Origin of the sequence: Flavobacterium flabelliforme (genome assembly GCF_017948675.1) — a bacterium.
GTDB lineage: Bacteria > Bacteroidota > Bacteroidia > Flavobacteriales > Flavobacteriaceae > Flavobacterium > Flavobacterium pygoscelis.
Genome location: NZ_JAGFBU010000001.1, coordinates 1,268,771 through 1,384,113 on the forward strand (window position 1 = coordinate 1,268,771; position 115,343 = coordinate 1,384,113).

100 protein-coding genes, 1 tRNA gene and 2 pseudogenes (1 of these 103 cut by a window edge) are annotated in these 115,343 nt (G+C 32.6%); 61 read left to right on the top strand and 42 right to left on the bottom strand.

Translation table 11 applies throughout. The annotated features are described in order from the left end of the window. The 4 genes from J3S90_RS05580 to J3S90_RS05595 all read left to right on the top strand — a co-directional run. Positions 1-626: the 3' portion of an MBL fold metallo-hydrolase gene (locus J3S90_RS05580; RefSeq protein ID WP_210645330.1), read on the top strand. It extends 235 nt beyond the left edge of the window; only the last 626 of its 861 coding nucleotides appear in the window; its start codon lies beyond the left edge, outside the window; it ends in the stop codon at positions 624-626. Positions 627-699: 73 nt separating this feature from the next. Next, positions 700-2,322, top strand: coding sequence for a S8 family peptidase (locus J3S90_RS05585; RefSeq protein ID WP_210645331.1), 1,623 nt, complete (start codon positions 700-702; stop codon positions 2,320-2,322). Between the two features lie 67 nt (positions 2,323-2,389). Continuing rightward, a complete protein-coding gene (locus tag J3S90_RS05590; protein ID WP_210645333.1) occupies positions 2,390-4,261 on the top strand; it encodes a M1 family metallopeptidase in 1,872 nt (623 codons plus the stop codon). Between the two features lie 28 nt (positions 4,262-4,289). Next, on the top strand, positions 4,290-4,691 hold the full coding sequence (locus J3S90_RS05595; protein WP_210645336.1) for a hypothetical protein: 402 nt from the start codon (positions 4,290-4,292) through the stop codon (positions 4,689-4,691). Positions 4,692-4,749: 58 nt separating this feature from the next. Here the strand turns inward: J3S90_RS05595 and J3S90_RS05600 are convergent, their stop codons facing one another. Further along, positions 4,750-5,955 carry an NAD(P)/FAD-dependent oxidoreductase gene (locus tag J3S90_RS05600; RefSeq protein WP_210645337.1) on the bottom strand — a complete coding sequence of 402 codons (1,206 nt, stop codon included), beginning with the start codon at positions 5,953-5,955 and terminating at the stop codon, positions 4,750-4,752. 537 nt (positions 5,956-6,492) lie between these two features. On the opposite strand from J3S90_RS05600, the gene J3S90_RS05605 reads away from it, so the two are divergent. From J3S90_RS05605 to J3S90_RS15915, 3 genes and pseudogenes are all read left to right on the top strand, one after another. Further along, positions 6,493-7,554, top strand: a complete 1,062-nt coding sequence (locus tag J3S90_RS05605) for a hypothetical protein (protein WP_210645339.1) — start codon at positions 6,493-6,495, stop codon at positions 7,552-7,554. Positions 7,555-7,563: 9 nt separating this feature from the next. Next, positions 7,564-8,142: a hypothetical protein gene (locus tag J3S90_RS05610; RefSeq protein WP_188049381.1), complete on the top strand. Its 579-nt coding sequence runs from the start codon at positions 7,564-7,566 to the stop codon at positions 8,140-8,142. A gap of 18 nt (positions 8,143-8,160) precedes the next feature. Next, positions 8,161-8,670 (top strand): annotated as a pseudogene (locus tag J3S90_RS15915) (transposase). Between the two features lie 51 nt (positions 8,671-8,721). On the opposite strand, the gene J3S90_RS05625 reads toward J3S90_RS15915, so the two are convergent. Further along, positions 8,722-9,660 (bottom strand): L-threonine 3-dehydrogenase, encoded by a 939-nt coding sequence (locus J3S90_RS05625; RefSeq protein WP_210645343.1) that lies wholly within the window; start codon positions 9,658-9,660, stop codon positions 8,722-8,724. Positions 9,661-9,881: 221 nt separating this feature from the next. On the opposite strand from J3S90_RS05625, the gene J3S90_RS05630 reads away from it, so the two are divergent. Both J3S90_RS05630 and mfd read left to right on the top strand, forming a co-directional pair. Further along, positions 9,882-10,487 carry a hypothetical protein gene (locus J3S90_RS05630; RefSeq protein WP_210645345.1) on the top strand — a complete coding sequence of 202 codons (606 nt, stop codon included), beginning with the start codon at positions 9,882-9,884 and terminating at the stop codon, positions 10,485-10,487. Further along, positions 10,480-13,848 (top strand): transcription-repair coupling factor, encoded by a 3,369-nt coding sequence (gene mfd, locus J3S90_RS05635; RefSeq protein WP_210645520.1) that lies wholly within the window; start codon positions 10,480-10,482, stop codon positions 13,846-13,848. The genes J3S90_RS05630 and mfd overlap by 8 nt, the downstream gene beginning before the upstream one ends. A gap of 54 nt (positions 13,849-13,902) precedes the next feature. Here mfd and J3S90_RS05640 read toward each other — a convergent pair whose 3' ends face one another. The 4 genes from J3S90_RS05640 to J3S90_RS05655 form a co-directional block, all read right to left on the bottom strand. Next, positions 13,903-14,511, bottom strand: coding sequence for a hypothetical protein (locus J3S90_RS05640; RefSeq protein WP_210645347.1), 609 nt, complete (start codon positions 14,509-14,511; stop codon positions 13,903-13,905). Positions 14,512-14,574: 63 nt separating this feature from the next. Continuing rightward, the gene (locus tag J3S90_RS05645; RefSeq protein ID WP_188049386.1) at positions 14,575-15,231 is read right to left on the bottom strand and encodes an aspartate kinase; all 657 of its coding nucleotides are present in this window, start codon (positions 15,229-15,231) and stop codon (positions 14,575-14,577) included. 110 nt (positions 15,232-15,341) lie between these two features. Continuing rightward, positions 15,342-15,701, bottom strand: a complete 360-nt coding sequence (locus J3S90_RS05650) for a YraN family protein (RefSeq protein WP_188049387.1) — start codon at positions 15,699-15,701, stop codon at positions 15,342-15,344. Between the two features lie 159 nt (positions 15,702-15,860). Continuing rightward, the gene (locus J3S90_RS05655) at positions 15,861-16,757 is read right to left on the bottom strand and encodes a S66 peptidase family protein (protein WP_210645521.1); all 897 of its coding nucleotides are present in this window, start codon (positions 16,755-16,757) and stop codon (positions 15,861-15,863) included. A 264-nt stretch (positions 16,758-17,021) separates the two neighbouring features. On the opposite strand from J3S90_RS05655, the gene J3S90_RS05660 reads away from it, so the two are divergent. The 3 genes from J3S90_RS05660 to amaB all read left to right on the top strand — a co-directional run bounded on the left by J3S90_RS05660 (position 17,022) and on the right by amaB (position 20,552). Continuing rightward, positions 17,022-18,131: an endonuclease/exonuclease/phosphatase family protein gene (locus tag J3S90_RS05660; RefSeq protein WP_210645349.1), complete on the top strand. Its 1,110-nt coding sequence runs from the start codon at positions 17,022-17,024 to the stop codon at positions 18,129-18,131. 38 nt (positions 18,132-18,169) lie between these two features. Next, positions 18,170-18,700 (top strand): 3-hydroxyanthranilate 3,4-dioxygenase, encoded by a 531-nt coding sequence (locus J3S90_RS05665; RefSeq protein WP_210645351.1) that lies wholly within the window; start codon positions 18,170-18,172, stop codon positions 18,698-18,700. Positions 18,701-19,004: 304 nt separating this feature from the next. Further along, positions 19,005-20,552, top strand: a complete 1,548-nt coding sequence (gene amaB, locus J3S90_RS05670) for an L-piperidine-6-carboxylate dehydrogenase (protein ID WP_188049390.1) — start codon at positions 19,005-19,007, stop codon at positions 20,550-20,552. A 91-nt stretch (positions 20,553-20,643) separates the two neighbouring features. On the opposite strand, the gene J3S90_RS05675 is transcribed toward amaB, so the two are convergent. The 5 genes from J3S90_RS05675 to J3S90_RS05695 form a co-directional block, all read right to left on the bottom strand. Further along, a complete protein-coding gene (locus J3S90_RS05675; protein WP_210645353.1) occupies positions 20,644-21,141 on the bottom strand; it encodes a DUF6646 family protein in 498 nt (165 codons plus the stop codon). 42 nt (positions 21,142-21,183) lie between these two features. Then, positions 21,184-21,909, bottom strand: coding sequence for a metallophosphoesterase family protein (locus tag J3S90_RS05680; protein ID WP_210645356.1), 726 nt, complete (start codon positions 21,907-21,909; stop codon positions 21,184-21,186). Positions 21,910-22,333: 424 nt separating this feature from the next. Next, positions 22,334-23,473, bottom strand: coding sequence for an ATP-binding protein (locus J3S90_RS05685; RefSeq protein WP_210645357.1), 1,140 nt, complete (start codon positions 23,471-23,473; stop codon positions 22,334-22,336). A gap of 84 nt (positions 23,474-23,557) precedes the next feature. Beyond that, on the bottom strand, positions 23,558-24,310 hold the full coding sequence (locus J3S90_RS05690; protein WP_210645359.1) for an SDR family NAD(P)-dependent oxidoreductase: 753 nt from the start codon (positions 24,308-24,310) through the stop codon (positions 23,558-23,560). 259 nt (positions 24,311-24,569) lie between these two features. After that, positions 24,570-25,442 carry an aldo/keto reductase gene (locus J3S90_RS05695; protein WP_188049395.1) on the bottom strand — a complete coding sequence of 291 codons (873 nt, stop codon included), beginning with the start codon at positions 25,440-25,442 and terminating at the stop codon, positions 24,570-24,572. 211 nt (positions 25,443-25,653) lie between these two features. Here J3S90_RS05695 and J3S90_RS05700 point away from each other — a divergent pair, with 211 nt between their 5' ends. From J3S90_RS05700 to J3S90_RS05740, 9 genes are all read left to right on the top strand, one after another. Next, positions 25,654-26,658, top strand: coding sequence for an AAA family ATPase (locus tag J3S90_RS05700; protein WP_188049396.1), 1,005 nt, complete (start codon positions 25,654-25,656; stop codon positions 26,656-26,658). 125 nt (positions 26,659-26,783) lie between these two features. Beyond that, positions 26,784-27,647, top strand: coding sequence for a DUF58 domain-containing protein (locus J3S90_RS05705; protein WP_188049397.1), 864 nt, complete (start codon positions 26,784-26,786; stop codon positions 27,645-27,647). Between the two features lie 129 nt (positions 27,648-27,776). Beyond that, entirely contained in the window at positions 27,777-29,408 is a 1,632-nt protein-coding gene (locus tag J3S90_RS05710; RefSeq protein ID WP_210645361.1) for a hypothetical protein, read from the top strand. After that, on the top strand, positions 29,408-30,409 hold the full coding sequence (locus J3S90_RS05715; protein WP_210645363.1) for a vWA domain-containing protein: 1,002 nt from the start codon (positions 29,408-29,410) through the stop codon (positions 30,407-30,409). Before J3S90_RS05710 ends, J3S90_RS05715 begins: the two co-directional genes overlap by 1 nt. A gap of 66 nt (positions 30,410-30,475) precedes the next feature. Then, positions 30,476-30,856, top strand: a complete 381-nt coding sequence (locus tag J3S90_RS05720) for a GxxExxY protein (protein WP_210645365.1) — start codon at positions 30,476-30,478, stop codon at positions 30,854-30,856. Positions 30,857-30,914: 58 nt separating this feature from the next. Next, the gene (locus tag J3S90_RS05725; protein WP_188049402.1) at positions 30,915-31,949 is read left to right on the top strand and encodes a vWA domain-containing protein; all 1,035 of its coding nucleotides are present in this window, start codon (positions 30,915-30,917) and stop codon (positions 31,947-31,949) included. Between the two features lie 46 nt (positions 31,950-31,995). Then, the gene (locus tag J3S90_RS05730; RefSeq protein ID WP_210645366.1) at positions 31,996-32,754 is read left to right on the top strand and encodes a tetratricopeptide repeat protein; all 759 of its coding nucleotides are present in this window, start codon (positions 31,996-31,998) and stop codon (positions 32,752-32,754) included. A 20-nt stretch (positions 32,755-32,774) separates the two neighbouring features. Then, positions 32,775-34,520 (top strand): BatD family protein, encoded by a 1,746-nt coding sequence (locus J3S90_RS05735; protein ID WP_210645368.1) that lies wholly within the window; start codon positions 32,775-32,777, stop codon positions 34,518-34,520. A gap of 106 nt (positions 34,521-34,626) precedes the next feature. Continuing rightward, positions 34,627-35,370, top strand: a complete 744-nt coding sequence (locus J3S90_RS05740; protein WP_210645370.1) for a tetratricopeptide repeat protein — start codon at positions 34,627-34,629, stop codon at positions 35,368-35,370. A gap of 66 nt (positions 35,371-35,436) precedes the next feature. Here J3S90_RS05740 and J3S90_RS05745 read toward each other — a convergent pair whose 3' ends face one another. After that, positions 35,437-35,943: a CvpA family protein gene (locus J3S90_RS05745; protein WP_210645372.1), complete on the bottom strand. Its 507-nt coding sequence runs from the start codon at positions 35,941-35,943 to the stop codon at positions 35,437-35,439. Positions 35,944-36,090: 147 nt separating this feature from the next. Between J3S90_RS05745 and J3S90_RS05750 the strand changes: the two genes are divergently transcribed. The 3 genes from J3S90_RS05750 (at position 36,091) to J3S90_RS05760 (ending at position 38,168) form a co-directional block, all read left to right on the top strand. Next, positions 36,091-36,447 (top strand): hypothetical protein, encoded by a 357-nt coding sequence (locus J3S90_RS05750; protein ID WP_188049407.1) that lies wholly within the window; start codon positions 36,091-36,093, stop codon positions 36,445-36,447. Between the two features lie 111 nt (positions 36,448-36,558). Beyond that, the gene (pheS, locus tag J3S90_RS05755; protein ID WP_188049408.1) at positions 36,559-37,578 is read left to right on the top strand and encodes a phenylalanine--tRNA ligase subunit alpha; all 1,020 of its coding nucleotides are present in this window, start codon (positions 36,559-36,561) and stop codon (positions 37,576-37,578) included. A 182-nt stretch (positions 37,579-37,760) separates the two neighbouring features. After that, positions 37,761-38,168, top strand: a complete 408-nt coding sequence (locus J3S90_RS05760; RefSeq protein WP_188049409.1) for a hypothetical protein — start codon at positions 37,761-37,763, stop codon at positions 38,166-38,168. Positions 38,169-38,278: 110 nt separating this feature from the next. Here the strand turns inward: J3S90_RS05760 and J3S90_RS05765 are convergent, their stop codons facing one another. The 4 genes from J3S90_RS05765 to J3S90_RS05780 all read right to left on the bottom strand — a co-directional run bounded on the left by J3S90_RS05765 (position 38,279) and on the right by J3S90_RS05780 (position 41,779). Continuing rightward, complete coding sequence (locus J3S90_RS05765; RefSeq protein ID WP_210645374.1) at positions 38,279-38,494, bottom strand: hypothetical protein; 216 nt, start codon at positions 38,492-38,494, stop codon at positions 38,279-38,281. Between the two features lie 33 nt (positions 38,495-38,527). Next, complete coding sequence (locus tag J3S90_RS05770) at positions 38,528-39,523, bottom strand: NAD(P)H-dependent glycerol-3-phosphate dehydrogenase (RefSeq protein ID WP_210645376.1); 996 nt, start codon at positions 39,521-39,523, stop codon at positions 38,528-38,530. A 316-nt stretch (positions 39,524-39,839) separates the two neighbouring features. After that, complete coding sequence (locus J3S90_RS05775) at positions 39,840-41,003, bottom strand: iron-containing alcohol dehydrogenase (RefSeq protein ID WP_188049412.1); 1,164 nt, start codon at positions 41,001-41,003, stop codon at positions 39,840-39,842. A gap of 5 nt (positions 41,004-41,008) precedes the next feature. After that, on the bottom strand, positions 41,009-41,779 hold the full coding sequence (locus J3S90_RS05780; protein WP_210645378.1) for a type 1 glutamine amidotransferase domain-containing protein: 771 nt from the start codon (positions 41,777-41,779) through the stop codon (positions 41,009-41,011). 86 nt (positions 41,780-41,865) lie between these two features. Here J3S90_RS05780 and J3S90_RS05785 point away from each other — a divergent pair, with 86 nt between their 5' ends. After that, a complete protein-coding gene (locus J3S90_RS05785; protein WP_210645380.1) occupies positions 41,866-42,762 on the top strand; it encodes a LysR family transcriptional regulator in 897 nt (298 codons plus the stop codon). Here J3S90_RS05785 and nadD read toward each other — a convergent pair whose 3' ends face one another. From nadD to J3S90_RS05820, 7 genes and pseudogenes are all read right to left on the bottom strand, one after another. Next, positions 42,763-43,344, bottom strand: coding sequence for a nicotinate (nicotinamide) nucleotide adenylyltransferase (gene nadD, locus J3S90_RS05790; protein ID WP_188049415.1), 582 nt, complete (start codon positions 43,342-43,344; stop codon positions 42,763-42,765). A gap of 25 nt (positions 43,345-43,369) precedes the next feature. Beyond that, positions 43,370-43,623, bottom strand: a pseudogene (locus J3S90_RS16185) (four helix bundle protein). 121 nt (positions 43,624-43,744) lie between these two features. Then, positions 43,745-44,323 carry a guanylate kinase gene (gene gmk / locus J3S90_RS05800; RefSeq protein ID WP_210645382.1) on the bottom strand — a complete coding sequence of 193 codons (579 nt, stop codon included), beginning with the start codon at positions 44,321-44,323 and terminating at the stop codon, positions 43,745-43,747. Positions 44,324-44,451: 128 nt separating this feature from the next. Then, a complete protein-coding gene (locus J3S90_RS05805) occupies positions 44,452-45,312 on the bottom strand; it encodes a YicC/YloC family endoribonuclease (protein ID WP_210645384.1) in 861 nt (286 codons plus the stop codon). Between the two features lie 181 nt (positions 45,313-45,493). After that, a complete protein-coding gene (locus tag J3S90_RS05810; protein WP_210645386.1) occupies positions 45,494-46,390 on the bottom strand; it encodes a DMT family transporter in 897 nt (298 codons plus the stop codon). Continuing rightward, positions 46,383-46,739, bottom strand: coding sequence for an arsenate reductase family protein (locus tag J3S90_RS05815; RefSeq protein ID WP_210645388.1), 357 nt, complete (start codon positions 46,737-46,739; stop codon positions 46,383-46,385). The genes J3S90_RS05810 and J3S90_RS05815 overlap by 8 nt, the downstream gene beginning before the upstream one ends. Before the next feature lie 274 nt (positions 46,740-47,013). Beyond that, the gene (locus J3S90_RS05820) at positions 47,014-47,757 is read right to left on the bottom strand and encodes a DUF3298 and DUF4163 domain-containing protein (RefSeq protein ID WP_210645390.1); all 744 of its coding nucleotides are present in this window, start codon (positions 47,755-47,757) and stop codon (positions 47,014-47,016) included. A 91-nt stretch (positions 47,758-47,848) separates the two neighbouring features. Between J3S90_RS05820 and J3S90_RS05825 the strand changes: the two genes are divergently transcribed. Then, positions 47,849-49,003: a cystathionine gamma-synthase gene (locus J3S90_RS05825; protein ID WP_317192529.1), complete on the top strand. Its 1,155-nt coding sequence runs from the start codon at positions 47,849-47,851 to the stop codon at positions 49,001-49,003. A gap of 77 nt (positions 49,004-49,080) precedes the next feature. Here J3S90_RS05825 and J3S90_RS05830 read toward each other — a convergent pair whose 3' ends face one another. Next, positions 49,081-49,881: a THC0290_0291 family protein gene (locus J3S90_RS05830; protein WP_210645394.1), complete on the bottom strand. Its 801-nt coding sequence runs from the start codon at positions 49,879-49,881 to the stop codon at positions 49,081-49,083. Between the two features lie 277 nt (positions 49,882-50,158). On the opposite strand from J3S90_RS05830, the gene gdhA (J3S90_RS05835) reads away from it, so the two are divergent. From gdhA (J3S90_RS05835) to recO, 4 genes are all read left to right on the top strand, one after another. After that, complete coding sequence (gene gdhA, locus J3S90_RS05835; RefSeq protein ID WP_188049423.1) at positions 50,159-51,502, top strand: NADP-specific glutamate dehydrogenase; 1,344 nt, start codon at positions 50,159-50,161, stop codon at positions 51,500-51,502. Between the two features lie 395 nt (positions 51,503-51,897). Continuing rightward, positions 51,898-53,241, top strand: a complete 1,344-nt coding sequence (gdhA, locus tag J3S90_RS05840; protein ID WP_210645396.1) for an NADP-specific glutamate dehydrogenase — start codon at positions 51,898-51,900, stop codon at positions 53,239-53,241. Positions 53,242-53,367: 126 nt separating this feature from the next. Continuing rightward, entirely contained in the window at positions 53,368-55,656 is a 2,289-nt protein-coding gene (porZ, locus tag J3S90_RS05845) for a type IX secretion system anionic LPS delivery protein PorZ (protein ID WP_210645398.1), read from the top strand. A 49-nt stretch (positions 55,657-55,705) separates the two neighbouring features. Further along, complete coding sequence (gene recO / locus J3S90_RS05850; RefSeq protein ID WP_210645400.1) at positions 55,706-56,419, top strand: DNA repair protein RecO; 714 nt, start codon at positions 55,706-55,708, stop codon at positions 56,417-56,419. Between the two features lie 3 nt (positions 56,420-56,422). Here recO and J3S90_RS05855 read toward each other — a convergent pair whose 3' ends face one another. Beyond that, the gene (locus J3S90_RS05855) at positions 56,423-57,556 is read right to left on the bottom strand and encodes a WG repeat-containing protein (protein WP_210645402.1); all 1,134 of its coding nucleotides are present in this window, start codon (positions 57,554-57,556) and stop codon (positions 56,423-56,425) included. 270 nt (positions 57,557-57,826) lie between these two features. Here J3S90_RS05855 and J3S90_RS05860 point away from each other — a divergent pair, with 270 nt between their 5' ends. The 6 genes from J3S90_RS05860 to J3S90_RS05885 all read left to right on the top strand — a co-directional run bounded on the left by J3S90_RS05860 (position 57,827) and on the right by J3S90_RS05885 (position 66,332). Then, positions 57,827-59,719 (top strand): outer membrane protein assembly factor BamB family protein, encoded by a 1,893-nt coding sequence (locus J3S90_RS05860; protein ID WP_188049429.1) that lies wholly within the window; start codon positions 57,827-57,829, stop codon positions 59,717-59,719. A 241-nt stretch (positions 59,720-59,960) separates the two neighbouring features. Then, positions 59,961-60,527, top strand: a complete 567-nt coding sequence (locus J3S90_RS05865; protein ID WP_210645404.1) for a hypothetical protein — start codon at positions 59,961-59,963, stop codon at positions 60,525-60,527. A gap of 278 nt (positions 60,528-60,805) precedes the next feature. After that, the gene (gene ileS / locus J3S90_RS05870) at positions 60,806-64,264 is read left to right on the top strand and encodes an isoleucine--tRNA ligase (RefSeq protein WP_210645406.1); all 3,459 of its coding nucleotides are present in this window, start codon (positions 60,806-60,808) and stop codon (positions 64,262-64,264) included. 7 nt (positions 64,265-64,271) lie between these two features. Beyond that, a complete protein-coding gene (locus J3S90_RS05875; protein ID WP_188049432.1) occupies positions 64,272-64,652 on the top strand; it encodes a TraR/DksA family transcriptional regulator in 381 nt (126 codons plus the stop codon). A 113-nt stretch (positions 64,653-64,765) separates the two neighbouring features. Further along, entirely contained in the window at positions 64,766-65,365 is a 600-nt protein-coding gene (locus tag J3S90_RS05880) for a lipoprotein signal peptidase (RefSeq protein WP_188049433.1), read from the top strand. Positions 65,366-65,615: 250 nt separating this feature from the next. Then, complete coding sequence (locus J3S90_RS05885; protein ID WP_210645408.1) at positions 65,616-66,332, top strand: DsbA family oxidoreductase; 717 nt, start codon at positions 65,616-65,618, stop codon at positions 66,330-66,332. A gap of 93 nt (positions 66,333-66,425) precedes the next feature. On the opposite strand, the gene J3S90_RS05890 is transcribed toward J3S90_RS05885, so the two are convergent. Beyond that, positions 66,426-67,016: a hypothetical protein gene (locus tag J3S90_RS05890; RefSeq protein WP_210645410.1), complete on the bottom strand. Its 591-nt coding sequence runs from the start codon at positions 67,014-67,016 to the stop codon at positions 66,426-66,428. 403 nt (positions 67,017-67,419) lie between these two features. Here J3S90_RS05890 and J3S90_RS05895 point away from each other — a divergent pair, with 403 nt between their 5' ends. Further along, positions 67,420-68,694: a Y-family DNA polymerase gene (locus tag J3S90_RS05895; RefSeq protein ID WP_210645411.1), complete on the top strand. Its 1,275-nt coding sequence runs from the start codon at positions 67,420-67,422 to the stop codon at positions 68,692-68,694. Then, positions 68,685-69,125: a LexA family protein gene (locus J3S90_RS05900; RefSeq protein WP_188049437.1), complete on the top strand. Its 441-nt coding sequence runs from the start codon at positions 68,685-68,687 to the stop codon at positions 69,123-69,125. Before J3S90_RS05895 ends, J3S90_RS05900 begins: the two co-directional genes overlap by 10 nt. A gap of 96 nt (positions 69,126-69,221) precedes the next feature. On the opposite strand, the gene J3S90_RS05905 is transcribed toward J3S90_RS05900, so the two are convergent. The 7 genes from J3S90_RS05905 to J3S90_RS05935 form a co-directional block, all read right to left on the bottom strand. Then, positions 69,222-69,545, bottom strand: coding sequence for a hypothetical protein (locus tag J3S90_RS05905; RefSeq protein WP_188049438.1), 324 nt, complete (start codon positions 69,543-69,545; stop codon positions 69,222-69,224). After that, positions 69,533-69,730, bottom strand: a complete 198-nt coding sequence (locus J3S90_RS05910; RefSeq protein WP_188049439.1) for a hypothetical protein — start codon at positions 69,728-69,730, stop codon at positions 69,533-69,535. Before J3S90_RS05910 ends, J3S90_RS05905 begins: the two co-directional genes overlap by 13 nt. A 172-nt stretch (positions 69,731-69,902) precedes the next feature. Continuing rightward, entirely contained in the window at positions 69,903-73,079 is a 3,177-nt protein-coding gene (locus J3S90_RS05915; RefSeq protein ID WP_210645413.1) for an efflux RND transporter permease subunit, read from the bottom strand. 45 nt (positions 73,080-73,124) lie between these two features. Next, positions 73,125-74,192 carry an efflux RND transporter periplasmic adaptor subunit gene (locus tag J3S90_RS05920; protein ID WP_210645415.1) on the bottom strand — a complete coding sequence of 356 codons (1,068 nt, stop codon included), beginning with the start codon at positions 74,190-74,192 and terminating at the stop codon, positions 73,125-73,127. 4 nt (positions 74,193-74,196) lie between these two features. Continuing rightward, positions 74,197-75,561 (bottom strand): TolC family protein, encoded by a 1,365-nt coding sequence (locus J3S90_RS05925; protein ID WP_188049442.1) that lies wholly within the window; start codon positions 75,559-75,561, stop codon positions 74,197-74,199. Then, complete coding sequence (locus tag J3S90_RS05930; protein ID WP_188049443.1) at positions 75,561-76,157, bottom strand: TetR/AcrR family transcriptional regulator; 597 nt, start codon at positions 76,155-76,157, stop codon at positions 75,561-75,563. Before J3S90_RS05930 ends, J3S90_RS05925 begins: the two co-directional genes overlap by 1 nt. 132 nt (positions 76,158-76,289) lie before the next feature. Further along, a complete protein-coding gene (locus J3S90_RS05935) occupies positions 76,290-76,811 on the bottom strand; it encodes a YceI family protein (protein ID WP_188049444.1) in 522 nt (173 codons plus the stop codon). Positions 76,812-77,076: 265 nt separating this feature from the next. Here J3S90_RS05935 and J3S90_RS05940 point away from each other — a divergent pair, with 265 nt between their 5' ends. Continuing rightward, positions 77,077-78,051 carry a polyprenyl synthetase family protein gene (locus J3S90_RS05940; protein ID WP_210645417.1) on the top strand — a complete coding sequence of 325 codons (975 nt, stop codon included), beginning with the start codon at positions 77,077-77,079 and terminating at the stop codon, positions 78,049-78,051. An 87-nt stretch (positions 78,052-78,138) separates the two neighbouring features. Next, positions 78,139-78,492 carry a hypothetical protein gene (locus tag J3S90_RS05945; RefSeq protein ID WP_210645419.1) on the top strand — a complete coding sequence of 118 codons (354 nt, stop codon included), beginning with the start codon at positions 78,139-78,141 and terminating at the stop codon, positions 78,490-78,492. 56 nt (positions 78,493-78,548) lie between these two features. On the opposite strand, the gene J3S90_RS05950 is transcribed toward J3S90_RS05945, so the two are convergent. Continuing rightward, complete coding sequence (locus J3S90_RS05950) at positions 78,549-79,091, bottom strand: hypothetical protein (RefSeq protein WP_210645421.1); 543 nt, start codon at positions 79,089-79,091, stop codon at positions 78,549-78,551. Between the two features lie 118 nt (positions 79,092-79,209). Here J3S90_RS05950 and J3S90_RS05955 point away from each other — a divergent pair, with 118 nt between their 5' ends. Further along, positions 79,210-81,984: a 2-oxoglutarate dehydrogenase E1 component gene (locus tag J3S90_RS05955; RefSeq protein ID WP_210645423.1), complete on the top strand. Its 2,775-nt coding sequence runs from the start codon at positions 79,210-79,212 to the stop codon at positions 81,982-81,984. A gap of 160 nt (positions 81,985-82,144) precedes the next feature. Then, positions 82,145-83,374 (top strand): 2-oxoglutarate dehydrogenase complex dihydrolipoyllysine-residue succinyltransferase, encoded by a 1,230-nt coding sequence (gene odhB / locus J3S90_RS05960; protein ID WP_188049449.1) that lies wholly within the window; start codon positions 82,145-82,147, stop codon positions 83,372-83,374. 61 nt (positions 83,375-83,435) lie between these two features. Here odhB and J3S90_RS05965 read toward each other — a convergent pair whose 3' ends face one another. From J3S90_RS05965 to J3S90_RS05990, 6 genes are all read right to left on the bottom strand, one after another. After that, complete coding sequence (locus J3S90_RS05965; RefSeq protein WP_210645426.1) at positions 83,436-83,876, bottom strand: retropepsin-like aspartic protease; 441 nt, start codon at positions 83,874-83,876, stop codon at positions 83,436-83,438. Positions 83,877-84,190: 314 nt separating this feature from the next. Next, complete coding sequence (locus tag J3S90_RS05970) at positions 84,191-86,893, bottom strand: CHAT domain-containing protein (RefSeq protein ID WP_236023889.1); 2,703 nt, start codon at positions 86,891-86,893, stop codon at positions 84,191-84,193. A 23-nt stretch (positions 86,894-86,916) separates the two neighbouring features. Further along, complete coding sequence (locus J3S90_RS05975; RefSeq protein ID WP_210645430.1) at positions 86,917-88,869, bottom strand: PKD domain-containing protein; 1,953 nt, start codon at positions 88,867-88,869, stop codon at positions 86,917-86,919. Positions 88,870-89,099: 230 nt separating this feature from the next. Further along, positions 89,100-90,080, bottom strand: coding sequence for a hypothetical protein (locus tag J3S90_RS05980; protein WP_188049453.1), 981 nt, complete (start codon positions 90,078-90,080; stop codon positions 89,100-89,102). A gap of 101 nt (positions 90,081-90,181) precedes the next feature. Then, positions 90,182-91,228 (bottom strand): hypothetical protein, encoded by a 1,047-nt coding sequence (locus J3S90_RS05985; protein ID WP_210645432.1) that lies wholly within the window; start codon positions 91,226-91,228, stop codon positions 90,182-90,184. 16 nt (positions 91,229-91,244) lie between these two features. Then, positions 91,245-91,550: a hypothetical protein gene (locus J3S90_RS05990; protein WP_188049455.1), complete on the bottom strand. Its 306-nt coding sequence runs from the start codon at positions 91,548-91,550 to the stop codon at positions 91,245-91,247. 172 nt (positions 91,551-91,722) lie between these two features. On the opposite strand from J3S90_RS05990, the gene J3S90_RS05995 reads away from it, so the two are divergent. From J3S90_RS05995 to J3S90_RS06025, 7 genes are all read left to right on the top strand, one after another. After that, complete coding sequence (locus J3S90_RS05995) at positions 91,723-92,307, top strand: RNA polymerase sigma factor (protein WP_210645434.1); 585 nt, start codon at positions 91,723-91,725, stop codon at positions 92,305-92,307. A gap of 2 nt (positions 92,308-92,309) precedes the next feature. Then, positions 92,310-93,032: a tetratricopeptide repeat protein gene (locus J3S90_RS06000; protein ID WP_210645436.1), complete on the top strand. Its 723-nt coding sequence runs from the start codon at positions 92,310-92,312 to the stop codon at positions 93,030-93,032. A 171-nt stretch (positions 93,033-93,203) separates the two neighbouring features. Next, on the top strand, positions 93,204-93,971 hold the full coding sequence (locus J3S90_RS06005; RefSeq protein WP_210645439.1) for a TatD family hydrolase: 768 nt from the start codon (positions 93,204-93,206) through the stop codon (positions 93,969-93,971). Positions 93,972-94,036: 65 nt separating this feature from the next. Then, positions 94,037-95,173, top strand: a complete 1,137-nt coding sequence (locus tag J3S90_RS06010) for a 1-acyl-sn-glycerol-3-phosphate acyltransferase (RefSeq protein WP_210645441.1) — start codon at positions 94,037-94,039, stop codon at positions 95,171-95,173. After that, positions 95,163-96,191 carry an asparaginase gene (locus J3S90_RS06015; RefSeq protein ID WP_188049460.1) on the top strand — a complete coding sequence of 343 codons (1,029 nt, stop codon included), beginning with the start codon at positions 95,163-95,165 and terminating at the stop codon, positions 96,189-96,191. The genes J3S90_RS06010 and J3S90_RS06015 overlap by 11 nt, the downstream gene beginning before the upstream one ends. A gap of 60 nt (positions 96,192-96,251) precedes the next feature. Next, positions 96,252-96,336, top strand: a tRNA-Ser gene (locus J3S90_RS06020). Between the two features lie 389 nt (positions 96,337-96,725). Next, positions 96,726-97,427, top strand: coding sequence for a porin family protein (locus J3S90_RS06025; RefSeq protein ID WP_188049461.1), 702 nt, complete (start codon positions 96,726-96,728; stop codon positions 97,425-97,427). Here J3S90_RS06025 and J3S90_RS06030 read toward each other — a convergent pair. Further along, positions 97,422-98,027 carry a hypothetical protein gene (locus J3S90_RS06030; RefSeq protein WP_210645443.1) on the bottom strand — a complete coding sequence of 202 codons (606 nt, stop codon included), beginning with the start codon at positions 98,025-98,027 and terminating at the stop codon, positions 97,422-97,424. The two genes, J3S90_RS06025 and J3S90_RS06030, sit on opposite strands and share 6 nt — an antisense overlap. Before the next feature lie 221 nt (positions 98,028-98,248). Between J3S90_RS06030 and J3S90_RS06035 the strand changes: the two genes are divergently transcribed. From J3S90_RS06035 to J3S90_RS06065, 7 genes are all read left to right on the top strand, one after another. Next, positions 98,249-100,693, top strand: coding sequence for a bifunctional UDP-N-acetylmuramoyl-tripeptide:D-alanyl-D-alanine ligase/alanine racemase (locus J3S90_RS06035; RefSeq protein ID WP_210645445.1), 2,445 nt, complete (start codon positions 98,249-98,251; stop codon positions 100,691-100,693). A 93-nt stretch (positions 100,694-100,786) separates the two neighbouring features. Continuing rightward, complete coding sequence (gene mscL, locus J3S90_RS06040) at positions 100,787-101,203, top strand: large conductance mechanosensitive channel protein MscL (protein ID WP_188049464.1); 417 nt, start codon at positions 100,787-100,789, stop codon at positions 101,201-101,203. A 200-nt stretch (positions 101,204-101,403) separates the two neighbouring features. Next, positions 101,404-102,399 (top strand): aspartate-semialdehyde dehydrogenase, encoded by a 996-nt coding sequence (locus J3S90_RS06045; protein WP_188049465.1) that lies wholly within the window; start codon positions 101,404-101,406, stop codon positions 102,397-102,399. Positions 102,400-102,476: 77 nt separating this feature from the next. Further along, complete coding sequence (locus tag J3S90_RS06050; protein ID WP_210645522.1) at positions 102,477-102,824, top strand: hypothetical protein; 348 nt, start codon at positions 102,477-102,479, stop codon at positions 102,822-102,824. Positions 102,825-102,952: 128 nt separating this feature from the next. Next, positions 102,953-105,160 carry a TonB-dependent receptor gene (locus J3S90_RS06055; RefSeq protein WP_210645447.1) on the top strand — a complete coding sequence of 736 codons (2,208 nt, stop codon included), beginning with the start codon at positions 102,953-102,955 and terminating at the stop codon, positions 105,158-105,160. 140 nt (positions 105,161-105,300) lie between these two features. After that, on the top strand, positions 105,301-107,403 hold the full coding sequence (locus J3S90_RS06060) for a prolyl oligopeptidase family serine peptidase (protein WP_394369400.1): 2,103 nt from the start codon (positions 105,301-105,303) through the stop codon (positions 107,401-107,403). Between the two features lie 383 nt (positions 107,404-107,786). Further along, positions 107,787-108,101, top strand: coding sequence for an HPF/RaiA family ribosome-associated protein (locus tag J3S90_RS06065; protein ID WP_188049469.1), 315 nt, complete (start codon positions 107,787-107,789; stop codon positions 108,099-108,101). A 133-nt stretch (positions 108,102-108,234) separates the two neighbouring features. Here J3S90_RS06065 and J3S90_RS06070 read toward each other — a convergent pair whose 3' ends face one another. Beyond that, positions 108,235-109,824, bottom strand: a complete 1,590-nt coding sequence (locus J3S90_RS06070; RefSeq protein WP_210645451.1) for a L,D-transpeptidase family protein — start codon at positions 109,822-109,824, stop codon at positions 108,235-108,237. A 516-nt stretch (positions 109,825-110,340) separates the two neighbouring features. Between J3S90_RS06070 and J3S90_RS06075 the strand changes: the two genes are divergently transcribed. The 5 genes from J3S90_RS06075 to J3S90_RS06095 all read left to right on the top strand — a co-directional run bounded on the left by J3S90_RS06075 (position 110,341) and on the right by J3S90_RS06095 (position 115,170). Then, entirely contained in the window at positions 110,341-112,797 is a 2,457-nt protein-coding gene (locus J3S90_RS06075; protein WP_210645453.1) for an AsmA family protein, read from the top strand. Between the two features lie 14 nt (positions 112,798-112,811). Then, on the top strand, positions 112,812-113,324 hold the full coding sequence (locus J3S90_RS06080; protein ID WP_210645455.1) for a nuclear transport factor 2 family protein: 513 nt from the start codon (positions 112,812-112,814) through the stop codon (positions 113,322-113,324). A gap of 118 nt (positions 113,325-113,442) precedes the next feature. Then, positions 113,443-114,120, top strand: coding sequence for a tRNA (guanosine(46)-N7)-methyltransferase TrmB (gene trmB, locus J3S90_RS06085; protein WP_210645457.1), 678 nt, complete (start codon positions 113,443-113,445; stop codon positions 114,118-114,120). A gap of 46 nt (positions 114,121-114,166) precedes the next feature. Further along, a complete protein-coding gene (locus J3S90_RS06090; protein WP_188049474.1) occupies positions 114,167-114,802 on the top strand; it encodes a LysE family transporter in 636 nt (211 codons plus the stop codon). Positions 114,803-114,843: 41 nt separating this feature from the next. After that, complete coding sequence (locus J3S90_RS06095) at positions 114,844-115,170, top strand: MGMT family protein (protein ID WP_188049475.1); 327 nt, start codon at positions 114,844-114,846, stop codon at positions 115,168-115,170. Positions 115,171-115,343: the final 173 nt, after the last annotated feature.

Sequence of the window (115,343 nt, forward strand, 5' to 3'; positions counted from 1 at the left end):
ATTCGATGGATAAGTCTTTAGCAAAATACGGTTTTCACCGAGATGATATTACCGATGTTTTTATGACGCATTTGCATTTTGACCACTGTGGAGGAAGCGTACAATGGAACTCAGCTAAGACAGGTTATGAACCTGCTTTTAAAAACGCTAAATTCTGGAGCAATAAAAGCCATTGGGAATGGGCTACAAAACCAAACCCGAGAGAGAAAGCCTCTTTTTTGTCTGAGAATATTTTGCCAATGCAAGAAAGTGGACAGTTGCATTTTATTGAGAAACCAGAAGGAGATTTTCTAGCGGAATCAGAACTTGGTTTTGGTATCTTCTTTGCCGACGGACATACTGAAAAACAGATGATTCCGCACATAAAATATAAAGATAAAACTATCGCTTTTTGTGCTGATTTATTGGCTACAGCAGGGCATATTCCTATACCTTATGTAATGGGTTATGATACGCGACCTTTATTAACCATGCCAGAGAAAACAAAATTTCTTACTGCGGCTGCAGATAATAATTATTTTTTATTCTTAGAACATGACGCACACAATGAAATTATAACAGTTCAGCACACCGAAAAAGGCGTTCGATTAAACGAGGTTTTTAGCTGTGAAGAAGTCTTAATGTAGTGTTAATAAGAGTTGACGTTGTAACAAAAAAAATTATTTTAGACAAATATTTCAAAAATTAAATAGAAACGAAATGAATACCATTAAACCCATTTACATATCTGCCTTCGCTTTATTAATTTTGGCAGGATGTGGTACAACAAAACAGGTTGTAAAAACTACTGATCATGTTGCTATAACTGCTCCTTTAAATGTTCATAAAAAGGCACCATTAACCGAAATGGAACTAAAACGATGGAGTCATTTAGATATCGTAAACGATACCATTCCGGGGATGAGTGTAGATAGAGCTTATGCTGAATTATTAAAAGATAAAAAAGGAGTGCCTGTAATTGTTGGAATTGTAGATTCAGGAGTAGATATTGAGCACGAAGATCTTAAATCAGTACTTTGGACTAATACTAAAGAAATTCCTGGTAACGGAATAGACGATGATAATAATGGTTATATAGATGACATTCACGGTTGGAATTTTCTGGGTGACATCACTAAGGAAAATTTAGAATACGAAAGGATTATAAAAGATAAAAGCATAGCAGATGATGCAACTTATCAAGCAGCAAAAGCAACGAATGATAAAAAAGTTGCTGAAGCAGTTATGGGTAAATCTCGTTTAGAAGAAATGCTAGCTGCTATAAAAGAAGGTGATGCCGTTTTGGTAAAACATTTTGGTAAACCTGTATATACTATTGAAGATGTTAAAGCAATAACTTCAAAAGATGCTGCAGTAGAAAAAAGTAAAACAGTCATGCAAAGAATGCTTTCTTTTGGTTTGCCTGTGGCTGAATTAAAAGAGGCAATCGAAAAAGATCTTGAGGATTCTAAAGCACTAGTTAGTGGAGAAAATCTTAAAACAGATTACCGTAAAGTGTTAGTAGATAATCCAAACGATATTAAAGATGTGAAATACGGAAACAATAATGTAATGGGTCCAGACAAGAAAGAAATTCTTCATGGTACGCACGTTGCAGGTATTGTAGCTCAAAGTAGACACAATGATTTAGGTGGAGATGGTGTTGCTAATAATGTTCAAATTCTTACTGTTCGTGCAGTGCCAGACGGTGATGAGTACGATAAAGATATTGCTTTAGGGATTCGTTATGCAGTAGATAATGGAGCTAAAGTAATTAATGGAAGTTTTGGAAAAAGTTTTTCTCCGCACAAACAATGGGTTTATGACGCTATAAAATATGCAGAATCAAAAGATGTATTGTTTGTTCATGCAGCTGGTAATGACGCAAAAGATATTGATTATGCAGATAATTATCCAACAGACGCAGATGATAAAAAAACGGAATATGCAGATAATGTAATCACTATTGGAGCCTTAAATTATGAATACGGAGATAAAGTAGTGGCTCGTTTTTCTAATATCGGAAAAATAAATGTAGACGTTTTTGCACCAGGAGTACAAATTTATGCTACTACGCCAAACAATACTTACCAGTATTTACAAGGAACTTCAATGGCTGCACCTAATGTTGCTGGTGTTGCTGCATTGATCCGTTCTTATTATCCAAAATTATCAGCAAAACAAGTAAAACAAATTTTGATGGATTCTGGAGTGGCCATTACAACTAATGTAATTGTAGGAGGAAAAGCTAATGACACTCGTCCTTTTACGGTTTTATCTAAATCAGGAAAAATAGTAAATGCCTATAATGCTTTATTGATGGCAGAAAAAATGTCTAAATAATACGAATAGTTAAATCATTCACTTAATGGAAGGGCAATTTGTCCTTCCATTTATATTTTAATTTAATATGAAAAAAATAATAGTATTCGCATTTCTTACTCTAAGTTTTGGAACTGCATTCGCTCAGAATAATGCCTATTGGCAGCAACACGTTGATTACAAAATGGACGTGACGATGGATGTTAAAAATTATAAATACAACGGGAAACAAGAGTTAGTCTACACAAATAACTCATCGGATACTTTAAAGAAAGTTTATTATCACTTGTACAATAATGCTTTTCAACCCGGAAGCGAAATGGATGCCAGGGTGCAAACCATAAAAGATCCAGATGCAAGAATGGTAAATAAAATAAAAGTAGATGGAAAAGACGTTAAAGAAAGCCGAATCAAAACTTTAAAACCAAATGAAATAGGGTATTTGAACATTACTAATTTCAAACAAGATGGTGTAACAGCTGCAACAAAAACGGCAGGGACAATTCTTGAAGTTACTTTGGCTAAACCAATTTTACCTAATACAAAAACTACTTTTACATTAGATTTTGCTGGTCAAGTTCCCGTTCAAATTCGTCGTTCTGGAAGAAACAATGTTGAAGGTGTCGAGTTGTCAATGGCGCAATGGTATCCAAAAATGGCCGAATTTGATTTTGAAGGTTGGCACGCAGATCCTTATATAGCGAGAGAATTTCATGGGGTTTGGGGAAATTTTGATGTAAATATTACCATTGACAAAGATTATGTTTTAGGCGGAACAGGATATTTACAAAACAAAAACGAAATAGGACACGGATATCAAGACGCTGGAGTTGTAGTATCTATTCCTAAGAAAACAAAGACTTTAACTTGGCATTTTAATGCACCAATGGTTCATGACTTTACTTGGGCTGCAGATAAAGAGTATATTCACGATGTAGTCAAAGGACCAAATAATGTTGATTTGCATTTTCTTTACAAGAACAACCCGAAATACATTCAAAATTGGAAAAATTTGCAACCAAAAACGGTTGAGTTAATGAATGTTTACAATCAAACAGTTGGAGATTATCCATACAAACAATATTCAGTGATTCAAGGTGGCGATGGCGGAATGGAATATGCCATGTGTACTTTGATCTTAGGACAAGGTACTTTTGAAGGTTTACTTGGAGTAACTGCTCATGAAATGGCACACTCTTGGTTTCAGCACGTTTTAGCTTCTAACGAATTAAAGCACGGATGGATGGATGAAGGATTTACTTCATTCCTTGAAGATTTTGGATCTAATGAAATAGCAGATAAAAAAGTAGAAAATCCATTTGCAGGAGCGTATAAAAATTATTATTCGATGGCAAATTCAGGTAAGGAATTACCACAGACTACTCATGCTGATCGCTTTGATGAAAATCGAGTTTATAGTATTACCTCTTATAGTAAAGGAGAAGTTTTCTTAGCGCAATTAATTTATTTGGTTGGGAAAGAAAATCTCATGAAAACTTTAAAGAAATATTATAGTGATTTCAAATTTAAGCATCCTACTCCAAATGATATTAAAAGATCTGCAGAAAGAGTCTCTGGTGCAACTTTAGATTGGTATTTGACAGATTGGACAAAAACGACCAATACTATTGATTACGGTATAAAATCAGTTGAAGAAAACGGAGATCAAACGAAAATTAGTCTGGAAAGAATCGGTAGAATGGCTATGCCAATAGATCTTTTAGTAGAATATACAGATGGAACAATGGAGAGTTTTTATATTCCCTTGCGAATGATGAATTTTGAAAAAGAAAATCCAACTCCAGCAATTAAGAGAACGATTCTTTCTGATTGGGCTTGGGCGTTTCCTACCAAAGAATTTACCATTCCAAAAGCAAAGAGTTCAATTAAGAAAATTACTATAGACCCAAGTGGTTTAATGGCGGATGTAAAACAAGAAAATAATGTTTACAAACAATAAAAATTTTCTAAAAATTCAAGATTGATTTATGGACATTAAATTTAATGAAGCAGACAAAGCTCTCGAAATAAAAGATGGACTAAGAAAAAATGTATTTTTAATCAAGTTTCTAATGATTTTAAATTTGATTAATTCTGTCTTAAATTTATCTGATTTGAATAGTGGTAACTTTGGATTTATAAAAATAATCTGGGCCATTTTAGGAGCTATATCAATTGTAATTCTGTATAAGTTTATTGTAAAAAAATCCTCTTTAGAGAAAGTACCTATCGATCAAATAAAAGGATTAAAGGAACGAATTTTCATGGGTCGAAAGAAATACTTTTTAGAATTGACTAACGGTAAAAACCGCGATCTTTTAGAAGTGAAATCAGAATCAGATTTTAAGCAATTGAAAAAGATGCTTCAAAAAAATGATATACAAGTTTAAATGTAAAAGGGTGCAAATATTTATTTGCACCCTTTTACATTTATTATAAATACCAGAGCTATCTTCTAAATTTAAAATAATCAGAAAGAGCATGTTTCTTGTTTTTTAGCATTTCAGAGACTAACTCCATTCCAATTACGGAGAAAGTAATTCCATTTCCGCCAAAACCTAAAACAAAATAGGTGCTTTTAAAATTTGGATGTTCTCCTATATAAGGCAATCCATCTTTGGTCTCGCCAAATGTTCCTGCCCAAACAAAATCCATGCGAAAGTCATAATTTGGTAAAATTTTGTTCAAATACTTCGTCAATTTTGTTGCCTTATCAGTAAGTAGTGAATCCCTTTTATGTGCATCTACAAATTCTTCGTCTTCACCGCCAATCAGCAACCGGTTGTCATCGGTAGTTCGCATATAAATATAGGGTTCTGCAGTATTCCAAAAAAGAGTATTATTAAGATGAGATTGATCATCTTCGAATCTCTCACCTACCATTGCATAGGTAGATAAAAGCTTCACAAAATCATCTTTAATGATCTCGGTACTTTCAAAACCATTGCAATAAATTAGTTTCTTAGCCTTAATTGTAGTGCCATGTTCTGTTAAAACTTCAACTCCAGTTTCAAGATAAGTTACTTTTTTGATGTCTGTTTTATCAAATATATTTAATCCTTTTTTATGATTAAAGGCTAAAATATCATGAGCTAATTTAAACGCATCAATACTTCCTCCTTGTTCAGAAAGGATGCCTCCATATGAATTTTTAATTTGAAATTGACTATCAATCTCATCAGCTTCAAGCCACTTAACGGGCATTCCAATGTTTTTTCGGGCCTCAAATTCTTTTTTTAATCCAGCAACATCTTTTTTGAAAGCCGCAAAATAAAGGGATTCTTTTTTCTTAAAACCACAGTCAGATTTTATGTCTTTAACAATTTGCTCTAAGGCATCAATAGATTTATAACAAGCCCAATAACTTTCTTCGGCAGCTTTTTTGCCAATTTGATCTGTAAGTTGATAAAGCGGAATGTCAATCTCATATTGAAGCATTGATGTTGTAGCTGATGTACTACCATGCCCAATTTCTCTGCGATCTATTAAAGTAGTTTTATAGCCGTCTTTTATGCATTGATGGGCAATTAGACTTCCTGTAATTCCGCCACCTACAATTAAAACTTCAGTTTCTAAATCTTCTCTCAAGGAAGGATAGGAATTGATTATTCCATTTTTTACTAACCAAAAAGGTTCACTAGATTTTAGTTTCATAAAGCTTCTTTTTTATCAAATTTAGTAAAAAAAATCTTTTTAATAAATTACATAATGATAGAATAAGAGATTGAATTAAAAAAAATGAGCTTATAAAAATCAGATTTTTGTCTAATTTTTATAAGCTCAACTGCCAAAATATTATAAATATTATTTTTTAGGTTCACTAAGGTTTTCCAACATATCCGTTGTCATGGTTTCCAAATCAAATTTGTGTTTCTAGTTTCAATCTTTTCTAGCTTCAGCATCATCAATACTGGCAGGCCAGCTGTCCGCAATTTTTTGACGGAAGGAAGTTTTTTATCTTTTGAATTAACTAAATAATTGTAAAACATAACTTACTTTAAATTATTATTTAGTATTTTCGTTAAAACATAAACTAAATACTATTGACTTATAACCAAGATATTAAGCATGAAAAAGAAAATTATCCCCTTCCCCCTTCTTTAATTTAAGAAATATCTTAAAAAAGTGAATTATATATTTTAAAGCTTCTATTTTAAAATTTATGCTAGCGGTAGGCAAATTTGGGATTATATGTACACCACTTGTTCTTGTGAAAAAAATATCTATAGAGTAAGCACTTGCGGAATAGAAGGTGGAGGAGCAGGTGGAAATGGAGAAACACCAAGTTTTCCTCAATTTCCCACTGAGAATCAAATTATTGATTTTTTATCGCCTGAAGGTAAATTCATTAGATACCAATTTATAAATAATATTTGGAAAATAGTGCTCATAAATCTTGCTGATGTTATTGTTAAATCAAAACCGGCAAAATATTCGTTTTTAATTTTTAATTATCCTGTTAATCAGCAAAAAGTTTATAACGATGGAATGGTTTATACATTTGATTCTGAAATAAATACATGGAGTGGGGTTATAGCTACAGATGAGTTAACAGCACAAGCTATTGAAGACCAAATTGATGATAGCAAACTCGATCCTTGTACGAAAGCAGTTTTAGATAAATTGAAAAAACTAACACAAAGTGATATTGCAGATATATTTAAAAAGCTTGGAAAAACTTCAACTGTTTATAATCTAACTTACGAAATAAAACCTAACAATGGTAATCCAGGTTCAACTAAACAAACCGCTCCAAATAATTATTCTACTACATTGGATAGTGATTTTTTATATGGTATAGATGGAACAGGTATAAATAAGCCTCCCACAAATCTTGCAATTGCAGCAGTAATGATTCATGAGATGGTTCATACTTATTTTTTTAGTCTATTTGATGATAACAAAAATAATGGAGTTCCCAAAGCACTTGACAATTTTGATATTTTATACAGTAAATATGTGTCAAACCAATATGTAGGGGCAGATGATGCTCAACACGCCCAAATCTGGAAAAGTTTTATTAAAATTATGGCATCTTCATTACAAGAATTTAACACTGGAATACCGACCGATTCTCCTACTCAGTTTTATCAAGATATTATGATGGGGACTTTGATGACTACTAATATTTTTAAAAGTAAATACAATGAAGGTAGTGCTGAGTATAATAGAATTAAAAACAATTATATCACTGAAAAAAATAATGGTAGTAATGACCCTAGTTATTCTCCAAAAGGAAAACCTTGTCAATAAATCGAAATCATGAAAAAAACGATAATCGCAGTTTTTATAACGTTATTTATTTCGTGCTCCTCTACAAAAGTTGAAAAAGAAATTATAAACGATTTTATAAAAAATCAATTTATAAATGATAAATATAGTAACATTTTAGTTGAAGAGGCTTTGCCCAGAACAATGGCCCTACAGTACTATGAAAATGCTTATAATCAAAGAAATCTTTATGACGGGGTAAAGAGTTTTATGCCCAATGGAGCTCCTCCATATTCGTGGGAGATTGATTCAGTTGAAATCGCTACATTAAAACAGAAATATAAGAATGACAAATTATCCTATAAGTGGAAAAAATCTGATTTTATTAACCATAAGTTTAAAATTTTCCCCTACGAAACTTTACGTAAGCGCGGAAGTAGTGAATTAGGAGGGTACGGTTTTTATATGTCGCAACCGTTAATTACTTTAGACCAAAAACATGCCTTTCTATTTTATCGATCTTTTGCTATTGAAATAGGATTTAGCACAGAAAAAGCTATATTATTAAAAAAGGTAAACGGTATTTGGGTAGAATCCTATCATTATAATAATGTCAGTGAAATTAATTAATTCTTTATAACTTCTTTGATGACGACTTTATTGACAAAAAATGACCAAAATCTATACAAAGAATCACAAACAACAACAGTATTCATACAATACCACTCTGTTTGTCAAGAGGTTAATTGTAATGATTTCTCCGTGAGAGGACAGTGTTTTAAAGCACAAGGAAACAGGATAATAGAAATTAATCATAATCTTCAAAAACTTAAAACCAAAGCAAGAGAAAATTTAAAAATTGAATTAGGAAAGGAAGTTTATTCTAAAAGATGTATTTAACCAGAACCTGTTTTTGGAAGTATTGAGCAAAACAAAGGATTTAAAAGATTTACCTTAACCAAAATAACCAAAGTAAACATTGAATTTGGATTGATTGCCATTGCTCACAATTTTTCTAAATGGATAGCAAAAGTATGGTCACAGAATTTTAAACCATTTTTTAACTTTACTAACCAACTCACTAATCTTTTAAGACAATTTTTGATACCAAATTTAGAATATTCTAAAAATTATTTAGAAATCAAAACTTATAAATAAAAAAAAGAGGCTGTTTTTTCGGACAGCCTCTTTTTTGTGACACTTAAGTTTTTACTTTAAATGTTCTAGCATATCTGTTGTCATGGTTTCCAAATCAAATTTGTGTTTCCAGTTCCAGTCTTTTCTAGATTCAGCGTCATCAATACTGGCAGGCCAGCTGTCCGCAATTTTTTGACGGAAATCCGGTTCGTATGTGATAGTGAACTCAGGTATATGTTTTTTTATTTTAGCAGCAATTTCTGTTGGCGTAAAGCTCATTGCAGCTAAGTTATAGGAAGAACGAATTTTTATTTCTTCCACTGGCGCTTGCATGATTTGAATCGTTGCAGCAATTGCATCGTCCATATACATCATTGGCATTTTAGTTTCAGATGATAAAAAACATTCATATGTTTTATCAGAAAGTGCTTTATGGAAAATATCCACCGCATAATCAGTAGTTCCACCACCAGGAGGCGATGACCAACTAATTAAGCCAGGATATCGAATGCTTCGCACATCGACACCAAAAATATTATGATAGTATTCACACCATCTTTCACCAGCTTGTTTACTGATTCCGTAAACTGTAGAAGGTTCCATAACGGTATATTGAGGCGTATTTTCTTTTGGAGTAGTTGGACCAAAAACGGCAATACTAGAAGGCCAGAATATTTTTTTAATTTTTCCAGCTTTGGCTAAATTTAAAACATGAAATAAAGAATTCATATTCAAATCCCACGCAAATGCAGGATTTTTTTCGGCTGTAGCCGATAATAAGGCAGCCATTAGATAAATTTCATCTATTTGATGCAATTCTACAAGGTGCTCAATTTGATTGAAATCTAATGCGTTTACTACTTCAAAAGGACCGGAATTAACAACATCGGTATTCAGTTTCCTGATATCTGATGCAATTACATTTTCGGTACCATATATCTCACGTAATTTATGGGTAAGTTCTGTCCCAATTTGTCCGCAAGCGCCTATAATCAATATTTTAGTGCTCATTTTGTCTATTTTGAAATACAAATATAATGTTTTCGTAGATATCTTTATTTTCAAGAAAAGATTTATAAATTCACAAATCGAATAGTAATCACGAACTTTCTCTCTTAATTTTCACTCGTTTAGTCATAAAAAAAGCGATAATAATATTAGATTGTTATTCCTAGATGTGAATTCGTAATTGTAAATTTACTTTGTAACTTTGTGTTTTAATTCAAATCGAAATGATAAATAAAATAGCAATCTTCTTTTTTTTGGTTTTCATTTTTTCTTCTTGTCAAAATGACGATCAAAAACGAATTGCAGAAAATAATAAAGAGATTCAGAGAAAGGAAGTTCAATTTAAAAACATTGAAAAAAGTTGGGTTTTTTATGATACTCCGATAACCGAAGCTTCTGAAAAAAGCATGGCTAATTGGAACGAATGGCGCCTTTTTTTGAATGAATTAGCTCAAAAGCCCAAAAAAACGCTCGGTGCTTTTCAACAAAAATCAAAAGTGCTAACTACAAAAGTCATGGCTTTAAACGATAATATTCCTGCTGAATTTAATATCCCTCCCATAAAAAGTAGAATTTCTACTGTATTAGCTAAAGTACAAATGCTGAATCTATATATTAATTTAGACGTGATACCAGAAAAAAAAGTGGCTAGTATTATTGCAGAAATCAATACAGAACTAGTTTCCTTGCAGAGACAAATGGAAAAAACGATTGATAAAAGTAAGATTCCAGTCGAAATAGGCGAATCTGATTTATTAAAAATGATGGATGCTTCGCGAGCTATTCCAAACACACCAATTACAGATCCAAACACACCTAGAGTTGAGTAAAACAGTCTTATATAATACCTACGATAATTCTCCAAAAACACAGCAAATAGCTGCTAGTTTGCTAGAAAATAATCAAGTAAAAATGCATCTTTCTGGTTTGATAGGATCAGCATTTTCATTTGTAATTCGCTCTATTTTTAAAAAAGCAGAACTTCCTTTTCTAATAGTTTTAAACAATAAGGAGGAAGCTGCCTATTATCTGAACGATTTAGAACAAATGATTGGCGATCAGGATGTGCTTTTTTATCCGGGATCCTTTCGCCGTCCGTACCAAATCGAGGAAACGGACAATGCGAATGTTTTGCTTCGTGCCGAAGTTTTAAATCGTATTAATTCTCGTAAAAAGCCAGCTATTATTGTTACTTATCCTGAAGCACTTTTTGAAAAAGTTGTGACTCGAAAAGAATTGGATAAAAACACCTTGAAAGTAGCTGTTGGCGATAAAATTTCTATCGATTTTATCAATGAAGTTTTATTTGAATATGAATTTAAGAGAGTCGATTTTATTACAGAACCCGGCGAATTCTCCGTTCGTGGAGGAATTGTAGATGTTTTTTCTTTTTCAAATGATAATCCGTACCGAATAGAATTTTTTGGCGATGAAGTAGAAAGTATTCGTAGTTTTGATGTTGCCACACAATTATCCATTGAAACGCAAAAGAAAATTACTATAATTCCCAATGTTGAAAACAAAATTTTTCAGGAAAATAGAGAGAGTTTCTTAGATTACATTTCGGAGAAAACAGTAATTTTTATCCAAAACACCGAAGATTTTTTATCGCAATTAGACAAACAATTTGCAAAGGCAGAAGAAGCTTTTTCTAAATTATCTCAAGAAATAAAACGTTCTACACCAGACCAATTGTTCTTGAATCAAGCTTCTTTTATAAAACGAGCATTGGATTTTTCTGTTGTTGAGGTGAGTTCTAAACCTATTTTTAGAACTACTAAAAAATTCGAATACCACATTCAGCCGCAACCCTCCTTCAACAAACAATTTGATTTATTATTGAATAATTTGAGTGAAAACCATTTCAATGGCTATAAGAATTATTTGTTCTCTTCGAATGAAGCGCAAGCAAAGCGATTTCACGATATTTTCGAAACTTTTGACGAAGCCAATTCTGAGAACATCCGCAAGCAATATCATACCGTTGTTCTGCCTTTGTACCAAGGATTTGTTGATGAAGAAAACCAAATTACTTGTTATACGGATCATCAAATTTTTGAACGCTATCATAAATTTAATATCAAAAGTGGCTATTCAAAAAAACAAAATATCACTTTAAAAGATCTTACGACTTTATCCGTTGGTGATTATGTAACGCATATTGATCATGGAATAGGGCGTTTTGGTGGTTTGCAAAAAATACAAGTGGAAGGTAAAACGCAAGAAGCCATCAAATTGGTTTATGCTGATAATGATATTGTGTATGTGAGTATTCATTCGCTTCACAAAATTTCGAAATACAACGGAAAAGATGGAGCGCCACCTAAAATATATAAGTTAGGTTCGAATGCTTGGAAGATTTTAAAACAAAAAACCAAAGCTCGTGTTAAGCACGTGGCGTTTAATTTGATTCAACTCTATGCTAAAAGACGCTTGGATAAAGGATTTCAGTTTGCACCAGACAGTTATTTGCAAAACGAATTAGAAAGTTCGTTTATCTATGAAGATACGCCAGATCAAACCAAATCAACTCAAGAAGTTAAAGCGGATATGGAAAGTGATCGCCCGATGGATCGCTTAGTTTGTGGTGATGTAGGATTTGGTAAAACCGAAGTGGCAATTCGCGCTGCCTTCAAAGCAGTTGATAATAGCAAACAAGTGGCCATTTTAGTTCCAACGACTATTTTGGCGTATCAACATTACAGAACTTTTACCGAAAGGTTGAAAGATATGCCGGTTTCAATTGGTTACTTAAACCGATTTAGGACCGCCAAACAAAAAGCTGAAACCTTAAAAGATTTAGCTGACGGAAAACTAGACATCGTTATTGGAACACACCAATTAGTGAACAAAAATGTAGTTTTTAAAGACTTGGGATTGTTGATTGTGGATGAGGAGCAAAAATTTGGTGTAAATGTTAAAGATAAATTAAAAACGATTGCTGCTAATGTTGATACGTTGACATTGACTGCTACGCCAATTCCGAGAACTTTACAGTTTTCATTAATGGCGGCTCGTGATTTGTCAGTAATTACAACTCCGCCACCCAATAGATATCCTATTGAAACCAATGTGGTAGGTTTTAGTGAAGAGCTGATTCGCGACGCGATTTCGTATGAAATTCAGCGTAACGGTCAAGTTTTCTTCATTAATAACAGAATAGAAAACATAAAAGAAGTTGCTGGAATGATTCAACGTTTGGTACCTAATGCCCGAGTGGGAATTGGTCACGGACAAATGGATGGAAAAAAACTGGAAGAGTTGATGTTGGCTTTCATGAACGGTGAATTTGATGTTTTAGTGGCTACCACAATAATTGAAAGTGGATTGGACGTTCCTAATGCAAACACGATTTTTATTAATAATGCCAATAACTTTGGATTGTCTGATTTACATCAAATGCGTGGTCGAGTAGGACGTAGTAATAAGAAAGCATTTTGCTATTTTATTTGTCCTCCATATTCTGCGATGACCGATGATGCTAGAAAGAGAATTCAAGCATTAGAACAATTCAGTGAATTGGGAAGTGGTTTTAATATTGCCATGAAAGATCTAGAGATTCGAGGTGCTGGAGATTTATTAGGTGGTGAACAAAGTGGATTTATTAATGAAATAGGTTTTGATACCTATCAGAAAATTCTAAACGAAGCCATTGATGAATTGAAGGAAAATGAATTCAAGGATTTATATCCAGAAGAAAATGATATTGAAACCAAAGAATATGTAAAAGACTTGCAAATCGATACCGATTTCGAGTTGTTGTTTTCTGATGAATACATCAATAATGTATCGGAACGATTGAGTTTATATAATGAATTAGGAGCGGTAAAAAACGAAGAAGATTTGATTGTTTTTCAAAATAAATTGATTGACCGTTTTGGTCCGATGCCTCCACGAGCAAAAGCTTTGATGAATAGTATTCGCATCAAATGGATCGCAACTCGATTAGGAATTGAGAAATTAGTAATGAAGAAAGGAAAAATGATTGGTTATTTTGTATCCGATCAGCAATCCGATTATTACCAATCGAAGCGATTTACTAATATGTTACAATTCGTTCAAAAGAATAGTGCAATTTGTAAAATAAAAGAAAAAGAAACCCCAACAGGTTTAAAGCTTTTGTTAACTTTTGAAAATGTTAAGAATACAAGGACTGCTTTAGAATATATGGAAATGTTGGGAGGGAAATAATAATTTAGTGTTTAAAGCTTCCAGCCTTTCTAAGGCTGGAAGCTTTAAATTTATTTATTCTATAATCAAATCTTCGATTTCACCTAAATCCTGATCAATACTATGACAATAAATAAAGTTTTCCAAATCATGAAAAGTTTCAATTACTTTTTCTCTTTGTAATTTGGTTGTTTTTTTTGATATAACAGTACCGTACGAAGTCCAAGGATATTCAATTATCGTTTCTGTAAACTTATGATGCACAGGATTATTATGAATATAAAAAATAAGTTTTTGGAAATAAGCATCAGAACTAACTAATTTTCTCCTAAAATTTTTCTCAAATAAACTACCAGTTCTTTTATATCGTTTATTCATTGCCAAGGTATAAGCATTAAATAAGTTCGAAAACTGTTTTGAAGCGCTTATGGCTTTCGGTTTATCAGTAGAGGAATATTCTAATGTTGAAACATCAATTTCGTCGATTTCTTTTATATAAACCAGAATATGGAAATGATTCCTCATTAAACACCAAGCATAAGTTTCTGCTATTGGATCAATGTATTTTGTGTACAATCTTAAAAAATGATTGTAATTTTCGGTTTCAAAAAACAAATCAATACCATTATTGCCTCTATTATAAATGTGATAATATCTACCGTTTTCTAGAGGAATTGGATTCATAAGAGTTTATTTTTCGAAAGCTTCCAGCCTTTCAAAGGCTGGAAGCTTTATAATTAAATGTCATTAATTCTTCAAATCCTTTATCACTTTAAATGCCACATCAACTTGCTCTTCACTCACTAAAATCGTAAACTCATTAGAAGTGGAAATAACCTCGTTTATTATAATTCCTTCCCAAGCCAAACGCTGAAAAATGAAGTAATAAATACCAGGGACAACAATATTTTCTTTAGGTAATTTTACCGTTATCGAGGCTAGATTGTCCAGTTTTTGAATCAATTTTTCACCAGCAAAGTGTTTGTCAACCAAATGATTAACGCTATTGCTTACGACAATGTTGGTTTCATTTACTCCTCTTGAAGAAGTGTAAAAAATGTCAGGAAAAGAGTTAATATCTGTAATTAAATCGGCTTGTTTGTTCAAAACAGTATCGGATGCGGCAAAGGTATAATCAGTCAAGGCAGAACGAACGGTTATTTCTCCGATGTTTTTGATGACTTTATTAATTTTATGATTTAATCGAAAATCTAGTTCTTCTGTAAGTCTTTTTAAAGCCATTACAACAGCGCCTTGTTTTACTTCTTTGCCAAAATCATTTTCCAATTCGGTCATTATATTTCTTGATAATGAGGTCAAATTGATAATACCAAGTGATAAGGCATTCAATAAAAAAGGCTTGGTTTTAATGTAGTTTTCTACAATGGAAGATACCGTTTTCATAAGGAACTATTTTTTTATTTAAAGTAAAAATGCTTTTGCTCCGAAGTGAAACAAAATGCAAATGTAAATAAAAAAACAATTTGTTACAAATATAACATTAGCAAAAGCCTTTAAAAGTAATAAAAAGCATCGATAAGATGCTCAATAACAAAAGATTTGTCTTCTTTGTGAATGGCAATGATATCGAAACGAACTTCGAGGTCGATATTTTTTTGGTTTACAAAAGCATCAACAGCTTTAACGAGAAGTTGTATTTTTTTGGGTTTAACAAAGTCTTGTGGGAGACCAAAATCTAAGGATGATCTCGTTTTAACTTCGACTATGGCAAGTATATTTTCTTTTTGTGCAATAATATCAATCTCTGCTTTTTGAAAAGTCCAATTGGTTTCTAAAATTGTGTAGCCTTCTTTGGTTAAAAATTCAACAGCCATTTCTTCCCCTAATTTACCAAGTTCGTTGTGTTCAGCCATTTATTTCAGTTTACAGTTTCAGTTGTTAGTGTTCAATCAAAAATTAATTAAAGAAATCATTCGTAATTAATCTAAAATACGCAATCTAAAAATCAATTAATGATGTTTCTATTATAAAATCTGAAATCGTTAATCAGCAATCTGAAATGTAAATCGTAGCTATTCAAATACCACAGTACTCAATTTATTATTTACTTCAAGACTCACTTTATTCCCTAAAATCAAGGCTCTATTGTCTTGAATGTGTCCTGCAGGAAAATTATATAACACTGGAATATTGTATTTTTTGGTAACATCATCAATAATTTCAACAGCATTTTTCCCCCAAGGAATGTCGTTATCTTTCATTTTTGTCATCGATCCTACAATAATTCCTTTGATACTTTCTAAACAACCATTGCGCTTTAAGTTCATCATCATTCGATCTATATGATATAAATATTCATCTAAATCTTCTATAAATAAAATTTTATCAGAACAATCAATGGCTGATGGAGAGCCAAAAAGGCTGTATAAAATAGATAAATTTCCGCCAACTAATTCTCCTGAAGCTTTGCCAAGTCTGTTCATGGCAAAAGGTTGTACCTCATAACTTAGCTTTCCTCCAAATAAAGCAGTTCGTAAAGTTTCGATGGCTGCGGGTGTTGCTCTCGCAACAGTTACTGGCATAATACCATGAATAGATTTAAATCCCATCGTATTCAAATGATTGTGTAAAGCTGTAACATCGCTAAAACCTATAAGCCATTTTGGCTGCTGTTTAAACTTTGTAAAATCTAGTAAATCAATGATTCTAACTGTGCCATAACCCCCTTTTACACACCAAATTGCTTTTATATTTGGATCGTCCATCTGTTGCTGAAAATCAGCAGCTCGTTCTGCATCCGTCCCTGCCAATTGTTTATTGTCTAAGCCAATTGTACTACCAATTACTACATTAAGTCCCCAGCTTTTTAATAAATCAATTGCGGGTTTTAAATTATCATCTATATTTTTTCTGGCTGTTGCCAAAATAGCTACCGTATCTCCTTTTTGTAATTTTGGTGGTGTAATCATCTGTTTTTGGGCTTGACTATTAAAAGATTGTAAAATAAAAAGAATAAAAATTAATTGATATATAAAAGGGTTGCGTATTGTAATGTGAGTTTTTTTATGAAGCATGCTTTGTGTTTTATTGAAAAAATAGAATAATAAAGCGGTTTTATTGTAGAAACAAAGATAGACAATTCCAAAATAATTTTAAGTTCCAATTCCAATTGACTATTTTTACTCGTAACTGATTCATTTGAAATCGAATTAATGATTGTAATAATTAAATTTATGAGAATACTATTTTGGATTCCTTTTCTTATTTTATGTTTTGCATTCACAAATAGTCATGCGCAACCCAAGAAATACATCATTCACACAGTAGCATTCTACAACTTTGAAAATCTTTTTGATACTATTGATGATCCAGAAACTTTTGATGAAGAGTGGACACCAACGGGTTTACAACGTTGGAGTGTTGATAAATACCAAAAGAAATTAAGTAATTTAGCTCGTGTTTTAGCTGAAATCGGCTCTTCTGAAAATACAGATGCTCCCACTTTTATTGGTGGATGCGAAATCGAAAATAGAAACGTTCTTGAAGACTTGGTAAAACAACCCCAACTGATCGAGAAAGACTACGGAATTATTCATTTTGACTCACCAGACAAACGCGGAATTGATGTGGCGTTATTGTATCGAAAAAATAAATTCAAGCCTACAAGTTCCATAAACATTCCATTGTACATTTATAAGAAAGAGATTTCCAGAAAGGAAGAAATCAAAATTAATCCACAAGATATTACGGATGATGAGTTGCAAGTGAGTCCAAAGAATTATAGGGTGTATACTCGGGATCAATTATTAGTAACAGGGTTTTTAGATGGTGAAGAAATTAACATTATTGTCAATCACTGGCCGTCTCGTTCTGGAGGTGAAAAAAAGTCAAGTCCGTTTAGAGAAGCTGCAGGTGCATTAAATAGAAAAATAATCGATTCACTGCAACGTATAAATCCAAAAGCAAAAGTGATTACCATGGGTGATCTTAATGATGGGCCGTATAACAAAAGCGTCAAAATTGCTCTTGGAGCCAAAGCAAAAAAAGCAGAAGTTAAGGAATTTGGAATCTACAATCCATTTGAAGAAATGGCTAAAAACGGAATGGGAACTATTGCGTACCGCGATGCATGGGATATTTTTGATCAAATAATGGTTTCCGAGACTCTAATTCAAACCGATTATTCTAGTTTTAGGTATTGGAAAGCAGGAATTTACAATAAACCCTTTTTGATTCAAAATAGTGGTCAATACAAAGGATATCCGTTGCGACATTCAACCACCGAAATTGGTTTTAGCGACCATTTCCCAGTCTATATTTATTTGATCAAAGAAAAAAAATAGTTTTATTATTTCATAACTTTACGTTTAAAACAAAAAAAATGGCAATAGCAAAACCCTTCAACCTCAGTAAATGGATTGAAGAAAACCGGGAACTACTAAAACCTCCTGTTGGAAATAAAAACTTATATACGGATTCTGGAGACTATATCATTATGGTAGTTGCGGGGCCAAATGCCCGTAAAGATTATCATTATAATGAAACCGAAGAGTTGTTTTATCAGCTAGAAGGCTCTATAAAAGTAATTGTTCAAGATAACGGAGAACGCCGAGAAATGGAACTTCATGCGGGAGATATGTACTTGCATCCAGCCAAAACTCCACATTCGCCTGTCCGTTCCGAAGGTTCAATTGGTTTGGTAATTGAGCGCAAAAGAGCAGGTTTAGGATATACAGATGGATTATTATGGTTTTGCGATAATTGCAATCATAAATTACACGAAGTTTATTTTGAGTTGCACGATATCGAAAAAGATTTCTTACCACATTTCAAGCATTTTTATAGCTCAGAAAAGTTGAGAACGTGCTCCAAATGTGAAACTATCATGGAAACAGATCCTAAGTTTGTTTAATTAAGTTCTAATTTTTTTTATAGCTATTCCTGCTATCCGCTGTATCTTTTATCTCTAAAGAACGAGATAAAAGGATGCCGCTACTATCAGGGCTAGAAATCATCCATAGAAAAACAGTAAATTCTAATTCCAGAACAGAACAATGGTAAGCTAAATTCCATGGGCAATTGAAGTATAATTTAAAAAAAAAGCATTTTAAATTTCCTTTACTTATAGAGGAAAATAAAAATAATACTGATTATTATTTCACCTTAAATCGGTATGTTTGTATAAAAATATAACAATTTTTAATAAAAAAGTTACAATGATAACAATAGCAGATCAATTCGGAATCAAAGAAGCCCTTAAGCAATTAGGGATTGAAGCCATAAATGAAGGAACATCTACAGGTGAATCTAATTTTGCCAACGGAAAAATCATCGAAAGTTATTCGCCAGCAGACGGCGCTTTAATTGGAAAAGTAAAAACTTCTTCAAAAGAAGATTATGAAAAAGCAATGCAAAAAGCATCAGAAGCTTTTTTAGAATGGCGTATGATTCCAGCTCCAAAAAGAGGGGATATCGTTCGTCAGATGGGGGATGAATTAAGAAAATTTAAAGAACCTCTTGGAAAACTTGTTTCTTATGAAATGGGAAAAAGTCTTCAAGAAGGATACGGAGAAGTTCAGGAAATGATTGATATCTGCGATTTTGCAGTAGGATTATCTCGTCAACTTTACGGATTAACGATGCACTCTGAAAGACCTTTACACAGAATGTACGAACAATACCATCCAATAGGAACCGTTGGAATTATCTCTGCCTTCAACTTTCCAGTAGCGGTTTGGAGTTGGAACGCTATGATTGCTTGGGTTTGTGGTGATGTTGCTATTTGGAAACCAAGTTCAAAAGTGCCTTTATGTGGTATTGCTTGTCAAAACATAATCAAAACTGTTCTTAAAAGAAATAATGTACCAGAAGGAGTTAGCTGTTTAGTAACAGGAAATGAGTCAGGTGATTTAATCAATAATGACAAAAGAATTTCTTTAGTTTCTTTTACTGGATCAACTAGAATTGGTCGTCACGTATCAAAAACTGTGGCGGAACGTTTTGGAAACACCATTCTTGAATTAGGAGGAAACAATGCAATTATAGTTTCAGAACATGCAGATATTAGTATGGTTTTAGTAGGTGCTGTTTTTGGTGCAGTTGGAACTGCCGGACAACGTTGTACCTCTACGAGACGTTTAATTATTCACGAAAGTGTGTATGACAAAACGATTAGTGTTTTGAAAAATGCTTACGGTCAGTTACAAATTGGAAATCCATTAGACGAAAATAATCACGTTGGACCGCTAATTGACAAAGGTGCTGTGAAAGATTATTTAGAAGCTATTGAAGCGGCTAAAAAAGAAGGTGGAAAAATTATTGTAGAAGGTGGTTTAGTAGAAGGTGAAGGTTACGAAAGTGGTTGTTATGTAAGACCATGTATCATTGAAGCGGCCAATCATTTTGACATTGTTCAAACTGAAACCTTTGCACCTATTTTATATGTAATGAAATACAGCACAATCGAAGAAGCAATTGCAATGCAAAATGGAGTTCCACAAGGACTTTCTTCTTCTATCTTTACCAATAGCATGAGAGAAATGGAATTGTTCCTATCTCAATCGGGTTCTGATTGCGGAATTGCCAATGTAAATATTGGAACTTCTGGAGCAGAAATTGGTGGTGCATTTGGTGGAGAAAAAGAAACTGGTGGTGGCCGCGAGTCTGGATCGGATGCTTGGAAAGCGTATATGAGAAGACAAACCAATACAATCAATTACGGTACACAGTTGCCATTGGCACAAGGAATCAAATTTGATTTGTAGTCTAAAATAAAATACTAAAAAAGGCAATTTGAAATTTTCAAATTGCCTTTTTTTATACTTACTACTTTGTGAAATTTATGTTGTAATAAAACTATAAATTAAAAGAAGCACCAATGTTAAATACAAATTGGTTGTTTAATCGATCAAACCCAACAGGATTTGTTTTGTAACTTGCAATTGGAATTCCTGCTTCTGTAAAAATACCAAAACCTTCTGTAAAGAAATAACGGAAACCTAAATGTGCTCCAAAATTTCTTAACCCTAAATCTAATCCTGGATAAATATCCATTTTTGGATCTAATTGAAATACATTCCCTAAGTTCGCATTAAAACGACCTTTAACATCTACTCTATCTCCAAAAGACGGCGTGTTGTCTAATTCATCTTTAGAAACAGATAATAAATAAGAAGTAACGAATCCAAAAGACATGTTTTCTCCAAGACCAAAATCTGTAGAGACTCTAATTCCAGATCCTCCGTTTTGAATGTTTGCTCCAATATCAAATTTCACATCTCCATTTCCTTTAAATGCTTGTGCATTTATAAGACCGATAGTGAATAGTAACGCTAATGTAATAGTCTTTTTCATACTCTTCAATTTTAAATTTGACGTAAAATTAGTTCAATTAATCTAATTTCTTCCTTTCTCATCAAAATATAATTGATGTAAGGGTTCACTCTGCCAAAATTCTTTAGTATCAACATCCATAATGGTCAACGGACCTTTAAAAGCTGCTCCAGTATCTACATTCCATATATTTGCTTTTTGAACAGGAGTTGTTTCTCCAATTCGGGTAACAGGAGTATGACCAATATAAATCTCATTATAAAGTGTAAAACGTTTTGGGTAGAATGGGTGGTCTAAATTCATTCTATTATCAAGTGACAAAGCCGTTTCCCATAAAGTTCTATCCCAATAAAATTGGTTCGGAAAATACTCATATTCAATACCATTCATATTAGTAAAGCCAGCATGAACAAACAAACGACCTTGCTCATCTAAGAAAAAATTATGAAGTGATTTTAAGAATTCGATATGCTTTTTTTTGGTTATTAAACTAACAGATTCATAAGCAGTTACGGTGGCTTCTCCACCATGTTTATACCATAACAAATTATCTTTACTTTCATCAAGCCACTCCAATAATAAATCGTCATGATTCCCACGAATGCAGATGCAGTTTTGCTTTGTTTTTAATGCAATAAGGAAATCGATGACTTGTGGAGATTGACTCCAGCCATCAACATAATCCCCCAAAAAAATCAAAGTGTCATTTTTAGTAACTTTAGCTCTTTCCATAATTTGGTGAAGCGCTCTCAAGCCACCGTGGATATCGCCTATAACAAGTGTTCTCATGTCCTATTTTGTCTTTTTAATAATGTAAAAATAGCATAAAGGAAATGCTATTTTTCAATTTATAAAAATAAGTAAAACAGTCCTGAAACAGTGTGTTTTTAATATATATTTTAAAAATTAATTACAATAAGGTGAACATAAAATACAATCTAGTTAAACTCAAATTCCAATTGTAAATTATTTTTTAATTAGGGTTAAATATCACTAATTTAGGGGATTGTTTTTGAGTATTTTTAAAATTAACTTTACAAAAAATAATTTAAATTTGTTCAAGATGAGTACGTTTCTTTCTCTATCCTTACTTTTAGCTAAAATGATTTCTTTGGTTTTAAAAGCAGTAATTTCTTTATTTTAGAATTTATAAAACCAAAAATTATTTATTATTTTAAATGTTCATTCTTTCTAAAATAGGAGGAGTTTCTATCTATTGTACATCATACTTCATTTTTCTTAAAATACGTAACGCTTCTTTAAACGATAGGTATACGGATAAGAATGGCTTCAATAATGCTTTTGCATCTATCAGTTTTTGTTTTGCATCATCAAAACCGTTAAGGTAACAAATCATAAAGGTTGAGGGTAAGTTCTCTAAATCTTTTTGTTCTTGATTGGATAATGAATGCCCTTTTTGTAATTTGTTCAACAAAGCAATGTTTGAATTGTAAATATGAAACAGCATTTTTTTATTGAATTTCGGTGGTTCAAAAAGCATTACTCTATCAATTTTGTAATACCCATTATCTTGAAAATGAATCGTCTGTTTTTCTAACGGATAATAACTTGTTTTGTCATTTAATCCCAAAGGAACATATTCTATAATAGTAAAGCTATCCTCATCATAAGTAATTTCAACCACATCTTGAGCGGAGTAAAATAACTTAATCTGTTCATTAATGAGTTCAATATCTACGCGCGATAAATAGGTTTTGTCGCGCGATCTTTTAGGAATCCCTGCCCAACAAATTACAAATAATTCTTTAAATACTTTATATTTCGGCGCCATGTCTTTGTGCCGAAAATTCAAGAAATCAATTACACCATCAAGCGTATAAGCAATACTATTTCTAGAATTATTCTCGATACCTAAAACAGTTTCTGTATTTTGGTAATTTTTTTCAATTTTACCAATAACTGGCATGGTATTGCTGCCTTGACGCATATAAACACTGTAAATTGGAATGGTATAAATCCCTTTTTTAAAATGTGACGTATTGCTTTTTGGACTTATAGTAACCAATCCAATTACTTTATCCTTGGGTAAATTTGGAAAAGGGATATTCTCATATTGTATTTTCGGAGGATTTTCTAGATACGCATTTACTAAATTCTGAATTCGGCTGTCGTCAAAAAAATCATCTCCTACAATTGTATTATCTTGATCCTCGACGCCAACAATTATATAGGAATTGTTTGTGGGATTCGAATTTGATAAGGCGCAAATATGTTTCAAAAACTTAGCTTTTCCTTCTTGCGAATGTAAATTCAACTGCCGCTTTTTATCAAAAAAACTGCTCTCGTCATTATGAGCGAGAAGATTTTTTATAAGAATGCGTTTGTTGATCATTGAATTCTTTTTTTAAAACACGTTATAAAAATTACCGCAGATTCGCAGATTTATTTTCACTTTATAATCTGCGGTTCACTTTTATTAAGATTTATTCATCACCGTCGCCGAGGCTTGCGCAGTAGGAAGTACAATCAAATCAGCAATATTTACATGATACGGTCTAGAAACTACAAAATGAATAATATCAGCAATATCTTCAGCTCGCAACGGCTCAAAACCTTTGTAAACATTGGACGCTCTTTCCGAATCTCCTTTAAAACGCACTTCGCTAAACTCTGTTTCAACTGCTCCCGGATGAATTCCACCAACGCGAATTCCAAAAGGATTCAAGTCAATTCGCATCGCCTGATTTAATGCGTCAACAGCATGTTTAGAGGCGCAGTAAACGTTGCCATTTGGGTACACTTCTTTTCCAGCAATCGAACCAATGTTAATAATATGACCTGATTTTTGCGCAATCATTTTCGGGATTATAGCTTTCGAAACATATAAAAGTCCTTTTACATTAATGTCGATCATTGCATCCCAATCGTCTAAATCTCCATTCTGAATTGAATCCAAACCATGTGCATTTCCGGCATTATTAATCAAAACATCAATTTTAGAAAATGCTTCTGGCAAGGAATTAATGCTGTCAAAAACTGCTTTTTTATCTCGAACATCAAAGGATAAAGTGTAGACTTCTGTAAACGCGGACAATTCCTTTTTCAATTCTAATAAACGATCTTCACGGCGACCACACAGAATAATTTTGTAGTTATTTTTGGCTAATATTTGCGCAGTTGCTTTCCCAATTCCGCTGCTAGCACCAGTTACTAAAGCTATTTTACTCATTTTTTTATTTTTTATTTCATGCTAAAATTAGTCCTACTTTTATTTGGGCGTGACCTAAAATTTCGTCGTCATTCCTCCTCGTAACTTTAGGTCGGGCTTTCCGTTCCCGCTTTTATTTATTTTTTCTCGTCCAAAAACGAGAAAAAATAAATAAAGAGCTCCACTGCAATCCCTCACGCAAACCTTTATTCATTAACACTAATTCGTTAAAAATAGAGCTGTGAAACTCCGAGAAATCCGTGTCAATTGTAAAAAAAAATTACGCTACATCTTCGCCCATGCTTGCAGTCCAAATCGCAAACCAGTCTTCTTTGTCTAATTTTAATTCTACTGCTTTTTTTAACGATTGAATACGTGCCACATTTACTGTTCCTGCAATAGGAATTATTTTTGCCGGATGTTGTAAAATCCAAGCGATCAAGATGGAATCTGAACCTAAATGGTATTTTTCCATTAAGGTAACCAATAGTTTTTTTAATCTACGAGTTTGTGAATTATCCTCTCTAAATACAGAACCTAAAGGATTTCCGGAAAGCGGACGAATGTTATTCATCTGCATATAATCAAAACTTCCGTCAACCATCGGTTTAAAGTTAGTTGCCGAAAATTGAACTTGATTGTAACTAATTTCCGTTTTTTGACGAATCAATTCTGTTTGCGAAGCAGTAAAACTTGCCAATCCAAAATCGATTATTTTCCCATCTGATTTTAATTTCAAAACAGCTTCTGCAATTTCATCCGCTTCCATCAAAGGACTTGGTCGGTGTAGTAAAAGAACGTCTAGATAATCGGTTTGTAAATTTTTTAATGAATTCTCAGCCGAAGAAATGATATATTCTTTAGAATAGTCATAATGTCTAATCGTATTTTGGCGACTTTCTGTTACTAATTGCACGCCGCATTTAGAGATTAGTTGCATTTTTTCTCTTGCAATTTTGCTGGAAGCAAGTGCTTTTCCAAAATCAGATTCGGTTGTATAATCGCCATAAGTATCTGCATGATCAAAAGTGGTTACTTTATTTTCTAAACACACATGAATCATATTCTCCATTTCTTTGGTATTTAGTTTTTTATCCCAAATTCCCCAATTCATGACACCAGCTATAACGGGTGATAAATTTGTTTTGCTCATTGTTTTTATTTTTTGTTGAATACGTAAATTCTCTAATTCAAAGTTTATTTTTCAAAGTTCTTAAAAATATAAAAATTGTATCATAATTCATCCTTAAAATTAAGGTATTTACTGAAGTTTTAACCATTTTTTAACATCTTACCTCTAAAAAAAAATTCAATTTGCACCTTCAAAACAAAGGCATTAAATTCAAGGTTTTAAAAATAATAAAATGGAACAAAATACGGCTACTTTAGACATCAGAGCAATCAATGAAAAAATTGAAAGAGAAAGTGCTTTTATAGACCTTCTCACCATGGAAATGAACAAAGTCATTGTGGGTCAAAAGCACATGGTGGAGCGTTTGTTAATCGGACTTTTAGGTCAAGGACATATTTTATTAGAAGGAGTTCCGGGATTGGCAAAAACATTGGCGATTAATACGCTTTCGCAAGCCGTGCAAGGATCGTTCAGTAGAATCCAATTTACACCAGATTTATTGCCAGCAGATGTTGTAGGAACTATGATTTACAATATCAAGTCAAATGAATTTTCTATAAAAAAAGGACCTATTTTTGCCAACTTTGTACTTGCCGATGAGATTAACCGTGCGCCTGCTAAAGTGCAATCAGCTTTATTAGAGGCGATGCAGGAAAAACAAGTGACTATTGGTGATACGACATTCAAGTTAGACCGACCATTTTTAGTTCTTGCTACTCAAAACCCTGTGGAGCAAGAAGGAACCTATCAACTTCCGGAGGCACAAGTCGATCGTTTTATGCTAAAAACAGTGATTGACTATCCAAAAATGGAAGACGAGCGTTTAGTAATTCGCCAAAACTTAAAAGGAAGTTACGAAAAAGTAAATGCTGTAGTTTCTGTAGAGCAAATTTTACGAGCTCAAGAAGCGGTTCGTGAAGTGTATATGGATGAAAAAATAGAAAAATACATATTAGATATTGTTTTTGCAACACGTTATCCAGAGCAATATAAGTTAGCCGAATTAAAACCATTAATCAGTTTTGGAGCTTCACCTCGTGGAAGTATCAACTTAGCCAACGCGGCAAAATGTTATGCATTTATCAAGCGTCGTGGTTATGTAATCCCGGAAGATGTTCGCGCTGTAGTGCATGATGTATTGCGTCACAGAATTGGAATCACTTATGAAGCAGAGGCTGAAAACATAACGTCTGTAGACATCATAAACAAAATCGTAAACGAAGTTGAAGTTCCCTAAGATTTCAGATTTATGATGCAAGATTTTTAGATCTGAAATCATCAGTTGTTAATCACCAATCAAATGGATATAAAAGAGCTTTGAAAAAAACTTAGCGCCTTGACGCCTTTGTGGCAATAAAAAACATGGATACAAAAGAGCTTTTAAAAAAAGTACGTAAAATAGAAATCAAAACCCGAAGATTGAGCGATCACATCTTTTCTGGGGAATATCATACTTCGTTTAAAGGACGAGGAATGACCTTCAGCGAAGTACGACAATATCAATATGGAGATGATATTCGTGCAATTGATTGGAATGTTACTGCGCGTTACAATGAAGCTCATGTAAAAGTTTTTGAAGAAGAGCGAGAATTAACCATGATGTTGATGGTCGATATTTCAGGATCTGAAAGTTTTGGTTCTAAAAATCAGTTTAAAAAAGATATTGTTACAGAAATTGCAGCAACAATGGCATTTTCTGCCACTCAAAATAATGATAAAATAGGTTTGATTTTGTTTTCAGATGAAATCGAGTTGTACATTCCGCCAAAAAAAGGAAGATCTCACGTACTTCGTATTATTAGGGAATTAATTGAATTTCAACCTAAAAGTCACAAAACCGATATTGCACAAGCACTAAAATTCTTATCGGGAACTCAAAAAAAGAAAGCGATTGTATTTGTAATTTCAGATTTTATGTCCGAGAATTACGAAAATACTTTAAAGATTGCTGCGAAGAAACACGATATAACTGGAATTCGAGTATACGATATTCGAGAAGAAAAAATGCCAGATTTAGGAATGGTTTCTATGCTTGACGCTGAAACGGGCGAAATTCAATTGGTAAATACAGGTTCGAAATCAGTTCGAATGAATTACGAAAAATTATATCATGAAAAGCTGAACTATTTTAAGGACACTTTTAGTAAATCAGGATCAGGTGTTGTAAACACAAGAGTTGACGAAAGTTATGTGACGAAATTATTAAGCTATTTTAAATCGAGATAAATCCCCTCCCGACCTCCCCGAAGGGGAGGAGTTTGGAGTAGAATATGAGACAGAAATACATTTCGCATTCGCCTCCCTTTTCTTCGGAAAGTCCTGAAGCGTTGGGAGTGGATAGGAAAAAATAAGAAGATGAAAAAACAAATATATTTATTATTTCTACTGCTTTCCACGGCTGTTTTTGCGCAACAAAAACAAGTGGTTACAAGTATTGATACGCTTAAAAATAAAATTGGTGCGGAGTTTAAACTTTCAATAAAAACAACGGTTGATCCATCGTCTAAAGTTATTTTTCCAAAATTAAAAAATGTGGGTGCTTTAGAGGTTATTCGTTCGTATCCTGTTGATACCGCTAAGATTGATGGGCGTTATGAATTAATCAAAAAATACGGACTGACTCAGTTTGATTCTGGGCGCTATGTTGTTCCAAGCATCAAAATCTTTATCGATAGCAAACCGTTTATGACGGATTCGCTTTTGGTTGAGGTTGCTAATGTTCAAGTGGATACTCTAAAACAAAAAATGTTTGACATCAAGGATATCGCTCCTGCTGAAAATCCTATTGGAAACTGGTGGAAATACCTTTTAATCATTGCGTTAATTATTGGAATTGGTGCTTTTATTTATTGGTTCCTTAAAAAACGCCAAGAGAAAAAATTACAAGAAGCCATCATAAAAACACCAATAGAGAAAGCCACTACTTTGCTAGATACTTTGGAGAAAAAAGAATTGTGGCAAAAAGGAGAAGTCAAAGCCTATTATAGTGAGTTAACCGATATTGCCAGGAATTACATCGAAGAGGCGATTGAAATTCCAGCAATGGAAAGTACGACTTCCGAATTGATTCAAGGACTTAGAGCTGCTTCTGTCAAAAAGAAAATGACGCTTTCGCAGGAAATTATTGAAAACTTAGAGCGCGTCTTAAAACAAGCCGATTTAGTAAAGTTTGCCAAATCAAAACCATTGGATTTTGAAATCACTGAGGATCGAAATAAAATTCAAAAAGTAATTTTAACTTTAGATAAATCGATTCCAGTAGCGGTAGAAGTTGAGGAAGATACCTTATTGAATGAAGCTCAAAGACAAAAACAGATCCAAATTCAATTACAAAAGCAGCGTAAAAAGCGAATTATTACGGCAGTGGCTTCAGTGCTGTTTTTGCTATTGGCTACAACGATTTTTTTAATTGCTACCAAGGGATTTGATTATGTCAAAGATAATTTACTGGGACATCCTACAAAAGAGTTATTAGAAGCAGAATGGGTTAAAAGTGAATACGGAAATCCAGGAGTTGTAATTGAAACTCCAAAAGTGTTAAAAAGAGTAGACTTGACCAAAACTTTGCCAAAAGAAGGTATGGCTTTGATCAAAGAAATGCAATCTTTTGCTTACGGAAGTGTTTTAGATCATTTTTATTTAATGGTTTCGACCTTAAAATTCAAGCAAGAAACAGAAATCGATTTGACTAAATCAATGGATGGAATTTTACAATCATTAGAATCGCAAGGTGCTCAAAACATGATTGTGAAGCAGGAAGAATTTGAAACCAAAGAAGGTGTAAAAGGTGTAAAAGCCTATGGGACTTTTTCGCAAATGGATGCTTTGACAAAATCGAGTGCTAAATTATATTATGAAGCTTTGTTGTTTAGTCAAGAAGGTGGATTACAGCAAATAATATTAATGCATGAAGAAGGAGATAAATACGGTAATGAAATTTCAGAAAGAGTTTTGAACTCGGTTGAATTAAAACAAGTAACTAAATAATGGATAAAATAACTTTTTTGAACCCAGAATTTTTTTGGTTATTTCTACTCATTCCTGTAGCCGTTTTTTGGTTGTTTTGGAAAAAGAACGAGCAAACAGCAACTTTAAAAATAAGTTCTTTGCAGGGTTTTAAAGGATCAGAATCTACTTTAACGAAATTAAAACCAATTTTAAACGGCTTTAGAATTGTTGCATTGTGTTCTTTAATTATTGCCTTAGCAAGACCAAGAACGGTGGATGTGAGTAACAAAACTAAAACCACAAAAGGAATTGATATTGTAATGGCAATTGACGTGTCAGGAAGTATGCTGGCTAAAGATTTAAAGCCAAACCGACTCGAAGCGCTTAAAAAAGTGGCAGCCGACTTTGTAGAAGAACGACCAAATGATAGAATAGGATTAGTTATTTATGCATCAGAAGCTTACACAAAAACACCAGTAACCAGCGATAAACCAATTATTCTGGAGGCTATCAAAACCATCAAGTACGATAATGTTTTGCAAGATGGAACAGGAATTGGAATGGGATTAGCCACTGCTGTGAACCGATTGAAAGATAGTAAGGCAAAAAGTAAAGTGATAATTCTGTTGACAGACGGTGTCAATAACGCTGGATTTATTGAGCCAGAAACAGCGGCAGATATTGCAAAACAATACGGGATTAAAGTATATACCATCGGAATTGGAACTAACGGTATGGCAATGTCTCCTTATGCTGTTGCGCCGAATGGACAGTTTTTATTTCAAAACATGAAGGTTGAAATTGACGAACAATTGATGAAAAATATTGCGGCCAAAACCGATGGAAAATATTTTAGAGCAACGAGTAATTCTAAGTTAGCAGAGATTTATGCTTCTATCAATAAACTGGAAACTACTGAAATAGAAGAATTAAAATTTTATGATTATGATGAAAAATACAGAGCTTTTGTTTGGCTTGCTGGTTTTTTATTATTGGCTGAATTTGGGTTGAGAAAAACAGTTTTTAGAAGTTTTATTTAACTTTTAAACACAAGGTTTACAAGGAAGGCACTGTGGTCACTAAGTTTAAAATAAATTATATTTAATATGGATGAAAATGAGATATCAAAAATTGTTTTTGAAAGTGCATTAAAAATTCATAAAGTTTTAGGCCCTGGTTTATTAGAGAGTGCATATGAGGAATGTTTATTTTACGAACTTAAGAAGTCAGGTTTAAAAGTTGAAAAACAAAAACAATTACCGCTGGTCTATGAAGAAGTTAGATTAGATGTTGGTTATAGAATTGATATTATTATTGAAGATAAATTTATTGTTGAAATAAAATCTGTCGAGGCGCTCACTGATGTGCATTTAGCTCAGTTGTTGACTTATTTAAAATTATCAAATTGTAAATTAGGATTGTTGATCAATTTTAATGTCAGTTTATTAAAGAATGGTGTTAGAAGAGTAATTAATGGAACTTTATAAATGCACATAAATTTGGTGCACTTTGTGAAAAACTTTGTGACCATTGTGGTTAAAGAATATGGAATTAGACGAAAAAAAATATTTGTATCTCCTTTTTATACTACCGCTTATCGTGTTAGTTTTTCTTGCTAATTTATATTGGAAAAGAAAAAAGAAACGAGAGTTTGGAGATTTAGAAATGGTGAAAAAATTGAGTCCGGAGAGTTCGGTTTTTAAGCCCGTATTGAAATTAGTAGTTTTTGTTGTGGCTTTATTAGCACTAATTATTGCTTTGGTTAATCCAAAGATTGGTACTAAAATGGAAACGGTAAAGCGAGAAGGAATCGACATTGTTTTTGCAATGGACGTTTCTAAGAGTATGCTTGCTGAAGATGTTGCGCCCAATAGATTAGACAAGAGTAAACAAATTGTTTCCCAAATTATCAATCAATTAGGAAGTGATAGAATAGGGATAGTCGCCTATGCAGGAAGTGCTTTCCCAGTGTTGCCTATTACAAGTGATTATAGTGTGGCTAAAATGTTTTTGCAAAGTATGAATACCGAAATGGTTTCGTCGCAAGGAACATCTCTAGATGATGCCATACGACTGGCGATCACTTATTTTGATGAAAAAAGTAAAACAAGTAAATTATTAGTTTTGATTTCGGATGGAGAAGATCATTCTGACGATGCGCAAGCGGCAGCCGAAGAAGCCAACAAAGCAGGATTAAAAATTATTACAATAAGTATAGGAACTGAAAAAGGGGCTACGATTCCGTTGAAGAGTAATGGTGTAGTTCAAGGTTTCCAAAAAGACAACAATAATGAAGTGGTCATTACCAAGATGAACAGAGCGAGTTTAGAAGCCATTGCAAAAGCGACTAAAGGAGGTTATGTAAACGGGAATAATACTAAAGAGGTTTTAGAATACATCAAAGCTACTTTAGATAAAATTCAAAAGACAGAATTTGAAGCTACTGAAATGGCTGATTTTCAATCGCAATTTCAATGGTTTCTGGGTTTTGCATTTTTGCTGTTATTTGCTGATGTTTTTCTGTTGGAAAGAAAAACCAAGTGGGTTAAAAAGTTAGATTTATTTAACGAGAATAAATAATTATTTCTAAAAGGTTTACCTCCTTTTAGGCATATAGACACAATAAATGAAAAGATTTAAAACTATCATACTGACTTTTTTTATGTTCGCAAGTTTGGCAACTGCTGGATTGTATGCGCAAGAGAAAGATCGAGTTTTGCCTAAAGCAAATAAGGAATACGCAGAGAGTAATTTTGCAGACGCTGAGGCAGATTATAGGATTTCAGATTCTAAGTTTCCTAATAAAGCAACTGCGCCTTACAATCTTGGAAACAGTATTTATAAGCAAAAACAATCCTCAGAAGCAAAATTTGCTTATGCAAAAGCATTAAAAAACTCAAAAACTAGGGAAGAGAAGCATCGCGCCTTTCATAATTTAGGAAATGTTTTTATGAATGAGAAAGATTATACGCAGGCAGTGGAAGCTTATAAAAATGCATTGCGAAATGATCCTACTGACGAGCAAACCCGATATAATTATGCTCTAGCAAAAAAAATGTTGAAAGACAATCCTCCAAAGGATGATAAGAAAAAAGACGACAAGAAGGATAAAGACAAAGACAAGAAGCAGGATAAAAAAGACGGCGAAAAAGACAAAAAAGACCAAGATAAGGATAAGAAGGACGACAAAGGTGATCAGGATAAAAAGAAAAATGATCCTAAACAAGATGATAAAGGAGAGCCTAAGCCAACTCCAGGTGGGATTTCTAAAGAGCGCTTAGAAAATCTTTTGAATGCCGTGAATAAAGAAGAAAAGAAAGTTCAAGATAAAGTGAACGCTCAGAAAGTAAAAGGAAAACCGGTTAAAACAGAAAAGGATTGGTAATTCAATCTCATACTTTGAAAATGAAAAAATATTTAGTAGCAATTGTCTTATTGGTATGCGGTTCTCTTAGTGCGCAAGTTCAATTTGAAGCTCGAGTTAGTAAAACTACAGTAGCCTTAAACGAAAGATTGCGTATTGACTTTATGATGAATGTTGATGGCGATAATTTTGTACAACCTTCATTCGAGGGATTTAGAATTATTGCCGGACCTAGTCAGCAAGTGAGCCAATCATGGGTAAACGGAAGAAGCTCTTTTGAAAAAGCATATTCCTATTTTTTAGTGCCAAATCAAAAAGGAACATTTATTATTAAGCCTGCAGCCATAGAATATAATGGTCAAATTTATAGAACAGCGCCTATAAAAATTATCGTTACTGCTGCTCAAGAACAGCCAAGAGATCCTAATGATACGCAACAAATAACTGCTGATGAAAATCTATATTTGGTTGCAGATGTATCCAAAGATAATTTGTATGTAAACGAACCTACAACGGTAATTTACAAACTGTATTTTGCAAATGTTGGAATTTCTAATTTTAGAGAGTTAAGCAAGCCAAAATACAATGACTTTTGGAGTCAAAATATTGAAATTAAACAACTTGAAGCGGAGGAAGGATTGTTTAGAGGACAAAACTATCGCTACGTGGTACTCAAGAAAGTAGTTTTATATCCACAGAAATCAGGAAAACTTAAAATTGAGCCTTTATCATTAGAGATTGATGTGCAATTACCTTCCAATCGTAGGGATATGTTTGGTAGAATGGTGCTGACTGAAACGAGCAAAAGAGTATCGGCCGGAACTAAGGTTATTAATGTAAAACCATTACCTGAAGCTGGAAAACCTGATAATTTTAGTGGTGCTGTAGGGAACTTTGATTTTAAAGTAACGCCTTCTAAAAACAACTTAAAAAATGGCGAAAGTCTAGATTTAGTGGTAAGTGTAACCGGAAAAGGAAACTTAAAATTATTTAGTTTACCAAAACCAGAAGTGCCTAATGCGCTAGAAATGTATGATGCTGTGCATAGCGAAGATATTAGTACTCCACTTTCTGGTATGAACGGAAAATCATCCGATAGTTATACGATAGTTCCACAGTATAAAGGGAATTATCCCGTAAAACCATTGCAGTTTTCATATTTCGATTTGAGTTCAAAAACGTATAAAACCATTACTTCTCCTGAGATAATGATTAATGTTCTAGAAGGTGCTGTTCCTGTTGATTCGACATCAAATAAAGGTAATAAAAATAAAATTGCTGACATTGAACATTTCTCTTCTATTAAGAAAAAGACGCAATTGATTGCGATAGAAAAAAATGATTTCTTTGGTTCAAATTTATTCTTATTATTACTGTTTATACCGTTTTTACTTTTACCATTAATTGTTTTATACAAGAATAAAAAAGAGGCCTTGGCTGGCGATATTAGTGGCAATAGAATTCGTATGAATAATAAATTGGCTAAAAAATATTTATCAGAAGCCAAAAAACAAATTAAGAACAAAGAATTATTCTATATCGCATTAGAGAAAGCAATGCACAATTTTCTAAAGGCAAAATTACATATTGAAACCTCAGAAATGAGTAAAGATAATATTCAAGAGTTACTATTGTCTCGAAATGCGAATCAAGAAACCGTAAATGCGTTTATTGTATTGACAGAAAACTGCGAGGTTGCTCGTTATGCGCCTTCCTCAAGTGCTACAATACAACATGATTTTGATCAAGCAGTTTTAATAATCTCTGAATTAGAAAAACAGATATAAAGAATTAGCTATTAAGTCTTAACATTTTAGTAAATACAAGTTATTTTTTAAAATTGAATATTTAAATAAATAGAGAAATAAAGTCTTTGTGGCAAAAAGAAATAAAATGAAAAACATATTATACCTATTTTTACTTTCAACCCAATTTTTCTTTGCTCAAAATGGCTTCGAAAAAGGGAATACTCTTTATGAAAAAGGGAGTTATGCGGATGCCGCTGTTGCGTATGAAAGTGTTTTAAACAGCAATCAACATTCTGCTGAGCTTTATTTTAATTTAGCCAATACCTATTACAAATTAAATAAAGTGGCTCCAGCTATTTATTACTACGAAAAAGCATTAGTGCTGAATCCAAAGGATCAGGAAAGCCAAAATAATTTAAAATTTGCGAATAAAAGAACCATCGATGAAATCAAAGTTATTCCTAAAGTTGGCTTTGCTAAATTAGTTCGTGACTTTACAGGAATTTATCATTACAACACTTGGGCATGGGCAACCATAGGATTAGCAACATTATTTTTATTATTTTTTATAGGTTATTATTTTTTACAAATCACAGTATGGAAACGCCTATTTTTTATAGGAATGTTTCTAGCAATTTTACTCATGCTCATAACAGTATCCTCAGCGATTTTTGAAAAAAAATATTTTGATACGGAGAAACCGGCAATTATTTTTGCAGAAATGGCTAATGTAAAAAGCGAACCTCGAGACGGTGGGAAACCATTGTTTTTGTTACATGAAGGAACAAAAGTTTATGTAGAGGAAGTTATTGGGAAATGGAAAAAAATTCAACTTACAGATGGATCAGAGGGTTGGATAGAAAGTAGCTCCATCAAAGAAGTAAAGTAAAAGTCCAAAGCTTCCAGCCTTTCAAAGCTTCCAGCCTTTGAAAGGCTGGAAGCTTTAATTTAATACCTAAGCTTTCTTCTTCATTTCCTCATATCCTTTTTTAATGGAAGGGAAAAAGTAACCTGCAATTTTTTGTATAGGATTGTAAAACACAGAATTGTCAAGCGTTTCTTTTTTGGCTAAATAATTATTATAATTTATTTTTTCAAAAACAGAAAAAACAATACTTACAATCAGAATAGTTTTTAGTACTCTAAAAAAGCCTCCACCAAGTTTATTTAACCATCCTAAAAATGCAAAATTAGCTATGCCTGTTAAGAATTTTGCTAAAAGATGAATGACTAGAACCACTACAATAAACGTAAGTATAAAAGCAACAATCTGAATAGTATTGGGATTCCATTTTACAAAACCAATTAAGATATTCTTCATGAAAGAAGAAAATTTAATAGCAAAATATATCCCAAGGATTAATGAAATCAGCGAAGCCAATTCGACAAAAAGACCGTTAACAACGCCTTTATAGAAAGCAAATACCAGTAAAGCACACAAAATAATATCTAAAAATCCCATTGTAATTTATAATTTATTGCGAGCACAAATATAAAAGAATACTTCAACATCAAATGCCAATTTTCAAGTTCTTATCTTTGCGCAAATAATAGATTGTTTTTTGGAAAATCAAACTCAAAAAATATTAATCTGCAATCACAAATCAACATGTCAAGAGACACACAACTTAAAGAACGCTGGGAACAGCTTGTACATATACTTTCGGAACAATTTTCACAAGGAGAGGATTTAGATTTAGACGCCATTATTTATTTAATTGGAGTACAAGAACTCGGTAAAGTGCATAGAGAATACAAAAAAGATGAAAAATTAAACCTAATGCACATCGCTATTTGTCGCTTATTAGAACCATATGGTTTTTATGAATTCGAATATTTTGATGAGGAAGGCTGGCCACATTACAAAGTAAAAGAGGAGTTGCCGCCACTAAAAGCGGGAGAACAATCAGTTTTGATGAAAGAAGCCATTGTGAATTATTTTCTTGAAAGAGAAGTAATTGAGTAATTTTTTTTGAATAACGATTATAGATTACTGTTTTACTTTAAAAACTAGAAATTTTAAAGAGTAAACTCAGAACAAATTACTTATTTTTGCACTCTCAATTATTGAATGAAAATGATAGACAAGATAAAAGAATATATTGGTGAAGCACAAGCTTTCTCAACTCAAAACACAGCCGAATTAGAAGCTTTTCGTATCAAATTCTTAGGAAGTAAAGGACTTTTAAAAGAACTTTTTGCTGAATTTAAGAATGTTCCTAATGACCAGAAAAAAGAGTTTGGACAAGTAATTAATTTGCTAAAAACTTCTGCTGAAGAAAAGGTAAAATCCATACAAGAATCTTTAGAAAGTAAAGAGGAAAGTAAGGGGTTTTATGGTGACTTAACGCGTTCTCCTGAATCAAGTATTATTGGTTCTCGTCACCCAATTTCATTGGTAAAAAATCAAATTGTAGATATCTTTTCTAACATCGGTTTCAACGTTTCTGAAGGACCAGAAATCGAAGACGATTGGCACAATTTTACTGCTTTAAACTTGCCAGAATACCATCCGGCACGTGATATGCAGGATACCTTTTTTATACAAACAAATCCAGATATTTTGCTTCGTACGCACACTTCATCCGTGCAAGTGCGTTACATGGAAAACAATAAACCGCCTATTAGAACCATTTCTCCAGGAAGAGTTTTCCGTAATGAAGCCGTTTCTTCGCGTTCGCACTGTATTTTCCACCAGGTGGAAGGTTTGTACATCGATAAAGACGTTTCATTTGCTGATTTAAAGCAAACACTTTTATATTTCACTAAGGAAATGTTCGGGAAATCTAAAATCCGTTTACGTCCTTCTTATTTCCCATTTACAGAACCTAGTGCTGAGGTTGATATTTATTGGGGTCTGAAAACAGAAACTGATTATAGAATTACCAAAGGAACAGGTTGGTTAGAAATCATGGGTTGCGGAATGGTCGATCCTAATGTGCTGAAAAACTGCGGTATCAATCCTGATGAATACAACGGTTTTGCCTTTGGAATGGGAATCGAAAGAATTGCCATGTTACTGTATCAAATTGGTGACATTCGTATGTTTTACGAGAACGATGTTCGTTTCTTAGAGCAATTTAAATCTAGTATTTAATTAGAAGCTATTTCCAGCTGTACACTATATCTTTTTATAAGGCGATAAAAATCGACTTATAAAAAGGATGTCGCTTCCATCTGGGCTAGGGAACCTCGGTTTCAAGAAAATTTTACTTTTCAAAACCTCACATTATTAATTAAAGAATCAATTTTTTTATTGCTTCCTTTTACTCAAACAATATGAAAAAAGACATCATTATTCCCGAAGTAGAAAATGTTTTCGTTGCTGTAGTTCAAGAATGGAGTGATGATTTTATGGAAAAAGTGTGGTATGCCTATTTGGTAAACGACAGTGATTTTCTTATAGAAAGCGTTATGGTTGTTTCTAAAGCTTTTGGAACTATTGACGGTGAAATGAAAAAAACATCGCTCTTGCGTCATGCTTTTGTTGAAGTTCCCGCTGTCTCAGTAGTCAAAATAGAAATGATAGAGAAAAGCGTTTTAGTACTTAATAATGAGTTTATGGTAACTTTCTTTATGGACAATAAATTATACGACAAAAAGTTCATCTTTAAGGCAAATTCTATAAACGAGACCGATGTTGAAGAAGTGCCTATTTTATTTATTGATGGTGTTATTGTAAGATAGACTATTTCGAATAAAATATGCTCTACAATTTTGTAACTTGAAAGCGTCTCTTACTTTAAATGAATAAAATCTTGTTTGGTTTTATTTTCTGCAGTAATAAAAAAAAATATCTAGCGATTTTGCTGTTTGGTTTTAGATTTCCAAGTAATATAGCCCAATACAAAAATCCCTAGGATAATGAAAGTTGCAGCGCGAATATAAAAACTAGTTTGAGATAGTTGCTCAGAAACCGAAATTGTTTTTAGGTCAAATAAGAGCATGAATAAGGACATGAATACGCCCCAGATACCGCCCATTTTAATCTGATATTTCCATCTTTCAGTCATCCTATTTTTTTTACTATTTAGTTTCTTAAAGATTTAATCTAGTTTATCCGTTAATTTCTTAAAAACAGTTTTAGCTTCTTTTCCTTCGTACAGAATGGAATATACAGCATCAATAATAGGAGTATTTGCACCATAAGCTTGATTGAGTTTATAAGCACTTTTTACGGCATAATATCCTTCGGCAACCATGCTCATCTCCATCATAGCAGATTTTACCGTATATCCTTTTCCAATCATGTTTCCAAACATTCTATTTCTAGAAAATATAGAATAACCGGTTACTAATAAATCACCTAAATAAGCTGAATCATTAATGTTTCGTTTCATTTTGTGCACTTTTTTGATGAATTTTTTCATCTCACGAATCCCATTACTCATCAACACGGATTGAAAGTTGTCTCCATACCCTAAACCATGTGCAATTCCTGCCGCTATTGCGTAAATGTTTTTTAGCATTGCAGCATATTCAGTTCCTATAATATCATCAGTAATTTTAGTCTTGATGTAGTTGCCAGATAAATTTTTAGCAACCACTTTTGCTTTGTCAGGATCACCACAAGCGATAGTCAAGTAAGAAAGACGTTCTAAAGCAACCTCTTCTGCGTGGCAAGGTCCTGTTATTACTCCGATATTGTAATACGGAATATCATATTTTACATGAAAATGTTCTCCAACGATTAAGCTTGTTTCTGGAACGATTCCTTTAATTGCAGAAAAAATAATTTTATCTTGTAGGGAAACAGTTAGATTTTTTAATTCATCATTCAAAAAAGCAGAAGGAATAGCAAAGATGATATAGTCAGCATAAGCTACAGCTTCATTGATGTCATGAGTCAGTTTTAATTTTTTAATATCAAATTCAACTGAACTTAAATAATTTGGATTATGCTTGTGAGTTCTAATATGCTCTATTGCAGTTTCATTTCGCATGTACCACGAAATTTCAGAAAGATTTACGCACAACATTTTTGCAATCGCAGTTGCCCAACTACCACCACCAATTACTGCAAATTTTTTATTCTCAGTCATTTTTTTATTGAATTTAATCAAAAGTAATTAAAAAAGTACTAATTAAACAAATTAAATTGAAAGGGATACTCTAGATATCATAAGGGTTTAAGGTGTAATTTCACAATATTTTAAATTTAAAACACTAATTTTCAATTTTTTAAGCAATATAGTTAGTGATATTTCGTTATCTTTATATATTGTTATTTAATTTAACAAAAAAATCCGAATTGAATTAGTTAGTTAGTATATTTTGAATTTTAAAAGGCGCCTCCCATTAAAATTGGAAGACGCCTTTTTATTTTGCACTGAAATTTACAGTCAAGATTTAAGCGAGTTAATAACTCATTTCGACAATAGATTTAACTTTATCTAAAGTGATATTTTGTTTTTCACCCAATCCTAACCATCCTCTCTCTTCAAAACGTTTTACGATAAAATCAGCTGTTTTATCGTATTCCTTTGTGTAATCAGAAAGGTTTGTATCCATTCCCATCGTATGGAAGAATGCAACTGTTTTCTCAATAGCTTGAGTAGCAATTTCATCTTCTGTACCCGTCAAATTAAATATGCGTTTTCCGTATTGTGCTAGCTTACCTTTTTTAGTTTCAAACATTACTCGATATAAGTTTGGTCCTACTACTGCAAGAGTTCTAGCGTGATCAATACCGTATAAAGCGGTTAACTCATGACCAATCATGTGAGTTGCCCAATCTGAAGGAACTCCTTTTTGAATTAAACCGTTTAGCGCCATAGTACAGCTCCACATAAAATTAGATGCCAACGCATAATCTTTAGGGTTCTCTACTACTTTTGGTCCAACCTCAAGTAGAGTTTGCAAAATACCTTCTGCAATACGATCTTGAAGGAAACCTTCATGCACATAAGTTAGATATTGTTCTAATACATGCGTGTAAGCATCTACAACTCCGTTTTGCAATTGTCTTTTTGGCAAAGATTCAATTACAGTTGGATCACATATAGAGAATTTTGGAAATAATGCTGAACCACCAAAAGCTAATTTTTCTTGTGTAGCCTCAATTGTTACCACAGATCCAGAATTCATTTCACTTCCAGTTGCAGGCAAAGTTAAAATGGTTCCAAAAGGAATTACTTTAGATAAATCTTTGATCAATAAGCGTTTTTGAAGAATGTCCATTGGATTTCCATCAAATTGTGCTGCAGCCGAAATGAATTTAGTTCCATCAATTACAGATCCACCACCAACAGCAAGAATAAAATCAATCTTTTGCTCCTTAACTACAGCTACTGCTTTCATTAAAGTTTCAAAACGAGGATTTGCTTCGATGCCACCAAATTCAACTATTTCAAAACCTTTTAAGTTTTCTATAACTTGTGCATGGATTCCATTTTTAAAAATACTTCCACCACCATAAGTCATTAATATTTTTGCTCCTTGTGGAACTAAGGTCGCTAATTTTTCAATTTGTCCTTTACCAAAAATTAGATTGGTTGGGTTGTATAATTCGAAATTTAACATAGTTATTATTTTTTTGAATTCAATTGAGCTAATAATTTTTCTGCAACCAATTTAGATGAAGCTGGGTTTTGCCCTGTGATAAGCAATCCGTCTTCTACTGCGTAAGGTTGCCAGTCTCCAACTTTTGAATAACTTGCGCCATTAGCTTGTAAAGCGTCTTCTAATAAAAAAGGAACTACTTTAGTTAATCCTACTGCTTCTTCTTCAGCATTTGAAAAACCAGTTACTTTTTTTCCTTTTACTAAATATTCACCGTTTACTTTTACATTTTTCAATGCACCAGGAGAGTGACATACAAAAGCTACTGGTTTTTTATTGGTATAAAATGATTCAATTAATGCAATTGAAGTTTTATCTTCTGCTAAATCCCAAAGTGGTCCATGACCTCCAGGATAAAAAACTGCATCATAATCTGCTTGATTCACATCAGATAATTTATAAGTGTTTTTTAGTTTTGCAAGAACAGCAGTGTCTTGGTCTAATCTTTTAGTGTCTTCTGTTGCTGCAGTTGGATCTTCACTTTTTGGATCAATTGGTGGTTGACCTCCAAGCGGTGTTGCAATATCTATAACAACTCCTTTATCAGCTAATTCATAATAAGGTGCTGCAAATTCTTCTGTCCAATATCCTGTTTTTTCTCCAGTGTCTCCTAGTTTATCGTGACTAGTAAGTACAAATAATACTTTTTTCATATCTTTTTTATTTTTTTTCTGTGCAGTTGCGTTTAGACAACTTACGGTTAATGCTACAATGGTAAATAAGGCAATTTTTTTCATGTTATATTTTCTAAGTACAAATTTACAGCGAATATGTTATTAGTAAAAATAATTTAAATTATGTTTGTGATAAATATATTTATATCATGGTCAATCTAGAATGGTACAGAACTTTTAAATCAGTTTATAAAAACGGTAATTTTTCATTGGCAGCCAAAGAACTTTTTATCAGTCAGCCAGCGGTTAGTCAGCAAATAGGAATGTTGGAGGCGCACGTGGGCTACAAGCTTTTTAATAGGAAATCTAAAGGAGTAGAACCAACCGAATATGCTAAGTTACTTAATAATTTGATCATTGAGGCGCTGGACCGATTGGAAAATGTAGAAAACGGTTTTAGAGCGAAAGCATTCAATGCCAATAGATTAATTTCAGTAGGGATATCAAAACACTTCATGATCAGTTTAGGAAGTGTACTGCTTTCAAAATTTGATTTTATCGATTTTAGCTTTCATGAAAATGACCAATTATTCGAATTGGTCGATTCAAAGAAGTTAGATTTTGCCATTGTTACCAAACAATATGACACTTTTGATACCATTCAGAAAAATGTTGGAAAAATCAAACAGGTTATTGTTGGTTCTTCGGCTCTCGAGGTTTCTTTATTAAAACTGAACATTAAGAATAAAGATTTTAATGCAACCGAAAGTTGGTTAAACGATCAAAAATGGTTCAGTCATGATGCTGGAATTCCGCATATCAAATTATTTTGGTTGCATGTTTTTAATAAAAAACGACCTTCGATGGTTCCTAATTATATCATTCCTTCAGAACACGAAATGATAGAGATACTTTCTAGGAATTTGGGAGTTTCAGTAGTTTGGGATATTAATGCTCGGAATTTTATTGCCGATAAAAAAATTCATTTATTGTGGAATAGTAAAGAAATGCCAAGTACAGAAGTTTTTCTTTTATCAGCCAAAAAAGACAATTTAAATACTATTTTCGAAAAAATTGAAATAGAATTAAAAAATGCTTTGGCCTAACTATTTTTTGTAAAAATTATTGTGATCAATATATTCCCAAACTTTATTAGGTAATAATGGCTGCACGTTTTTTCCTTTTTTAATATTATCCCGAATAAAAGTTGATGATATTTCGACAACCGGTGCGTCAATAAGGTGAATTTTTGGATGATTCTTTAATTCTAAATTTTCAGATTCCTCTGAAATTCTTGGATACACATAAATTTGATGATGTTCTAAAATGACTTCGTAATTCTTCCATTTATGTAAAGACTTTAAATTATCCTCACCCATAATAAGAGAAAATTCATAATTGGGATATTTTTCTTGTAAATGAGCTAGTGTATTTATGGTATAATTAGGTTGTGATAATTTAAATTCGATATCGGAAGGTTTTATTTTTAGAAAATCTTCGGAAGCAAGATGTACCATTTGCAAACGATGAGAATCATCTAGCAAAGTACTTTTCTTTTTCAAGGGATTATGAGGCGTAACTACCATCCAAATTTGATCCAAATCAGAATATTCTGCCATGTGATTGGCAATAATCAGATGCCCAATATGAATGGGGTTAAAAGTTCCGAAGTATAGTCCTATTTTCATTATCCTAGTAAATAGTAATTAGTAATTATTTTTTGAACATTTTTGAAAAAGAATTTATCATCTTAGATTCTTTCTCAATTTGTCCCAATATTTCTTTGTAAAAAGGTTGATCTATTATAAAACCAAGTTCATTAATAATGAGTAACTGAGTTTCTATTTCAAATAATGAACCTCTACATAAATCTAAAAATGACTAAATGATTTTTGAGTATTTCTACCATAACCTTCTGCAATATTTGATGGATTAGAAACGAAAGCCCTTTTCAATTGACTTGCCAAGGCATATATTTCTTCTTAGGAAATGATATTATTAGCTGATATACTAACAGACAATTCTAATTCCTTTTTGCAAAATCAATAACTCTTTTTATGATTTTATTTCTACTATCTTAAGCTAATATTATTTTTTATCTACAAAATCCTTTACTAATTGATGTGCTTCTTCTAGTGCAATAGTTAAATCATAATTTTTAATAACAACATCAAATTGTGGTGCAGTTGCTAACTCAACCGAAGCTTTGGCAATACGCATATTGATTTTATCTTCACTTTCGGTGGAGCGTTTTTTTAAACGAATTTTGAGTTCATCAATACTTGGTGGTTTAACGAAAACAGCCAGCGTTTCGTTGGGAAATTTATGCTTAATTCGTAATCCACCTGCCACATCAATATCAAAAATCACATTTTTTCCAAGGCTCCAGATGCGTTCTACTTCACTTTTTAATGTACCATAAAAATTATCTCGGTACACTTCTTCCCATTCTAGAAAGTCATCATTTTTAATGTGTTTTTTGAATTCTTCTGTCGATATAAAATAATAATCTTTTCCGTTTACCTCTTCGCCTCTGGCGTCGCGAGATGCAGCCGAAATAGAAAACTCTAAATTTAAATCATCTTGCGCTAATAAATGTTTAACGATAGTTGTTTTTCCAGATCCAGATGGTGCCGAAAATACAATTAATTTACCTCCTTTGTTCATGCTTATTTTTTTATGCGTTTTTAACTAATTGTTATAAATCAGTTTGTTTTATTTATGTTTTACTAGTGTAATTTTTTAAATCGAGTGTAATAAAAAAGACTCGATAAATCGCGTCTAGTATATAATTATTACAATACGTTTAAAACCTGTTCTTTTATCTTCTCTAATTCGTCTTTCATCTGAACGACTAATTTTTGCATTTGAGCATGATTGGATTTCGAACCCATCGTATTGATTTCTCTACCCATTTCTTGAGTGATAAAACCTAGTTTTCTACCATTTGCCTCAGTTCCGTTGATAGTTTCTAGGAAATAATCTAGGTGATTTGTCAAACGTACTTTTTCTTCGGTAATGTCTAGTTTTTCTAGATAGTAAATCAATTCTTGTTCAAAACGATTCTCATCAACGTTTACTTTTAGTTCAGCAATTGCCGTTTGCAAACGATCTTTAATGGCCTGAACACGTTCCGGATCTAAAGCCAAAGCATCGGTCATATATTGTCGAATATTACCAATACGCAATTGAAATTCTTTTTCTAAAGACATTCCTTCATCTTTTCTAAAAGTCAAGATGTTTTGTAGCGCTTCTTCAATAACTGTTTGGATTTGTACCCAATCATTTTCGTCAATTTCGTCGCGTTCTATTTTCATCGTATCCGGCATACGAATCGCCATTTTCATCAATTCCGTTTCATCAGCATCAGAATATACTTCTCGCAATTGATTGATGTATCCTTTTACAATAGGCACATTTACTTTTGTCGAAGTTTGTTCAGCAGTACTTTCGATAAAAACAGAAAAATCTACTTTTCCTCTTTCTAATTTCAAAGCAATTTGGTTGCGCAAACCCAATTCCATTTCGCGATACAGCGAAGGCATTCTTACATTAAGGTCTAATCCTTTACTATTTAGGGATTTTACTTCTACTGTTATTTTTTTGGATGGTAATTGCAAACTTGCTTTCCCAAAACCTGTCATCGATTGTATCATATAATTTTCTAAAAGAGGGCAAAGATAGTAAAAAATAAGACCTCAAACCCGCAAAGTAAAAATTGAAGATTTGATTGATTATAATCTGAAAATAAAGGGAAATAAGTACTTTAAACTACTATCAAGAGAATGCTCAATCAAGATAATTACTCAAAAATAAGTTATGTTTTTCTAATTTTGATTAGATTTCTTTCTTTGGGTTTTGTGGAGAGGATACCAAATAAACTCCTATAAATATTAAAATAGCGGAGATGATTTTAACCAAACTCAGTTCGTCTTTTCCTAGACCAATTGCAAAAACGGTCGCAAACAAAGGTTGTAAATATATAAAAACAGCTACGGTTGTTGGTTTTAATTCTTTCATTGATAACAAATTTAATAAATAGGTTAAGAATGTAGATATCACGACCACAAATGCTATTTTCCAAACAATTGCATCCGGAATGGCAGACCAATTTACTACTTCAAATTCCCTCCATCCAAAAGGCAAAACCATTATAAAACCAAATAAATATATCCATTTTACAAACGTAAAGGCATTGTATTTATTCATTAATTTTTTGACTAAAATTAAGTAAAAACCATAGGAAATAGCATTGACTAAAACTAGAAAATTTCCTAAGCCAGCATTGGTGGCATTACCAATTGATTTTCCGTACAGAATCAAAAATCCAGTTCCTACTAAACCCAAAAGAATACCCAATATCATACGGATTTTCATTCGTTCTTTTATGATGATTGCCGAAAGAGCTAACACAATCATAGGTGTAGAAACCATAATAACTGCTGCCGAAATCGGTGAGGTTAAACTCAAACCTTTGAAAAAAGTAAGCATATTAAAGGCTACTCCAAAAAATGCGGCGGCAATAATTCTTGGAAAATCAGAACGCATTATTTTTTCTTTTGGCATAAATAACCAAACCAACCAAAAAAGAAGCACTGATCCGCCTACACGGAGTAATATAAAACCATAAGCATCAATATACAATGGCATTACATCCTTAGCAATTGTAAAGGTAACACCATAAATGATCGAGACAATTGTGGCTCCTATAAGAGCGAGATTTCTTTTAGACATTTCCTAAAGCCAGCATTACTTGATGCATATTTTGTTGGGTATTACCAATATAAATTTTGTTATTGATAATAAAAACGGGACGACTCAAAAAAGTATAATGTTCCAGAATGTATTTTTTAAAATCCTCCTCAGTCAATGATTTATTTTTCAAATCCATCGATTTGTACAATTGTGCTTTTTTGCTGAAAAGAGCTTCGTAACTTCCGGAGAGTTCACGCATGTGTTCTAATTCCTCTACCGTAATTGGATCTTGTTTGATATCATGAAAATTAAACTCATGATTTTTGGGTAATGATTTTATAATTTTTCGGCAAGTATCGCATGATGCGAGATAGTATATTTTGTCCATAATAAGGTTGTTTTCTTAGTGCAAAGAAAAATAATTTGACACTGAAAATTATTGATTTTATAAAAAAAGATGCAAAACAAATAGTAAAACAGGTGTATTTCTTTTTTGTTCAGAAGCTATTCCTGCTTTACATTACAATCTCATGTTGCTAACCCTTTTTTTTCTATGGCATAAAAGGAGCTTCCAAGGGTCGCTCTTTTCTACCAGAAAAAAATAGACTTATCAACAAGAGGATTTTCATTTCTATCAGGGCTACTGCATTTCTGTCACCAAGTTATTTAATTGCTAAATAATCATTTACTTCTTTATAAGACAACAGTATTTCCTTTGTTCCGTCAGCATAAGATGCGACTTCATAAGAGTTGTAATACAAGAGCAATCCTTTATCAGTAAAGAAAATATTTTGTGGCAACTGAAATTTTTCTTTTTCAAACATTAAACCCGTTGCATTAATTGGTTTGTTTGCAGGGATTTTATATTTGGCTCTGAATTTTTTTTCAGCAAAAGCTTTAAAAGCTTCTCTATTAGTAAATAATTGATCGTTTGAAATTGATTTTCCAGTATTTATATCAAAAAGTAAGGAGCGTAATCCTTGGTAACCATGTGCGCCACCAGTGTACGTGTAATGGTTGATTTCTATATTCAATATATTTTCAGATTGGTATTTTACACTTCCTTTGATGTCTGCTTCCCAACCAAATTTATCATTTGGATATTCTTTCTGAAGTTTTTCATAAGAATTGATAAATGAAGTTAGCAATCCGTTATAATCTTTTGAAGTATAGGGTTTTTCACCAAAATAAACAATTTCCTTTAATACTGAAAACACTTTTTTATTGATGCTATCTGCCACAACAGGCACGCCATCCGCAACTGGGATTTTCACACTTATTGCAGGACAATCTCCTGTGCAAGGCAGAGTAGTTTTTTTCTGAAAGGATTCGTCTTTAAAAACCAATTCATTAGAACATTGTGCTACAGAAAAAAGAAGTAAGGTGTAAATTATAAAGTATTTCATGTCAAAAATGTTAATTAAAAACAAAGGTACTTACTTGTTTCTTGGTTAGATAAAATTAAAGGGTAAATTTGCAAAACAATTTTCCTTTAAAATTCAACTTATGAAATTCAATACTAAGGTTATTCACGGTGGACAACACCACGATCCAAGCACAGGAGCTGTAATGCCTCCTGTATATCAAACGTCAACATTTGTACAAACGAGTCCTGGTCAACCTTTAAACCCAGATTATGAATACAGTAGAGCAGCAAATCCTACTAGAAGCGCTTTAGAAAACGCCTTGGCAAGTATAGAAAACGGAACACGAGGATTGGCTTTCTCCTCTGGATTAGCAGCTACTGATTGTGTTTTGCGTTCTTTTAAATCTGGCGATGAGATTATAGCGATGGATGATTTATACGGCGGAACCTATAGAATGTTTACACGTATTTATAAAGATTCAGGAATAAAATTTCATTTTGTCGATATGAATGACTTAGAGAAATTCAAATCCTTAATTAATGAAAACACCAAATTGGTTTGGGTAGAAACTCCAACTAATCCGTTGATGAAATTAGCAGATATTCAAGAAATTGCTAAAATTACAAAAGAGAAAAAAATACTTTTTGCAGTCGATAATACATTTGCAACTCCTTATTTGCAAAAACCATTAGACCTTGGAGCAGATATTGTAATGCATTCGGCTACAAAATATTTAGGAGGACATTCTGATGTTATTGCTGGAGCTTTGATTGTAAAGGACAAGGCACTGGGCGAACAATTACATTTTCAACAATTTGCAACGGGCGCTACTTTAGGGCCAATGGATAGTTTCTTGGTTTTAAGAGGAATTAAAACCTTGCATTTGCGTGTACAAAGACATTGTGAAAATGGAGGCAAAGTAGTTGAGTTCTTAAATAATCATCCAAAAGTTAAGACCGTATATTATCCAGGATTGACAAGTCATCCGTATCATGAAATTGCTAAAAAGCAAATGAGTGGTTTTGGAGGAATGGTTTCCTTTACTTTTGTTTCTGGTAAAAAAGAAGATGCGATTGACTTTCTTGAAAAAGTAAAAGTATTCACTTTAGCAGAATCTTTAGGTGGAGTAGAATCATTAGCGAATCATCCTGCATTGATGACACATGCTTCAATTCCGGAAGACAAACGAAAAGAAATTGGAATTACAGACGATTTAGTTCGATTGAGTGTAGGTATTGAAGATGCAGACGATTTAATCGAAGATTTAAAACAAGCATTAGCATAAAAACGGTATTTCTATAAAAAAAGCTCCAATTCTGAATTTATAGAATTGGAGCTTTTTTTTATAAAATACTATTTAGTTTATAAGTAATAGATGTAACCAACATTCAGCCACACTAACCAATCATTGGCTTTGTTTTCTTTATAAATTTCTGGATTAGGATTTAAACCATCAACCCAGTTAGAAAAGAAATACTGAAAGCGGAGATCTAGTAATAAATCGGAGGAATCATCTAGTTTATAACGGGTTCCTAAACTACTAACCACGGAGAAAACAGTTTTGCTTTCATTAGAATATCCATGAGCACGACCATCAGAAGGAGTTAAATACTTAGGAAAGGTAGTTGCTGAATTACCCAAAGCGCCCAATGACGAGGTGGCTTTAGCATTGTAATAACTAAACTGACCTCCTAGACTTGCATAAGGTGCAAAACTACCAATTGTTGCAGTAAAATCGCGAATGCTTAAAGGGAAAAGCTCTAGTTGTGTTCCTATATTCATGATGCTTGAACTACCTTCCATCGCTCTTAGTTGCTTTGCTCCAAGAGAAGTTTTGTCAGGAGAAACATATTCGCCGTAATGTTTTAAGTTGGTTTTATTAAATGATAATTCCGATCTTAATTTAAAATGCTGATTAAAATACGTTTTAGGAGTGTAATTATATTCAGAATTATACGTAAAATTTAAATAATGAATAATTCCAACACCAAAACCTGTGTTGCCAGAATTAGTAGACAAGTCATGTCTTTCCCCATAATCAGATTGAAAAGCGACCGGTCCCACAACAACTCCTATTTCGTGAGAGTGACCGTCGAACTGAGCATTTGAATTATTAGAAAATCCAATAAAAATAAATAATATGAGTATTAATTGTTTGATCATTAGACTGTAAAATTTTCAAATCCTTACAAATATATAAAAACCGCAGTCATAATGCAGAATTATTAAAAAATAATAGGTGTAAGCTTGATTCTTTCGAGAGTATAAAAAATGCTGTTATGCACGTTTGAAAGTGTTTCTCAAATGGAGAACTTATTATGAAATCCTCATATAAAGATTATTCTATTGATATATTAAAAAAAATAAGTATGAATATTTTATAAAATGTATATTTGTGATTAATTACGAAATCGTTTTTACAATTTAAATATATTAGTCTATGTCACTAAAAATTAATGATTTTATGGCTCAAGTTGAAGCTAAAAATCCTAATGAACCAGAATTCATCCAAGCGGTAAGAGAGTTTGCAGAAACCGTTATTCCATTTATTGCAACTAAGCAAAAATATGATGGTAAAAATCTTCTATTAAGAATGTCAGAACCGGAACGATCTATTATTTTCCGTGTTCCTTGGGTAGATGATATGGGAGAAATTCAGGTAAATAGAGGTTTTAGAATTCAAATGAACTCTGCCATTGGACCTTACAAAGGGGGAATTCGTTTTCACCATACTGTAAATTTATCAGTACTTAAATTTTTAGCTTTTGAGCAAGTGTTTAAAAACAGCTTAACTACTTTACCAATGGGTGGAGGAAAAGGAGGTTCTGATTTTGATCCACAAGGAAAATCGGATGCTGAAGTAATGCGTTTTTGCCAATCATTTATGACTGAATTATGCAGACACATAGGTCCACAATTAGATGTTCCTGCAGGAGATATTGGTGTTGGTGCTAGAGAAATTGGTTATTTATTTGGTCAATACAAAAGAATTAGAAATGAGTTTACTGGAGTTTTAACTGGTAAAGGTTTAGCTTACGGAGGTTCTTTAATTCGTCCAGAAGCAACAGGTTACGGAGTTGTTTATTTTACTGAACAAATGTTGCAAACTATTGGTCATACAATCAAAGGCAAAAGAGTAGCTATTTCTGGTTTTGGTAACGTAGCTTGGGGAGTTGCTTTAAAAGTAAACGATCTTGGTGGAAAATTAGTTACAATTTCTGGGCCAGACGGTTACATTTATGATGAAGAAGGAATCTCAGGAGACAAAATAGACTTTATGCTTGAAATGAGAGCAAGAGGAGATAATAGAGTAGAATCGTATTTAGAGAAATTTCCAAATGCAACTTTCCATAAAGGAAGAAGTGTATGGGAAGTAAAAGTAGATGTTGCTATTCCTTGTGCTACTCAAAACGAATTGCACGAAGAAGATGCTAAAAAATTGATCGCTAATGGAGTTATTTGTGTTACTGAGGCTGCAAATATGCCAAGTACATTAGGCGCTATTAAAGAATTTTTAGCTGCCAAAGTTTTATTTGCTCCTGGAAAAGCTGCAAATGCAGGTGGTGTAGCAGCTTCTGGATTAGAGATGACTCAAAACTCTATTCGTCTAAACTGGACAAGTGAAGAAGTAGACTCAAGATTAAAAGAAATTATGACGGGTATTCACAACCAGTGTAAAAAATACGGTACCGATGAAGATGGTTATGTAAACTATGTGAAAGGAGCTAATATTGCAGGCTTTGTAAAAGTGGCCGACGCAATGCTTGCACAAGGAGTGGTGTAATATCAATTTTAAATAGCTTAAAAAAGCCTCTTGTCATTATCTTGACAGGAGGTTTTTTTTTGAATTTTATTCCTGTTTTACTTTTACAAAAAAGAATATTTTTTTTTTATAAAAAACAAAGCACAACCAATTAATAGACCAAAATTGACTGTTATGGAGTGATTCTAAGCTTAATTTAATCGAATTTTTTATTTTTAAAGGATTGCATTTTTTATTTTATTACGAATTTCATAATAATCAGCAATCGATTTTGCTTTAAAATAAATAGTATTGGTCTTAATTATGGAATGGGGAATTCTTTTGCTATATCTAAATAATGGTATCGATATTTGTATTCAGGGCTATCTTTGTAAATCTCATAAACTAGTGCTAACAATGCTTATAATTTAAATGCCATGTCACAAAGTATCTCCGTTTTTATTGAAGAAGTTGCTAAAAATAATCCAAATGAACTCGAATTTATGCAAGCGGTTCTGGAAGTTGCTGAAGCTGTAATTCCTTTTATTGAAAAGAATAAGAAATACCAAAATAAAATGCTTTTGGAGCGGATGGTTGAGGCAGAAAGAATTGTAATTTTTCGGGTGCCTTGGATTGATGATAATGGACGAACACAAGTAAATAGAGGTTATCGCGTTCAGATGAATTCTGCAATTGGACCTTACAAAGGAGGCATTCGTTTTCATCCTTCTGTAAATTTGAGTATTCTAAAATTTTTAGCCTTCGAGCAAACCTTTAAAAATAGTTTAACGACTTTGCCTATGGGCGGAGGAAAAGGTGGAGCTAATTTTGATCCTAAAGGGAAATCAGATATCGAAGTGATGCGTTTTTGTCAAAGCTTTATGAATGAGCTATGCCGACATATTGGTCCAGATACAGATGTTCCTGCGGGAGATATTGGTGTAGGAGCAAGAGAAGTAGGATATATGTTTGGACAGTATAAAAAAATAAAAAATGAATTTACTGGAGTTCTAACCGGAAAAGGAATGTCTTTTGGCGGTTCTCTAATTAGACCACAAGCCACAGGCTACGGAACTGTATATTTTGCACAAAGTATGCTAGCTACAAAAGGGCATAATTTTAAAGATAAAATTGTCGTTATTTCAGGATCAGGAAACGTAGCGCAATATGCTACAGAAAAAGTAAACGAATTAGGAGGTAAAGTCGTAGCGCTTTCCGATTCATTGGGTTATGTTTATGATCAAGACGGTTTTGACGCGGAGAAATTAGCTTACGTTATGGAATTAAAAAATGAACTCAAAGGAACTCTTAAAGATTATGTTACTAAGTTTCCAAAAGCAGAGTATATATTAGGAGCTCGTCCTTGGGATGTAAAATGCGATATTGCATTACCGTGTGCAACCCAAAATGAGCTAGACGATACAGACGCAAGAATTTTAGTAGCCAATGGATGCATCTGTGTTGCCGAAGGCGCTAATATGCCTTCTACAGCAGCGGCTATGTCAGTTTTTCAGCAAGCCAAGATACTTTATGCACCTGGAAAAGCATCTAATGCAGGTGGTGTGGCGACCTCAGGTCTAGAGATGTCTCAGAATTCATTACGACTAAAGTGGTCTTTTGAAAAAGTAGAGGAAAGACTAAGAGAAATTATGACGGATATTCATCAGTCTTGTGTTAAATATGGTACAGACGAAAATGGCCATGTAGATTATGTTAAAGGAGCAAATATTGCAGGATTTGTAAAAGTAGCAGACGCGATGTTAGCACAGGGAGTAGTTTAAAATCAATGTTTTTAGAGAAAAAAAGCCTTCGATTAATGAGCATTAAATCGAAGGCTTTTTTTTGCGCTAACAAAATGCTAAGACTTCTGTTTGTTCTATATTTGTAAACCAATATTTATGCAAATAATGAAAAATAATAGTTTCTATTTTTTGATGCTGCTTTTAATGCAAATCTCTTTTGCCCAAAATAAACCAGTCTGGCAGGGTTATTTTTCTTATAATGAAATAAAAGGAATTTCAGAATCTGCAACAACAGTTTTTGCTGCTTCAGAAAATGCATTGTTTTCAAAAAATAGTACGACCAATTTGATTAAAACAACCAATACTATTGATGGACTTTCAGGACAAACTATTTCGGCACTTTACCATAGTGTAAAATACAATAAAACGATAGTCGGTTATAAAGATGGATTACTAATACTCGTTAATGAAAACGATGGAACAGTGAAGAAATTCGTAGATATTATAACCAAGCAACTTCCGTCAGAAATAAAAAAAATAAATCACTTTTTAGAATATGAAGGTTTCCTCTACATTTCATGTGATTTTGGAATCGTACAATTTAATTTGAACACACAGCAATTTGGGGACACTTATTTTATGGGTGCTAATGGCCTAGAAACAAAGGTAAACCAAACAGCGATCTATAATGGTTTTATTTATGCAGCGACAGATAATGGCATAAGAAGTGCTGCTATCGAAAATCAAAATTTAATTGATTTTAATCAATGGACAACTATAAATACCGGAATATGGATAAAAGTAATTGCTTTTGGTTCCGATTTATATGCGATTAATAACCTTGGAAATATTCATAAATTTAATTTAGTTTCAAATAATTTCATAGCTATTACTCAGCTCCCACAACCCGCATTAGATACTAGATTTACCTCAGGTTATTTTATAGTAACCACGTTAAACAATGTTTATGTTTATAATAATGAGATGGTTTTGATTCGTCAAATAAAGAGCAATCAAGTTTTGCAAAGTACTCTAACTTTTACTTGCGCAACCATCATAGGCGATACTGTTTTTATAGGAACGAAAGAAGAAGGAATGTTGACAACCCCACTTTCGACAGTAGCAGCCTTCGAAAACAGCACGCCTTCTGGACCTTCTAGAAATAATATTTTTTCACTTCAAGCAACATCAAAATCCCTTTGGACAGTATATGGAGATTATTCGGTTGATTATAATCCCTATCCATTAGACAGTTATGGTTTGAGTAAGTTTTCTGAGAAAGGTTGGCTTAACATACCTTATCAAAAAGTTTTTAATGCAAAATCAATAAGCAGTGTCACCATAAATCCAAACAATGAAAATCAAGTTTATGCGAGTTCCTTTTTTTCTGGATTATTGAAAATTGAAAACGATGAACCTACAATTTTATATAATCAAACCAATAGTGGTTTAGAATCCTTAACCTTTGCAGGAGCCAATTACATTGATATTCGTGTTAATGGAACCGCATTTGACAAATCAGGGAATTTATGGGTGACCACAAGCCGAATTACAAATGGATTAAAGGTTTTAAAAACCAACGGACAATGGCAAAGTTATGCTATGGATGGTATTTTGGATTCAGCTATTGATAATAATTTTGGTGCGATTGTCATAGATAAAAATGGAACAAAATGGCTAGCAACCAGCCTAGATGGAGTAGTTGCTTTTAATGAAAGTAATAACAAATTTAAAAAAATAACAATGGGATCGGACACGGGCAACTTACCCGCTGTAAATGTCCGAACCATAGCTGTAGATAATAAAAACCAACTTTGGATAGGTACAATGAAGGGATTGCGAGTTTTGCCTAATGTAGGAAGCTTTCAGACAGAGGGGCAAATGACTGCTAAACCGATAATTATTCTAGAGGACGGCCTTGCCCAAGAATTGCTCTACGAGCAGTTTATCACTAGTATTGCTGTAGATGGCGCTAATAATAAATGGATTGGCACTGCAGATTCTGGTGTATTTCTAGTTTCGCCAAATGGTCAAGAAACTAAGTATCATTTTACAATAAATAATTCTCCGTTGCCTAGCAATACTATAAATGCCATAACAATAAATAGTGTTACCGGTGAGGTTTTTATAGCCACTGCCAAAGGGTTAATTTCTTTTAAAGGGACAGCTACTGCTGCAAATGATGATTTAAGTAATTCCTATGTATATCCTAATCCTGTAAGACCAGAATATACAGGAACCGTTAAAATAGCTGGTTTGTTGGACAAAGCAAATGTAAAAATTACTGATATTGGCGGAAATCTAGTCTATGAAACTACTGCTCAAGGTGGAACAATAGAATGGGATACAACGGCTTTTGGTAAATATAAAGTCGCCACGGGAGTATATATGATTTTTATTTCAGCACAGGATGGAGCCGAGACAAAAGTCAAAAAAGTAATGATTATTAGATAGCTCTTATAAATGATTGTCTATATTATTTTCCCTATTTAAATTTCAAAAAATGCACATTAAAACTAAAGCAATTGTTCTTTCATCATTAAAGTTTCAGGAGAAAAGCTTGATTGTGAAATGCTTTACGCTTTCGCATGGATTAAAGTCCTATTTTGTTCGTGATGCATTCTCATCGCGCAAATCAAATCAAAAAATTGCTTATTTTCAGCCGTTGACAATTTTAGAAATTGAAGCCGTTCATAAAAACAAAGGAACTCTAGAAAATTTTAAAGAGATTAAAATTGCTTCTCCTTTTCATTCCATCCATTCTGATATTTATAAAAGTACCATTGTAATGTTTATTTCCGAAATATTGCATCATTCCATTCATGAGGAAGAGGAAAACGAACACTTATTTACTTTTTTAGAAACGGCATTAGAATGGTTAGACAATCATGACGAAATTGCCAATTTTCATCTGATTTTAATGCTGGAAACTACAAAATATTTGGGTTTTTATCCTGAAATTTCTGATATTGAGATGCCTTTTTTTGAAATGACCGAAGGAATTTTCACTCCTTTTCATGCCGTCAATTCGTTGACAGAGCACGAAACAAATCTTTTTAAAAAATTAATTGATTTAAAGTTCGATAACAATCAAAAAACGTTTCATGTTATTGAAAGGCAAATCATTTTACGCATATTAATTGATTATTATAGCTTTCACCTCAGTGGTTTTAAAAAACCAAAATCACTCGATGTGTTAAAGGAAATTTTTTCTTGACAATCAATTAGAGAACTGCTCATCGAAATTTATTTTTCTTTTAGAACTTAAAATGGGTTTATATTCATGCGTTTGATTTTTAAATAAAACCTCTTTCAATTGATAAAGTTCTGTTTCATATTCAAATCCTTCTTTATCTACTAAATAAATATTGCCCTTTCTTTTGGCAACTACATAATCGCTAGTTCCAAACCAATCAACTTCAGAATAAATGGCGGGAATAATGACTTTCTCATTAGTACCAAAACCGTATTTATCGCCAAGTTTTAGTCTGAATTCAGGATAATAAAGTCTGTCTATTTCGTTATAAAGAGTGGGAACTATTTCTTTGCCAAGTAGGTCTATTATCCCTTTTTTATTATTTTTTTCTACAAGATAAATGGGTTGTTTGTTATAAAGATAATCTGCTGTAATGACATCAAACTCTAGTGGGATAATTTCAGTTCCGTCTGGATCTATAATTCCCCATTTACCATTGCGTTTTACTTTTGCGGTATTATTATTAAAGGCATAGACAAAATCATATTTGGGAGCAATAACCAATTCTTTTTTGCTGTTGCTAAAACCCCATTTCCCATTGATGAACGTAGGAAGTAAACCCACGTACTCATCGGACTTGCTATAATGACAAGCTCTTTCGGAACTGCTACCGGCTCCAAAAACTAAAAAATTCCCGCTATTGTCGAAAAAATCCATAATTATTAATTCCCCATTTTTGTCCTGGCCAATTCTTATTCTCCGTACGTTTATTGTGCTATAAATTAAAGGAAGGAAGGATTGCTGTTTGGAGAAATAAATTTCTAAAAATTTACTTTTTCGCACTCCTTTTAGTATTAGTTCGCGCTCCAATGTACCCGATTTGCTGTCTGCTAAATAAGTTAATTTTACGGTGTCTGGTTCTTTAAAAGTTAGGTTAACAAAGTCTGCTTTTTCATCATTAATATTAAAATTTTGTAAAAGAGAACTAAGGTTTTTGTTGCTTTTTGTAACTTTTGATCTAGCAATGTAATTTCCGTTTAAGCTTTTTAAATCAGCTATTTTGACAAATTCAGATGTCTTATTGACGCGATAAGTGCCACACGAATGAAGGACAAAGAATGATGCACTTAAAATTAAAATTCTAAATTTTTTTTCCAACACAGTGTTTCTTAAAGAATTAAAATTAATCAAAATTAAATGGACTTAAAGGACAAATTACTTTAAAAATAGCAAATAGAATACTATAATTTCTCATTTGGAAATTTATAAAACAATAATCAATGTTTTTTTTGCAAGAAATTTTTTCTTAACAAAATCTAAATTTTACATATATTTGGCCTTTTATAAAAGCAAATTTTTGTTTTTTATGGAATTTTTTAAAAGCAAAACAATAAGAATTCTTAATTATAAATAATTTAATAAATATTGATGAAAAAAATTACCCTTTCAATTTTGATGGCTTTGTCGCTAAGTTTTTCTGGATATTCTCAACGGAGTTTTGATGAAAAAATCACAACAGAATCAAATATTCAAGATTTAGTTCAAAATGAGATTACTGGAGTGATTGTGTTTAAAGAAGGAAATACCATCAAAGGTATTAATCCAGAGACTAAGAAAATTATCTGGACTTTAACTAGCGAAGATTTTGGAAAAACTTCAGCAGCAGATATTTTATCAGATCCAGATTTTGGTAAAATATTTAAAGATAAAAGTGATTTAACAAGTATTGCTGGAAGTCCGTATGTGGAGGCTTATATCAATTCAAAATTTATAATCATAAACACAGATACTGGAAAAGTTGTTTACAACTCTTCTAAAGAATCCTTTTGGGTAACCCAATCTGATTTTCTTCCAGAAACGGACGAATATTTGCTTACGCTAAAAAGTGGTGGCGACATGGCAATTGCTTTAATTGACATGAAAACGGGTAATTTAAAATGGAATACGGTTGTTGATAAAGCAAAATCTTTGTTTAGTTTTTCTTTGAAAGAATCAGCTAATACCAATATTGCTCGCGTAAACGGTTCGGTTATATATTATTTGCTTTATGGTAAATTATATTCTTTCGAAAGAGAAACTGGTAAACTGAATTGGAAAGCAGAAGAGGATTATTCTAAATTTTTCCTAACTCAAAACGACAAAAATATTGTTGTTGTAAATAGTAAAGGATTGTTGTCTTCAAAAGAGTACTTAAATGTATTGAGCACAGACAACGGTAAAAGTATCTGGAAGGAATCTATCAAAACCAAAAAGGTAATTTATTTAGAAGACTGGGGAACAAAGTTATTAATTGCTCATTATGGTGGTTTTAACTTTTATGATTTAAAATCAGGAGAGAAAATCTGGAAAAAAGATGCTAGAGGTGACGGATTGAAAAAAGTGATTCCTATAGAGCAAGACTTTCTATATGTTGCTGAAAATGAAATGATGCTTATCGATAAAGATGGTCAAAAGATCTGGAAAAAATTCATCGAAATTGCTGATGATAAAGAAGACCCTATTTATTATTTAGGAAGAGTAGGTGATAAAGTGATGTACTTAACGGGAACGTATGGTAATTTAGTTGATTACAAAACGGGAGTTAAATTATGGAAACGTAATATTAAATTCAACGAGAAAAGACCAGTATTACCTACTTATGATGAGGCAACCAATACGTACTTAGTGTATAATGATGAGAAACTTTACAAATTTGATCCAAGTATCAGTGATAAACCAGAGCCGTTTGCAAAGGTGAATGTGAAAAACGAGAAAGATCTAAATAGTATCGAAAACTATCCTTGGGGAGTGGCTATATCTGGTCCTGTAGAAGTTATGGGCGTAGCGTTAGACGGAAGTATTAAATACCATAATGTATATAAACAACCAGGAGAAACAGGAAGAAGATTGTTAAAAGGTGTTTCTGGAGCGGGAAGCTTAGCAATGGGAGCGGCCTCTGCAATAAATGGTTTAGTAGGTCAAGAAATTGATTTGATAGTTAGAGATGAAAAAGGCAATATTGTGGGTAATATTCACAAAGATGCTGATGAAAAATTATTGAAAAAATCTAAAAATCAAGCTGTAGCATCTGCAGCAATGGGAATTGTAGCAGCGAAATTTAATTCTCGTTTTAATGCGATGAAACAAAACAGAGACTTTTCATATATTTTTGCTAAAGCAGAAACAGGAGAGAAAGTCTTAGTAAAAGTTAGAAAAGCAGATGGTGTTGAGGTTGATAAAATTATATTTAAAAACAACAAACCAATCTATGAAATAGATCCTGCGACACAAAATATTTTTTATGTGTTAGATAACTCTATTCAGATTTTTAACAAGAAATAATTAACCAAAACCAACCAAGCCATCAAGATTTATTTTGATGGCTTTTTTTTGCTATGAAGAAAATAATACTGCTTTAATTTTTCGTTGGACTTTCGTTTAAGCAGGCTCAAGAGAAAGTTAATTATAAGAAAAAGAAATTTTACATACCAGCAATTGCTTATTCGCAATATCCTTTTTTGGATAACGTATTGACACAAACTACAATTTATCAAGTTGATAGCGAGTTGAAAGCTGAAGAAAAATGGGCAACACCCACGAATTATCTTCTTCGGAAAAAATGCCTGACAATTATTACGAAATAATAAATGGTCCTGAGGCATGGAGTTACCAAAATCGAAACGTAGTAGAAAAATGGATAAAATTAAATAATTCAGATTACTGGGACATCAGTAATAATCTAGATCTAATTCATTTAGTAACCTCTTTCCGATTTGATTTATGGAATAAACTAGAATTATTACCAGATGAAACTTCGGATGGCAGACTTTGTTATCATTTGAGTTATACCGAAAAAATAGTCAATGCTAAAAATAGAGTAATTCCAAAAACAGAATATCAATTTTTTATTGATAAAGAAAATTTTCAGTTAGTCTCATCAGAAAAAACAACATTTGAAGATGGAAATAGAAACTCATTCGAAAGAAAAGTGTATCAAGATTATAGAGAAATTGCAATAGTAAATAAGGATAAAATACCACATAAAATTTTGTACGAATTTGAAGATTTTTATGGAGATACTTTTTATCAAGAAATTCGGGAAAAAGTAGAAATAAACTCTGCTTTTTCAAATAGGATTTTCATCAAGTAAGTGTACGCTGGAGGTTTTAAATAACTAAATAAGAAGTCTTAATTGTAAAACTGCCATTAAGACTTTTTTATTTTTAGCTATTAGGCTGTTGGAATTATCAAAAGGATAGGTAAATCAGTATTTTTTTTGAATAAGTAGATAATAAATAAGCGTTTTTTTCACTTGAATAAGGTATTTAAGAGATTGGATTGTTGGTTAACTCGTAACTTTCTAGCTGCGACTTTCAACTTTCGACTTTAATTTATTACTTTCGCACATCGATTAAAGAAAAGGATAAAATGAGCACAAAATTTACTGAATACAAAGGACTTGACTTACCTACAGTAGCGTCAGAAGTTTTAGATTTTTGGAAGAAAGAAAACATATTCGAGAAGAGTGTAACCACTCGTGAAGGAAACCAACCATTCGTGTTTTTTGAAGGTCCACCTTCGGCAAATGGATTACCTGGAATTCACCACGTAATGGCGCGTGCTATTAAAGATATTTTTTGCAGGTATAAAACTCAAAAAGGGTTTCAAGTAAAGCGTAAAGCAGGTTGGGATACTCACGGTTTACCTGTAGAATTAGGTACAGAGAAGGAATTAGGTATTACGAAAGAAGATATTGGGAAGACTATTTCTATCGAAGAATATAACGAAGCGTGTAAAAAAACCGTAATGCGTTATACCGATGTATGGAATGATTTGACCGAAAAAATGGGATATTGGGTGGATATGGAAGATCCGTATGTGACTTATAAATCCAAATACATGGAAACCGTTTGGTGGATTTTGAAACAAATCTACAATAAGGATTTGATGTACAAAGGTTACACGATTCAACCTTATTCGCCAAAAGCGGGAACAGGATTGTCTTCGCACGAAGTAAATCAACCCGGAAGTTATAGAGATGTAACCGACACAACTGTTGTAGCTCAGTTTAAAGTGATTGAAGCGCACAAAGAGGTAGTATTTGCTAAGTTTTACGATTATATTACATCAAAAAATTTACAGCATTACAAATTAGAAGCATTAGATTTAGAGGAGATTTTCATCTTGGCTTGGACGACAACGCCTTGGACTTTGCCTTCCAATACCGCTTTGACCGTTGGGCCAAAAATTGACTATGTTTTGGTTAAAACCTTCAATCAATATACATTTCGTCCTTCAACCGTAATTTTAGCTAAAAATTTAGTTGGAAAACAATTTGGTAAAGGTTTCTTTGAAAGTACTGAACCTGCTGATTTTGAAAACTTCAAAGAAGGAGATAAAAAAATTCCATACCAAGTGCTTGCAGAATGCAAAGGTGCTGATTTGGTTGATATTCGTTACGAGCAATTATTGCCATTTGTTTTACCTTACCAAAATGCTGAAAACGCATTTAGAGTTATTGCAGGTGATTTTGTAACTACCGAAGACGGAACAGGAATTGTACATACGGCACCAACATTTGGTGCAGATGATGCAAAAGTAGCCAAAGAAGCTTCTCCTGAAATTCCACCAATGTTAGTTTTAGACGAAAATGGAACTCCAGTTCCTTTAGTCGACTTACAAGGAAAATTCACTTCTCATGTAGGTGAATATGCAGGTAAGTATGTAAAAAACGAATATTATAACGACGGTGAAGCTCCAGAACGATCTATAGATGTGGAACTTGCCATCCGATTAAAAGAGGAAAATAGAGCCTTTAAAGTAGAAAAATATGTTCACAGTTATCCTCATTGTTGGAGAACTGATAAACCTATTTTATATTATCCTTTAGATTCTTGGTTTATAAAAATTACAGAAATTAGAGACCGCATGTTCGACTTGAACGAAACCATCAACTGGAAGCCGAAAGCGACTGGTGAAGGAAGGTTTGGAAACTGGTTGAAAAATGCAAATGACTGGAATTTATCTCGCTCTAGATATTGGGGAATTCCGTTACCAATTTGGAGATCTGAAGATAAACAAGAAGAAATTTTGATTGGTTCGGTTGAAGAATTATACAACGAAATAGAAAAATCTATTGCTGCTGGTTTTCAAAAAGAGAATCCTTTTAAAGGTTTTGAAATTGGAAATATGGCCGAATCAAATTACGATTTGATTGATTTACATAAAAATGTAGTAGATGAAATCACCTTAGTTTCTGCTTCTGGGAAACCAATGAAGCGTGAAGCTGATTTGATCGATGTTTGGTTTGATTCGGGTTCTATGCCTTATGCACAATGGCATTATCCTTTTGAAAACAAAGATAAAATTGATCAAAACAAAGATTTTCCAGCTGATTTTATTGCAGAAGGAGTCGATCAAACGCGTGGTTGGTTTTATACTTTGCACGCTATTGGAACTTTAGTTTTTGATAAAGTTGCCTATAAAAATGTAGTTTCAAATGGTTTGGTTCTGGACAAAAACGGACAAAAAATGTCTAAACGTTTAGGAAATGCTGCCGATCCTTTTGAAACTTTAAAAGAATATGGTCCTGATGCAACGCGTTGGTATATGATTTCGAATGCAAATCCTTGGGATAACCTGAAATTTGACTTAGAAGGAATTGCTGAGGTTCGCCGTAAATTCTTTGGAACGCTTTACAATACGTATTCGTTTTTTAGTTTATACGCTAATATTGATGGTTTTAAATACGAAGAAGCAGAAATTCCGTTGAACGAAAGACCGGAAATTGATCAATGGATCATTTCAGAATTGAATACATTGATAAAAGATGTAGATGGTTTCTATGCCGATTATGAACCTACTAAAGCAGCTCGTGCTATTTCTGATTTTGTACAAGAAAACTTGAGTAACTGGTACGTTCGTTTGTGTCGTCGTCGTTTTTGGAAAGGAGAATATGCACAAGATAAAATTGCAGCTTATCAAACTTTATATACCTGTTTGCTAACTATTAGTAAGCTTGGAGCGCCTATTGCGCCATTCTTCATGGACAAACTTTACAGAGACTTAACTTTGGCAACACAATCAGAGGAATTTAGTAGTGTACATTTGGCCGAATTTCCTAAATACGTTGACAACTTTGTTGATAAGTCGTTAGAGAGCAAAATGCAGAAGGCACAAACAATTTCGTCACTGGTTTTATCATTGCGTAAAAAGGAAATGATTAAGGTACGCCAACCCTTACAAAAGGTAATGATACCGGTACTTGACGAGAGTCAAAGAGCTGAAATCGAAGCCATTTCTGACTTGATAAAAGCAGAGGTAAACGTGAAAGAAATCGTACTTTTAGATGATGCTTCGGGTGTTTTAGTAAAGCAAATTAAACCTAATTTTAAAACACTAGGACCTCGTTTTGGTAAGGAGATGGGCTTGGTTTCTAAGGAAATACAAGGGTTTTCGAAAGAGCAAATTAGTACATTAGATAAGAAAGGAAGCTTAGAGGTTGTTATTGCAGGAAATAATGTACTTTTAACCCTAGAAGATGTAGAAATAACCTCTCAAGATATTGAGGGTTGGTTGGTAGCAAACTCAAACGGAATAACGGTTGCGCTTGATATTACAATTTCTGAAGAGTTGAAACAAGAAGGAATTGCAAGAGAGTTAGTAAATAGAATTCAGAACATCCGTAAAGATTCTGGATTTGAAGTTACAGACAAGATTAAAGTACAATTAAAAAGAGATGGAATTTTAGAAACTGCCATTCTTAAAAATGAAGATTATATTAAATCCGAAACATTAACGAGCGAGTTGGTTTTTGTGGATGAAATAGAAAACGGTACGGAAATTGAATTTGACGAAATAAAAACAATGATATTAATTTCAAAATAATACGAAAATGGTAGACGAAACGGCAAGGTACTCTGATACAGATTTAGCAGAGTTCAAAGAAATAATCCAAGGCAAGATTCAAAAAGCACAAGTAGATTTAGATTTAATCAAAAGCGCTTATATGAATGACTTGAATAATGGGACTGATGATACTTCGCCTACATTTAAAGCTTTTGAAGAAGGAAGCGAAACAATGTCAAAAGAAGCAAATTCACAATTAGCAATCCGTCAGGAAAAGTTCATACGCGATTTAAAAAATGCACTTTTCCGTGTAGAAAATAAAACATACGGCGTTTGTAAAGTGACTGGAAAATTAATCGGGAAAGATAGATTAAGAATCGTCCCTCACGCAACAATGAGTATTGAAGCAAAAAATTTGCAACGATAAGAAATTTATAGTTTAGTATTAAATTCCAAATTCCATAATTTACTTATAAAATTATTGGGATTTGGAATTTAGTTTTTAGAATTTACCTACTTTTGCCCATTAAATTTTATAAAATGTCATTACGAAAAGCGTATCTCCTTATTTTTATTCTTTTGCTTGTTGATCAAGTTTCCAAAATTTACATTAAAACTAATTTTATTTTAGGAGAAGAAGTTCAGGTGTTCAACTGGTTCAAGATTTTATTTATAGAAAATGAAGGAATGGCTTGGGGAGTTCAAATTCCTGGACAATACGGAAAATTGTTTCTAACTCTTTTTAGAATTGCAGCCGTTGGAGGAATAGGATATTGGCTGTGGGATTCCGTAAGAAATAAATCCTCAAATTATTTAATTGTTGCCATTTCCTTAATTTTAGTCGGAGCTTTTGGAAATATTATTGATTCTGTTTTTTACGGAGTTATTTTTAATGATAGTCATTATGAAGTAGCAAAGTTATTTTCAGATCAACCCTATGGAACATGGTTTCATGGAAAAGTAGTTGACATGCTTTATTTTCCTATATGGCACGGAAAATTACCCGTTTGGCTCCCATTTTGGGGCGGAAATGATTTTACTTTTTTCAATGCCATCTTCAATGTTGCCGATATGGCAATTTCTACAGGAGTCGGAATATTAATTGTTTTTAATAAAAAAGCATTTCATAATCAATTATAAAATCAATTCTTTTTTAAAGATTTAGATTGGTTATAGTACACTTTAAATAGCAAGCCTTCTTGAGTTAAATCTAGAGGGCTTGCTTTTTATTTTTAAATACGTGTATCATTGGTAAACTTACTACTGCTGTGTTTCTATTGCCAACTCGATAGCATTTGCTAATATAAAGCTAAAATACAATTAGCTACAGTAGGAATTCCTTAATTTTGTGCAACAGAATTATTGTGAATTTTGTCAAAAAAAAGTAATTATGGAAAACACCTTAAAAGTACAAATTTGGTCGGATATCATGTGTCCGTTTTGTTATATCGGAAAAAGAAGAATTGAAGAAGCATTGAGCCTTTTTGAGCATAAAGATAATGTTGACATTGAATGGAAAAGCTATCAGTTAGACGCCAGCTTTGTAGCTTCTCCTAACGATAATATGGTAGAACATCTAGCACATAAATATGGAAAAGATACAGCTTGGGCTCAAGGAATGCTAGATAATATGACGCAAAACGCTAAAAATGCAGGATTAGATTTTCATTTCGAAAAAGCAATTTTGGCTAACTCTTTTGATGCACATCGATTATTGCATTTGGCTAAAAAACATAATTTAGCAAATGATTTAGAAGAACTTTTGTTCAAAGCCTATTTGACCGAGGGTAAAAATATAAATGACAAAAGCATTTTAAAACAATTGGGCATTTCAGTCGGCTTAAATGCGGATGCAATTGATGAAGTATTACTTTCTGATGCTTATGGTGCAGCTGTTAAGAAAGACATTGAAAATGCAAATTCAATTGGGGTGCAAGGGGTGCCTTTCTTTGTTTTTGATAATAAATATGCAGTTTCAGGAGCGCAACCGGCAACTGCGTTTTTAGAAACTTTACAAAAAGTATGGCAAGAAGGAAAATTTGATTCTAAAGTGACTTTACTGAATACAACAGAAGGTGATTCTTGTGGGATTGATGGTTGTGACTAAAATTTAACTGTCTTATAGTAATGCAAAAATCCCGTTGGTACGAATACCAGCGGGATTTTTTTTGATAATTTTAATTACTAATTCAAAATTATTTTATCTTTTAATGACTGTTACATTTAGTTTCTCTTCTCTTGAATTGTTTTTTCTGTAGTAATCATCATTACTATTGTTATAAGCGTAGGCTTTTGTACCATTCACCATACCTTTAGTGCTAACAATTTGACCACGGTTGTTGTAGAATATTTTTAAACCACCTACTTGTTCTAATGAATAACGGTTGTAAGTCATGTTCACTGATCCTACTCTTTTTACACGATCACTTGAATCATAATTAACCGACACATCTCCAACACGTTTTATTCTACCTTTTTTATCGTATTCTACTTTTACACCATAATTTTTGTTTTTATATGGGTTAGAACCTACATAGGTTCTATTTACGTCACCTCTGCTATTGGATTTGTAATGCATATCTCGACCAGTTGTTGGATGTGTATTAAAATCTAATTGTCCGTCAGGAAACAAATAAAACTCAATGCCTCTTTCTGTGAATACAATTGGTTCTAATTTTCTATAATCTACTAGAGATTTTTTTTCTACAGAAAAAGCGATTTTTTCTGCTGCGTTAGCTATACTACCTCCAAAAAGAAAGATACTAGCTACTAATAAAGTAATTTTTTTCATGATACATATATTTTGGATTGTTGCCTACTCTTGAGCTTTTCGGCTTTCGCTTTTTTTACTTATTTGATTAGGGATATTCAAGTAGCATGCCAGAAATTGAAAGTGTAAATCTTTCACTATAATATTTAGTTTGTTTTTTAATTTTTAAAATGCTTAAAAACAGCATGTTAGATTATTTTTTAAACACCTGAAATTATTTTAAAAAAGGAATTTTTACGTTTTTTTTAATAGATTTCAATTTTATTTTCAAGTTTTGTTTTGGTTTTAAAAAGAAAAAATGTGTTATAATAGCATCAGTTTTACATTTCAATTGGCTTTCTATTGCCAAACTACTTATCAACAATCCTCTAAAATTAACTTTAGTAAGCAACCTGCATCAATGCATATTGGCTAATTTTGCACCATGTATGCTTTAGTCGATTGTAATAACTTTTATGCTTCTTGTGAACGGGTTTTTCAGCCACAGTTCGCAGGAAAACCTGTCGCCATATTGTCAAATAATGACGGTTGTGTTATATCTAGAAGTAACGAGGCAAAAGCAGCAGGGATTAAGATGGGTGCGCCAGCCTTTCAAATTAAGGAATTAGTCAAAGAAAAAAACGTCAAATTATTCTCATCAAATTATGCGCTTTATGGTGATTTGAGTAATAGAGTGATGAAAATTTTGGAACAGTTTACACCAAATCTGGAGATCTATAGTATCGATGAAGCCTTTATGAATTTTGATGGCTTGGAGGTTTCCGATTACCACAATTACGGTATTCAAATGAAGAATCGAGTTCAAAAATGGACCGGAATTCCCGTTTGTATTGGTTTTGCACCTACCAAAGCGTTGTCTAAAGTAGCCAATAAAATTGCCAAAAAATTTCAAGAAAGAACACAAGGTGTTTATGTGATTGATAGCGAAGAAAAACGCATTAAAGCGCTAAAATGGACAAAGATTGAAGATGTTTGGGGCGTTGGGTACCGTACCCAAAAAAAAGCAAGAATTAGAAATATTGTTACTGCCTTAGATTTTATTCAACCCCAACATGAAGCTTGGATTAAAAAGGAAATGGGTGTCATTGGATTGCGTTTAAAATGCGAATTAGAAGGCAGATCAGTTCTTGATTTGGAACCTGTAGTGGACCAAAAGAAAAGTATTGCTACCACTCGAAGTTTTCCCAAACAAATTACTGATTTTGATTTATTACGCGAACGGGTTGCTACTTTTGCCTCTGTTTGTGCAGAGAAATTACGCAAACAAAATTCCTGTTGCTATACCATTATTGTTTTGCTGGTAATTGATAAGCACACGGTCGAAACGGCGAAATATTATTTTAATAGTGCCATTACATTACCTTTTGCTACCAGTTCAACCTTAACGATTTCGAATGCTGCAATCGAGTTATTAAAGAAATTACACCAAGGAAATGAGCATCTTAAATTTAAAAAAGCAGGCGTAATTGTGACCGAATTAATTGATGAGAATCAAAAACAATTTCAGCTTTTTGATGAGGAAAATCCAAAACATTTAGCTTTAATGAAAGCAATGGATCGTTTGAATACAAAAATTGGAACTAAAAAAGTAAAAATGGCTACTCAGAATTTGAGTTTGACTTGGAATATGAATCAGAACCATTTATCACCAAAATACACTACTAATTTTAAAGATATTCTCGAAATAAAATGTCAATAAATAAAAATCAAAAAATATCTTTTTTCAAACCTGATTTTGAAAGTGAGCTAAGAATTCCTTATATAAACGAAGGAGTTTCGGCAGGATTTCCCTCGCCCGCTGCTGATTTTATGGAAACGAATATTGACTTGAATAAGGAGTTAAGTGAAAATCCACTAGCTACTTTTTACATCAAAGTAAAAGGGAATTCTATGATCGATGCGGGAATCAATGACAAAGATGTTCTGGTTGTAGATCGAAGTTTAGAACCTCAAAACAATAAAATTGCAATTTGTTTTATCGATGGTGAATTTACCGTAAAACGCATTCAATTAGAAAAAGATTGTTTGTACTTAATGCCTGAAAACCCCAATTATTCTCCAATAAAAGTGACTGAAGAAAATCAATTAATTATCTGGGGAATCGTCACGTATGTGATTAAGAAAGTTTAAATTTTAAGACGAAGTAGCTTGTATACTGTAACGCTACCGAGGGATTTGTTAATAGTAAACTTAAAAAAGATAATAAGTTCCTCTACTCTAACAAAATTATAATTTTCCAGCAGTTGGTGAGTGATTGTTCGTAATGTAAGTTACTAAATAATCATTATTGTGGTTTTCAAAAAACACAAACCAAGTTGTTCGGTTATTACTTTTATAAAACAAGTATTTAGAACCTAAATGATTTAACTCTAGAGGAGTATTCTTGTACGGAAATTGAGCAATATTATTTTCGATAAAATCAATTATTTTATCTTTGTAGTCGATTGCATTCTCTAAATAACTAAAATATTTTTCCTTGTAAACAGCATAAATCAAATCATTGATGTAGTCTGAAACTTCTGATTTGTAGTAAATACTTATTTTTTCCAATCTAGCGATTTTAAAAAATGCGTAGTACGTTTTTTTAATTCTTCACCTGAAATTGCCGTTTTCAATTCATTTTCAAATTGAACTTGCTTTTGTTTTTTGAACTGATTTATTTGCTCCAAAATAAAAGGATCTTCTATGCTAGAAATCCATTTTATTAATTCCGATTTTTGTGAAATAACACTCATCTTTATTCAATTTAGTATACAAATATACAAATTTTTGTACTTTAAAAAGGAATTTCAATTTATGCTTAGTGATTGTAAAAGACGCAAGATAATATGCTGCGAAAATCAATTATAAACAAAACGACCTGCTCAAACTGATGAACAGGTCGTTTTTATTTTTATAAGAAGAAATTTACACCGTATGTTTCGGATTAAATCCATCTTCACTTAATTCTTGATGGTCATAATCAGCAATCATTTCAGCTTCATAATCTACTTTTTCATCTTTAGAGAATTTGGCAATAATTTTCTCCATGATTTCATAAATTACAGGCACAATGATAAGTGTTAGGAATAATGAGGAGATTAATCCACCAATAATTACCCAAGCTAATCCATTTTTCCATTCTGCTCCAGCTCCAGAAGCTAAGGCAATTGGCACCATTCCAAAAACCATTGCAATAGTAGTCATCAAAATAGGACGTAACCTCGCATGATTCGCTTGGATTAATGCCGTTCTGATTGTCTCGCCAGCTTTACGTCTTTGGTTGGTATAATCGACAAGCATAATCGCATTTTTACAAACCAGACCAATTAGCATGATGATACCTAAAATAGTAAAAATATTCAATGTATTATTGGTCAAAGCCAAAGCTAACATTGCTCCAATAAACGAAAGTGGAATTGCAAACAATACTACGAATGGATGCACAAAACTATCATATAACGATACCATAACTAGGTAAACTAATATAATTGCAGCTAATAAAGCGACTCCAAGTGTTCCAAAACCTTCGGTTTCGTTTTCTTTTTGTCCACCCCAAATGTAGTTTACACCTGTTGGTTTGTTCAATTTTTCAATTTTTTGCTCCCATTGCGATACAATAGTTCCTGATGGTACCCCAACATTTTGAGATTTTACGGTTACAGAAGCCGATTTGTCTCTTCGCTCTAATTGACTTGGGCCTGAACCTTCGTTTACAGAGGCAAATTGACTTAACTTAATTTGCTGACCTTGGTCATTTATGAAAATTAAATTACTTACATCTGCAATACTTTTTCTGTCGAAAGCATTGTACTTGATGTTAATATCATATTCGTATTCACCTGCTCTATATCTTCCATCGGTATTTCCGCTAAAAGCAGTTTGCATCGTCATACCTACGCTTTGTAAACTTAAACCTAGCGCAGCCATTTTATCACGGTCTACTTTTACGTTTACTTCAGGATTTCCATCTTCTACAGATAATTCGATTTCTGTAGCACCCGGAATAGTACGTAATTCTTTTTCGGCTGCTTTTGCAAATTTCATAGCGCTCTCTACATCAGGACCTGTCACGATCAGACCAATAGTAGCATCTTCTGCCGTTCCTAAAATACCTACTGGAACCGTTTTAACTTTGGCACCAACTAGTATTTTCTCTAGTTTACGTTTTGTTTTGGCTGCATACACATTTGCAGCTTCGCTACGTTTGTCTAAATCAACCATTTTAACGTTGATCTCAGATTTGTAAGCCGTAGCTTGAGCAGCTCCAAGTCCACCACTAGTTTGACCTACAGTTGCAATTTGACTGAATACATATTCTTCCTTGCTCAAAAACTCTTCTGCTTTTTGAGTCATGAAATTGGTTTGTTCTAATGAGGCGTCTTTTGGCATTTCAATTTGAACTAAAAACTCACCACTATCTGATGCTGCAAAGAACTCACCACCAATAAAACCACCACCTAATAATCCTACGGTCGAAGTAAAGAAAATTACTAGAACCACTAATATCGTTTTAATATAATGATCTAAACACCACGTTAACAATCCAGAAATCCAGTTGGTAAAACGAGTTAAATAACTTTCGAAACCAAGAATAATACGTCCAAAAAGATTTTTTCCTTGAATATGTTCTAATTTACCATATCGAGACGACAACCAAGGAATGATGGTAAACGAAGCAAGTAATGATAATAAAGTAGATATAATTACAGTAACACAAAATTGTGTAATAATGTTCGAAACTAATCCTGTACTCATTGCGATAGGCAAGAATACCACCACAATTACTAAAGTAATAGATACCACGGTTCCACCAATTTCGGCTGTTCCGTCATACGCAGCACGAACTTTGTTCTTACCCATTTCCATGTGCCTGTAGATATTTTCAAGTACCACAATGGCATCATCGACCAGAATACCAACCACGAGCGATAGTCCTAATAAACTCATTAAGTTTAAGGTATAACCCATCAAGTAAATACCGATAAAAGTAGCAATTAACGAAGCTGGAATCGTTACCATTACGATTAACGAGTTTCTAATACTATGCAAGAAAAACAACATTACTAAAGCTACTAAAAGCACTGCTATAAGTAAATCGTGTACAACGGCATCAGCAGCCATTAACGTAAAAACAGAACTGTCTTTAGCAACTTGTAGTTTTAAACTACTCGTTTTATAATCGTTTTCTAGTTTAGCAATGGTTTTGATTACTTCTTCACTTACTGCAACCGCATTCGCATCCGATTGTTTGATGATTTGTAAAACAATTGCACTTTTTTGGTTTACACGAGCTATTTTCTCTGTAATTTTCTGAGTATCTTGTACATCAGCAATGTCTTTCAGACGGATTTGAATTCCGTTTTTAGACGATACAATTAGGTTTCTTAATTCGTCAACACTTTTGTATTTCCCTGCCAAACGAATTAATATTTTTTGTTCACGCGTTTGGATGTTTCCTGTTGGGAAATCCAAGTTAGAGGATAAAATATTTTGTTGTACTTGCGGAATAGAAAGTCCGTAAGCTTGCATTTTCGCCGCATCAAGATTAACTTGAATCTCTCTTTCTTGACCACCAATGATGTTTACTTGAGCAACACCTTGAACACGAGAAAGAACCGGAACTAACTTTTTATCAATCAAATCGTAAAAGGCAACTTCATCCATTTTTGCATAAGCACCTAAAGTCATAATAGGTAAATCACTCAAAGAGAATTTACTTAAAGAGGGTGTTTCAGCATCGTCTGGTAAATCACTAATAATGGCATTTATTTTACGTTGTGCATCGTTCATCGATATGTTAACATCGGCTGTAGAAGTCAATGTAATGGCAACCGTAGATAAGCTTTCGTACGATTTAGAATCTATTTTTTTAATATTTTCTAATGAAGCGATTGCATCCTCTATTTTCTTAGTCACGGAATTTTCTACCTCATTTGGCGAAGCACCCGGATAAATGGTTGCTATCGAAATTACGTTAGTTTCAAATTTCGGAATCAATTCGTAACCTAAATTACTATAACTGTAAAGCCCACCAAGTGTCAAAATTGTAAATAATACAATGATCAGCGACGGACGTTTTATGGATATTTCTGCTAATTTCATATTTATATTTTTTATGTAGCTAACTAATAGCTCAAAGCCAATAGCTTATTTTATAACTTCCACTTTTGTTCCGTCCTGAAGGTTAATTTGACCTGTGATAATTACAGTTTCACCATCATTTAATCCTTCTAGAATTTCGACTTGATCACCAAGAATTCTACCAGCAGTAACTGTTTTTAATTTTGCAGTTCCGTTTTCGATAACAAAAATCTGGCTGCTACTTACACTTCCTACAAAGGCATTTCTTGGAACAATTTTTAAAGATTGTTTTTGTCTGCTTGATGAAAACTCTGCAGTTCCATACATACCTGCTTTTAAGTCAGCAGAAGCATTATTGGTAATTTCAATTTCAACTGGGAAGTTTAAACTCTCGTCTGCTTTTGCTGCAATAAAAGTAATTTTACCTGAAAATGTTTTATCAGGATAAACGCTTGCTTTTACATTAGTGGCGCTTCCTACTTTTAAACTTGCTACTTGGCTTTCGCTTACATTTACTTTTAGTTTTAATTTAGAAACATTTACAATATCAAATAATTGAGTAGCAGGCATTCCTGTTACAATTGATCCTATTTCTATATATTTAGCATTAATATAACCACTTATTGGTGCTTTAATTCGGGTATCACCAACGTTAATGTTAGCTTGAGTCAATTGAGATTTAGCATTTACCATCGCTAGTTTAGCTTGGTCTAATTGTTGTTTAGTAACACCGCCTGTTTTGAAAGCATTCTCAAATCGGCTATAATCTGAAGCTGCATTTTGATATACTGCATTTGCATTTTGAGCACTTACATTTATAGCGTCGCTTCTAACGATGGCAAGCGTTTGTCCTACAGAAACATAATCTCCTTCTTTTACAAGAACATTTGTAATTTTACCTGATTTCTCAGCAGAAAATTTTAATTCTTGTACAGGTTCAAAATTTCCATTTGATGTAAAATCTAATGAAACTTCTTCCGTTTTTACGGTAGCAGTTCTAACCGATACTGTTGTGTTTTTCTCTGCAACAACAGCAATTTTAGCTTCGTTTTCTTTCTTGTTATTGGTCAAAACTAATGCGATTGCTCCTAGTGATACTGCAATTATTAGTACGGTTATTATAATTTTTTTCATGTTACTAGTTATTTAATAATGATTTTAATTCTCCTTTTGATTTGATTAATTGAATTTCTGCCAGCTTGTAATCTAATATTGCTGAGGTATAATTGTTCTGTGCTTCTGTTAATGAATTTTCGGCATCTAGTAAATCAGTCAACGAGGCAAGACCTTGTAAATAGTTATTTCTAGTGTTGTCTAAAACTTCTTTCGCTAATTGTGCATTGTCTTTTTGATTGGTAATCGTGATTAAGCTATTATCAATTTGCGTTTTAGCATTAGCAAAAGCCAAATCTAGCGCAAGTTTTGTATCATCAAGACCTACTTTAACCGATTTTAGTTCTACATCAGCTTGTCTTACTTTGGCACGAGTACTAAATCCTGTAAAGATAGGAACTCTAAGATTCAAACCAATAGAAGAGAAATCAGACCAATATACGCCATCAGATGGTTTAGCACCAATTGGCATTTTAGGTCCTTGACCAATATAATTATAGCCTGCACTCAAGGATAATGTTGGATAGTAAGCCGCTTCGATAGATTTTTTCTGAAAGTTTAAAAGCTCTTCTTGTTTTTTCAAAAGTAAATACTCTGTTCTATTGGCTGTGTTAGGAACTTCAGATAGTGATTGTGGACTTACTTCAAAAGCAGTTTGTGGAATCTCAATTTGAGTTTCTATAGGCATACCCATGTAAAATTTCAATGCATTTTCCTGAATTTGTACTGCATTCAATACTTGCTGACGCATCGTATTGATGTTTGATATTTTTACTAAAATTCGGTCTAAATCAATTTTCTTAGCTAAACCATTATCAAATTGTCCTTTTATAATGTCTTTTACTTTAGTAGTGTTTTTAAAAGTACTATCGATAACAATTAATTTTTGACGCTGCACATAGACTTGATAATAATTGTTTGCAACGCGCTCAATTACTTGTTCCTCTGTCAATTGATTATTAATTTGATAAAATTCTCTAGTCGATTTTGCTGCCTTCAAACCTGTAAAAACAGATTGGTCAAAGATGGCTTGTGTTAATGAAACTCCTGCAGTCGAACTCCATTTTTGTCCAAAAGCGGCTTGTATAACGGTTCCTGGTTGTCCAAATCCAGCACCATCAATTACAGTAGTTTGAATCACAGGATTGTAAGTCAAACTTCCGTTTGCGGATATTTGAGGTAGCGCTCTAGAACGTACTTCCTGAATTTGGTATTCGCTGTTTTCTACCTGAAGTTTAGATTTTTTAGCTTCCGCTTTATTTTCTAAAGCGTAGTGAATCGCTTCCTTTAACGTTAGCGTCTTTACAAGACCAGTTTCAGCAGGAGTCACAGTTTGAGACTGAGCTGAAATTGCAAAAGTTAGTATGGTTATTAAAATTATTCTCTTCATTATATAGTATAGTTTAGTAATTGATTTTCTAATTCGATTAATCCGGCAGCGGTTGCCATTGCTCTTGTATGGTATTCTAAAATTTCTAATTCGATTTTCTGACTTTCTTTTTCAGAGCTTATGTTTTCTCTAATAGTAAAAACAAGATGGTAATAAAATTGAATATAGTTTTTGATATTAATGCTTTCTCTATACAACCCTTGTTGAATTCCTTTTATTATATTTTTTTCAAAAGTAGTGTTACATTCTCTAATTTCACGATCCATTACTGTTGTGTATACTTCTGGATAATGTTTTTTTAATTGATAAATAGGAGAATTGTCTGAGGATTGAAACATCTCTTTAAACATTTTTCTAATTTCAAAATTCTCCTCGATTGCATTGTAATTTTTTGAAATAATGGTGTCAATGATCTCATGAATTTGTTTGTGTACTGTTTCGGTACTTTCGGCGATGAGTATTTCTTTGTTGCAAAAATATTTATAAATTGTTTTTTTAGAAATACACATTTCGCCTGCAATATCATCCATGGTAACGCTTTTAAAACCTAATTTTAAAAACATTTCGCTAGCTTTAGATATAATTTTTTCTTTCATTTTTAGATGCTGAAATAATTTCAGTATTTTTTAATTGAGTTGAAATCTTTGACAAATGTAAGAAGGAAACTTTGAAAACTAAAATAGTTTCCGTAAAATTTACAATTATTTAACATTTGATCGTCTGCTAGTTTAAACTGTAAATTCAAGATTTGCAATAAGCTTAATATCTTGACCTAAAGCTATTCCACCAGTTTGGTTGAAAGAATTGAAGGTAAGACCAAAATCTTTTCGGTTTATTTTTCCTGTTATTTCAAATGCTGCTTTTTCGTCGCCATTGTAGGCATTGATTCCCATAAATTCAGCATCAAGTTCTACTGTTCGAGTAATGTTTTTTATAGTTAAGTTGCCTTTTAAAAAATTAATATTCTTATTTATTTTTTCAAATGAAGTCGATTTAAAACTAATAATAGGATATTCATTGACATCAAACAAATCATTCATTTTCAAGTGAGTGTCAATCTGCTCCAATTTCGTGTCTTTATTATTAACATCTAACGAAAATTCTAGAGAAGCATCTTCTATCTCATTATTATCAATGTCGATATGACCGTTAAATTTGTTAATATTACCTGCTAAGTAAGCTATTATTGAGTGTCTCATTTTGATTAAAACATCAGATTGGCTGGAATCAATTGTCCATTTCGTTTTCATAATTTCATTATTATATTTTAGCATATAATTGATCACTCTTTCATTTAAGTAAATCGCAAGTCGGTCAATTGTTAATTTTCGTGCAAATGTAAAACGGAAACTTTGAATACCCAACAAGTTTCCTGTGTATTTTTATTTTTTTTAACATTTGCAAAATTTTAAAGTTTCAAGTTTGAAGTTTTTTGAGTTTCTTTGCGGTAAATAGAGTAAAAATGAAGTAGCATTTGCTGATTTTTTTATACTGTAAACTTTAAACAAAAAAATAATGCATACTATTTATCAGTATCAAGAATTTCTTTCTGATTATTTACAATCTCAGTACGAATCTAAAGAACCTAAAAATTTATACGAACCCATACATTATATTTTAGACCTTGGTGGAAAAAGAATCCGACCAGTTCTTACCTTAATGGCTGCCGAAGTATTTGATACTGATTATAAAAAAGCACTTCCTGCGGCTCTAGCAGTAGAAGTTTTTCATAACTTTTCCTTAGTTCATGATGATATCATGGATGATGCACCTTTGCGAAGAGGTCAGGAAACAGTACATGAGAAATGGGATTTGAATACTGGGATTTTATCTGGTGATGCAATGCTAATATTAGCGTATCAGTATTTTGAGCAATATGAGCCAGTTGTTTTTAGAGATTTAGCAAAATTGTTCAGTAAAACAGCATTGGAAGTTTGTGAGGGACAACAATGGGACGTTGATTTTGAAAGTCGTAATGATGTTACCATTCCGGAATATCTAAAAATGATTCAATACAAAACTGCTGTTCTTGTTGCTGCTGCTATGAAAATGGGGGCTATTATAGCAGAAACCTCAGAAGAAAATGCCAATTTAATATATGATTTTGGTTTGAATTTAGGTTTGGCTTTTCAATTGCAAGATGATTATTTAGATGCGTTTGGTAATCCAGAAACCTTTGGTAAACAAGTAGGTGGAGATATTATCGAAAATAAAAAAACCTATTTATACCTCAAAGCAATGGCTTTTTCAAATGAAGAAGATGCTGCCGAATTAAGTCGTTTGTTTTCTATTCATCCTGAAGATAGCTCAGATAAAATAGCTGTTGTAAAAGCGCTTTTTAATACTTCTGGAGCTTCTCAGTCCACTCAAGATGCAATTCACGATTTTACTTTTAAAGCTTTTCAAACCTTGGATAAAATGAACATTAGTGCTCACAAAAAAGAGATGTTAAAAGCGTTTGGTGAAAATTTAATGGGAAGAAAAGTGTAAATAAAACAACAGCAAAATCAATTTTAATTAGGATTGTGAATTTTGTAAATCAAAAAACTAAAAACTGCGATCTAAATCAAAAATCACATGTATATAGCTCCAATCAATACGGATTCCTTATTATCAGAAGCAGAAAAAGAAACTTTATATCTTAAGTTAGTCGAACAACTTAATAAAGATTTTAATCTGGCGAACGAAGCGATAGATTTTCCTTTGAATATTACGCCTAGTGAGTTGAAAATTCAATTGCATGAAAAAGTGTATCGACTTATTCAATATAAGTTTGCTGAATACCTTAATTTACTTTATATAATTGATGTTTCTGAAGAAGAAATAAAAAAACTAGACGGATCTGATTTAGTAGTTTTAGCTGAGCAAGTTGCTTTTTTAATTTTAAAAAGAGAATGGCAAAAAGTATGGTTTAGAAATAAATACCGTTAAAGCATAAACCTTTAATGGTCTATTTTCCTTTGTTTTTACTAATCGGTAAGATGCTATTAAAAATAAACCCTCACAAAAGGCATAAAGGCACTGCCGTAAATCCCGTTTTTATCATTCAAAACGTTGTAGCGTGCACCAATTGTTGCACTTCCAGAGCGGTAACCCGCACCAACAAATAAACCAGTATTCCAATAATCCAAAGAGTTGCTATTGGAACCCTCTAGATTTACGTTGACTCTTAGTTGTTCTAATTCAGCCGATAACTGAATTTCCCTAATAGGATTTAGTAAGGCAATCAAACTACCGCCATACAAATGAGAAGCATAATAATCTTTTTGTTTTAAGTATTTGTATTGAGCACCAATACCTAAAGCAACATATTCATTAAAGTTATAAATTGCACTTGGAGCTACCGAAATATCGGTGTAACCAGATCCAAAACCTAAGCCTAAACCACCACCAAATTGAACGTTTTTCCAAAACTGATTTTCCATTATTGGAGTTGTATTATTTTGTTGTGCAAAAACACAACTGGAAAAAAACAGCACTAATAGCACTAATAAAGACTTGGAATTCTCTAAAATGTATCTCTTTTTCATGAGTTTTAAATTTTTAACAACATTCAATGTAAAAGTATCTTAAAAAAAAGTATAAACTTATTGTATTATTGTACTTTTGCCAAACTATTTTAACAATAAAGTATATTCACTCAATATTATGGATAGGTTTTCATTTTTAAACGCAGCACACACCGAATTTTTCGCTCAATTATACGATCAATATTTAGAAAATCCAGATAGCGTTGAGCCTAGTTGGAGAAGTTTTTTTCAAGGTTTCGACTTTGGAATGACAACTTATAATGACGAAAACAAAGTAGAGCAGATTGCAAATTTTGCCGCAAGCAATACCGATTGCAGTTTGGTTTCTGATAAACTTCAAAAAGAATTTAATGTATTAAAATTAATTGATGGCTATCGTTCCCGTGGACATTTGTTTACTAAAACAAATCCCGTAAGAGAGAGACGTTCAGCATCGCCAACACTTGATATTGCTAATTTTGGACTTTCATCAACAGATTTAAACACTGTTTTTGATGCCGCTAAAGCGATTAATATTTCTCCTTGTACTCTTCAGGAAATTATAAATCATTTAGACTCTATTTATTGTCAGCACATTGGTGTCGAGTATATGTATATTCGTAATCCAGAAGTGGTGTCATGGATTCAAAAGAAAATAGGCGTTAATGATAACCAACCTAAATTTTCTAGCGAAGAAAAAAAATCTATTCTTTACAAATTAAATGAAGCGGTTTCTTTTGAAAACTTCTTGCATACTAAATATGTAGGACAAAAACGTTTTTCTTTGGAAGGTGGAGAATCTATCATTCCTGCACTAGATGCTTTGATTGAAAAAGCAGCTGAAAAAGGAGTTGAGAAATTTGTTATGGGAATGGCACACCGTGGTCGTTTAAATGTGTTAGCAAATATCTTCGGAAAATCTACTCAAGATATTTTTGGAGAATTTGATGGTAAAGATTACGATCAAGAGTATTTTGATGGTGATGTAAAATACCACTTAGGATTAACTGCTGAAAAAGTAACTAAATCTGGAAAAACTATAAACATTAATCTAGCGCCAAATCCTTCACATCTAGAAACTGTAGGGGCTGTTATTGAGGGTATTACTAGAGCAAAACAAGATAAATATTTCCCTAATGACTTTTCTAAAGTATTGCCTATTGCCGTTCACGGTGATGCTGCAATTGCTGGACAAGGAATTTTATACGAAATTGTGCAAATGGCACAGTTAGATGGATATAAAACTGGAGGAACAATACATATTGTAATTAATAACCAAGTTGGTTTTACTACTAATTATTTAGACGCTAGATCGTCTAAATATTGTACGGATGTGGCCAAAGTTACCCTTTCGCCAGTGCTACACGTTAATGCAGATGATGCAGAAGCAGTTGTACACGCCATGTCTTTTGCGTTAGATTACAGAATGCAATTTGGTAGCGACGTATTTATCGATTTATTAGGATATAGAAAATACGGACACAATGAAGGTGATGAACCTCGTTTTACCCAACCCGTACTTTATAAATTAATTGCTAAGCATGAAAATCCAAGAGATATTTATGCAGATAAATTATTAGCTGAAGGAGTAATTGATTCTACTTTTGTAAAAGGATTAGAGGTAGAATATAAATCTAATCTTGAAGTGAATCTTGAAGAATCACGTAAAAAAGATTTAACGATTATCACTCCATTTATGCAAAATGAATGGGAAGGTTTTACAAGAGTTTCTAATGTAGAAATGCTTCAAAAAGTAGATACTTCATTTACTAAAGAAGGACTTACAACTGTTGCCAATGCAGTTTGTAATTTGCCAACAGATAAAAAATTCATAAACAAAATCCAGAAACTAATTAACGATCGAAAAACAATGTTTTTTGACACCAATAAATTAGACTGGGGAATGGCAGAACACTTAGCTTACGGATCATTGTTACAGGAAGGATACGACGTTCGTATTTCTGGACAAGATGTAGAAAGAGGAACTTTTTCTCACCGCCACGCTGTTGTAAAAGTTGAAGATTCTGAAGAAGAAGTAATTCTTATCAATAATCTAGAAGGTAAAAAAGGAAAATTCAATGTCTTTAATTCCTTATTGTCAGAATACGGAGTATTAGGTTTTGATTATGGTTATGCATTAACGAATCCAAATACATTAACAATTTGGGAAGCACAATTTGGAGATTTCTCTAACGGAGCCCAAATTATGATTGACCAATATATTTCTTGTGGAGAAGATAAATGGAACAACCAAAACGGAATTGTTTTATTATTGCCTCACGGATACGAAGGGCAAGGAGCAGAGCACTCTTCAGCAAGAATGGAAAGATACTTGCAACTTTGTGCTAGACACAATATGTATGTAGCAGATTGTACTAAGCCAGCCAACTTCTTTCACTTGTTAAGAAGACAAATGAAAACAACTTTCCGTAAACCACTTGTTGTATTTACACCAAAGAGTTTGTTGCGTGATCCAAGATGTGTCTCTCCAATAGAAGATTTTACTAACGGATCGTTCCAAGAAACTTTTGATGACGAAACCGTAAATAAAGCGGACGTGAAAACATTAGTTTTCTGTACCGGTAAATTTTATTATGACATCACCGCTGAAAGAGAAAATAACGGGCGCAAAGATGTGGCTGTAGTAAGAATCGAACAATTGTTCCCACTTCCAGTAGAGCAATTAAAAGAGATTATTGCACGCTATCCAAATGCTGATGATTACGTTTGGGCACAAGAGGAGCCTAAAAATATGGGAGCTTATAGCTTTATGTTAATGAATTTCGACCTTGTAAAATGGAGATTAGCTTCGTTAAAAGCGTATGCTGCTCCTGCTTCAGGAAGTTATACCCGTGCAAAACGTCGTCATGCAGATGCCATTCAAATGGTATTTGATAAAGATTTATTTAGATAATATAAGGAGCTGTTTCCTGCTATCCGCTGTATCTTTTTCTTTTTAAGGAAAAAGAAAAAGGATGCCGCTACTATCAGGGCTAAAAAAGTATAAAGAGTAAATACACGTTGTTTTACAACAGTTACATAAAATTAAAATTCATAATTTAAAATAATAGAACATGATTTTAGAAATGAAAGTCCCATCACCAGGGGAATCAATCAAAGAAGTTGAAATTGCAACTTGGTTAGTAAAAGACGGAGACTATGTTGAGAAAGACCAAGCAATTGCTGAGGTTGATTCAGACAAAGCAACACTAGAATTGCCAGCAGAAGCTAGCGGAATTATTACGTTAAAAGCAGAAGAAGGTGATGCTGTTGCAGTAGGAGCAGTAGTATGTCACATCGATACAGCAGCTGCAAAACCATCAGGTGATGCACCAGCAGCTGAAGTTGCAAAAGCGGTAGAAACACCAAAAGCAGAAGTGAAAGCAGAAGCGCCAAAAGCAGCTCCAGCAGCCACTACAACTTATGCTTCTGGAACTCCATCTCCAGCTGCAAGAAAAATATTAGACGAGAAAAATATAGCTCCAGCTTCTATAACAGGAACTGGTAAAGACGGAAGAATTACTAAAGATGATGCTGTAAATGCAGTACCATCAATGGGAACTCCTACTGGTGGATCTCGTGGTTCAGAAAGAACTAAATTATCAATGTTGCGTCGTAAAGTAGCCGAAAGATTAGTGGCTGCTAAAAACGAAACGGCTATGTTAACTACTTTCAACGAAGTAAACATGACGCCAATCAACTTGATTCGTAATGAATATAAAGATGCCTTCAAGGCAAAACATAATGGTGTTGGTCTAGGATATATGTCTTTCTTTACAAAAGCAGTTACTAGAGCACTACAATTATATCCAGACGTAAACTCAATGATGGATGGCGATCATAAGATTGCTTTCGATTTTTGCGATATTTCTATTGCGGTTTCAGGACCAAAAGGATTAATGGTTCCTGTTGTTCGCAACGCTGAGAATTTGACTTTCCGTGGTGTAGAAGCTGATATCAAAAGATTAGCGATTAAAGCACGTGACGGACAAATTACTGTTGATGATATGACAGGTGGAACGTTTACAATCACTAATGGTGGTGTATTTGGTTCTATGTTATCTACTCCAATTATCAATCCTCCACAATCAGGAATCCTTGGAATGCACAACATTATCGAGCGTCCTATTGCTGTAAATGGTAAAGTAGAAATTCACCCAATGATGTACGTAGCACTTTCTTATGACCACAGAATTATTGATGGTCGTGAGTCAGTTGGTTTCTTAGTAGCGGTAAAAGAAGCTCTAGAAAACCCAATGGAATTGTTATTGGATAACAATCCTAAAAAAGCATTCGAATTGTAGTAATTGTTTTTTTTATAATTTTAAAATCCCATTTGACAAAAATTGTTAAATGGGATTTTTTTTATTTCAACAAATACAAATAATGGTTGTAGTAATCTACAATTGCTTTTCCTTTCATCAGAATATCAGCGCCAATAATGCCATGAACTGGTTTTGCTTTATACTGCATAAGTGCTTCATTAACATGTGACAAGTCAAATATGACGAGATCAAAAGAAGTATCTTTCCACTGGCCTAATTGCAAATGGTTTCCTGTGGCCATTTGGGTAAACATTCCTGTTGCTCCAGCACCTGCAGCTTTTGTTTTTGATTTTTTAGCTTCCAATACGAAGAAATCTACACTTTCAAATCCGATGCAACTATTAGAGGCTCCGGTGTCTAAAATAAAATTGCCTAAAACACCATTTATTTTAGCTTTTATCAAAAGATGTTGGGTTTTGGTAATCTTAAATTTAACTTTTTTATAGTTTTCCTTTTTGAGGATATCGTGTAGGTTTTTCATTTGTGGTATTATTATTTTTCTATGGGTATGAATTCACTAAAGTTTTTACGCCAATCAAAAGTTGAATTTCATGTCAAAACTTATGAGGTTTCAAAAATTCATAGATTTAATCGGTTCATTACTAAGATTTGTTTTTACCTTAAATTCACATTATTCACTAATATATTTTTTCGTGCAAAGTCTTTTTCCGACCTTGTAGGTATTTCTTTTAAAATAGAGCTACAAGATTTTTGAAACCTTACCCAAAAATCAATATGCCTTATGATTTTAACTAGCTTATCAACAAAGATACTTTAAGAAAATAGTGTTTTTGTCTATTTTAACTTAGTGTTTTCTATTTTTTTTTGTTTTCGAAAGAAATAGATTGACCAAAAAAGTAATCCAATTCCGCTTAGAAGCAACAGCGAATACAATAAGTAATTATTATTTTCTGAACTCTCAATAGTACCATAATAAACAAATGCACTCCAATAATAAGGTGATTTTTTAGCGTTTGAAATTGAAGTGTTTTGTAAAAATTCTCTTTTTGCATTGGCATTCGCTTCTAGATAAGATTGCTTGTTTTTGATGTTTTTATAAAACAAATCCATGAAGACTGAAGTAGTGTAATCGTTTACTTTCCATAAGGAAAACAATAAATTTTGCGCTCCTGCCAATTGAAATCCTCTAGCCACGCTCATGGCTCCTTCCGATTTAAATAATTTTCCAATTCCAGTTTCACAAGCACTTAAAACCACTAAATCGGGATGAATATTTAAATAGTATATCTCTGAGTATAGGATTTCTTGATCGTAGAACTTAATACTAGCGGGAGTTTCGAGATCGCCGGAAGAGGCGTGCGTAGAAAGATGAATAATCGAATAGTTATTTGCATTTTTTTTGAAATTAGCAAATGTAGCTTTGCTGTTTTCCAAATAATTTCCTTCAAATTTTTTTTGAATGTATTGCATTTCGTCCTTGGAGTAAGTTAAGGCATAAGATGTTTTGTCAAATACGGGAAAGATACCTAGAACACTTTCTTGCTTTTTTTTCGTGCTTGAAGCTAAATAGAACTGTGCTGAATTTTGATAACAGATGTTGTAGTCCAGAAGCAAATAATTCATTTTAGCGAAATTGGTGGTTGCGGAAGGTTTTGTAATTAAAGCTTCAAAAGGTAAAAAATACAATAGACCATCAGGAATTATTAATAAATTTTTATATTCAGAATTTTTCGGTAATTTCAATAATTCATAAGCAATATTACCAGTAGCATTATATTTATTTGGTGCATTTGCAATAGCATTTGCCTCATTGAAAAAGTCGATGAACTGCGTGATTTTGGCAGAAGTATTGGCGTTGTTACTAAAAGAATTGAAGTGTATTTTTTTATCTTCTATCGTAAAAGAATACATTTTTTCAATTCCAGAAAAATATTCAACCAATATGGTTTTGTCTTTCTCTAGCTTATTATACAAATCAGTTAAACGGAGCTTTGGGTTTACTTTTTTTTCTGCTTCTGGTGTCGTTTGTTTTAGTTGCAACATCCATTTATTTTGTTTTTTAATGGCTTCGTTAATTTTTGTAATATCAGCTAAATTGCCTTTTTGTTGTTCCTTTAAGATGAAGTTGTTTTCTATCTGCAGTTGTTCAGAAATATGTTTTTGAATCGCTGATTGGTTTTTAAAAGTGACTAAACTTTGCCTTAAAACAGCAGATTTTGTATCTTCAGTTAGTAAAAACGCATTTTCTAGGTGAATTAATTTGGCGTCTTTTTTAAATAAAGATTCATAAATAGCAAGACATTTTTCAGTACGATTCCGATTTCGTATTTGGCTAATTATTTTAGAGTTTTCATAAATAAGTAAGGACTGAAAGAGTTCCTCTATATAAAAAGCGAGTTTATAACTTTGAAGTGCTTTTTCAGGTTGGTTTTCTGCTTCGTAAATTGCTGCTTGTAAATCTAAAGCATCCAGTAAAACGGTTTCTGTATAAAGAGATTTTTGTTGCGGTAATTTATTGACATGATTGGAATAATTAGGAATTAAATTTCTAAAAATTTCAGAAATTAACGCGCTAGCATACTTTATATTTCCAGTTCTAAAAAGAAGATTGGCTTGGTCGTAATATAGTTGCGCTTTTTTTCTTGGATTGTCATTGCGAATTTTTTCAAAGGTATTTTTAGCCTTCTCAAAATATGCTAAGGCTGTTTTAGGATCGTTGTGTTGTAGTTTTAAGTTTGATAAATTACGATAGGTATTCACCAAAGACTCATTGTTAGTTTTATCTTTTTCTAATAACGAAAGTGCTTTTAAAAAGGCTTTTTCAGCATTGTTATTGCTTTTAGAACTTGTAGGAATATATTTTTGTAATACATAATTAGAGCCTAAATTATTATATAAATTACCTTTCTGATTGTCACTTAGTTTTTGTGAATGAATCGTTTTTTCAAGCAAATCAATTGCCTCATTTATTCTTCCTGTATTTTGATAAACATTTGATAGATTGAGTACTGCTGCATATTGCTGTTCTTCATTATTGCTTTTTGTCGCAATATAATAATATTGTTTTATTGTGTTTTCAGCATTATCATAATCACCAATAGTAGTGTATAAATTTCCAAGTGGCTTTAAACAGAATTCAACTATTTCATAGTTTTTTAAATTATTGGTTTGATACATTCGCCACGCTTTTTCATAGCTGGAAATTGCTTTGTTTATTTTGCCAAATTGGTTCTCATAATAGCCTTTGTTACAATTTAAAATAACGAAAGACAGTAATTCGTCTTTGTTTTTTAAGTCTAATTTTGGAAAAATAGTTTGAGAAAAAAGCGCTAATTCATTTAAATTTTCTTCAGTAGGATTTGTTACAAAGCTATCTACGGCAAAGTATATTTTATCTTCTTGAGAAACCGATTTTTGTGCTGAAATTGAAAATGAAATAAGAAATAGGAAAACAGTAAAAATGGATTCGCAGTAAGTTTTAATGCTAGTATAGTAAAAATACCATTTATTGAAAAACCTCCTTATTAGGAATGACAAATCTTTGTTATGCTTAAAGAATGTTAAAATTTCCATATTCCATAAAACTGCAAATAGTTAAAGTTTTCTTTGAAATTTACCACATATCTCGCTCCTAAACTAGGGCCTATTCTTGCTGCGCCAAGTGTTAAGTCAAAAAGTAATCCTGTTTTGAAATTGCTAAATGTAGTAGAATTTGAAGCGGAATCATTTTTTGTATTGATCAAAAAATTACCCTTGACACTTTCAAAAGTTTCTATAGTTATTTCTTGTTTTTGTTTTTCTGATGCATTTGTATTTACTTGTACACCAGCACCAATTCCTACATAGTTATTGATGTTGTAACGTATTAAAACTGGAATTTCCCAATTTATATTACTATAACTATTTTGTGTTGTGGTGCGCTGTAGCTGTCTTGTTCCATTAGGATTGTCTAAAAAATCTTCGACTATTTTTATTTTGCTATCATAAGTATGCAAACTGTTAACAAACTCTGCTTGCCAATAGAAACGGTACGATTTAAAAGGAGAAATGGTGGCGCCAGCAAAATAGCTTTTAGAATTTTTTAAACTAGGGTATAAATTGTAACCTGCTTTTGCACCAATAGAAATTCCAGGAAGGAAGCGCGTCGTGGCGTAATTAGTAATGATTGGTTCGTTTTTATCAAAGATAATCGCTGTTCGACTCTTTGTCTTTATTTTGTGGAAATCCTCATTAAATTTCATTGAATATTTTACAAAACCTTTGGTGCTGTCTTTTTCTTTTACATTTTTTTGCTCGCTTCCAGGCAAATAGATATTCTTGAAAGTAAATATAATTTGTTTTTGTTTAATAATAGTGTCTAAACAACTTGTAGTGGGAATTTCATCTTTTGGACAAATAGGACATTTGGGGTACATATCCTCAATTTGAAATGTTTTTTTATCAAACATATCAGGTATGTCAGTTTCTAAACGTATTAGTCGAGCGGGACCTTCTCCGTTGTTTTGAAAACGAGTTTTAAAATTGACTCTTTTAAAACGGACCAATCTATAATTCATAAAACTGCCATTAGAGCCCATTTTATTTGGATCGTGTGAAGTGACAATTTCCATTTCTAAGTTTTTTATTTTATGGTTTTTAAAACTTCGATTGGGGATAAATATACCGCGCATGGTTACCGTGGCACTAGTATCTTTTATCATTTCGGGCGTTGTTTGGAACGTATAAAAAATATTTCGCGTTTCTAATGGGTTGCAGTCGTCAAATTCTAAAATAGAAACATCTTTAAATGTTTCGTATGCCGTTTTTAAAGTGGTCTCTAGATCTTCTTCTGTAGCTTTGTAGTTGTGTTTTTTGGCTGGAGCCGAATTTTCGCTAGAAGCTAAATAAGAACCAGAATTTTCAAGATCGTTTATCGCTGCAATGTTGTTTTCTTTGATTTCTCTCTCGCCAGCATGTGCTCTAAAATCGACTAATTCGAAATTTTTATTCTTGAATTGCTTTTCGTTGTAAAACAAATATAATTTACCATTACTAACATAGTTTTCGAGATTTTGATAACTTAGGATTACAACTATTTCTTGCTCTGGAATGGGATCGCAATTTTTTTGAATGGCAAATCCGTTTTGGTCCGCTATCGAAGCGATGTCTTTATATTCTGTACTAGAAATCTCGTTGATAACTACTTTTTTAGGTCGTGTTGCAGGTGGTTTCCCATTGTCGTAATTGTTAGTTACGGTGAGTCTGGCGTTATAAGTTCCTTTGTTTTTATAAACGTGTTTGGGTTCGGCTTCTTTGCTATAATGTCCATCTCCAAGTTCCCATAAATAAGAAAAGCTGGGTTTTGGCGCTCCAGCAATGGGTATTAATGGTGGTGTTTCTGGTTTGTATGAAACCCTATTTCCGTTTTGATTGTAAAGAATAGTGGCGCGTCGGGTGATGGTGTCTTTTACTTTAGTTTGCGAAAAACTTGTATGAGTGCAAAAGCAGATTAAAATTACTAAAAATGTTCTCATAATCGGATGTTTTTTTAGCCCTGATAGCAGTGAAAATCCTTTTTAGTAGTATTACAGTGCCGGTTTCGGTACTGTAATGTTACTAAAAAGATTGTAACGAATAGCAGGAATAGCTCCAGATAATTAGCTTATTTATTCATTAGAATTAATTTGTATTGATTTGAAAATCATTTAAATATAGAAAAAAGTGGTGAGCAAATCACCACTTTACAAAAAAATGTTAGTGTAAGTTATTGTATTGCATTGATTGCGGCTATTAGTTGAGCTTCACTTCCTACGGTAGTCTCGGATAAAGTAAAGGTGTAAATGTCATTTGCTTGTACAGTTACGGCTTTGATAGCATATCTCCATTGTCCGTTATCTTCGGTAGCAAAAATAACGTGACAAGCTAAACCTATTGGAATTTGACCATAATGTTCGCTAAACAAACCTGCGGTTGTAAAGGTGTCTAGGTGTGCTAAAGCATTTTGACCTTCGCCATCATAAGAAAGATAAATGGCACTATTTGTATTGTCGTATCCTTGTGGTGCAGCTACTAAAATTGTAGTTTTTGGTCTAGGATCACTATAAAAACGATCCACATTAGTCCAACCAAAGTGACCAAAACTTACGAAGTAGTTATTTCCTTCGCCTTTTACTCCTCCTTGTCCGCCATTTGCTCCTGTAGCATCAACTGCATTTTTCCATGCTAAATTACCGTTAGCATCTATAATTCCGTTCCATAATATCATGGCATTATCCAGTCCACCAGTTAAATTTGTGGGAACTTGTAACGACATGTTACAGCCTGTGGCTAAATCTACTCCGCCTTGAGTCGCTTTGATGAAGAATTCTCCGCCTGAGATTAGTAGCGCTCTGTCGCCATTTGGCATAATTCCCATCGTAGGTTTGTTAGTCACTAACATATTTCCTTTTTTGAAGATTTCTACATATTCGATGTCAACTATTCCTGTCACGGGATTTCCGTTTTTGGTTAAGCAATTTCCGTTTATATTTATTTTTACTCCATTAGCCGAAGTTAGTGTAGTCACGCCAGATCCTGCTGTAATTGTAAATTTCTGGGTCATTTTATCTAATGCTGCTTTACGCACAGTAGCAAATTTTGTTGCGGTTGGTACTGTCGTTAAAGTGTCATTGTTATCTTCATTACAGCTTACCGATAGAATAGTAGCTAAGATTAACAGACTGATGTTTTTTAAATTTGATTTCATAATTTCTAGTTTTTAGGTTGTTTTACGGAGTACTCTTAGGACTCTCATTTTTGAATTATATAGGTATATCAATAGCATTGTGTTTTTGTTACCCCTATTTTTTATTTTTTTAGTGTTAGTCCTAATTCTACAAAGGTTGTAGGAGTAGTGCTTAACAAAGTTGGAGTTCCAGAAACATCTATTTTGCTGATTTGTCCGTTTGGATAGCCAGAGATTCCTTGTAATGTAGAAACATAAAAAATTTTGTTACAGTTGTCATAAACGGTACTATAGAATTCAGAATTTATATTAAATGCAAAGCTATAAATAGGTGTTTTTGAGATTAGTAATGGGTTTGAAACATTTAGTTCATACAATTTTGAGTTCGAAACTCCTGCGTCTTCCATTATGGCATAAAGGATGTTTGTTTGTTTGAACTCTAAAGAAATAAAGGATAATCCGCTACTTCCACCAGCTGGTAAGGCTATCGCAGCCGAAACGATTGCGGTTGATATATTTGAATTGTTGTAAGTAATGATTCGGTTTCCTAATAAAAAATAAATCGCATTTACACCATCTGTTGCCGCCGTAAAGGTTTGCAAATTATAACCCGCTAATGTGTTTTGAGGAATTGGAGTTGAAGAACTTGGAATAATATTAAAATTAGCATCTACCAAGGAGAAGATTTGATTTGTAAAATCGTAGCAACCATAGTAGAGAACGCCGCCAACAATTACGGGTGCATTAACCACTCGATACAATAAGGTAGTGTTTGAATATAAAGGAATAGCAGTTGCGCTAGAAGTATTTGTTGCAGTGTTCACTTTTGTTAGTATTCCTTTTTCACCAGAAATTAATAGGTATTCATTTGTCAAAGGATTAAAAACGGCATTATTTGTTCCCGAAGATTGAAAGGTCACGGGTTGTGTAACCGCTGAAAGTACTGTGAAATTTGGTACAGTTAAAGAATTTAGTGAAGAACCAAAATTACCAGTTTGTGATCCTTGTTCTATATTGTAACCTAATATTTCGACATCGGCACATCCGGCAGGTTTTTCATCTTGTGTATCACAACTGAAAAAGAAAATAGATACAATAAGCGAAAAGAAAAGGCGAGTAGAATTTTTACGAATTTGTAAAAGATTCCTAGTGTAGTTGTTTTTTTTCATGATTTCTAATTTTAAATTATTTTTTTAAGAGTAAGCATCTGTCTTCAAAAACATTTCCATCTTCATCGAGTGCCATCAAGATTTGTTTTTTTTGCCTGTAGTTGATTATTAAATAGATCCAGACAAAAAACCAAATTCCCATCGTGATGCAGGAAAGAAAAAGATGAAAGGAATGATCAATGTTTTTTGTCTCTTTAGCTAAAACCACGTATGGCAATTTGTTGTTTTGTTCTATGATTTTAAAACCAGAATGTAGTTTGTCAGAAAGCCTTTTGTGAAACTTAACAAAATCAGCTTCTGAATTTAATTGTTGACTTTTCATTTCTATTTTTTTTTTAGAAGGTTTGCTACTCTTTGTTTTTACCATATCAATAAGGTTTAAAAATTGTTACCCCATTTTTTAAAAAAAAAAATATAATACAACTGTATTTCAGATTGTTGCTATTGATTTGTTTCATATTCTTTTTTTACATTAGCCAATAAAATTTTTCTGTATGGCGAATAACATAATTCATAGCGATCAGATGTATATAGATGGGCTTGCGAGTAATAACTCGGCAATTATTCAATCTATTTATAAAAAATTTGTTCCAAAAGTGGTTTCTTATATTAGGAATAATTCAGGAGATGAAGATCAAGCCCGAGATGTGATACAAGAAGTTCTTATTGTGATTTTTAATCAAGCCAAGGCTAATAAACTGCAACTAACTTGTCCGTTTGATGCGTATTTTTTTTTATTGTGTAAAAGAAAATGGCTGAATGAACTGAAAAAATCTTCTAATAAAGGGGTAACAATTAGTGATGAATTTATATCTACTAACGAACCTGTTGAGGAATTACTTGCCCAAACTGAAATCTTTGAAGAAAAACAGCAACTTTTTGATCTAATGTTCGAGAAGCTTGGTGCCAAATGCCAAGAAGTTTTAAAGTTGAGTTTTACATTAAAATCGATGGAAGAAGTAGCTGAAAAATTGCAAGTTACTTATGGTTATGTTCGCAAGAAAAAATCATTATGTACTGGACAATTAACACAATGGATTCGGGAAAACAGTCTTTTTAAATCATTTAAAATCAAATAATTATGAAGGAGGAAAACTATATTGTATTTGATCAATATCTTCAGAATGGAATGACATTTACGGAAAAAATAGCTTTTGAAAAGCAACTTTCTGAAGAACCAGAAGTTGCTGCAGATTTTCAAAATTTTAAAGAAGTACAAGCCCAATTAGAAAATAAATTTACAGTTGATGCAGAACGCAACGCCTTTAAAGAAAATGTAAAGTCAATTGCGGGAACGCATTTTAAACCGAATAAAAAGGTAATTAAGCTAAAACCGTGGTTGTATTTAGTTGCGGCTTCTGTAGTTCTTTTGTTGGGATTGTTTGTTTTTAATGCCAATTCAAATCCAAATTTTGAAGATTACAATCATTTTGAAACTGCTCATTTTGTAGAAAGAGGTCATGAAACTACATCTTTGAAACAAGCTGAAGAAGCATACAATGCCAAAGATTATTTAACAGCAATACCGATTTTCGAATCGATTTTAAAACACAATAAAACTGCTGAAATTCAATATTTTTATGGTATTTCATTATTACAAACTAATAAAATTCAGGAAGCAGAAGGCGTATTTAATGAGTTAAAATTAGGAAGTTCGGTGTTTAAAAATAAAGCACTTTGGGGTTTAGCATTAATCCAATTAAAACAAAAAGAATTTAAAGTTTGTAAAGAGATCTTGTTGACAATTCCGTCGGATGATGAGAATTATGAGCAAGTACAAGACTTATTAAACAAGTTAGATTAATTTTTTTAAGATAGAAGGATAATTATTTAAAATACAAAAGGCACTCTTTATTTAAAAAGGAGTGCCTTTTGTATTCGGTATAAATTATAAACCAACAGTATTTGCCTTTAATTACATTGGGAATTTTTAGGTAATAGTTGTATTTTTGTAAGCTAATATTTTTGATACCTAATGATAATAACCGATACACATACGCATCTTTACAGCGAAGAATTTGATCAAGATAGAGACGAAATGATGCAAAGAGCACTTTCAGCCGGCGTTTCCCGTTTCTTTATTCCAGCTATAGATTCTACTTGCACCGAAAGTATGTACGAATTAGAAAAAAACTATCCTGAGAATGTCTTTTTGATGATGGGTTTGCATCCAACCTATGTAAAGGAAAATTATCTGAAAGAGTTACTGCATGTAGAATCTGAATTAGAGAAAAGAAAGTTTTATGCTATAGGAGAAATTGGTATTGATTTGTTTTGGGATAAAACGCATCTTGAAGAACAAAAAATCGCTTTTAGAAGTCAAATACGATTAGCAAAAAAATACAAACTTCCTATTGTTATTCATTGTAGAGAAGCATTTGATGAAATTTTTCAAATTTTAGAAGATGAAAAGTCAGAGGAACTATTTGGTATTTTTCACTGTTTTACAGGAACACACGAACAAGCATTAAAAGCAATTTCCTATAATATGAAATTAGGAATTGGTGGTGTGGTGACTTTTAAAAATGGTAAAATAGACCAATTCCTGGATCAAATTGATATAAAACATATTGTTCTAGAAACAGATTCTCCTTATCTGGCTCCCATTCCCTATCGAGGAAAAAGAAATGAAAGCAGTTATATAACAGCTGTAGTTGAAAAGTTGGCGCAAATATACAGCCTTTCGGCTAATGAAATTGCGTTGCAAACTACTGAGAATTCCAAAGCTGTTTTTGGGATTTAAAGTAGAATTGACATTATTTAGATATTTTTTTTGTTCATTTGCCAATTAAATAATTGAGAACCAAAATGCAGAGATTTGACGCTATTCGGCCTTTTTATGATTCCGAAATAAACGAAGCACTTCAAAAAGTTAGTAATCATCCAATGATGAAAGCCTTGATGAATTTTACTTTTCCCGAGGTTGCAGATGAAGTATGGAAAGAACAACTTCATAAAACGCATTCTATCCGCGATTTTCAGTGTAATGTTATATACCAATCCGTGCAAAGAGTTTTAGAAAAAAGCTCGGATGGACTAACTACTTCCGGTTTTGAAAACCTTCAACCCAACACTTCCTATTTGTTTATTTCGAACCATCGCGATATTCTTTTGGATACCACTTTATTGAATACGGCTTTATTTGAGAATAAATTGGTGATGACCGCATCAGCAATTGGAGATAATTTAGTTAAAATGTCATTCTTGAATACATTAGCTAAATTAAACAGAAATTTTTTAGTACAACGAGGCTTAACGCCAAGAGAAATGCTACAAAGTTCAAAACTTTTATCAGAATATATAGGGCATTTGTTGCAACATGAAAACCGTTCTGTTTGGATCGCACAACGTGAAGGAAGAACAAAAGACGGAAATGATGAAACTAATCCTGGTATTTTAAAAATGCTTGGAATGGGATCTGATGAGAAAAATTTGATGGATTATTTTAAGAAAATTAAGATCGTTCCTGTCTCTATTTCCTATGAATATGATCCTACAGATGCTTTAAAAATGCCTCAGTTAATGGCAGAAGCCAATAATGAAGTTTATGTAAAGGAGAAAAACGAAGACTTTATGACCATTTTGAGCGGTGCTCTGGGCCAAAAGAAAAGAATTCATATTCACATTGGAACTGTTTTAGATAAGGAAATTGAAGAAATAAAAGCTATTGGCGAAAGTTCAAATAAGCAAATAGTTACTTTGGCTCAAGTGATTGATGATGCTATATTAAGCAATTATAAATTATGGCCTACTAATTTTATCGCTTATGACATTGTAAATAAAACCAATAAATACGCACATCTATACACTGAAAATGAAAAATCTCTGTTCGAACGCCGACTAGAAATGCGAATCGATCATGATAATCCAGTGGCTTTAGAGGGTTTTCTAGCAATGTATGCGAATCCTGTTGTGAATAAATTGAAATACCACGATGTCGTATAAATCTAAGATACTTTTAATCTATACCGGTGGAACAATTGGTATGAGGAAAGATTTTGAAACCGGTGCATTAAAAGCCTTTAATTTTAGTAAATTATTGCAACGCATACCAGAATTGAAACAATTAGACTGTGAGATCGAAACGCTTTCTTTCAAACATCCTATTGATTCCTCGAATATGAATCCTAAAGAATGGGCTAAAATTGCCACTATTATAGAGGATAATTATAGTTCATTTGATGGTTTTGTGGTGCTTCACGGTTCAGATACCATGTCCTATTCAGCATCTGCATTGAGTTTTATGCTAGAGAATTTGGCAAAACCAGTAATTTTTACGGGTTCGCAATTGCCTATTGGTGATTTACGTACCGATGCTAAAGAAAATCTAATAACGGCAATTCAAATTGCTTCCTTAAGAAAAGACGACAAGCCTGTTGTTAGTGAAGTTTGTCTTTATTTTGAATACAAATTATACCGAGGAAATAGAACAACAAAGATAAATGCAGAACATTTTAAAGCGTTTACCTCGCCTAATTATCCCGATTTAGTAGAATCTGGGGTACATTTAAAACTGAATTCAGAACTATTTTTACCTTGTAATAAAATAAGTGAACTTAGAGTGCATAAGGTTTTAGACAGCAATGTAGCTGTTGTCAAAATGTTTCCTGGGATTACCACTGCTGTATTGTCAGCTATTTTAAATATTCCAAGTCTTAAAGGGATTGTTTTAGAAACTTATGGATCAGGAAATGCTCCTACCGAAGATTGGTTTTTAAATCTTTTGAAAAAAGCAATAGCGGCTGGTTTGTATGTGGTAAATGTTACGCAATGTGCTGCAGGAAGTGTGAGTATGGGACAATATGAAACGAGTACAGGAATGAAAGAAATAGGAGTGATTTCTGGTAAAGACATTACTACCGAAGCTGCAATTACAAAATTAATGTTTTTATTAAGTCAGAACATAGCAGTAAAAGACTTCAAAACTGTTTTTGAAACTTCGTTAAGAGGTGAAATGATATAATAATTAGATTTTACTTTTCTAACTCATTTTTTTTCGTGTTCTTTGCAGCCGTAATAAAATAGAGAGGTGGCCGAGTGGCTGAAGGCGCACGCTTGGAAAGCGTGTATATGGCAACATATCGAGGGTTCGAATCCCTTCCTCTCTGCAAAGATAAAATGCTTCCTGATAGGGAAGCATTTTTTGTTTTAGAACGTGTCAAACTTTTTAGTTTAGCAAAACTATAAGACTAAAAAGGTTTGAGTATCGAATGCTACGTTTTATTTATTGGGTATAGAATACTTTGTGGTATTAACGCTGTAATCCTTTTAAAGCTTTTCCTTTTTAAAGTTGAATAAATGCTTTAACCTAAGTCAAAAATCATGAATTTTCAATTTTAAATACCAAATCTACTGAACTGCCGTTTTCTAAATAATGCTTCAATCTTAGTAAGTTTTATATATTTAATTTAAAACCATTTAAAAACTCCAATATCTTATATTTGTACTCTTCTAAAGGAATTATAAAGAGAATCAATCATTTTAAAAACATAAACATATGCGGTTATTTATAAGTTGTTTTCTTTTTCTCTCTTTTTTTTCTGTCTTTGCGCAAGAAAATTCAGCTCCTGAACTGGTTCCGATTGTCAAAGTAGATTCCTTGTATAGAGAAGATCAGTTTTATTTTGCAGTTACTTATAACACGCTAGCTAATAAACCATCGGGTTTGTCTAAAAGTAAATTCTCCTCTGGGTTTTCTGGTGGATTTTTGAGAGACATGCCAATCAATAAGTCAAGAACGGTAGCTATTGCTTCTGGAATAGGGCTTTCTTATTCCAATTATAATCAGAATTTATCGATTACTTCTTCTTCAGATACTCGTTTATATTCCATTATAGACAGTGATGTAAATTACTCTAAAAATAAATTTTCGCTACTTACTTTTGATGTTCCTGTAGAATTTAGATGGCGAACATCTACTTTTGAAAGTCATAAATTTTGGCGAATTTATACAGGGATAAAATTTAGTTATCTTTTGTATGACAAGTCGGTTTTTAACGGTAGTGGAGGTAAAGACAAAATTACTGGAAATAGCGATTTTGATAAATTGCAGTATGGAGCGTACATTTCATCAGGATACAACACGATAAATCTTTACGTGTATTATGGTTTAAATCCCCTGTTTAAATCAGCCCAAATAGATGGTGAAGATCTTAAAATGAAGGCGCTAAATTTTGGGATTATTTTCTATATTTTATAACCAAAGGAGCAATAACAATAATTGCGGTACAGCGCCAATGCAAAATCCTACAACTAGTTCTTTGTGCGTATGTGCATTCATCTCTAGCCTAGATGAAGCAATAATGCCATTGAGTAAAATTAATAAGGAGATAAAAATTATACTTTGAACTTGAAAGTGCATGCTCAATCCAATTACAAAAACGGTTAGAGAACTAATGGCTATCATGTGCAGGCTGGCTTTGCTTTTTAGAAATAATAAGATTAGAGCTAAAAGAGTACTCATCAATCCTCCTAATAGGAAAAAATGCAATTCGGGATAGCGATCTATAGTAATGCTTTTTCGTACTAATAATATAATCAAGAAGCAATGCACAATTAATGGAATCTTTCTTTGAGATATTTTGGCAATCATAATTGTATCAATGTTTCCCGTGGCTCGCAAAAGTAAAAATACTAGTGCTGGAATAATAAGGGTAACAATTGTGACCTGAAAAAAAACAAATATTTTTTCTTGTATTACAAAATTAGCATCATTGTAAAAAAGATAAAATAGCGTTGCCAAAGCCGGTATGAATATCGGATGGAAAATATAAGAAAATGAGGGAAGTATTTTTTTCAAGCGTTTTGTTTCTTTAACTAGCAAATATAAGTAATCTGTCAAAAAAATCACAATTTGTGAGTCTTCTTTAGAGTTGTTAAATAAGGTTTTGCAACGGTAATTCTAGGAAATGTAAGTCTTGGTTTTAAAAAGAAGTCTTATTTTTGATAAAGTTTTAAGTTGATCTCAGAAGAGGAATTTTTTTCTCTTATAAAATAAACACACAACAATCTCATAGTGTAATGAATTCAAAAATTCTTAATAGCATTCAAAAAATAGCAACAACATTTGTAGACAATCAGTTTGATACGAGTTTAGAGACCGTTTCTATTGATAGCCGCTCTTTACAAAATGGCTCCCAAACTTTATTTTTTGCTTTAGTTGGTTCACATACAAACGCACATGTATATGTAAATGATTTAATAAAAAACGGAGTTCGTAACTTTGTTGTCAATCATATTCCGGAAGGATGCGAAAAAAAGGCCAATTTTTATCTTGTCGCAGATACCCTGATCGCTTTGCAAGAGTTTGCTGCTCAATACCGCGCTTTGTTTGATTTCCCGATTATTGGAGTTACAGGAAGCAACGGTAAAACTATCGTAAAAGAATGGCTTAATTTCCTGTTAAGCCCAGATTACAATGTGATTAGGAGCCCCAAGAGTTACAATTCCCAAGTGGGAGTTCCGCTATCTGTTATTGCAATAAATGAACAACATAATTTAGGGATTTTTGAGGCTGGAATTTCTACTACTTCAGAAATGAGTCGTTTAGAAAAAATAATTCAACCTACCATAGGATTATTAACTAATGTAGGTTCTGCTCATGATGAAGGTTTTCTCAATTTAGAGGAGAAAAGAAAAGAGAAAATGTTGCTTTTCAAAAACTCAGAGGTTGTCATATATCAAATTAAACAGAATGATGTTTCGGTTATCCTTTCAAAACAAAATGCATTCACTTGGAGTTTTGAAAAGAATCAGGCTAGCGTTTATATCGAAAAAATAAAGAGTAATGACAAAACCGAATTAAAAGTTTATTATGGTAATCTTTATTTTGATTTGCTCATCCCATTTCAAGAGGAAGCTTCTATAGAAAATGCCATTTCTTGTTTAATGGTTTTAGTGTATTTTAAGTACGATCCGCTTACGATTCAAAATAGAATGCAGCTTTTATATCCTGTAGAAATGCGACTGAAAGTAAAAAACGGAATTAACAATTGTAATATTATTGATGATAGTTACAGCTCTGATTTTCAATCACTAAAAATCGCTTTAGATTTTCTAGAAAGCCAAAAACAGTCCGATAATAAAACAGTTATTTTATCAGATATTTTTCAGAGTGGTCTTTATAAAGAAGAGTTGTATTCAAAAGTCGCCGATTTGATTGTTTCTAATAATATAACTCGTGTTATAGGAATAGGAGAAACGATTTCAGAGTTTAAAGACAAATTTGCCAATTGTATTACCTATAAGAACTCGGCAGATTTTATAGCAGACTATGATAATTTAGATTTTAATAATGAAACTATTTTAATAAAAGGCGCGCGATCTTTTGAATTTGAAGCAATCGTTTCGCTATTAGAAGAGAAAACACATGAAACCGTATTAGAGATAAACTTAAATGCAATAAGTTATAACTTAAATTTTTTTAAAGCAAAACTGCAACCAAATGTAAAAATTATGGTAATGGTAAAAGCTTTTGGTTATGGTAATGGTGGATTTGAAATTGCCAAATTGCTAGAGCATCATAAAGTTGATTATCTTGGAGTGGCTTTTGCCGATGAAGGTATCGCACTAAAATCGATGGGAATACAAATGCCAATCATGGTTTTGAATCCTGAAAACACTAGTTTTAGTGCAATCATTCAGCATCAATTAGAACCCGAAATTTACAGTCTAAAAGGACTTCGTGCTTTTCTTAAAATGGCTGCTCAAAAAGAGTTGAAAGAATTTCCAATTCACATAAAAATAGATACGGGTATGCATCGTTTGGGTTTTGAATCCAATACTATCGATGAGTTAATCACTACTTTAAAAGGAAATGCAACCGTTAAAGTAAAAAGTATTTTATCTCACTTGGCCACAAGCGATGATTTTTCACAAAAAGACTTTACGCAATCACAAATTGATTTGTTTGAAAAGTTATCTTCTAAATTAATCTCGGAATTAAAAATTAAGCCCATTCGTCACATCTTAAATACCTCTGGAATTAGTAATTTTTCTAATTCCCAGTATGATATGGTTCGACTAGGAATTGGTATTTACGGAGTTTCTAATGATCCAGAAGAGCAAAAAAAACTGGAGAATGTAGGGACTTTAAAATCTATTATTTCTCAAATCAGAATTGTTTCTGAAGGAGAAAGCGTGGGTTATGGTCGGAAATATAGAGCTCAAAAATCTACCAAAATAGCCACTATTCCTATTGGTTATGCCGATGGGATTTCAAGAGCTTGGGGTAATGAAGTTGGGTTTGTGACTATTAAAAACAAAAAAGCTACCATTGTTGGAAGCATTTGTATGGATATGTTGATGGTTGATTGTACAGATATAGATTGTAAAGAAGGAGATTCAGTTATTATTTTCGGACAAAATCCTTCAGTGATTTATATGGCTCAACAATTAAATACCATTCCTTATGAAATTCTGACAAGTATTTCTCAACGTGTTAAGCGAATATTTTACAGGGAATAGATTTTTTTAGATATTAAATAATCAAATGTTAAATTTTTAACTATTTTTGTTTTTACGCAAAGTAAATTTAGGTATAACAAAAAAAAGAAAAGTATGGGATTTTTTAGCGATTTTAAAGCATCTTTAATGAAAGGTGACGTTTTAAGTTTAGCAACTGCTGTAGTTATGGGTGGTGCATTTGGTAAAATTGTAGGATCTGCTGTAGATGATGTTATTATGCCAATTGTTGGTTTGTTAACAGGAGGAATTGATTTTACACAAAAATTTATTACTCTTGACGGAAATTCTTATCCAGATTTAGCGGCTGCAAAAACGGCTGGAGCTGCAGTGATTACCTACGGAAATTTAGTGCAAGCAATTATCAATTTTGTAATTATTGCTTTCTTTATTTTTATTGTTTTAAGAGCTGCTGAAAAAGCAAGAAAAAAAGAAGTTGTGGTAGTTGTTCCTCCAGCAGGGCCTACACAAGAAGAATTGCTTATTCAAATTAGAGATTTGTTAAAAAAATAATCTTTTTTTTAAACTAAATAGCATTAGTAAAGCCATCTCAACGAGATGGCTTTACTTTTTTAAATAAGTATGAGATACTGTATTTAAATCTATTTGTTATATTTTAAACAATTTGTTATTTTTTGTTAATCACCTTGTTTTGATTTGAATATTACTTACTTTTGTTTTTTTAAATTGATGTTCAAAATTAAAAAGATACTATGAAAATAGCTGTTGTTGGTGCTACCGGTATGGTTGGCGAAGTAATGTTAAAAGTCCTGGCCGAAAGAAATTTTATTTCCGATAATGATGATTTAATTCTTGTTGCTTCTGAAAGATCAGTAGGAAAAGAAATAGAATTTAATGGGAAAAAAATCAAAGTGGTGGGTTTACAAACTGCTGTAGATCTCAAAGCAGATATTGCTTTATTTTCAGCAGGTGGCGAAACGTCATTAGAATGGGCTCCAAAATTTGCAGCTGCAGGAACAACCGTTATTGACAATTCATCTGCATGGAGAATGGATCCTACTAAAAAGTTGATAGTTCCAGAAATCAACGCTAGTGAATTGACAAAAGAAGATAAAATTATTGCAAATCCAAACTGTTCTACCATCCAAATGGTTTTAGTTCTGGCTCCTTTGCACAAAAAATACAAAATCAAACGCGTTATCGTTTCTACCTACCAATCCATTACAGGAACTGGTGTAAAAGCGGTGCAACAATTAGAAAATGAATATGCAGGTGTTAAAGGCGAAATGGCTTATAAATACCCAATTCACAGAAACGCAATTCCACAATGTGATTCATTTGAAGAAAATGGATATACAAAGGAGGAAATGAAATTAGTTCGTGAGACTAAAAAAATTCTAAGTGATAATACTATTGCTGTAACAGCAACCGCTGTTCGTGTGCCTATCGTTGGTGGTCATAGTGAGGCTGTAAATATAGAGTTTGCAAACGATTATGATTTAAGCGATGTCAGAAGTATTTTGCATCATACTGATGGGATTGTAGTTCAGGATAATAATGACACATTTACCTATCCAATGCCTATGTATGCTCAGGGTAAAGATGATGTATTTGTAGGTAGAATTCGCCGTGACGAAAGTCAGGAAAACACATTAAATATGTGGATTGTTGCTGATAATCTAAGAAAAGGTGCAGCTACTAATACCATACAAATTGCGGAATATTTAGTTGCAAACAAGTTAGTATAAAACAACGAGATTAAGAAAATATTAAAAAACTACAACTTTTACGGTTGTAGTTTTTTGTTTTACTACATTTGCCAAACATGAAAAAGAATAAACTCATAGTAAGTCTTTCTCTGGTTATTACAGTATTGTTCTCGATACTGTTTCAATCAGTGCATACCTATGAGCATATTGCAAAACAACTTTCAGAAAAGCATTGCGATCATAAATACAACGTTTCAGGTACAGAAATAACCCATCAGCATCATAACGTAGACCATTGTTATGTTTGTCATTTTATTACAAGCAGCTATCTTACTCCCTTAGATTTTTCTTATAAATTATATTCTGTTGCTGGCGAAATACCCTATTTTAAAAGTAAGATAGAAACTGTTATTTCGTTCTCTGGTAGCAACTATTCCCTTCGTGGTCCTCCTGTAAATAGCTAAAATCATTTTATTTCTACACAAAATCATTACTCTGAATTTGTGGGATATTTTTATTATTTACTAAATCATTCCTACTTCGAAGATACATTTTTGAATACTTCGATCGTAGGTAAATTATAATCATTTTAATGAAAAAATTTATTATAGCCTTATTTTTAGGGCTGTCTGCTATATTACAGGCTCAAAATTCTATTTCTGGAACCGTAACTGATTTGTCAAACCAACCCATAAAAGGAGTTTCAGTTTCATTGTCAGAATTGCATAAAGAGACGACTACTGATGAAAACGGAAAATATTTAATTTCGGATTTACCCAATAGAAATCTTAGGATCACTTTTGCCTTTTTGGGATTTGCAACGCAAAATAAAACAGTAAGAACCGCTCTTAAAGAAAATGAACTAAATATAACACTTGAAGAAGCAATTTTTCAAATGGACGAGGTGATCGTTTCAACGGCTTTTAATAAGATTCAATCACAAAACGTGATGAAAGTGGAGCATGAAAGCATCAAAAACCTACAACGCAAAGGAACAGCAACTCTAATCGAAGGATTGGCTACCATTCCTGGAGTTTCTCAAGTTTCAACAGGAACTTCTATAGGCAAGCCTGTTATTCGAGGTTTAAGTGGAAACCGTGTACTTGTATATTCGCAAGGCGTTAGAATAGAAAATCAACAATTTGGAGATGAGCACGGTTTGGGTTTAAATGATTCGGGTATAGAAAGTGTTGAGGTAATCAAAGGTCCGGCTTCTTTACTTTATGGTTCTGATGCTTTGGGTGGTGTTTTATATTTTAACCCAGAAAAATTTGCCAATGCCAATACTTTTAAAGGCAACTTTAGTCAAAAATATTTTGCTAACACTCAAGGAAGTAATTCTTCTTTGGGACTAAAAACAAGTACCGATAATTGGAAATTTATGACACGCGGAAGTTATAATACGCATTCTGATTATAAAATTGCCAATGGCGACCGAGTAACTAATACACGATACAACGAAACTGATTTCAAGACAGGTGTAGGATATAATAACTCTAGTTTTTCTACTGTATTGCGATACAATTATAATAAGTTGGACTTAGGGATTCCAGAAGAGGGAATTGAAGAACAAACAACAAGTAAGAAAACAGAATTTCCAAAACAAGGAATCTTCAATCATTTGTTGAGTTTAAATTCAATACTTTATTTTAAAAATTCAAAGTTGGATCTTGACTTGGGTTATATTGCTAATGACAGAAGCGAGTTTGAGGACAGTAATGAAGCTGTCTTACACATGAAATTGAAAACCTTTAACTATAGTGCAAAATATCATTTACCAAAACTAGGAAGTATAGAAACGATTGTTGGACTTCAAGGAATGCACCAAACTAACAGAAACTCCGGAGAAGAATATTTAATTCCTGATGCTGTGACTAATGATTTTGGAGTTTTTGGAACCGCGAATTACGAATGGAATACCAATGTCTTGCAAGCAGGATTGCGTTTCGACAATAGAAAAATTACAACAGATGCTCAAGGAATTGCAGGAGAAGAGGGCTCTTTTGAAGCGATTAATAAAAGCTACGATAGTTTTAATGCTTCTTTAGGATACAAAACAAGTTTGACAGATGATTTGACTTTACGTTTAAATGTGGCTTCTGGATTTAGAGCGCCTAATTTAGCGGAGTTAACTTCTAATGGAGTTCATGAAGGAACCAATCGTTATGAAGTAGGAAATAGCGATTTAAAAACAGAACAAAACGTACAAACAGATGTAAATTTAGAATATAAAAACAGTCATTTTGAGTTTTTTGTAAATGGTTTTTACAATCACATCAATAATTATATTTATACCTCTCCAACAGGAGAAATTATCGATTCTAATTTAGTTTTTGATTACATACAAAATAACGCAAAATTGTACGGAGGGGAAATAGGTTTGCATTTTCATCCACATCCATTAGATTGGTTGCATTTCGAAACTAGTTTTGAAACCGTAACTGGAGAAAAAGAAAATGGAGAATACTTGCCATTAATACCCGCTAATAATTGGGATAATACCATTAGAACCGAATTTAAAATTAAAAATTGGTTGGAGGAAGGATTTGCTACGTTGAATGTGTCGAGTACTTTTAATCAAAAAAACGTGAGTGGTTTTGAAACGAAATCAAACGGTTACACTTTAGTAAATTTAGGCTTGGGCGGAACAGTCAAATTAGGAAAAACACTATTTGATGTCAATATCAACGGTAATAATTTACTGGATAAAAAATACATTGCACACCTTTCTCGTCTTAAAACCGATGGAATTCCTAATATAGGACGCAACATCATTTTGGGAATCAATTTTAATTTATAGAGTAATACAAAAAAAAAGCGCTTTTCAAAAGAAAGCGCTTTTTGGTTTTATTTAAGACTTTCACATACAAACCGCAGGCACAATTTTCCTATGTTTGTAACAACCTAAAACAGAATCTAATGAAAAAAACTTTTTTAATTATGGCTGTGTCTTCTACATTGGCAACTTTTGGTCAAGATCAAAAAGCAACTACAATGAAATATCCACAAACCACAAAAGGGACAACTGTCGACGTTTATTTTGATACTAAAGTAGCTGATCCTTATCGATGGCTAGAAGATGATAAATCTGCCGAAACGGGAGCTTGGGTAAAAGCTCAAAATGAAGTTACCTACGATTATTTGTCTAAAATTCCTTTTCGAGATGCGCTAAAATCACGCATGGAAAAATTATGGAATTATGAGAAAATAGGTGCGCCTTTCAAAGAAGGTGAATTTACGTATTACTATAAAAATAATGGTTTGCAAAACCAATCGGTTTTGTACAGAAAAGATGCCAAAGGAAACGAAACTATTTTCCTAGATCCAAATACTTTTTCTAAAGATGGAACTACTTCACTTGGTGGTTTAGACTTTTCTAAAGATGGATCTAAAGTAGCTTATGCAATCTCTGAAGGCGGTAGTGACTGGAGAAAAGTAATTATTATGGATGCAATCTCTCAAAAAATTATCGAAGATACTATTGTGGATGTAAAATTTAGCGGAGTTTCTTGGAAAGGGAATGAAGGATTTTATTACTCTAGTTATGATAAACCTAAAGGAAGCGAGCTATCGGCAAAAACAGATCAACACAAACTGTATTTTCATAAATTAGGAACGGCACAAAAAACAGATAAGGTTATTTTTGGGGCAGATAAAAAACGCCGTTATGTTGGCGGAAGCGTTACAGAAGATGATGATTATTTGGTAATTACAGCAGCAAATTCTACTTATGGTAACGAATTGTACATTAAAGATTTAACAAAAGCCAATAGTCCTATTGTAACTATCGTTGATAACTTCAAAAGCAGTAATGCTATTATTGAAAACGAAGGCACAAAATTATTTATAGATACAGATTGGAATGCGCCTAACAAACGCATTGTAACGGTTGATGTAAATAATCCAAAACCAGCCAACTGGAAAAACTTTATCGCAGAAACAGAAAACGTATTAACGACTTCAACGGGTGCTGGTTATTTCTTTGCCAACTACATGCAAGATGCCGTTTCGGTAGTAAAACAATATGATTATTCAGGGAAACTAATTCGTCAAATCGAATTGCCAGGAGTAGGAACTGCAGAAGGTTTTGGTGGTAAGAAAAAAGAGAATATACTTTACTATTCGTTTACCAATTATATTACGCCAGGTTCTACGTATTCATTTGATGCAAAAACAGGAATTTCTAGTATTTATCAACGACCAAAAGTAGATTTTAAGAGTGAACAATACGAATCAAAACAGGTGTTTTATACCTCTAAAGATGGAACCAAAATTCCAATGATTATCACTCATAAAAAAGGATTAAAACTGGATGGAAAAAACCCAACAATTCTATATGCTTATGGTGGTTTTAATATTAGCTTAACTCCAAGTTTTAGTATTGCCAATGCCGTTTGGATGGAAAACGGAGGGGTTTATGCAGTACCTAATTTACGTGGTGGTGGAGAATACGGTAAAAAATGGCACGATGCAGGAACTAAAATGCAAAAACAAAATGTATTTGATGATTTCATCGCAGCGGCAGAATACCTAATAGCTCAAAAATATACATCTTCTCAGTATCTTGCCATTCGTGGCGGATCAAATGGTGGCTTGCTTGTAGGGGCAACTATGACACAAAGACCAGATTTGATGAAAGTAGCTTTACCAGCAGTGGGCGTAATGGATATGTTGCGTTATCATACTTTTACCGCAGGAGCAGGATGGGCTTATGATTATGGAACAGCCCAAGACAGCAAAGAGATGTTTAATTATCTTAAAGGCTATTCTCCAGTTCACAATGTAAAAAAAGACATTCAATATCCAGCTACAATGGTAACTACTGGCGATCATGATGATAGAGTGGTACCAGCACACAGTTTTAAATTTGCAGCTGAATTACAAGATAAGCAAGCAGGAACAAATCCAGTTCTAATTCGTATTGATATCAATGCAGGACATGGAGCCGGAAAATCTGTTGCAGCAACTATTCAGGAAAACGTAGACATTCAGGCATTCACACTTTATAATATGGGCATTCAAAAATTGCCAGAGTCTAAATAATTCTCCTTAGTTTTACTTTTTTAAGGAGCTATTTCCTGCTGTACACTGTATCCCCGCTAAAAAGCGGGGGATGCCGTTTCCATCAGGGCTATGGTCTTTTGCTTAAAACAATTTTAGTTTTCAATAAAACGCTATTCGTAAGAATGGCGTTTTTTGTTTTATGTAATATGGCTTTCTTATTTTGATTTAGCTATTTATAATTTTAAAACAGCTGAGGTATATTATCCAATTTACACTCTAAAACAAATACAATAAGCATTGTTTTTTCATTTTCGGAAAAATCATTATTTTCTTTCAATTTTTTTCACAATGTTTTATTAATGCAGTCGTTTTTTGATAACCTTTTCGGTAAATTTGAGAGACAAACATTAAATAAATAGAACATGACAGTACAAATCAACACAGACAATAACGTAGAAGGACACGCACGTTTAAAAGCATATATTTCAGAAGAATTACAAACTGCTTTAGCTCGTTTTGAAGATAAAATAACTCGTTTAGAAGTACATCTTGGTGATGAGAATAGTGATAAATCAGGAACCAACGATAAGCGTTGCCTTATTGAAGCGCGTCCGATAAATATGCAGCCTGTTGCGGTTACAAATCATGCCGACACTACTGAAAAAGCATTTCATGGTGCATTGGATAAAATCAAAAAAGTATTAGAAACCACTTTTGAAAAAAAGAAAACGTATTAAATAGTACTGTTTTTAGTATAAAAAAAATGACACGATCTTACTTTTAGATCGTGTCATTTTTTTTATGGAATCAATAAGTGATTAAACTTTAGATTTTTGGTCATTATTTTTTCTTCAATTAATTGTAAAACTCTTATTTAACTTTATTTTCAAATAAAATGGAGGCTAGCTTATCATCTCTTTTATACACATCATCATAAAATCGGATAATGCCATCATCACCTACCCAAGATGTAAAATAACCAATATAAACCGGAATTTTGTTCTTAAGCGTATACCAATATTCGTCTCCACTATCCATTTTGGCATTAATTTTTTCTGCATTCCATTTGGTGTCGTATTTCATGATTGCAGCGGCAAGTTCTCTTGGCTTTGCCACTCGGATACATCCATGACTAAAGGCGCGAGTGTCTCTATTAAACAAACTTTTTGAGGGAGTGTCATGTAAATAAATATCATTCGAATTGGGAAATAGAAATTTTACTAATCCTAAAGAATTTGATGTTCCCGGTTTTTGCCTCACAGAATTATTATTCCATTCCATATTATGTTGTGCCAAATAATTTGGATTTTTTTCGATAGCAGGTAGAATTTCTTTTTTCAAAATACTCGTTGGTACATTCCAGTAAGGTCTAAAAACAATGTATTTCATTGGAGCACTAAAAATAACGGTTTTATTCATAGTCTTGCCTACAACAACTCTAGAGTGTAATTCGGGTTTGCCATCTCTAAAAAAAGTTAATTCGAAGGCAGGAATATTAACCACGATTAATTCTTTCGCTTTAATAATATCATTCGAAATCCATCGGCAACGTTCCATATTTACCATAATCGTTTTGATGCGTTGGCTAATAGGAACATTCATGTATTTAATATGTTCTGGCAAAATCGTTTTATTTATAGCATTCCCGCTACTCTTTTTAAAGTTCAAAACGCCCGCTGCTAATTCTTCATCATAAACCATACTTTTAGAATCACTAGAAATGGCATCGGTAACAAATAAATATTTTCTTATTTGTGCAATTGCTGTTGCACTATCGCCTGGTACATACGACTTTACTTTAGGATTTAGCGAGATCGTGTCCCAGCCTCCTTTTTTTTCTATTTTTTGGTATTTTTGCAATACATCTTTTAAAAGATAATACTGTTTTAAAACGCCTTTCTCTTCCTTATTAATCAAAGATGGATCTACTAATAAAGAGTCTAAAAAATGAACATAACTTTGTTTTTTTCGAGGCAAAAACCATTCTAAATCATTAGTTTTTTGATTGTCGATACCAGCATAAACTTTTCGTGCGTAGAAAAAGTACAATGACGAACTTAATAACTCGGTATCTACATTGGCTTTTTTATTGTTTTCTGGATTGCTATAAATTGCATCAAATTTTTCTTTATAAGGAATCACAGTCTCTACGCCTTCTGAACTTAGATTGTTTACTTTGTTATAAAGCAAACCAGAAAATTCGTTAAGACCATCTTTATCAAACCAAATATAATGAGATTGATGCTTGCGATAAAGTTCTTCTACTTCTGCTTGATAGGAAATTAGATCCGGATATTTCTGGAAAAAAGTTTTAATTTGTGTGCTATCAAAAGCAACTTCAATGGTGTTAATAGTAGCTGGAACTATTGCAGGTTGACTCTCAATTTTCTTTTTACAAGAAACCAAAACAAATAAAAATGTAAAAGCAATCAGGAGTATAGGAGTAATTTTTTTCTTCATAAATCTAATTTTAATGTGTTTAGAATACACTAAATCAATAGCAAAAGTACATCAAATCTTGTGCTGAATTACTTGTTTAAAATAGTGCCAATTTTTGAACTTAAAAATTAATTTTTGAATACCAATTAATCCGAATGTTTTTTTTGACTTAAGGAACTGGTTATCAATAATTACTTTAAAAATAAGCAAAGAAAATGATACATTTAATAGCGCATTTAGGTTTTTAGAATCCAATAATTATGTAATGTCTATTCCACATTATATAAAAAAAAATAACTCTCAAGTGATTTAAAGGGATTCCAGCATTTTTTTTAAAGATATAAAAATAGCAAAAACTTTGTCTTGTTTTAATTAATTGGTAATAAGTTATTTACTGTCATACTCATGATTTGTTTTTTGACATTAAATAATTAAAAAGCTTAGGTAAAAATAATTTTAGAGAACAGTTTCTAGCTCTCAAACGTCATAAGCTACTAAATTTAGCTACCTTGTATTCAAATTAGAGAACAAGCATCGATGAAACAATTTTGGAAGCATAGCTCAGTTTATAGTGAAGGAGCAAGTTTTAGAAAAATAATTAAATACACTGTATTGTTTTTTCTAGGATTGGTCCTCCTTTTTTTTCTATCTGCTATAGGTCTTGCTTTTTATTTTAATCATAATAAAGCAAAAATAGTTACACAAATTAATGCTAAGATTAACGATAATATCACCGGAACAATTCACATCAATGATATCAATTATAAATTTCTAAAAGGATTTCCAAATATGACTTTGGCTTTAAGTCAAGTAGAATTAAGAGATAGTTTGTATTTTTTGCATAAACGCACTTTGCTGAAAGCAGATGAAATTGAGGTTCGAATGAATGTATTGGGTTTGCTGCATAATGAAATTAGTATCGATAAAATTGAAATTCAAAGGGCGACAATCCATTTGTACAAGGGAAAAGACGGAATTGTAAATACAGCTATTTTTAGACCCAAAGCAAAAATTGATAAGTCTAAAAGCGCTGCCACTTCCACCTTTAACGAAATTGTCTTTGATGAGGTTCATTTCATTTCAGAAAATCAACTCGGAAATAAATTATTTGATTTTAATATCATTGCACTTCGCAGCAGAATAGATTTTGATAACGAAAATTGGAACACCAATTTGTATTTAAAATCGCTTGCAAAAAGCATGGCATTCAATACTCAAAGAGGTAGTTTTATAAGGGGTAAAATAGTTGAAGGCGTGCTTAAAGTTAGTTTTTCCGATGCTAAAAATAAAATTAGTGTGGCTACAGATAAACTTTTAATTGGTGAAGAAATCTTTAATATCAAAGCAAATTTTAGTTTAGATAAAAACAAATCACCGTTTGATATTGCTATAAAAACGACCATTTTATGGCAGAATGCTTCTGCTTTATTAAGTGCAAATATCAGCGACAGAATTAATCAGTTTGATTTAAAAAAGCCAATTCCTGTTCTTTGTACTATTATTGGTGATATGAATGCTGTTGGAGACCCTGAAATTAAGGTAATAACAAAAATAAAAAATAATGAACTTAAAATTCCAGATGGTATAATTAACGACTGTAGTTTTGAGGCTAGCTTTACAAATCAATACGTAAAAACTACCGCTTGTAATGATGTAAATTCGACTATTACATTAACTAATTTTGAGGGAAAATACAAAACTATTCCTTTTAAAATTCCAAATGGGATTATTGCCAATTTTGAAAAGACAATTGTTGCGGGCACTTTTAAATCAGATTTTGAAGTTTCGCGGTTGAATGAAATTATTCCCAAAGATTTTATGCATTTTTCTGATGGTCAAGCCAATGTGAATCTAGATTTCAAATTTGGTGTTTCCAATTTAAGAATTCAAAAACCTCTATTTACCGGAAATACAACCGTCAAAAATGCAGTGATATATTACGGACCAAGAAATCTAACTTTTGTAAAAACCAATATTGATCTTGATTTTACTGAAAAAGCACTTATAATAAAAAAAATAAACTTTAACGATCGTCGCAACGCCGTTTTTATGCATGGAAAAATAGATAACTTTCTAACTCTTTATTACGATAATCCTGAAAAAATGATTGTGAATTGGGATATTTATGCTCCATTTCTTGATGTAAAACAATTTGCTGGAGTAATTACGAATGCTAATCATAAAAAAATAATTACCAAAAAAGATAACAACAATTTTTCTGATAAAATGTATTCTGTAATTGATAAATGCCAAGTACTATTAAACCTAAAAGCAGATAAAATGGTTTATAGCAAGTTAGAGGCTACGAATGCAAATGCCTTGGTTTTATTAGCTAATAATCAACTAATTGTAAAAAACGGTTCGGTAGCAAGTGCAGGCGGAACGATTACATTTGATGGAAAACTAACTCCTGATTCTGATACTTTTTTGTTGCAATCTAACGCACAAATCAATAAAGTAGATATTGCTAAATTTTTGGCAGCGTTTAATAATTTTGGAATTCAATCCTTTCAACCAAAAAATTTAAAAGGATTACTAAATGCCTCCGCTTCTGTTTCGGGCAGATTGCTTTCTGGCGGACAACTTAAGACAAATTCTCTTGGAGGAACAGCCAAGTTTGATGTAAAAAATGGTGCTCTAATTGATTTTAAGCCTTTAACAAATATAGGTAAATTCGCTTTTCCATTTAGAGAGGTAAACAACGTTGTTTTTAGCGATTTATCAGGAAATTTTAAGATTAATTGCGATTTAGTAACCGTAAAAGATTTGAAGGTAAGTTCTAATATTCTGAATTTGGATGTCGATGGAGTCTATTCTTTTGGAGCAGGAACCAATTTAGCAATGACTATTCCTCTTAGAAATCCAAAAAAAGACGAACTCATTACCAGTAATATAGAAAAAGAGGAGAAACGTTACAATGGTGTCGTACTGTATTTACTAGCTATTGATGAAGGAGGGAAAATTAAAATTAGATGGAATAAAAACCACAACTAAAAATCTATTGTATTATGAAGAAATTATGTATTATTCTGGTCGCTTTATTGGTATTAGGTTGCAAAAGTAAACAAGAAAATAAAGCATCTGCTGTAGTTGAAATTAACGAAACCATGGATGCTTGGCATAAAGCTGCAGCTAATGCAGATTACAATGGCTATTTCGAATTGATGGCTGATGATGCTGTTTTTATTGGAACAGATGCTACAGAAAATTGGAACAAACAAGAATTTCAGGCGTATGCTAAACCTCATTTTGATAAAGGAAAAGCATGGAGTTTTACCGCTTTAGAACGTCATGTTTTCTTTGATAATTCTGGTAAAACCGCCTGGTTTGATGAGTTGTTAAATACACAGATGAAAATTTGTCGTGGTTCAGGAATACTAGTCAAATCAGGGAAAAAATGGAAAATACAACAATATGTGCTCTCTATGACGATTCCTAATGCTACGAGCCGTGAAATTATAAAGATCAAAGAAGGTATAGAAGAACAATTGATAAAAGAATTAGAAAAGAAAAAGCTATAGTTTTTTGGTTATAAAACTGCCTTTATAGTTGTTAAGTATTATGAGTCGGAATTAAATTTTGCTTACTAATCGTTCAGTCATATATAATTCCTTAATTTTGCCGAAATATTATAAAAAAGTGGGAAGCAAAAATAAATTAAAGAGATTCAAAGAAAACGAGACGTTCACAAATGTTTTTCAACCTACAAGAGAGGAAGTAGTGGGAGACTTATTTCCGTTAAAAGGAAAATGGAATGCTGAATTCTTTAAAAATGAAAATCCATTAGTTCTAGAATTAGGATGTGGAAAAGGAGAATATTCAGTAGGACTTGCCGAAAGGTATCCTAATAAAAACTTTGTTGGTATAGATATCAAAGGAGCTCGTTTTTGGCGTGGTGCAAAAACTGCTGTAGAAACAGGTTTACATAACGTTGCTTTTATTCGTACCCAAATCGAATTGATCAATCATATTTTTGCAGAAAATGAAGTAGACGAAATTTGGATTACTTTTCCAGATCCTCAGATCAAATACAAACGTACTAAACATAGGATGACAAACTCTGAGTTTTTACAATTGTATAAAAAAATCCTTAAAAAAGACGGCGTTGTTAATTTAAAAACAGACAGTGAGTTTATGCATGGTTATACTTTAGGGTTGCTGCATGGAGAAGGTCACGAAGTTTTATACGCCAATCATAATGTTTATGTTAACGAAGGAAGTCCAGAAGAAGTAACTGCTTTTCAAACTTTTTACGAAAAACAATATTTGGAAGTTAACAAAGCAATTACGTATATTCGATTCAAAATCAAACAATAATTTTTTTTGAAGAGCATATCTTCGTTATGACATCCGCATTTTGACTATGAATTTAATCACTTCTTTGTTCTTGGGTTTTGTTACTGCTGTTATAGGGATTACGCCTCCAGGTTTGATCAATATGACGGCTACCAAAGTGAATTTAAAAGAAGGTAAAAAAAGTGCGTATTGGTTTGTTTTAGGTGCAATTTTGGTGATTTTTTTTCAAGCTACATTGGCTATTTTTTTCGCACAATATATCAAAAGCCGTCCAGAGGTAATTGTTTTATTGAGAGAAGTAGGATTGGGTATATTTTTGGCATTAACGATTTACTTTTTGTTTATTGCTAAAAAGCCCAAAAAGAAAAAAGGTAAAATAAAGAAAAGAAGTACCTCTACACGTTTTTTTCTAGGAATGTTGCTCTCGGTTTTAAACTTTTTCCCCATTCCCTATTACGTTTTTGTTAGCGTAACCTTAGCTTCTTACAATTTATTTTATTTTGATATTACCTCTATTTTTGTTTTTGTTACGGGTGTAGTATTGGGTTCTTTTTTAGTATTTTATTTTTACATCACCTTCTTTCAAAAAATCCAACACAAAACCGATTATTTTATGCGCAATATGAATACTATTATAGGAAGCATAACCGGTTTAATATCAGCACTTACCTTATTTAATATTATAAAGTATTATTGGAGTTAATTTCTAAAATAAACTTTCAATATATTTTTAATCCTCAAGCAATGACAAACGACAACTTTTTTGAAAGGGTTTACGAAGTCGTTAGACAAATTCCTTACGGTAAAGTGACGTCTTATGGTGCTATTGCCAAAGCACTAGGAACTGCACGTTCAGCAAGAATGGTAGGTTGGGCAATGAACGCTTCCCATAATCTAGACGATGTTCCAGCACATAGAGTTGTTAATAGAAATGGGTTGTTAACGGGTAAACTTCACTTTGACGGTACCAATTTGATGCAACAATTACTTGAAAACGAAGGAATAGTAATTGTCAACAATCAGATCGTGGATTTCGATAAGGTGCTTTGGATTCCAGAAGTGCGATTGTAATACATTAATTGTTTTTTTAGATGTTTTTGGAATCCTTGTACTCTGAAATAGTTTTTTATATTTATAAATTAGGCATAGGTTTTAAATAAGGGTTTTAATGCCAATTCATGAACATTCAAAATTTAAATGTATTAAAATTCAGTAGTTTTTCTTTTTGATTTTCTAAAATTACT

Excerpts from the sequence above, each read along its gene's own strand:
- J3S90_RS05585 (WP_210645331.1), top strand. The coding sequence starts at position 700 with ATGAATACCATTAAACCCATTTACATATCTGCCTTCGCTTTATTAATT.
- J3S90_RS05590 (WP_210645333.1), top strand. The coding sequence starts at position 2,390 with ATGAAAAAAATAATAGTATTCGCATTTCTTACTCTAAGTTTTGGAACT.
- J3S90_RS05595 (WP_210645336.1), top strand. The coding sequence starts at position 4,290 with ATGGACATTAAATTTAATGAAGCAGACAAAGCTCTCGAAATAAAAGAT.
- J3S90_RS05600 (WP_210645337.1), bottom strand. The coding sequence starts at position 5,955 with ATGAAACTAAAATCTAGTGAACCTTTTTGGTTAGTAAAAAATGGAATA.
- J3S90_RS05605 (WP_210645339.1), top strand. The coding sequence starts at position 6,493 with ATGTACACCACTTGTTCTTGTGAAAAAAATATCTATAGAGTAAGCACT.
- J3S90_RS05610 (WP_188049381.1), top strand. The coding sequence starts at position 7,564 with ATGAAAAAAACGATAATCGCAGTTTTTATAACGTTATTTATTTCGTGC.
- J3S90_RS05625 (WP_210645343.1), bottom strand. The coding sequence starts at position 9,660 with ATGAGCACTAAAATATTGATTATAGGCGCTTGCGGACAAATTGGGACA.
- J3S90_RS05630 (WP_210645345.1), top strand. The coding sequence starts at position 9,882 with ATGATAAATAAAATAGCAATCTTCTTTTTTTTGGTTTTCATTTTTTCT.
- J3S90_RS05640 (WP_210645347.1), bottom strand. The coding sequence starts at position 14,511 with ATGAATCCAATTCCTCTAGAAAACGGTAGATATTATCACATTTATAAT.
- J3S90_RS05645 (WP_188049386.1), bottom strand. The coding sequence starts at position 15,231 with ATGAAAACGGTATCTTCCATTGTAGAAAACTACATTAAAACCAAGCCT.
- J3S90_RS05650 (WP_188049387.1), bottom strand. The coding sequence starts at position 15,701 with ATGGCTGAACACAACGAACTTGGTAAATTAGGGGAAGAAATGGCTGTT.
- J3S90_RS05655 (WP_210645521.1), bottom strand. The coding sequence starts at position 16,757 with ATGATTACACCACCAAAATTACAAAAAGGAGATACGGTAGCTATTTTG.
- J3S90_RS05660 (WP_210645349.1), top strand. The coding sequence starts at position 17,022 with ATGAGAATACTATTTTGGATTCCTTTTCTTATTTTATGTTTTGCATTC.
- J3S90_RS05665 (WP_210645351.1), top strand. The coding sequence starts at position 18,170 with ATGGCAATAGCAAAACCCTTCAACCTCAGTAAATGGATTGAAGAAAAC.
- amaB (WP_188049390.1), top strand. The coding sequence starts at position 19,005 with ATGATAACAATAGCAGATCAATTCGGAATCAAAGAAGCCCTTAAGCAA.
- J3S90_RS05675 (WP_210645353.1), bottom strand. The coding sequence starts at position 21,141 with ATGAAAAAGACTATTACATTAGCGTTACTATTCACTATCGGTCTTATA.
- J3S90_RS05680 (WP_210645356.1), bottom strand. The coding sequence starts at position 21,909 with ATGAGAACACTTGTTATAGGCGATATCCACGGTGGCTTGAGAGCGCTT.
- J3S90_RS05685 (WP_210645357.1), bottom strand. The coding sequence starts at position 23,473 with ATGATCAACAAACGCATTCTTATAAAAAATCTTCTCGCTCATAATGAC.
- J3S90_RS05690 (WP_210645359.1), bottom strand. The coding sequence starts at position 24,310 with ATGAGTAAAATAGCTTTAGTAACTGGTGCTAGCAGCGGAATTGGGAAA.
- J3S90_RS05695 (WP_188049395.1), bottom strand. The coding sequence starts at position 25,442 with ATGAGCAAAACAAATTTATCACCCGTTATAGCTGGTGTCATGAATTGG.
- J3S90_RS05700 (WP_188049396.1), top strand. The coding sequence starts at position 25,654 with ATGGAACAAAATACGGCTACTTTAGACATCAGAGCAATCAATGAAAAA.
- J3S90_RS05705 (WP_188049397.1), top strand. The coding sequence starts at position 26,784 with ATGGATACAAAAGAGCTTTTAAAAAAAGTACGTAAAATAGAAATCAAA.
- J3S90_RS05710 (WP_210645361.1), top strand. The coding sequence starts at position 27,777 with ATGAAAAAACAAATATATTTATTATTTCTACTGCTTTCCACGGCTGTT.
- J3S90_RS05715 (WP_210645363.1), top strand. The coding sequence starts at position 29,408 with ATGGATAAAATAACTTTTTTGAACCCAGAATTTTTTTGGTTATTTCTA.
- J3S90_RS05720 (WP_210645365.1), top strand. The coding sequence starts at position 30,476 with ATGGATGAAAATGAGATATCAAAAATTGTTTTTGAAAGTGCATTAAAA.
- J3S90_RS05725 (WP_188049402.1), top strand. The coding sequence starts at position 30,915 with ATGGAATTAGACGAAAAAAAATATTTGTATCTCCTTTTTATACTACCG.
- J3S90_RS05730 (WP_210645366.1), top strand. The coding sequence starts at position 31,996 with ATGAAAAGATTTAAAACTATCATACTGACTTTTTTTATGTTCGCAAGT.
- J3S90_RS05735 (WP_210645368.1), top strand. The coding sequence starts at position 32,775 with ATGAAAAAATATTTAGTAGCAATTGTCTTATTGGTATGCGGTTCTCTT.
- J3S90_RS05740 (WP_210645370.1), top strand. The coding sequence starts at position 34,627 with ATGAAAAACATATTATACCTATTTTTACTTTCAACCCAATTTTTCTTT.
- J3S90_RS05745 (WP_210645372.1), bottom strand. The coding sequence starts at position 35,943 with ATGGGATTTTTAGATATTATTTTGTGTGCTTTACTGGTATTTGCTTTC.
- J3S90_RS05750 (WP_188049407.1), top strand. The coding sequence starts at position 36,091 with ATGTCAAGAGACACACAACTTAAAGAACGCTGGGAACAGCTTGTACAT.
- pheS (WP_188049408.1), top strand. The coding sequence starts at position 36,559 with ATGATAGACAAGATAAAAGAATATATTGGTGAAGCACAAGCTTTCTCA.
- J3S90_RS05760 (WP_188049409.1), top strand. The coding sequence starts at position 37,761 with ATGAAAAAAGACATCATTATTCCCGAAGTAGAAAATGTTTTCGTTGCT.
- J3S90_RS05765 (WP_210645374.1), bottom strand. The coding sequence starts at position 38,494 with ATGACTGAAAGATGGAAATATCAGATTAAAATGGGCGGTATCTGGGGC.
- J3S90_RS05770 (WP_210645376.1), bottom strand. The coding sequence starts at position 39,523 with ATGACTGAGAATAAAAAATTTGCAGTAATTGGTGGTGGTAGTTGGGCA.
- J3S90_RS05775 (WP_188049412.1), bottom strand. The coding sequence starts at position 41,003 with ATGTTAAATTTCGAATTATACAACCCAACCAATCTAATTTTTGGTAAA.
- J3S90_RS05780 (WP_210645378.1), bottom strand. The coding sequence starts at position 41,779 with ATGAAAAAAATTGCCTTATTTACCATTGTAGCATTAACCGTAAGTTGT.
- J3S90_RS05785 (WP_210645380.1), top strand. The coding sequence starts at position 41,866 with ATGGTCAATCTAGAATGGTACAGAACTTTTAAATCAGTTTATAAAAAC.
- nadD (WP_188049415.1), bottom strand. The coding sequence starts at position 43,344 with ATGAAAATAGGACTATACTTCGGAACTTTTAACCCCATTCATATTGGG.
- gmk (WP_210645382.1), bottom strand. The coding sequence starts at position 44,323 with ATGAACAAAGGAGGTAAATTAATTGTATTTTCGGCACCATCTGGATCT.
- J3S90_RS05805 (WP_210645384.1), bottom strand. The coding sequence starts at position 45,312 with ATGATACAATCGATGACAGGTTTTGGGAAAGCAAGTTTGCAATTACCA.
- J3S90_RS05810 (WP_210645386.1), bottom strand. The coding sequence starts at position 46,390 with ATGTCTAAAAGAAATCTCGCTCTTATAGGAGCCACAATTGTCTCGATC.
- J3S90_RS05815 (WP_210645388.1), bottom strand. The coding sequence starts at position 46,739 with ATGGACAAAATATACTATCTCGCATCATGCGATACTTGCCGAAAAATT.
- J3S90_RS05820 (WP_210645390.1), bottom strand. The coding sequence starts at position 47,757 with ATGAAATACTTTATAATTTACACCTTACTTCTTTTTTCTGTAGCACAA.
- J3S90_RS05830 (WP_210645394.1), bottom strand. The coding sequence starts at position 49,881 with ATGATCAAACAATTAATACTCATATTATTTATTTTTATTGGATTTTCT.
- gdhA (WP_188049423.1), top strand. The coding sequence starts at position 50,159 with ATGTCACTAAAAATTAATGATTTTATGGCTCAAGTTGAAGCTAAAAAT.
- gdhA (WP_210645396.1), top strand. The coding sequence starts at position 51,898 with ATGTCACAAAGTATCTCCGTTTTTATTGAAGAAGTTGCTAAAAATAAT.
- porZ (WP_210645398.1), top strand. The coding sequence starts at position 53,368 with ATGAAAAATAATAGTTTCTATTTTTTGATGCTGCTTTTAATGCAAATC.
- recO (WP_210645400.1), top strand. The coding sequence starts at position 55,706 with ATGCACATTAAAACTAAAGCAATTGTTCTTTCATCATTAAAGTTTCAG.
- J3S90_RS05860 (WP_188049429.1), top strand. The coding sequence starts at position 57,827 with ATGAAAAAAATTACCCTTTCAATTTTGATGGCTTTGTCGCTAAGTTTT.
- J3S90_RS05865 (WP_210645404.1), top strand. The coding sequence starts at position 59,961 with ATGGGCAACACCCACGAATTATCTTCTTCGGAAAAAATGCCTGACAAT.
- ileS (WP_210645406.1), top strand. The coding sequence starts at position 60,806 with ATGAGCACAAAATTTACTGAATACAAAGGACTTGACTTACCTACAGTA.
- J3S90_RS05875 (WP_188049432.1), top strand. The coding sequence starts at position 64,272 with ATGGTAGACGAAACGGCAAGGTACTCTGATACAGATTTAGCAGAGTTC.
- J3S90_RS05880 (WP_188049433.1), top strand. The coding sequence starts at position 64,766 with ATGTCATTACGAAAAGCGTATCTCCTTATTTTTATTCTTTTGCTTGTT.
- J3S90_RS05885 (WP_210645408.1), top strand. The coding sequence starts at position 65,616 with ATGGAAAACACCTTAAAAGTACAAATTTGGTCGGATATCATGTGTCCG.
- J3S90_RS05890 (WP_210645410.1), bottom strand. The coding sequence starts at position 67,016 with ATGAAAAAAATTACTTTATTAGTAGCTAGTATCTTTCTTTTTGGAGGT.
- J3S90_RS05895 (WP_210645411.1), top strand. The coding sequence starts at position 67,420 with ATGTATGCTTTAGTCGATTGTAATAACTTTTATGCTTCTTGTGAACGG.
- J3S90_RS05900 (WP_188049437.1), top strand. The coding sequence starts at position 68,685 with ATGTCAATAAATAAAAATCAAAAAATATCTTTTTTCAAACCTGATTTT.
- J3S90_RS05910 (WP_188049439.1), bottom strand. The coding sequence starts at position 69,730 with ATGAGTGTTATTTCACAAAAATCGGAATTAATAAAATGGATTTCTAGC.
- J3S90_RS05915 (WP_210645413.1), bottom strand. The coding sequence starts at position 73,079 with ATGAAATTAGCAGAAATATCCATAAAACGTCCGTCGCTGATCATTGTA.
- J3S90_RS05920 (WP_210645415.1), bottom strand. The coding sequence starts at position 74,192 with ATGAAAAAAATTATAATAACCGTACTAATAATTGCAGTATCACTAGGA.
- J3S90_RS05925 (WP_188049442.1), bottom strand. The coding sequence starts at position 75,561 with ATGAAGAGAATAATTTTAATAACCATACTAACTTTTGCAATTTCAGCT.
- J3S90_RS05930 (WP_188049443.1), bottom strand. The coding sequence starts at position 76,157 with ATGAAAGAAAAAATTATATCTAAAGCTAGCGAAATGTTTTTAAAATTA.
- J3S90_RS05935 (WP_188049444.1), bottom strand. The coding sequence starts at position 76,811 with ATGAAAACGAAATGGACAATTGATTCCAGCCAATCTGATGTTTTAATC.
- J3S90_RS05940 (WP_210645417.1), top strand. The coding sequence starts at position 77,077 with ATGCATACTATTTATCAGTATCAAGAATTTCTTTCTGATTATTTACAA.
- J3S90_RS05945 (WP_210645419.1), top strand. The coding sequence starts at position 78,139 with ATGTATATAGCTCCAATCAATACGGATTCCTTATTATCAGAAGCAGAA.
- J3S90_RS05950 (WP_210645421.1), bottom strand. The coding sequence starts at position 79,091 with ATGAAAAAGAGATACATTTTAGAGAATTCCAAGTCTTTATTAGTGCTA.
- J3S90_RS05955 (WP_210645423.1), top strand. The coding sequence starts at position 79,210 with ATGGATAGGTTTTCATTTTTAAACGCAGCACACACCGAATTTTTCGCT.
- odhB (WP_188049449.1), top strand. The coding sequence starts at position 82,145 with ATGATTTTAGAAATGAAAGTCCCATCACCAGGGGAATCAATCAAAGAA.
- J3S90_RS05965 (WP_210645426.1), bottom strand. The coding sequence starts at position 83,876 with ATGAAAAACCTACACGATATCCTCAAAAAGGAAAACTATAAAAAAGTT.
- J3S90_RS05975 (WP_210645430.1), bottom strand. The coding sequence starts at position 88,869 with ATGAGAACATTTTTAGTAATTTTAATCTGCTTTTGCACTCATACAAGT.
- J3S90_RS05980 (WP_188049453.1), bottom strand. The coding sequence starts at position 90,080 with ATGAAATCAAATTTAAAAAACATCAGTCTGTTAATCTTAGCTACTATT.
- J3S90_RS05985 (WP_210645432.1), bottom strand. The coding sequence starts at position 91,228 with ATGAAAAAAAACAACTACACTAGGAATCTTTTACAAATTCGTAAAAAT.
- J3S90_RS05990 (WP_188049455.1), bottom strand. The coding sequence starts at position 91,550 with ATGAAAAGTCAACAATTAAATTCAGAAGCTGATTTTGTTAAGTTTCAC.
- J3S90_RS05995 (WP_210645434.1), top strand. The coding sequence starts at position 91,723 with ATGGCGAATAACATAATTCATAGCGATCAGATGTATATAGATGGGCTT.
- J3S90_RS06000 (WP_210645436.1), top strand. The coding sequence starts at position 92,310 with ATGAAGGAGGAAAACTATATTGTATTTGATCAATATCTTCAGAATGGA.
- J3S90_RS06005 (WP_210645439.1), top strand. The coding sequence starts at position 93,204 with ATGATAATAACCGATACACATACGCATCTTTACAGCGAAGAATTTGAT.
- J3S90_RS06010 (WP_210645441.1), top strand. The coding sequence starts at position 94,037 with ATGCAGAGATTTGACGCTATTCGGCCTTTTTATGATTCCGAAATAAAC.
- J3S90_RS06015 (WP_188049460.1), top strand. The coding sequence starts at position 95,163 with ATGTCGTATAAATCTAAGATACTTTTAATCTATACCGGTGGAACAATT.
- J3S90_RS06025 (WP_188049461.1), top strand. The coding sequence starts at position 96,726 with ATGCGGTTATTTATAAGTTGTTTTCTTTTTCTCTCTTTTTTTTCTGTC.
- J3S90_RS06035 (WP_210645445.1), top strand. The coding sequence starts at position 98,249 with ATGAATTCAAAAATTCTTAATAGCATTCAAAAAATAGCAACAACATTT.
- mscL (WP_188049464.1), top strand. The coding sequence starts at position 100,787 with ATGGGATTTTTTAGCGATTTTAAAGCATCTTTAATGAAAGGTGACGTT.
- J3S90_RS06045 (WP_188049465.1), top strand. The coding sequence starts at position 101,404 with ATGAAAATAGCTGTTGTTGGTGCTACCGGTATGGTTGGCGAAGTAATG.
- J3S90_RS06050 (WP_210645522.1), top strand. The coding sequence starts at position 102,477 with ATGAAAAAGAATAAACTCATAGTAAGTCTTTCTCTGGTTATTACAGTA.
- J3S90_RS06055 (WP_210645447.1), top strand. The coding sequence starts at position 102,953 with ATGAAAAAATTTATTATAGCCTTATTTTTAGGGCTGTCTGCTATATTA.
- J3S90_RS06060 (WP_394369400.1), top strand. The coding sequence starts at position 105,301 with ATGGCTGTGTCTTCTACATTGGCAACTTTTGGTCAAGATCAAAAAGCA.
- J3S90_RS06065 (WP_188049469.1), top strand. The coding sequence starts at position 107,787 with ATGACAGTACAAATCAACACAGACAATAACGTAGAAGGACACGCACGT.
- J3S90_RS06070 (WP_210645451.1), bottom strand. The coding sequence starts at position 109,824 with ATGAAGAAAAAAATTACTCCTATACTCCTGATTGCTTTTACATTTTTA.
- J3S90_RS06075 (WP_210645453.1), top strand. The coding sequence starts at position 110,341 with ATGAAACAATTTTGGAAGCATAGCTCAGTTTATAGTGAAGGAGCAAGT.
- J3S90_RS06080 (WP_210645455.1), top strand. The coding sequence starts at position 112,812 with ATGAAGAAATTATGTATTATTCTGGTCGCTTTATTGGTATTAGGTTGC.
- J3S90_RS06090 (WP_188049474.1), top strand. The coding sequence starts at position 114,167 with ATGAATTTAATCACTTCTTTGTTCTTGGGTTTTGTTACTGCTGTTATA.
- J3S90_RS06095 (WP_188049475.1), top strand. The coding sequence starts at position 114,844 with ATGACAAACGACAACTTTTTTGAAAGGGTTTACGAAGTCGTTAGACAA.